This window comes from Pseudomonas palmensis (genome assembly GCF_049942755.1).
GTDB classification, from domain to species: Bacteria; Pseudomonadota; Gammaproteobacteria; order Pseudomonadales; family Pseudomonadaceae; genus Aquipseudomonas; species Aquipseudomonas palmensis.
In genome coordinates, this window is sequence record NZ_CP187958.1 from 114,754 (window position 1) to 227,021 (window position 112,268).

General features: G+C 64.6%; 106 protein-coding genes (2 of these 106 only partly in view). 35 read left to right on the forward strand and 71 right to left on the reverse strand.

The window, feature by feature from the left end:
* Positions 1-1,299 carry the 3' portion of a lysine N(6)-hydroxylase/L-ornithine N(5)-oxygenase family protein gene (locus ACPRTJ_RS00685; protein ID WP_104572292.1) on the forward strand. 36 nt of this gene lie to the left of the window's left edge, so only the last 1,299 of its 1,335 coding nucleotides appear in the window; its start codon lies off the left edge, out of view; it ends in the stop codon at positions 1,297-1,299.
* A gap of 15 nt (positions 1,300-1,314) precedes the next feature.
* Here ACPRTJ_RS00685 and ACPRTJ_RS00690 read toward each other — a convergent pair whose 3' ends face one another.
* The 8 genes from ACPRTJ_RS00690 to ACPRTJ_RS00725 all read right to left on the reverse strand — a co-directional run bounded on the left by ACPRTJ_RS00690 (position 1,315) and on the right by ACPRTJ_RS00725 (position 7,678).
* Positions 1,315-2,394 carry a DUF1615 domain-containing protein gene (locus tag ACPRTJ_RS00690; RefSeq protein WP_286902183.1) on the reverse strand — a complete coding sequence of 360 codons (1,080 nt, stop codon included), beginning with the start codon at positions 2,392-2,394 and terminating at the stop codon, positions 1,315-1,317.
* A 63-nt stretch (positions 2,395-2,457) separates the two neighbouring features.
* Positions 2,458-3,126: a hypothetical protein gene (locus tag ACPRTJ_RS00695; RefSeq protein ID WP_315406539.1), complete on the reverse strand. Its 669-nt coding sequence runs from the start codon at positions 3,124-3,126 to the stop codon at positions 2,458-2,460.
* Positions 3,127-3,204: 78 nt separating this feature from the next.
* Positions 3,205-3,699, reverse strand: coding sequence for a DUF1543 domain-containing protein (locus ACPRTJ_RS00700; RefSeq protein ID WP_043863045.1), 495 nt, complete (start codon positions 3,697-3,699; stop codon positions 3,205-3,207).
* 13 nt (positions 3,700-3,712) lie between these two features.
* Positions 3,713-4,264, reverse strand: coding sequence for a hydrolase (locus tag ACPRTJ_RS00705; protein ID WP_426427782.1), 552 nt, complete (start codon positions 4,262-4,264; stop codon positions 3,713-3,715).
* 117 nt (positions 4,265-4,381) lie between these two features.
* A complete protein-coding gene (locus ACPRTJ_RS00710; RefSeq protein WP_043863047.1) occupies positions 4,382-5,101 on the reverse strand; it encodes a thioesterase II family protein in 720 nt (239 codons plus the stop codon).
* Positions 5,102-5,111: 10 nt separating this feature from the next.
* On the reverse strand, positions 5,112-5,336 hold the full coding sequence (locus ACPRTJ_RS00715) for an MbtH family protein (protein WP_043863048.1): 225 nt from the start codon (positions 5,334-5,336) through the stop codon (positions 5,112-5,114).
* A gap of 122 nt (positions 5,337-5,458) precedes the next feature.
* Entirely contained in the window at positions 5,459-6,805 is a 1,347-nt protein-coding gene (locus ACPRTJ_RS00720) for an endonuclease/exonuclease/phosphatase family protein (protein WP_054915704.1), read from the reverse strand.
* An 18-nt stretch (positions 6,806-6,823) separates the two neighbouring features.
* A complete protein-coding gene (locus ACPRTJ_RS00725) occupies positions 6,824-7,678 on the reverse strand; it encodes a hypothetical protein (protein ID WP_078480494.1) in 855 nt (284 codons plus the stop codon).
* Positions 7,679-7,925: 247 nt separating this feature from the next.
* Here ACPRTJ_RS00725 and ACPRTJ_RS00730 point away from each other — a divergent pair, with 247 nt between their 5' ends.
* The 5 genes from ACPRTJ_RS00730 (at position 7,926) to ACPRTJ_RS00750 (ending at position 13,527) form a co-directional block, all read left to right on the forward strand.
* A complete protein-coding gene (locus tag ACPRTJ_RS00730; RefSeq protein WP_043863051.1) occupies positions 7,926-8,540 on the forward strand; it encodes a LysE family transporter in 615 nt (204 codons plus the stop codon).
* Positions 8,541-8,601: 61 nt separating this feature from the next.
* Complete coding sequence (locus ACPRTJ_RS00735; protein WP_255002227.1) at positions 8,602-9,612, forward strand: ABC transporter substrate-binding protein; 1,011 nt, start codon at positions 8,602-8,604, stop codon at positions 9,610-9,612.
* Positions 9,609-10,454, forward strand: a complete 846-nt coding sequence (locus ACPRTJ_RS00740) for an ABC transporter permease (protein ID WP_043863053.1) — start codon at positions 9,609-9,611, stop codon at positions 10,452-10,454. The genes ACPRTJ_RS00735 and ACPRTJ_RS00740 overlap by 4 nt, the downstream gene beginning before the upstream one ends.
* Positions 10,455-10,605: 151 nt before the next feature.
* On the forward strand, positions 10,606-11,688 hold the full coding sequence (locus tag ACPRTJ_RS00745) for a hypothetical protein (RefSeq protein WP_100634733.1): 1,083 nt from the start codon (positions 10,606-10,608) through the stop codon (positions 11,686-11,688).
* 165 nt (positions 11,689-11,853) lie between these two features.
* Positions 11,854-13,527 (forward strand): ABC-F family ATP-binding cassette domain-containing protein, encoded by a 1,674-nt coding sequence (locus ACPRTJ_RS00750; RefSeq protein ID WP_426427785.1) that lies wholly within the window; start codon positions 11,854-11,856, stop codon positions 13,525-13,527.
* On the opposite strand, the gene ACPRTJ_RS00755 is transcribed toward ACPRTJ_RS00750, so the two are convergent.
* On the reverse strand, positions 13,438-13,968 hold the full coding sequence (locus ACPRTJ_RS00755; RefSeq protein WP_255002216.1) for a cysteine hydrolase family protein: 531 nt from the start codon (positions 13,966-13,968) through the stop codon (positions 13,438-13,440). The genes ACPRTJ_RS00750 and ACPRTJ_RS00755 overlap by 90 nt on opposite strands.
* A 375-nt stretch (positions 13,969-14,343) precedes the next feature.
* Between ACPRTJ_RS00755 and ACPRTJ_RS00760 the strand changes: the two genes are divergently transcribed.
* From ACPRTJ_RS00760 to ACPRTJ_RS00770, 3 genes are all read left to right on the forward strand, one after another.
* Positions 14,344-15,363 carry a branched-chain amino acid aminotransferase gene (locus ACPRTJ_RS00760; protein WP_043863056.1) on the forward strand — a complete coding sequence of 340 codons (1,020 nt, stop codon included), beginning with the start codon at positions 14,344-14,346 and terminating at the stop codon, positions 15,361-15,363.
* Positions 15,364-15,533: 170 nt separating this feature from the next.
* The gene (locus ACPRTJ_RS00765) at positions 15,534-16,214 is read left to right on the forward strand and encodes a response regulator transcription factor (RefSeq protein WP_043863057.1); all 681 of its coding nucleotides are present in this window, start codon (positions 15,534-15,536) and stop codon (positions 16,212-16,214) included.
* Positions 16,192-17,580, forward strand: a complete 1,389-nt coding sequence (locus ACPRTJ_RS00770) for a sensor histidine kinase (RefSeq protein ID WP_054915700.1) — start codon at positions 16,192-16,194, stop codon at positions 17,578-17,580. The genes ACPRTJ_RS00765 and ACPRTJ_RS00770 overlap by 23 nt, the downstream gene beginning before the upstream one ends.
* 103 nt (positions 17,581-17,683) lie before the next feature.
* On the opposite strand, the gene cysS is transcribed toward ACPRTJ_RS00770, so the two are convergent.
* Together cysS and ACPRTJ_RS00780 are read right to left on the reverse strand one after the other, a co-directional pair.
* Positions 17,684-19,066 carry a cysteine--tRNA ligase gene (gene cysS / locus ACPRTJ_RS00775; RefSeq protein WP_043863059.1) on the reverse strand — a complete coding sequence of 461 codons (1,383 nt, stop codon included), beginning with the start codon at positions 19,064-19,066 and terminating at the stop codon, positions 17,684-17,686.
* A 10-nt stretch (positions 19,067-19,076) separates the two neighbouring features.
* A complete protein-coding gene (locus ACPRTJ_RS00780) occupies positions 19,077-20,780 on the reverse strand; it encodes a glutamine--tRNA ligase/YqeY domain fusion protein (protein WP_043863060.1) in 1,704 nt (567 codons plus the stop codon).
* A 236-nt stretch (positions 20,781-21,016) separates the two neighbouring features.
* Between ACPRTJ_RS00780 and ACPRTJ_RS00785 the strand changes: the two genes are divergently transcribed.
* Positions 21,017-21,520: a peptidylprolyl isomerase gene (locus tag ACPRTJ_RS00785; RefSeq protein ID WP_043863061.1), complete on the forward strand. Its 504-nt coding sequence runs from the start codon at positions 21,017-21,019 to the stop codon at positions 21,518-21,520.
* Positions 21,517-22,239, forward strand: a complete 723-nt coding sequence (lpxH, locus tag ACPRTJ_RS00790) for a UDP-2,3-diacylglucosamine diphosphatase (protein WP_426427789.1) — start codon at positions 21,517-21,519, stop codon at positions 22,237-22,239. Before ACPRTJ_RS00785 ends, lpxH begins: the two co-directional genes overlap by 4 nt.
* 127 nt (positions 22,240-22,366) lie before the next feature.
* Here lpxH and ACPRTJ_RS00795 read toward each other — a convergent pair whose 3' ends face one another.
* The 5 genes from ACPRTJ_RS00795 to ACPRTJ_RS00815 form a co-directional block, all read right to left on the reverse strand.
* Positions 22,367-23,896 carry a DHA2 family efflux MFS transporter permease subunit gene (locus tag ACPRTJ_RS00795; RefSeq protein ID WP_058541883.1) on the reverse strand — a complete coding sequence of 510 codons (1,530 nt, stop codon included), beginning with the start codon at positions 23,894-23,896 and terminating at the stop codon, positions 22,367-22,369.
* Entirely contained in the window at positions 23,893-25,095 is a 1,203-nt protein-coding gene (locus tag ACPRTJ_RS00800; RefSeq protein ID WP_426427791.1) for an HlyD family efflux transporter periplasmic adaptor subunit, read from the reverse strand. The genes ACPRTJ_RS00795 and ACPRTJ_RS00800 overlap by 4 nt, the downstream gene beginning before the upstream one ends.
* A gap of 18 nt (positions 25,096-25,113) precedes the next feature.
* A complete protein-coding gene (locus tag ACPRTJ_RS00805; protein WP_123752236.1) occupies positions 25,114-26,580 on the reverse strand; it encodes an efflux transporter outer membrane subunit in 1,467 nt (488 codons plus the stop codon).
* Positions 26,577-27,050, reverse strand: coding sequence for a MarR family winged helix-turn-helix transcriptional regulator (locus ACPRTJ_RS00810; RefSeq protein ID WP_043863066.1), 474 nt, complete (start codon positions 27,048-27,050; stop codon positions 26,577-26,579). Before ACPRTJ_RS00810 ends, ACPRTJ_RS00805 begins: the two co-directional genes overlap by 4 nt.
* 191 nt (positions 27,051-27,241) lie before the next feature.
* A complete protein-coding gene (locus tag ACPRTJ_RS00815) occupies positions 27,242-27,847 on the reverse strand; it encodes a tRNA-(ms[2]io[6]A)-hydroxylase (RefSeq protein ID WP_043863067.1) in 606 nt (201 codons plus the stop codon).
* A 159-nt stretch (positions 27,848-28,006) separates the two neighbouring features.
* On the opposite strand from ACPRTJ_RS00815, the gene ACPRTJ_RS00820 reads away from it, so the two are divergent.
* The gene (locus ACPRTJ_RS00820) at positions 28,007-28,873 is read left to right on the forward strand and encodes a universal stress protein (RefSeq protein ID WP_043863068.1); all 867 of its coding nucleotides are present in this window, start codon (positions 28,007-28,009) and stop codon (positions 28,871-28,873) included.
* Between the two features lie 84 nt (positions 28,874-28,957).
* Here ACPRTJ_RS00820 and ACPRTJ_RS00825 read toward each other — a convergent pair whose 3' ends face one another.
* A complete protein-coding gene (locus tag ACPRTJ_RS00825) occupies positions 28,958-29,425 on the reverse strand; it encodes a DUF1289 domain-containing protein (RefSeq protein WP_043863069.1) in 468 nt (155 codons plus the stop codon).
* Positions 29,426-29,831: 406 nt separating this feature from the next.
* Between ACPRTJ_RS00825 and acnB the strand changes: the two genes are divergently transcribed.
* On the forward strand, positions 29,832-32,441 hold the full coding sequence (gene acnB, locus ACPRTJ_RS00830) for a bifunctional aconitate hydratase 2/2-methylisocitrate dehydratase (RefSeq protein ID WP_054915695.1): 2,610 nt from the start codon (positions 29,832-29,834) through the stop codon (positions 32,439-32,441).
* Positions 32,442-32,512: 71 nt separating this feature from the next.
* Here the strand turns inward: acnB and prpD are convergent, their stop codons facing one another.
* The 6 genes from prpD to ACPRTJ_RS00860 all read right to left on the reverse strand — a co-directional run bounded on the left by prpD (position 32,513) and on the right by ACPRTJ_RS00860 (position 40,959).
* Positions 32,513-33,997, reverse strand: a complete 1,485-nt coding sequence (gene prpD, locus ACPRTJ_RS00835; protein ID WP_278929200.1) for a 2-methylcitrate dehydratase — start codon at positions 33,995-33,997, stop codon at positions 32,513-32,515.
* Positions 33,998-34,048: 51 nt separating this feature from the next.
* Positions 34,049-35,239 (reverse strand): 2-methylaconitate cis-trans isomerase PrpF, encoded by a 1,191-nt coding sequence (gene prpF / locus ACPRTJ_RS00840; protein WP_104572282.1) that lies wholly within the window; start codon positions 35,237-35,239, stop codon positions 34,049-34,051.
* Positions 35,240-35,387: 148 nt separating this feature from the next.
* Positions 35,388-37,976 carry a Fe/S-dependent 2-methylisocitrate dehydratase AcnD gene (gene acnD, locus ACPRTJ_RS00845; protein WP_213607265.1) on the reverse strand — a complete coding sequence of 863 codons (2,589 nt, stop codon included), beginning with the start codon at positions 37,974-37,976 and terminating at the stop codon, positions 35,388-35,390.
* A gap of 193 nt (positions 37,977-38,169) precedes the next feature.
* Positions 38,170-39,297: a bifunctional 2-methylcitrate synthase/citrate synthase gene (gene prpC / locus ACPRTJ_RS00850; RefSeq protein ID WP_043863074.1), complete on the reverse strand. Its 1,128-nt coding sequence runs from the start codon at positions 39,295-39,297 to the stop codon at positions 38,170-38,172.
* A gap of 58 nt (positions 39,298-39,355) precedes the next feature.
* Complete coding sequence (prpB, locus tag ACPRTJ_RS00855; RefSeq protein ID WP_043863075.1) at positions 39,356-40,246, reverse strand: methylisocitrate lyase; 891 nt, start codon at positions 40,244-40,246, stop codon at positions 39,356-39,358.
* The gene (locus ACPRTJ_RS00860) at positions 40,243-40,959 is read right to left on the reverse strand and encodes a GntR family transcriptional regulator (RefSeq protein ID WP_213607264.1); all 717 of its coding nucleotides are present in this window, start codon (positions 40,957-40,959) and stop codon (positions 40,243-40,245) included. Before ACPRTJ_RS00860 ends, prpB begins: the two co-directional genes overlap by 4 nt.
* Before the next feature lie 210 nt (positions 40,960-41,169).
* Between ACPRTJ_RS00860 and ACPRTJ_RS00865 the strand changes: the two genes are divergently transcribed.
* From ACPRTJ_RS00865 to pabB, 4 genes are all read left to right on the forward strand, one after another.
* Positions 41,170-41,706: an ATP-dependent zinc protease family protein gene (locus tag ACPRTJ_RS00865; RefSeq protein WP_043863077.1), complete on the forward strand. Its 537-nt coding sequence runs from the start codon at positions 41,170-41,172 to the stop codon at positions 41,704-41,706.
* Between the two features lie 5 nt (positions 41,707-41,711).
* Positions 41,712-43,244 (forward strand): inactive transglutaminase family protein, encoded by a 1,533-nt coding sequence (locus tag ACPRTJ_RS00870; RefSeq protein WP_043863078.1) that lies wholly within the window; start codon positions 41,712-41,714, stop codon positions 43,242-43,244.
* Complete coding sequence (locus ACPRTJ_RS00875) at positions 43,244-44,224, forward strand: alpha-L-glutamate ligase-like protein (RefSeq protein WP_043863079.1); 981 nt, start codon at positions 43,244-43,246, stop codon at positions 44,222-44,224. Before ACPRTJ_RS00870 ends, ACPRTJ_RS00875 begins: the two co-directional genes overlap by 1 nt.
* Before the next feature lie 108 nt (positions 44,225-44,332).
* Positions 44,333-45,676, forward strand: coding sequence for an aminodeoxychorismate synthase component I (gene pabB, locus ACPRTJ_RS00880; RefSeq protein ID WP_116053386.1), 1,344 nt, complete (start codon positions 44,333-44,335; stop codon positions 45,674-45,676).
* 65 nt (positions 45,677-45,741) lie between these two features.
* On the opposite strand, the gene thrH is transcribed toward pabB, so the two are convergent.
* Entirely contained in the window at positions 45,742-46,359 is a 618-nt protein-coding gene (gene thrH, locus ACPRTJ_RS00885) for a bifunctional phosphoserine phosphatase/homoserine phosphotransferase ThrH (protein ID WP_043863081.1), read from the reverse strand.
* 128 nt (positions 46,360-46,487) lie between these two features.
* On the opposite strand from thrH, the gene ACPRTJ_RS00890 reads away from it, so the two are divergent.
* Positions 46,488-47,222, forward strand: coding sequence for a phosphoadenylyl-sulfate reductase (locus ACPRTJ_RS00890; protein ID WP_054915690.1), 735 nt, complete (start codon positions 46,488-46,490; stop codon positions 47,220-47,222).
* A 156-nt stretch (positions 47,223-47,378) separates the two neighbouring features.
* On the opposite strand, the gene cysB is transcribed toward ACPRTJ_RS00890, so the two are convergent.
* The 3 genes from cysB to ACPRTJ_RS00905 all read right to left on the reverse strand — a co-directional run bounded on the left by cysB (position 47,379) and on the right by ACPRTJ_RS00905 (position 49,975).
* Positions 47,379-48,353, reverse strand: a complete 975-nt coding sequence (gene cysB, locus ACPRTJ_RS00895; RefSeq protein WP_043863083.1) for an HTH-type transcriptional regulator CysB — start codon at positions 48,351-48,353, stop codon at positions 47,379-47,381.
* 124 nt (positions 48,354-48,477) lie between these two features.
* Entirely contained in the window at positions 48,478-48,975 is a 498-nt protein-coding gene (locus tag ACPRTJ_RS00900; RefSeq protein ID WP_043863084.1) for a universal stress protein, read from the reverse strand.
* Between the two features lie 91 nt (positions 48,976-49,066).
* Positions 49,067-49,975 (reverse strand): 5'-nucleotidase, encoded by a 909-nt coding sequence (locus ACPRTJ_RS00905; protein ID WP_278929197.1) that lies wholly within the window; start codon positions 49,973-49,975, stop codon positions 49,067-49,069.
* A gap of 283 nt (positions 49,976-50,258) precedes the next feature.
* Here ACPRTJ_RS00905 and ACPRTJ_RS00910 point away from each other — a divergent pair, with 283 nt between their 5' ends.
* Positions 50,259-51,335 (forward strand): 3-deoxy-7-phosphoheptulonate synthase, encoded by a 1,077-nt coding sequence (locus tag ACPRTJ_RS00910; RefSeq protein ID WP_043863086.1) that lies wholly within the window; start codon positions 50,259-50,261, stop codon positions 51,333-51,335.
* 64 nt (positions 51,336-51,399) lie between these two features.
* On the opposite strand, the gene ACPRTJ_RS00915 is transcribed toward ACPRTJ_RS00910, so the two are convergent.
* Complete coding sequence (locus tag ACPRTJ_RS00915; protein ID WP_043863087.1) at positions 51,400-51,681, reverse strand: GNAT family N-acetyltransferase; 282 nt, start codon at positions 51,679-51,681, stop codon at positions 51,400-51,402.
* A 509-nt stretch (positions 51,682-52,190) separates the two neighbouring features.
* On the opposite strand from ACPRTJ_RS00915, the gene oprI reads away from it, so the two are divergent.
* Complete coding sequence (gene oprI / locus ACPRTJ_RS00920; protein WP_037058464.1) at positions 52,191-52,442, forward strand: outer membrane lipoprotei OprI; 252 nt, start codon at positions 52,191-52,193, stop codon at positions 52,440-52,442.
* 122 nt (positions 52,443-52,564) lie between these two features.
* Here the strand turns inward: oprI and ACPRTJ_RS00925 are convergent, their stop codons facing one another.
* The 3 genes from ACPRTJ_RS00925 to ACPRTJ_RS00935 form a co-directional block, all read right to left on the reverse strand.
* Positions 52,565-53,536, reverse strand: a complete 972-nt coding sequence (locus ACPRTJ_RS00925; protein WP_043863088.1) for a L,D-transpeptidase family protein — start codon at positions 53,534-53,536, stop codon at positions 52,565-52,567.
* A gap of 113 nt (positions 53,537-53,649) precedes the next feature.
* Positions 53,650-53,937 carry a hypothetical protein gene (locus ACPRTJ_RS00930; protein ID WP_043863089.1) on the reverse strand — a complete coding sequence of 96 codons (288 nt, stop codon included), beginning with the start codon at positions 53,935-53,937 and terminating at the stop codon, positions 53,650-53,652.
* 56 nt (positions 53,938-53,993) lie between these two features.
* On the reverse strand, positions 53,994-54,599 hold the full coding sequence (locus ACPRTJ_RS00935) for an arylesterase (RefSeq protein ID WP_043863090.1): 606 nt from the start codon (positions 54,597-54,599) through the stop codon (positions 53,994-53,996).
* A gap of 10 nt (positions 54,600-54,609) precedes the next feature.
* On the opposite strand from ACPRTJ_RS00935, the gene ACPRTJ_RS00940 reads away from it, so the two are divergent.
* From ACPRTJ_RS00940 to greB, 3 genes are read left to right on the forward strand one after another with little or no spacing between them, the layout of a single operon-like run.
* The gene (locus ACPRTJ_RS00940; protein WP_043863091.1) at positions 54,610-55,293 is read left to right on the forward strand and encodes an ABC transporter ATP-binding protein; all 684 of its coding nucleotides are present in this window, start codon (positions 54,610-54,612) and stop codon (positions 55,291-55,293) included.
* Positions 55,294-57,801, forward strand: coding sequence for an ABC transporter permease (locus ACPRTJ_RS00945; RefSeq protein WP_426427804.1), 2,508 nt, complete (start codon positions 55,294-55,296; stop codon positions 57,799-57,801).
* A 36-nt stretch (positions 57,802-57,837) separates the two neighbouring features.
* A complete protein-coding gene (gene greB / locus ACPRTJ_RS00950) occupies positions 57,838-58,335 on the forward strand; it encodes a transcription elongation factor GreB (protein ID WP_043863093.1) in 498 nt (165 codons plus the stop codon).
* Between the two features lie 4 nt (positions 58,336-58,339).
* Here greB and ACPRTJ_RS00955 read toward each other — a convergent pair whose 3' ends face one another.
* The 3 genes from ACPRTJ_RS00955 to ACPRTJ_RS00965 all read right to left on the reverse strand — a co-directional run bounded on the left by ACPRTJ_RS00955 (position 58,340) and on the right by ACPRTJ_RS00965 (position 60,969).
* Positions 58,340-58,648: a hypothetical protein gene (locus ACPRTJ_RS00955; RefSeq protein WP_054915688.1), complete on the reverse strand. Its 309-nt coding sequence runs from the start codon at positions 58,646-58,648 to the stop codon at positions 58,340-58,342.
* Positions 58,649-59,009: 361 nt separating this feature from the next.
* Complete coding sequence (locus ACPRTJ_RS00960) at positions 59,010-59,441, reverse strand: DoxX family protein (RefSeq protein WP_426427807.1); 432 nt, start codon at positions 59,439-59,441, stop codon at positions 59,010-59,012.
* Positions 59,442-59,547: 106 nt separating this feature from the next.
* Positions 59,548-60,969 (reverse strand): transglycosylase SLT domain-containing protein, encoded by a 1,422-nt coding sequence (locus ACPRTJ_RS00965; protein ID WP_213607261.1) that lies wholly within the window; start codon positions 60,967-60,969, stop codon positions 59,548-59,550.
* A gap of 163 nt (positions 60,970-61,132) precedes the next feature.
* Between ACPRTJ_RS00965 and ACPRTJ_RS00970 the strand changes: the two genes are divergently transcribed.
* From ACPRTJ_RS00970 to ACPRTJ_RS00980, 3 genes are all read left to right on the forward strand, one after another.
* Positions 61,133-61,939 carry a TatD family hydrolase gene (locus ACPRTJ_RS00970; protein ID WP_043863097.1) on the forward strand — a complete coding sequence of 269 codons (807 nt, stop codon included), beginning with the start codon at positions 61,133-61,135 and terminating at the stop codon, positions 61,937-61,939.
* An 86-nt stretch (positions 61,940-62,025) separates the two neighbouring features.
* Positions 62,026-63,504 (forward strand): methyl-accepting chemotaxis protein, encoded by a 1,479-nt coding sequence (locus ACPRTJ_RS00975; RefSeq protein ID WP_426427810.1) that lies wholly within the window; start codon positions 62,026-62,028, stop codon positions 63,502-63,504.
* A gap of 84 nt (positions 63,505-63,588) precedes the next feature.
* The gene (locus tag ACPRTJ_RS00980) at positions 63,589-63,795 is read left to right on the forward strand and encodes a hypothetical protein (RefSeq protein WP_229590391.1); all 207 of its coding nucleotides are present in this window, start codon (positions 63,589-63,591) and stop codon (positions 63,793-63,795) included.
* A gap of 1 nt (position 63,796) precedes the next feature.
* On the opposite strand, the gene ACPRTJ_RS00985 is transcribed toward ACPRTJ_RS00980, so the two are convergent.
* The 3 genes from ACPRTJ_RS00985 to ACPRTJ_RS00995 form a co-directional block, all read right to left on the reverse strand.
* Positions 63,797-64,600: an acyl-CoA thioesterase gene (locus ACPRTJ_RS00985; RefSeq protein WP_426427812.1), complete on the reverse strand. Its 804-nt coding sequence runs from the start codon at positions 64,598-64,600 to the stop codon at positions 63,797-63,799.
* Positions 64,601-64,684: 84 nt separating this feature from the next.
* Positions 64,685-65,452 carry a CHAD domain-containing protein gene (locus ACPRTJ_RS00990; RefSeq protein WP_426427814.1) on the reverse strand — a complete coding sequence of 256 codons (768 nt, stop codon included), beginning with the start codon at positions 65,450-65,452 and terminating at the stop codon, positions 64,685-64,687.
* 14 nt (positions 65,453-65,466) lie between these two features.
* Positions 65,467-65,745 carry a hypothetical protein gene (locus tag ACPRTJ_RS00995; protein ID WP_043863101.1) on the reverse strand — a complete coding sequence of 93 codons (279 nt, stop codon included), beginning with the start codon at positions 65,743-65,745 and terminating at the stop codon, positions 65,467-65,469.
* A gap of 160 nt (positions 65,746-65,905) precedes the next feature.
* On the opposite strand from ACPRTJ_RS00995, the gene ACPRTJ_RS01000 reads away from it, so the two are divergent.
* A complete protein-coding gene (locus ACPRTJ_RS01000; RefSeq protein WP_078480475.1) occupies positions 65,906-66,925 on the forward strand; it encodes a patatin-like phospholipase family protein in 1,020 nt (339 codons plus the stop codon).
* A 16-nt stretch (positions 66,926-66,941) separates the two neighbouring features.
* On the opposite strand, the gene ACPRTJ_RS01005 is transcribed toward ACPRTJ_RS01000, so the two are convergent.
* From ACPRTJ_RS01005 to ACPRTJ_RS01075, 15 genes are all read right to left on the reverse strand, one after another.
* A complete protein-coding gene (locus ACPRTJ_RS01005; RefSeq protein WP_426427817.1) occupies positions 66,942-67,640 on the reverse strand; it encodes a response regulator in 699 nt (232 codons plus the stop codon).
* Entirely contained in the window at positions 67,637-70,291 is a 2,655-nt protein-coding gene (locus tag ACPRTJ_RS01010; RefSeq protein WP_043863104.1) for a sensor histidine kinase, read from the reverse strand. Before ACPRTJ_RS01010 ends, ACPRTJ_RS01005 begins: the two co-directional genes overlap by 4 nt.
* A 15-nt stretch (positions 70,292-70,306) precedes the next feature.
* Positions 70,307-70,867 (reverse strand): potassium-transporting ATPase subunit KdpC, encoded by a 561-nt coding sequence (kdpC, locus tag ACPRTJ_RS01015; protein ID WP_054915735.1) that lies wholly within the window; start codon positions 70,865-70,867, stop codon positions 70,307-70,309.
* A 14-nt stretch (positions 70,868-70,881) separates the two neighbouring features.
* Positions 70,882-72,933 carry a potassium-transporting ATPase subunit KdpB gene (gene kdpB / locus ACPRTJ_RS01020; RefSeq protein ID WP_043863105.1) on the reverse strand — a complete coding sequence of 684 codons (2,052 nt, stop codon included), beginning with the start codon at positions 72,931-72,933 and terminating at the stop codon, positions 70,882-70,884.
* A gap of 10 nt (positions 72,934-72,943) precedes the next feature.
* Entirely contained in the window at positions 72,944-74,638 is a 1,695-nt protein-coding gene (gene kdpA / locus ACPRTJ_RS01025; RefSeq protein WP_078480473.1) for a potassium-transporting ATPase subunit KdpA, read from the reverse strand.
* Positions 74,639-74,646: 8 nt separating this feature from the next.
* Positions 74,647-74,736: a K(+)-transporting ATPase subunit F gene (gene kdpF, locus ACPRTJ_RS01030; RefSeq protein WP_043863107.1), complete on the reverse strand. Its 90-nt coding sequence runs from the start codon at positions 74,734-74,736 to the stop codon at positions 74,647-74,649.
* Positions 74,737-74,929: 193 nt separating this feature from the next.
* Entirely contained in the window at positions 74,930-75,982 is a 1,053-nt protein-coding gene (locus tag ACPRTJ_RS01035) for an AI-2E family transporter (RefSeq protein WP_043863108.1), read from the reverse strand.
* Between the two features lie 11 nt (positions 75,983-75,993).
* On the reverse strand, positions 75,994-76,803 hold the full coding sequence (locus tag ACPRTJ_RS01040; protein ID WP_043863109.1) for a DUF4892 domain-containing protein: 810 nt from the start codon (positions 76,801-76,803) through the stop codon (positions 75,994-75,996).
* 115 nt (positions 76,804-76,918) lie between these two features.
* Positions 76,919-77,770, reverse strand: coding sequence for an alpha/beta hydrolase (locus ACPRTJ_RS01045; RefSeq protein ID WP_100634702.1), 852 nt, complete (start codon positions 77,768-77,770; stop codon positions 76,919-76,921).
* A complete protein-coding gene (locus ACPRTJ_RS01050) occupies positions 77,767-78,561 on the reverse strand; it encodes an alpha/beta fold hydrolase (protein ID WP_054915681.1) in 795 nt (264 codons plus the stop codon). Before ACPRTJ_RS01050 ends, ACPRTJ_RS01045 begins: the two co-directional genes overlap by 4 nt.
* 92 nt (positions 78,562-78,653) lie before the next feature.
* The gene (locus tag ACPRTJ_RS01055) at positions 78,654-79,001 is read right to left on the reverse strand and encodes a hypothetical protein (RefSeq protein ID WP_043863112.1); all 348 of its coding nucleotides are present in this window, start codon (positions 78,999-79,001) and stop codon (positions 78,654-78,656) included.
* Between the two features lie 81 nt (positions 79,002-79,082).
* On the reverse strand, positions 79,083-79,526 hold the full coding sequence (locus ACPRTJ_RS01060; RefSeq protein WP_043863113.1) for a hotdog fold thioesterase: 444 nt from the start codon (positions 79,524-79,526) through the stop codon (positions 79,083-79,085).
* Positions 79,527-79,552: 26 nt separating this feature from the next.
* Entirely contained in the window at positions 79,553-80,008 is a 456-nt protein-coding gene (gene sixA / locus ACPRTJ_RS01065; protein ID WP_213607256.1) for a phosphohistidine phosphatase SixA, read from the reverse strand.
* Positions 80,005-80,352 carry a DUF4389 domain-containing protein gene (locus ACPRTJ_RS01070; protein ID WP_043863115.1) on the reverse strand — a complete coding sequence of 116 codons (348 nt, stop codon included), beginning with the start codon at positions 80,350-80,352 and terminating at the stop codon, positions 80,005-80,007. Before ACPRTJ_RS01070 ends, sixA begins: the two co-directional genes overlap by 4 nt.
* A gap of 16 nt (positions 80,353-80,368) precedes the next feature.
* Complete coding sequence (locus ACPRTJ_RS01075; protein ID WP_426427824.1) at positions 80,369-81,394, reverse strand: NAD(P)H-dependent glycerol-3-phosphate dehydrogenase; 1,026 nt, start codon at positions 81,392-81,394, stop codon at positions 80,369-80,371.
* 170 nt (positions 81,395-81,564) lie between these two features.
* Here ACPRTJ_RS01075 and ACPRTJ_RS01080 point away from each other — a divergent pair, with 170 nt between their 5' ends.
* The 5 genes from ACPRTJ_RS01080 to fabB all read left to right on the forward strand — a co-directional run bounded on the left by ACPRTJ_RS01080 (position 81,565) and on the right by fabB (position 88,444).
* Positions 81,565-83,676 (forward strand): TonB-dependent receptor plug domain-containing protein, encoded by a 2,112-nt coding sequence (locus ACPRTJ_RS01080; protein ID WP_123752249.1) that lies wholly within the window; start codon positions 81,565-81,567, stop codon positions 83,674-83,676.
* Positions 83,676-84,569 carry an ABC transporter substrate-binding protein gene (locus tag ACPRTJ_RS01085; RefSeq protein WP_426427826.1) on the forward strand — a complete coding sequence of 298 codons (894 nt, stop codon included), beginning with the start codon at positions 83,676-83,678 and terminating at the stop codon, positions 84,567-84,569. Before ACPRTJ_RS01080 ends, ACPRTJ_RS01085 begins: the two co-directional genes overlap by 1 nt.
* Complete coding sequence (locus ACPRTJ_RS01090; protein ID WP_116053358.1) at positions 84,566-86,491, forward strand: ATP-binding protein; 1,926 nt, start codon at positions 84,566-84,568, stop codon at positions 86,489-86,491. The genes ACPRTJ_RS01085 and ACPRTJ_RS01090 overlap by 4 nt, the downstream gene beginning before the upstream one ends.
* Positions 86,492-86,696: 205 nt before the next feature.
* Positions 86,697-87,212, forward strand: a complete 516-nt coding sequence (fabA, locus tag ACPRTJ_RS01095) for a 3-hydroxyacyl-[acyl-carrier-protein] dehydratase FabA (RefSeq protein WP_043863120.1) — start codon at positions 86,697-86,699, stop codon at positions 87,210-87,212.
* An 11-nt stretch (positions 87,213-87,223) separates the two neighbouring features.
* Positions 87,224-88,444: a beta-ketoacyl-ACP synthase I gene (gene fabB, locus ACPRTJ_RS01100; RefSeq protein WP_054915677.1), complete on the forward strand. Its 1,221-nt coding sequence runs from the start codon at positions 87,224-87,226 to the stop codon at positions 88,442-88,444.
* A gap of 141 nt (positions 88,445-88,585) precedes the next feature.
* Here fabB and ACPRTJ_RS01105 read toward each other — a convergent pair whose 3' ends face one another.
* The 3 genes from ACPRTJ_RS01105 to ACPRTJ_RS01115 all read right to left on the reverse strand — a co-directional run bounded on the left by ACPRTJ_RS01105 (position 88,586) and on the right by ACPRTJ_RS01115 (position 91,881).
* A complete protein-coding gene (locus tag ACPRTJ_RS01105; protein WP_054915676.1) occupies positions 88,586-90,211 on the reverse strand; it encodes a methyl-accepting chemotaxis protein in 1,626 nt (541 codons plus the stop codon).
* 140 nt (positions 90,212-90,351) lie between these two features.
* Entirely contained in the window at positions 90,352-90,816 is a 465-nt protein-coding gene (locus tag ACPRTJ_RS01110; RefSeq protein WP_043863123.1) for a DUF3859 domain-containing protein, read from the reverse strand.
* Positions 90,817-90,876: 60 nt separating this feature from the next.
* Positions 90,877-91,881, reverse strand: a complete 1,005-nt coding sequence (locus tag ACPRTJ_RS01115; protein WP_104572267.1) for an amidohydrolase family protein — start codon at positions 91,879-91,881, stop codon at positions 90,877-90,879.
* A gap of 113 nt (positions 91,882-91,994) precedes the next feature.
* Between ACPRTJ_RS01115 and ACPRTJ_RS01120 the strand changes: the two genes are divergently transcribed.
* The gene (locus ACPRTJ_RS01120; protein ID WP_426427830.1) at positions 91,995-92,855 is read left to right on the forward strand and encodes a pirin family protein; all 861 of its coding nucleotides are present in this window, start codon (positions 91,995-91,997) and stop codon (positions 92,853-92,855) included.
* Positions 92,856-92,915: 60 nt separating this feature from the next.
* Here the strand turns inward: ACPRTJ_RS01120 and ACPRTJ_RS01125 are convergent, their stop codons facing one another.
* The 4 genes from ACPRTJ_RS01125 to ACPRTJ_RS01140 all read right to left on the reverse strand — a co-directional run bounded on the left by ACPRTJ_RS01125 (position 92,916) and on the right by ACPRTJ_RS01140 (position 96,628).
* Positions 92,916-93,641 (reverse strand): dienelactone hydrolase family protein, encoded by a 726-nt coding sequence (locus ACPRTJ_RS01125; protein ID WP_043863126.1) that lies wholly within the window; start codon positions 93,639-93,641, stop codon positions 92,916-92,918.
* A 56-nt stretch (positions 93,642-93,697) separates the two neighbouring features.
* A complete protein-coding gene (htpG, locus tag ACPRTJ_RS01130) occupies positions 93,698-95,602 on the reverse strand; it encodes a molecular chaperone HtpG (RefSeq protein WP_054915672.1) in 1,905 nt (634 codons plus the stop codon).
* Positions 95,603-95,711: 109 nt separating this feature from the next.
* Positions 95,712-96,173: a PaaI family thioesterase gene (locus ACPRTJ_RS01135; RefSeq protein ID WP_043863128.1), complete on the reverse strand. Its 462-nt coding sequence runs from the start codon at positions 96,171-96,173 to the stop codon at positions 95,712-95,714.
* Entirely contained in the window at positions 96,170-96,628 is a 459-nt protein-coding gene (locus ACPRTJ_RS01140) for a PaaI family thioesterase (RefSeq protein ID WP_043863129.1), read from the reverse strand. The genes ACPRTJ_RS01135 and ACPRTJ_RS01140 overlap by 4 nt, the downstream gene beginning before the upstream one ends.
* Positions 96,629-96,805: 177 nt before the next feature.
* Between ACPRTJ_RS01140 and ACPRTJ_RS01145 the strand changes: the two genes are divergently transcribed.
* Complete coding sequence (locus ACPRTJ_RS01145; RefSeq protein WP_043863130.1) at positions 96,806-97,087, forward strand: hypothetical protein; 282 nt, start codon at positions 96,806-96,808, stop codon at positions 97,085-97,087.
* Between the two features lie 49 nt (positions 97,088-97,136).
* On the opposite strand, the gene ACPRTJ_RS01150 is transcribed toward ACPRTJ_RS01145, so the two are convergent.
* From ACPRTJ_RS01150 to sdhC, 12 genes are all read right to left on the reverse strand, one after another.
* The gene (locus ACPRTJ_RS01150) at positions 97,137-97,538 is read right to left on the reverse strand and encodes an MAPEG family protein (RefSeq protein WP_054915670.1); all 402 of its coding nucleotides are present in this window, start codon (positions 97,536-97,538) and stop codon (positions 97,137-97,139) included.
* Entirely contained in the window at positions 97,535-98,275 is a 741-nt protein-coding gene (locus ACPRTJ_RS01155) for a DUF599 domain-containing protein (protein ID WP_054915669.1), read from the reverse strand. The genes ACPRTJ_RS01150 and ACPRTJ_RS01155 overlap by 4 nt, the downstream gene beginning before the upstream one ends.
* 178 nt (positions 98,276-98,453) lie before the next feature.
* Positions 98,454-99,767 (reverse strand): branched-chain amino acid transport system II carrier protein, encoded by a 1,314-nt coding sequence (gene brnQ / locus ACPRTJ_RS01160; RefSeq protein WP_043863133.1) that lies wholly within the window; start codon positions 99,765-99,767, stop codon positions 98,454-98,456.
* 351 nt (positions 99,768-100,118) lie between these two features.
* Positions 100,119-101,003: a succinate--CoA ligase subunit alpha gene (sucD, locus tag ACPRTJ_RS01165; RefSeq protein WP_038613108.1), complete on the reverse strand. Its 885-nt coding sequence runs from the start codon at positions 101,001-101,003 to the stop codon at positions 100,119-100,121.
* The gene (gene sucC / locus ACPRTJ_RS01170; protein WP_043863134.1) at positions 101,003-102,169 is read right to left on the reverse strand and encodes an ADP-forming succinate--CoA ligase subunit beta; all 1,167 of its coding nucleotides are present in this window, start codon (positions 102,167-102,169) and stop codon (positions 101,003-101,005) included. Before sucC ends, sucD begins: the two co-directional genes overlap by 1 nt.
* A gap of 175 nt (positions 102,170-102,344) precedes the next feature.
* Positions 102,345-103,781 carry a dihydrolipoyl dehydrogenase gene (gene lpdA, locus ACPRTJ_RS01175; RefSeq protein ID WP_043863135.1) on the reverse strand — a complete coding sequence of 479 codons (1,437 nt, stop codon included), beginning with the start codon at positions 103,779-103,781 and terminating at the stop codon, positions 102,345-102,347.
* A 94-nt stretch (positions 103,782-103,875) separates the two neighbouring features.
* Positions 103,876-105,093 carry a 2-oxoglutarate dehydrogenase complex dihydrolipoyllysine-residue succinyltransferase gene (gene odhB / locus ACPRTJ_RS01180; protein ID WP_054915668.1) on the reverse strand — a complete coding sequence of 406 codons (1,218 nt, stop codon included), beginning with the start codon at positions 105,091-105,093 and terminating at the stop codon, positions 103,876-103,878.
* A gap of 42 nt (positions 105,094-105,135) precedes the next feature.
* Positions 105,136-107,967 (reverse strand): 2-oxoglutarate dehydrogenase E1 component, encoded by a 2,832-nt coding sequence (locus ACPRTJ_RS01185; RefSeq protein ID WP_043863137.1) that lies wholly within the window; start codon positions 107,965-107,967, stop codon positions 105,136-105,138.
* A 244-nt stretch (positions 107,968-108,211) separates the two neighbouring features.
* Positions 108,212-108,916: a succinate dehydrogenase iron-sulfur subunit gene (locus tag ACPRTJ_RS01190; RefSeq protein ID WP_043863138.1), complete on the reverse strand. Its 705-nt coding sequence runs from the start codon at positions 108,914-108,916 to the stop codon at positions 108,212-108,214.
* 11 nt (positions 108,917-108,927) lie between these two features.
* On the reverse strand, positions 108,928-110,700 hold the full coding sequence (gene sdhA / locus ACPRTJ_RS01195; RefSeq protein ID WP_043863139.1) for a succinate dehydrogenase flavoprotein subunit: 1,773 nt from the start codon (positions 110,698-110,700) through the stop codon (positions 108,928-108,930).
* A gap of 3 nt (positions 110,701-110,703) precedes the next feature.
* Positions 110,704-111,072: a succinate dehydrogenase, hydrophobic membrane anchor protein gene (gene sdhD, locus ACPRTJ_RS01200; RefSeq protein WP_043863140.1), complete on the reverse strand. Its 369-nt coding sequence runs from the start codon at positions 111,070-111,072 to the stop codon at positions 110,704-110,706.
* Positions 111,066-111,452, reverse strand: a complete 387-nt coding sequence (gene sdhC, locus ACPRTJ_RS01205; protein WP_088515660.1) for a succinate dehydrogenase, cytochrome b556 subunit — start codon at positions 111,450-111,452, stop codon at positions 111,066-111,068. The genes sdhD and sdhC overlap by 7 nt, the downstream gene beginning before the upstream one ends.
* Positions 111,453-111,802: 350 nt before the next feature.
* Between sdhC and gltA the strand changes: the two genes are divergently transcribed.
* A protein-coding gene (gene gltA / locus ACPRTJ_RS01210; protein WP_043863142.1) for a citrate synthase crosses the window boundary here: on the forward strand, positions 111,803-112,268 show its start. 824 nt of this gene lie beyond the right edge of the window; only the first 466 of its 1,290 coding nucleotides appear in the window; its start codon is at positions 111,803-111,805; its stop codon lies off the right edge, out of view.

Sequence of the window (112,268 nt, forward strand, 5' to 3'; positions counted from 1 at the left end):
CTGATCGGCGTCGGCTTCGGCCCCTCCAACCTGGCCCTGGCCATCGCCCTGGAAGAACTCGCCCAGACCAACGGCCATGCCCTCGATGCGCTGTTCATCGACAAGCAGAGCGACTACCGCTGGCACGGCAACACCCTGGCCACCCAGAGCGAACTGCAGATTTCCTTCCTCAAGGACCTGGTGTCCCTGCGCAACCCCACCAGCCCCTACAGCTTCGTCAACTACCTGCACCAGAAGAAGCGCCTGGCCGACTTCATCAACCTGGGCACCTTCTACCCCTGCCGCCTGGAGTACAACGACTACCTGCGCTGGGCCGCCGAGCACTTCGCCACCCAGGCGGTGTATGGCGAGGAGATCCTGCGCGTGGAACCTGAACTGCTGGACGGGCGTATCGACCACCTGCGCGTGATCTCCCGCAGCGCCCAGGGCCATGAACGACTGCGCCGGGCACGCTCGGTGGTGGTGGGCAGCGGCGGCACGCCGAAGATCCCGCCGGTATTCGCGCCCTTCAAGGACGATCCGCGCGTGTTCCACCACTCCCAGTACCTGAACAGCCTGGAACAACTGCCGTGCACCCAGGGCAAGCCCATGCGCATCGCGATCATCGGCTCGGGGCAAAGCGCCGCCGAGGCCCTGATCGACCTGAACGACAGCTACCCATCGGTCAAGGCCGACATGATCCTGCGCGGCTCGGCACTCAAGCCGGCCGATGACAGCCCGTTCGTCAACGAGGTCTTCACCCCCGACTACACCGACCTGGTGTTCAACCAGCCCCAGGCCGAGCGTGCCAAGCTGATTTCCGAGTACCACAACACCAACTACTCGGTAGTGGACATCGACCTGATCGAACGCATCTACGGCATGCTCTACCGTCAGAAAGTCGCCCATCAGTACCGTCACGCCGTTCTGTGCCGACGCAACATCGAGGCCGCCGTCAGCACCGACAAGGGCATCGAGCTGACCCTGCGCGACCTGGCCACCGGCATCCAGCAGACCCACGTGTACGACGCGGTGATTCTTGCCACCGGCTATGAGCGCCGCTCCCATCGCGAGCTGCTGGCGCCGCTGCAACAGCACCTCAAGGACTTCGAAGTGGACCGCGACTATCGCGTGCTGGCCAGCCCGGAGCTCAACGCGGCGGTCTACCTGCAGGGCTTCTGCGAAGCGTCACACGGCCTGAGCGATACCCTGCTGTCGGTACTGCCGGTGCGCGCAGCCGAGATCGGCCAGTCGCTGTACCAGAGCCTGGGCCAGCGCGCCAGCAACGCCCGCGCCAGCGCGACCCTGGCCAGCGCCTGAACCTGCCCCGTGCTATCAGCGCTGCATGCAGCGCCGATAGCGCTCATCCACCCGTTTGGCAAACCATGCCGTGGTCAGCTTTCGGGTGATCTTGGGGCTCTTGAGTTCGATGCCTGGCAACTGTGCCCGCGGCAACGGCTTGCCCGCAGCCGCCTCGGCCAGTGCATACACCCGCTGATACAGCCGCGTGCGCTCGAATGCCAGGCTGTCCCCCTCCTCCAGCTGACTGCGAATGGTCGGGTTGCGCAGGCCGAGCCTGTCACCCAGGCGCCGTACCGCCTGTTCAGTGGCACCCGGAAAAATCGCCCCTGGCGCGATCAGGTCGCCATCCAGCGCCAGTTCCACGCCCGACGCCTGGCTGACCGCATGCTGGAACGCCGCGTTGCGGCTTGCGTACCAGCCTGCATTGAAGTCGGCAAACCGATACAGCGGCTGCTCGTAGCTGGCTGGGTAACCCAGCAGATGGGCGATGCCGAAATACAGCCCGCCGCGCCGAGTGAACACTTCCTGGCGCAGGGTGCCGCTGTAGGCATAGGGGTAGTCCTGGGCGTGGCGTTCGGCGAACGCGATGCTGACCTGCATCGGCCCCCCGGTGCGCACCGGGTTCAGGTCGCCGAGCAAGGTACGCCCAAGCGGCAGCGAACCGATCAGGTCGTCGAACAGTGCACTCAGCTGCTTCTCGCTGCGCACCGCCGCCAGTCGCTGGCTGTAGGTTCTGCCATCGGGCGAGTGGGTTTGCAGCGCGGCCTCCACCAGCCGCTGCGGTACATGCAGACGCGCCGCACGCCGGTCGATCTCGACGCGGGCAATGCGCCCCAGGCCGGGCACCTGCGGGTCGGCCTGGTAGGTCGACTCCTGCTCGGTCACCGCCAGCACCGCGCACAGGTTGCTGCGGCTGGGGTCGAGCTTCTGTGCGGCAAACGCCGTCTGAATGTCCGCCGCCCACCCTTCACGGTCGCCAGTGGCGGCTGGCATCAGTGCAACCACCGTGGCGCGCACCTGGGCCGGCGTGGCCTGTTGCGCCCCACGCTGGCCGGCGCACCCCTGCAACAGCAGCGCCAGCGTGGCCAGCACCATCCATCCGCGTAAAGGCATACAGCCCCCGGCTATCGGTCGAGGGCCCCACAGTACACAGCCGGGGCCGGCCCGTGCAAACCGTCAGCAGCCCGGCTTGGTCAACTCGGTGCCGATGGTGACCGCATTGACCTTGACCTTGTCGAAGCTGGCCTGCGCCACTTCATCGAAGGTGCGCTCGCAGTTGAAGCGGGTGTCCACCACAAAGTCGTCACCCTTGGCCTTCTGCATGGCCTCGCTCCAGTGACCGGCCGCCGCGCTGGCCTCATCATCCACCAGCACCACCTCCAGCAGCACTTCGGTAAACCCCACTGCCCGCGGTCCTTGCCAGAGCGCGTACACCGACGGGTCGGCGGCATTGCCGCACATGCTCAGGCAACTGGCGTAGAACTCCAGCCCGCCTCCCGAAGACCTGGCCATTGCACCGAACGTCAGGGGCTGCGCGGCCGGCGGCGCAAAGTCGCCGATGAACGTGCTCAGGTCTGCCTTGCAGGTGGGCGAGAGCTCCATGCGCAGCTCGCTGACCGTGCCGCCGCCGGCCGTGGCGGTGATTTCGCAGCCTTGCACCTTGTAAGTATGGGTGTCGCCGAACGAGGTACGCGCAATACCGGCTACCGACTCGAAGAAACGCAGGTTGGTGCCCAGCATCTCGCCATTGAACACCTGGGCCACCGTGGCCTGGGCCAGGGCCAGATTCGGCAGAGCGCTGAGGGTGAGTGCGCAGCAGAAGCCAGACAGTGCACGTGAACGCATCGGAACATCCTGTAAGGGCAGAAAATGAAGCGCGTACTGTAATCCAGGCTAACGGCAAATAGCCATCAAGCTCGCCCATCAGCCCAGCACGATGTAGTCGCTGCGCTGCACCAGCGGGGCATGCTCGCCTGCAATCAGGCGCACGTATCGGCCACCGAGCTGGTCGATGGCGATGCAGTCATCCACGTCCATCACTGCATCGGTGTGCGCCTGGCTCCAGTGACGTGCCATGCGTTGCTTGCCGATGGCCTTGGCCTGGGCCTTGCTGGTGGCCACCACCAACAGGTACTGGTGCGCCTCGCCGAACGCACCGGGCTCGTAGCCGCCCAGGTTGATGAAATACAGGCGTGGCTCGCCGGCAGCCGGCTGCATGTCCGACCAGTGCAGCTTGTAGCCGTCGACCCCGTCGACCTCCAGCCAGGAATCGATGTGCACGCCCCTGGCGCTGCCGAACCATTGCTCGCGCAATTGCGGGTAGGCCGCTTCGAGGGTCGGGGCCACCACGAACACCACATCGTGCACTTCGATGCGGGCCCGGGGGTGTTTGCCCCCCAGCATCACCACGAACAACATGATCCGCCCACCCTCAAGGTTGCTCGCCGACCAGGAAGGTCTTGCTGATGTGGCGAAATTTCTCGTGGCCGGCGCTGCCCAGCAGCTCGAACAGCACCATCTCGCGAGTCACGATCTGCGCGCCGGCATCACGCATGCGCTGCAGGCCGGCGCTCTTGCTGAGCAGGCTGCGGCTGTCGCAGGCGTCCTCCACCACGAACACCTGCCTGCCCAGCGCCAGCAGGCCGAGCACTGTCTGCAGCACGCACACGTGGGTTTCCATGCCGCACACAATCACCTGGTGGCGGGCCAGCAGGCTGGCGGGCAGGCAGTCGGCAGCCACGCAGGAAAAGTGCACCTTTTCCACCACCTCGGCAGCGGGCGCCGCCTCGAGCAGTGCCCCGACGGTGTGCCCGAGGCCCTTGGGATATTGTTCGGAAATCACCGTGGGCAACCCCAGTTCGGCCGTCGCCGCCAGCAACCAGCGGGTACGGGCCAGCGTGCCGGCCGGGTCGCTGACCGCGCCGATGAGTTTTTCCTGAACGTCGATGACCAGCAGCGTGGCCTGGGTAGGGTGGATCAGCATTGCGTGCGCTCCATGGCGGGCGCCGGGGCGATGGGTGTCACCGCCAGGCGGCTTGCGGACAGAAACCCGGGCAGCGCGATGGCTGCCCGGGCCCGGTCGGATGCTACCACGCGAGGCTCATGCGGTCAGGCGGTGCGGCTCCAGGGCCTGGCTGAGCACGCCCAGCACCTGCTCTTCATGCTCATGTATGAAGAAGTGCCCGCCGGGGAAGAGCGCCAGCGAGAAATCACCCTGGCTCTCCTGACGCCAGGCCAGCAACTGTTCCTGGGTCGCGCGATCCTCCTCGCCCCCCAGCACATGCAGCGGGCAACGCAGTGCCGGGCGCTGCCGATAGGCGTAGCGTCCGCACAACAGAAAGTCTGCGCGCAACACCGGCAGGGTCAGGCTCATCAGTTCCTCGTTGCCCAGCACTTCCTCCGAAGTACCGCCCAGGGTGCGCAACTCTTCGATCAGTTGCGGGTCGCTCTTGGGTTCGCGCCAGCTTTCGTCGTCGTAGCCTTCACGACGGGTCGGCGCCGCCGTACCGCTGGCAAACAACGCCACCGGTGGCGGGCAGCCCAGCGCCTGCAGCTCGTGCACCAGCTCGAACGCCAGCAGCGCCCCCAGGCTGTGCCCCAGCACCGCGTAGGGCTGGTGGGCGACAAGGCTCTGTTCGGCGGCCAGTTGCCGGGCCAGGGCCTGCATGTCGGTGTACAACGGCTCGCCAAGGCGTGCACCCCGCCCTGGCAGCTCCACCGGGCGCACGTTCAACCAGGCGGGCACCTTGCGCCGCCAGCGGCTGAAGACCATGGCGCTGGCACCCGAGTACGGCAGGCACAAAAGGGTCAGTGACGACACGTGCCGCCCCTCACTGCGCCGCAGCGGTTTCGGCCATCTTCTGGCGCAGGCTCAGCGGGCGCATGTCGGTCCATACCTCATCGATGTACGCCAGGCACTCAGCCTTCAAACCGCTCTTGCCGACGGTGCGCCAGCCGTTGGGGATAGCCTTGTAGTCCGGCCAGATGGAGTACTGTTCCTCGTGGTTGACCACAACCTGGAACACGATATCGTCGCGATCGAATACGGAAGTCATTGCCTGTCTCCTTGGTTGAATGAGGCTCGTGGCGCGGGAGGCGTACGGGCGCTACTGGAGGAGACGAAGCGGCGTGCGGATAAATTAGCGACGCTGGGAAAATCCCGCGGCACCTGCCGGCGCTAGCAGTTGAAGGTCAGGTTGTAATGCACCGAGCGGTGGTCCGATGCCCCCGGCGCAGAAACGTTCCCCGGCGCCGGCACCTGCGAGGTGCCATTGGTCACCGCATAGTCCAGCATGTTGCTCGGCGCCACGCTGGGGTGGGTACTGCCGCCCGCCAGCTCGATACGGGCGATGTCTTCGGGCGACACCCAGTTGCCACGCGTCGGCACCGGGGGAGTGGTCGGTCGCGGATCGCGGTTGAAATCCCCCAGCAGCGCGAACGGTGTATCGGTGTGCCAGCTGATCTCCCTCAACATGCGCGCGGCGTTGACGCCCCCGCCGGAAATGGCATGCAGGTTGAAGATCGCCAGCTCCGGCGTGTTGCCCGCCAGCGCTCGTCGCCTCACACGCACCCCCATGGCCGGGCGGTAAAGGGGCGGGCCTGCCACCGGCAATTGCCCGTCCGAGATGATGGCCAGTTGACTGACCATGAACTCGCCGGGGTCAGGCATCACGATCGCCAGGTTCACCCGCAACCGCTGCACATCGAGGAAGTAGATCAGGTAGCGCTCGGGCCGGCTGCGGGTGCCGGCCTGCCAGCTGTAGACATGGATGTCGTGGTGACTGCCGAACTGGTCGGCCACCCGTTCGGTGCGGCTGAACACCGCAGAATGCGGGGCAACGCCGACCTCCTGCAGAACCACCACATCGTTGCTGCGCAGCAGCGGCAGGACCCCGGTCAACCATTTGCTCTCGGTGCTGACCGATGCGCCCTGCAGGTTCCAGGTGGCCACCCGTATCGGCACCTCAGTGCGCGCGCTGCGACCTATTTCGATCTGTGCCGAGGGCCCTGCAGTGTTCAATCGGCTGTGGTAGTAATCACGAATGCGCCCATGCAGGCGAATGTGCGCATGCCACGGGCCGAAGATGGCCATGACCCCGTGCTGGAGCATGCGCAAGGGGTCGCCAGGATCCAGCAGGTGTGGCCCCTGTACGCTCCTTAGGCCATTCATGACCAGGGCATGGTGCACACGGTAGAGCCCGATCATCACGCCATGACGATACAGCCCTGGCGAGGCCTGCAGATGCTGCAGCACCGTGGTGTCGCTGTACCAGCGGCGCAACAGGGTGGTCATGCATGCCCCATAGCCGGCCTGTGCCTCATGGTTGCTGCTGCGTATCAGGCGTGCCGAAACGATGTAGTTCAGGTAGACCAGGGTATGCACGCAGTCCCGGGGCCTGGCGGCGGCGAGCAGCGCCACCGCGTCCATGAACACCACGTCGACCTGCTCTTCGAACGCAACGGCCGGCATGTCGGGCACCAGGTTGTTGTCGATGTACAGGCCAATGACACGGTCAACGGGCATGGGAACACCTCCACCGGGTCAGGCCTTCTGGAACAGCGCAAACAGCTCGCCATCGAGCACGCCCAGCCCCACCCGCTCGGTAGCGGCCAGGTTGCTGCTGACCGTTGCCGGGCTGAGGGCATTGCCGTCATAGGCGTATTGATAGAGCGCGCGACCGTCGGCATTGGCAATGCTGCGGGTGAAGGCGAGTTTGAGCAGCCCCGCGTGAACCGTCACACCCGGCATGAACGGGTAGGCCTGCTCGATGAACACCCGTGGCTCTGTCCAGGCCTGCTTGCCGTCGTACTTCACCAACAGGGTCCGACCATCGCCATCCTTGTAGAACAGGTGGATCAGGCCCTGGTAGACAATGGCGATCGGGTCGTCGGGGGTGGTCACCGCTACCCCCCTGGCCCTGAGCACCGGGCCATTGCCCCAGTTTTCCAGGTCTTCACTGCTCAGGCACTCGATCTGCCTCGTGTGGCCGTGCCGATAGAAGGCGTGCAACCGCCCTTGAAACTCCACCAGCGACGGCGAGCCGTGCATGGGCTGACTCAACGTCATGGGCTCGAACCCCATGAGCGTGTCGTTGTAGGAGGCCAGGGTGTATTCACCCTGGTCATCGCTTCGAAACGCATGGACCTTATCCTTGAACACAAAAAGCGCCAGTGACCTGCTCGGGGTCACCATCAGTGGCAGCACCGCCGGCGTCGTCCATACGTCGATGCCACTCACTTTCGCGACGAATTCGGCCACGTTGCCGTCGGCGTTGTAGGCGCAATAGAGCACGCCCCGGTGTACGACTACCCGGCAACCGCCAGCCACAGGCTGCGACTCGGTAGGGAAAGCACGGTTGAAGATGCCGTGCATGTTGGCTGCGTAACAAAGTTGCATCGGCTGCTCCAGAGGTACAAAGAGCCCCCAGTAGAACAGCGCAGCCCGGCCGGATCAGCCGGGCAAAGCCCAGCGTGTACGTGAGAAACCGGAAGTTGCACGGGCCCAGGCGTGACCTGCCGGGCTGGCAGCAGGCGCACATCGCTGTGCGATTGTTCGGGCCAGATGCACAACACGGGGTTCGCACCGGCGCAGCGCAGGCGTATCGTATGCACTCGAATCCTGATAGGTAACACGGAGTTTCCCCATGCTTGGCGTAACGGACTACGGTGCCTTCGTGATTGCCTTCCTGGTGCTGCTGGCGATCCCGGGGCCGGGCAATTTCGCGCTGATCACTGCCACCGGCAAGGGCGGCATCAAAGGCGGCCTGGGCGCCACCTTCGGCGTCATCCTGGGTGACCAGGTGCTGTTGTGGCTGGCCGTGGCCGGTGTGGCAGCGCTGCTCACCACCTACCCGGCAGCGTTCCATACCGTGCAATGGCTGGGTGCAGCGTACCTGGCCTACCTGGGCCTGCGCATGGCCCTGGCCAAACCCGGCAGCACGCCGGTACGGCCGATGAAGTCCAAGCACTACCTGCGCCAGACCATGATGATCACCCTGCTCAACCCCAAGGCGATCATGTTCTACATGGCGTTCTTTCCGCTGTTCGTCGACCCGGTCCGGCATCAGGGCTTCGTGACGTTCGGCTTCATGGCGGTGACCATTGCCGTGCTGACCTTCCTGTATGGCCTGGTGGCCGTGCTGCTGACCCACAACCTGGCCGCCCGCCTGCGCGCCAACCCCAAGGTCTCGAACCTGCTCGAACGCCTGGCCGGCATGTGCCTGGTGGGCTTCAGCATCAAGTTGGCGGTACTGCGCTAAACCCCTGGCGCGGGTCTACTACACTTGCCTGACCTTGAAGCGGCGCGGCAAGTGAGACGACATGAAGCGACTGACACAATTGATCGGCGGCGCCCTGCTGGCACTGGGCCTAGCCTCCCAGAGCCTGGCGGCGCCCGCTGCGGCCCCCATCCACTTTGGCGACATCACCTGGGAAAGCGGCAGCCTGACCACGCAACTGCTGCGCTTTATCGTCGAGAAAGGCTACGGCTACCCCACCGACACCCTGCCCGGCAGCACCGTGAGCATGGAGGTGGCGCTGGCGCGCAACGACATCCAGGTGATCGCCGAGGAGTGGGCTGGCCGCAGCCCGGCCTGGACCAGGGCCGAGCAGGCCGGCCAGGTGTTCAGCATCGGGGACACGGTCAAGGGCGCCGACGAAGGCTGGTACGTGCCCGCCTACGTGATCAAGGGCGATGAACAGCGCGGCCTCAAGGCACTGGCCCCGGACTTGCGTTCCGTCCAGGACCTCAAGCGCCATGCCCCACTGTTCAAGGACCCCGAGTCACCCGACAAGGGCCGCTTTCTCAACAGCCCCAGCGGCTGGACCTCCGAGACCGTCAACAGCCAGAAGCTCAAGGCCTACGGGCTGGACGGGCAGTACGTGAACTTTCGCAGCGGCTCGGGCGCGGCGCTGGACGCCGAAATCACCTCCGCCATCCGCCGTGGCAAGCCGGTGCTGTTCTACTACTGGTCGCCCACCCCGCTGATGGGCCGCTACGAGCTGGTGCGCCTTGAAGAGCCGCCATTCGACGCCCAGGCCTGGGCCACCCTCACCGACCCGGGCAACACCGAGCCCAAAGGCACCCGCTCGCTGCCGGCCAGGCTGTCGATCGGCGTATCGGCGCCGTTTCGCGAGCAATACCCGGAGCTGGTGGCATTCTTCGCCAAGGTCGATCTGCCGATCGCCACCCTCAACAGCGCCCTGGCAACGATGAGCGAGCAGCGCCAGGCGCCGGACGCTGCAGCGCAGGCCTTTCTGAAGGCGAACCCGAGCATCTGGAAGGCCTGGCTGCCCGCCGAGGTGGCGACCAGGGTCGAGTCGGCCCTGTGAGTACGGGCTTTCCCGAGGCGCTGCACGTTTCGTTCGCAGACAGCGTCAATCGCTTCGTCGACTGGCTGGTGCTGGCCTACGGCGACCAGCTTCGGGCGGTCTCGGACGGGCTGCTGCAACTGCTGGTAGGGTTGGAAAACCTGCTGCGCGCCACGCCGTGGTGGTTGCTGCTGGCGCTGGTGGCACTGCTGACCTGGCACGCCACACGCAGTGTGCGGCGGGCGCTGCTGCTGAGCGGCCTGCTGTTTCTGATCGGGGTGGTCGGCCTGTGGGACAAGCTGCTGCAGACCTGCGCGCTGGTGCTGGTGAGTACCGGCCTGTGCCTCCTGATCGGCATTCCGTTCGGCATCTTGCTGGCCAGCCGGCCACTGGCACGCCGGTTGCTGATGCCGGTGCTGGACGTGATGCAGACCCTGCCCAGTTTCGTGTACCTGATCCCGGTGCTGATGCTGTTCGGGCTGGGCAAGGTGCCGGCGATCTTCGCCACCCTGGTGTATGCCCTGCCGCCGCTGGTACGCCTCACCGAACTGGGCCTGTCGCAGGTGGACCCGTCGCTGACCCAGGCCGCTCAGGGGCTGGGCGCCAACCGCTGGCAGCGCTTGCGCCGGGTGGCATTGCCGTTGGCGCTGCCGAGCATCCTGGCCGGCCTGAACCAGTCGGTGATGATGGCGCTGTCGATGGTGGTGGTGGCCTCGATGATCGGCGCGCGCGGCCTGGGTGAGGACGTGCTGGCCGGCATCCAGACACTGAACGTGGGCAAGGGGGTCGAGGCCGGGCTGGCCATCGTTGCGCTGGCGATCGTGATCGACCGCATCACCCAGGCGTATGGCAAGCCGCGGTGAAGCCTTCCTGGTGCAACAGCGTTGATCTGCACCGCCCTTTCAAAGTACTCGTTGCCGGATAGACCAAAGGGGCCGTTCAGCCCGCGCGCACTAAACGCAACTCGTCTACGCTGCTCAAAAGCCTGCCGGCACACTGAAAGGGAGTTCGAGCGTGCGAGCCTACCTTATCCTGTCCGCCGCAACACTGTGCCTGGTCAGTGCATCGGCCAGCGCTTTCCAACTGTCACCCTACGGCAAGGTGAACAATGGTGCCTACACTCGTGTCTTCAGCGAGGCGGTACACGAAAACCTGACCCTGGCATCGATCAGGCAGGCAGCGATTCCCGATGCCCTTAAAGCGGATCAGAACTTCATCGAAAGCCTCATCGCGGGCGCACGCTGGAACGATGATCCGCTGGGTTTCATGAAGACGGGTGTACCAGTGGATTTCTACCTGTCGTTCAAAGACTCCTGCAAGCGTTCAACACAGATCAATCCCACCTGGGACCTCATGTATCGCACCCACTGCGGCGACATGCAGTACCTTCACGCCATGGCCTCAAGCGCTCTGGAAACCACGACACAAACACGCGCCAGAATCATGATGTGGGCCGAATTCACATTCCGTGTTTCCACCGGAGAAATCCCCAAGAACCGCTACTTTCGCAGCGTGCCGCAACTGATGAGCCCCGAAGGTGGCGAGCAGTTCAGCCAGTCGCTCACCCACAGCAACACCCGACGGCTGCTATGGCAGCCCGAAGACCTTTTCAGCAGGAACTGCACGCGTATGCCCGCACTCAAGGCAATGCTGCGAGGACACGGCTGGACAGAGTCGCGCTGTGACGATTCGCACAATGAGCATGCTGCCAGCACCATCCAGAACCTGGCGTTGGGCTCGTTGCTGCACCTGCTGCAGGACTCCTTCTCCGACAGCCATGTACGGCGCTTCCCCCTGCATGATGAGCACGTCTCTCGGCTGGCAGGGGTGCAGGGCGTCGAACAGTTCGGCAACTATGCCAAACAGGACTCGAGCCGCCACAAGGTGGCAGACAGGCTGCCGGAAACGGCCAATGACGCCCAGCCACTTGATCTGAAGCACCTCAGTGCACAGCTGATCGCACTCTCGGTAACAGGGCGCGACGGTACGGGCGCCGCGCAATGGGAGCAAGCCAGGCCGCTACTCGAACACGCCTTCGATATCAGCCGGGCACAACCCGTCTCGGGCGCGATAGGCTATGAAAAACTCGACCGGTAATGGCACTGGAGGGCCTTTACCGACTGCCGCTATCCCCTTAGACTACAGGCCTTTTCCCGCATCCCGAGGTATTCGTCCAATGCGCCATTGATGCCACCGTCGTTTCAGACGGCCCGTCTTCAGCCCCTTCACCGGGGGAAGCACCAGGCATCCTTGGAGGTTCGCATGACGAACACGTCATCCCTGACGCTGGACAGCGTCACCTATGCACTGCCAGACGGCAGGCTGCTGTTTTCCAACCTCACCGAACGTTTCGACCAGCGCCGCACCGGCCTGGTGGGGCGCAACGGCGTGGGCAAATCCATACTCGCACGCCTGATGGCCGGTCAGCTCGAGCCCAGCGATGGCCGCTGCCTGCGCCAGGGGCGCGTGCACTACCTCGCTCAACAGCCGATCACCTCCCGCACCACGGTCGCCGACCTGGCCCAGGTACGCCAGGTGATAGAAGCGCTCCAACGCATCGAGGCTGGCAGTACCGCCGCGAGCGACTTCGAGACTGTCGGCGAACGCTGGAACATACGCGAGCAACTGCACAGCCACCTGGCCCGCGAGCAGCTCGGCATGCTGCGCTGGGATCGCCCCGCCGAAACGCTGAGCGGCGGCCAGGCCATGCGCGTGGCACTGCTGGGTGCGTTTCTCGGCGACGCCGACTACCTGATTCTCGACGAGCCCACCAACCACCTGGACGCCCCCAGCCGCGCCGCCCTGATGATCATGCTCGAACGCTGGAACAAGGGGCTGCTGGTCATCAGCCACGACCGCATGCTGCTCGCCAGCATGCAGCGCATCGTCGAGCTGTCGCCCTCGGGCCTGCACAGCTACGGGGGCGACTACAGCGCATTCACCGCTTGCAAGGCCCGCGACACCGAACTGGCCGAGCGCAATCTCGAGCGTCTGAAGCTCGAACGCCAGCGCCAGGCCCGCGACCTGCAGCGTCAACACGAGCGCCTCGAACGCCACCAGGCCAGGGCCGGCCACGAGGCCAGGCACAGCAACCAGGCGAAGATCCTGCTCGACCGTCAACAGCAACGCAGCGAGGCCACCGCAGGCAGGCAGCAGCGCAACCACCTGGCCACGCGCCAGGCCATGGACGCCCAGGTGCGTGAAGCCGCTCAACGCCTGGACCCACAGCAGCCGGTGGTACTGCACGCGCCGGCACGTCAGTTGCCGCCAGGCAGCCAGATCGCCTGGCTGCGTGACCTTGAGCTACCCCACATCGAGCATCCGCAGGCGCTCGACCTGGTGCTGTACGTCGGCCAGCGCCTTGCCCTCACCGGCGCCAACGGCAGCGGCAAATCCACGTTGCTCAAGGTGCTGGCCGGGCAACTGCCGCCCCGCAAGGGTGAATGCGAGACCCGCGCCAGCGTGGCGTACCTGGACCAGCAGTGCAGCCTGCTCGACCCGAGCGTATGCGTGCTGGAGCATGTGCGCGAGGCGTGCCGTGAACTCGACCAGAGCAGCGTGCGCACCCGATTGGCACAACTGGGCCTGGATGCAGACCGCATCACCCTGCCCAGCGGCCTGCTCAGTGGCGGCGAACGGCTCAAGGCAGCGCTGGCCGCGGTACTCTACAGCGACCAGCCAGCGCAACTGCTGTTGCTCGACGAACCCAGCAACCACCTCGACCTGCCATCGTTGCAGGCCCTGGAACAGATGCTCTGCCAGTATCAGGGGACCCTGCTGGTGGCGTCCCATGACCTGGTGTTCCTGCAACACCTGCAGTTGCAGGGGCAGCTGTGCATGCCGCAATCAGAACTGCACGGCTTCGGTGACGCACAAGGTGGCAAAGCCACTGCCCAGGGTGAGGTTGTGATGGGCGACGATGGCCTCGGCGCCTAGGCTGGGGGTATCCATGCAGGTGTGCGCGTCGCTGACCAGTACCGGGCGCACGCCCAGCTCGGCAGCAACGCGGCAATTGGTATCGACGCAGTACTGGGTTTTCATGCCGACCACCACCAGCTCTTCAACGCCCGCCTGCTGCAGCCACTCACGCAGCGGCGTGTTCCAGAAGGCACTGGGCCGGAACTTGTCGAACACACGGTCGTATTGCTCGTCTACCTCCAGCGCCGGGAGCAGTTGCCAGGGTGTGCTGCCGGCCTCGATCGGCGAACCCTGCGGGCCGGTGTGGCGCGCGACGAATATCGGCGCCCGGGCCGCCCGGGCGGTGCCGATCAGGCGGTTGATGTTGGCCAGTATCCGCTCGCCCTGCCAGGGCTGTTCGGGGCCATGGAACAGGCCTACCTGCATATCCAGAATCAGTAACGCGCGCCGTACGGGCATGGTGTCTCTCCTTAAGATGCCAGCCGGACGCGCCAACCAAAAGGCCCCGTCCATTGCTGGCGGGGCCTTGGGTGACCTGCTGCGTTCGCTTTACACAGCCACCCATCGCCCGCCGATGGCGGTCGTGGTGGTGCGGGTCGAGGTCAACAGGTCGATATTCATGTCACGCACAATGCTCCACGAGCCCTGCGTCGGTCAAGCCCCTGGCGGCGCGACCACTCACGCTCGTCACGCCGGACCTGAAGCGCTGGCGGCCGGGCACCGGCGCAATCGGCATCTGCCCGTTTCCGATCTGCACGGGATGTATTATCGTGGCTGCTTGCGCAATATGCGTGGCCTGACCATACAGGCATTTGCCAACCGATCGAGGGTGCCATGAGTAACGAGAGCATTAACTGGGACAAGCTGGGCTTTGACTACATCAAGACCGACAAGCGCTACCTTTCCTACTTCCGTGATGGCGAGTGGGACAAGGGCACCCTGACCGAAGACAACGTACTGCACATCAGCGAAGGCTCCACCGCGCTGCACTACGGCCAGCAATGCTTCGAAGGCATGAAGGCCTACCGCTGCAAGGATGGCTCGATCAACCTGTTCCGCCCCGACCAGAACGCCCTGCGCATGCAGCGCAGCTGCGATCGCCTGCTGATGCCGCGGGTGCCGACCGAACAGTTCATCGAGGCCTGCAAGCAGGTGGTCCAGGCCAACGAACGCTTCGTACCGCCGCACGGCAAGGGTGCCCTGTACCTGCGTCCGTTCGTGATCGGCGTGGGTGACAACATCGGCGTACGCACCGCGCCGGAGTTCATCTTCTCGATCTTCGCCATCCCGGTTGGCTCGTACTTCAAGGGCGGCATGACCCCGCACAAGTTCCTGATCTCCGATTTCGACCGTGCCGCGCCCCAGGGCACCGGCGCCGCCAAGGTCGGTGGCAACTACGCAGCCAGCCTGCAGCCAGGCTATGAGGCCAAGAAGGCCGGCTTTGCCGACTGCATCTACCTCGACCCGCTGACCCACAGCAAGATCGAGGAAGTGGGTTCGGCCAACTTCTTCGGCATCACCGCCAACAACGAGTTCGTGACCCCGAAATCCGCCTCGGTGCTGCCGGGCATCACCCGCCTGTCGCTGATGCAACTGGCCGAATCGCGCCTGGGCCTGAAGGTGATCGAGGGCGACGTGCTGATCAACCAGCTGGACCGCTTCATCGAAGCCGGTGCCTGCGGCACCGCTGCGGTGATCACCCCGATCGGCGGCATCCAGTACAACGGCAAGCTGCACGTGTTCCACAGCGAGACCGAAGTCGGTCCGGTGACCCAGAAGCTCTACGCCGAGCTGACCGGTATCCAGAGCGGTGACGTCGAAGCGCCGGCGGGCTGGATCGTCAAGGTCGCCTGAATGCATCGCGGGTCAAGCCCGCTCCCACAGGTTCATCGCAACCCTGTGGGAGCGGGCTCGACCCGTGACTGGCTGCGCAGCAGCCCTTTTTCAAGATGAATTTTTCTTTAACCCGGGCACCGCCTATTCTTTGGCACAATCGAGTCTCCACACGCCGCCCAGGTAAAAGCATGCCCCGCGTACTGACTATCGAAGACGATGCCGTCACCGGCCAGGAAATCGTCGCCGAACTCTCCAGCCACGGCCTTGAGGTCGACTGGGCCGACAACGGTCGTGAAGGCCTGGCCAAGGCAATCGCCGGCGGCTACGACCTGATCACCCTCGACCGCATGCTGCCCGAAGTCGACGGCCTGACCATCGTCACCACCCTGCGCAACCTCAAGATCGCCACGCCGATCCTGATGATCAGCGCCCTCTCCGATGTCGACGAACGCGTGCGCGGCCTGCGCGCCGGTGGTGACGACTACCTGACCAAGCCGTTTGCCTCCGACGAGATGGCGGCGCGCGTGGAAGTGCTGCTGCGCCGCAACAGCGTGCCGATGGCCCAGACCCGCCTGCAGGTCGCCGACCTGGAGCTGGACCTGATAAGCCACGAGGCCCGGCGCGGCGAGCAGACCCTCAACCTGCTGCCCACCGAGTACAAGCTGCTGGAATTCCTGATGCGCCACGCCGGCCAGGTCATCACCCGCATGATGATCTTCGAGGAAGTCTGGGGGTACCACTTCGACCCCGGCACCAACCTGATCGACGTGCACATCGGGCGTCTGCGCAAGAAGATCGACGCCGCCGGGCAAACCCCGCTGATTCGCACCGTGCGGGGCTCCGGCTATGCCATTGCCGAACCCGTCTAAGGGCTGGAGTTCGTCCACCAGCCGCCTGCTGGCGCTGTACAGCTTTCTGTTCGTGGCCTGGAGCAGCATCCTCATGGGGGTGCTGTACTTCGAGGTGTCCGGCTACCTGAACAAGCTCACCCGCCATTCCCTGTTGCAGCGCCAGCATCTGTTCGCACACATGAGCGGCAAGCAGCTCGACGACGCCCTGATCGCCAGCCAGGCCTTCGACGAACGCAGCTTCGATGCCTACGGGCTGTTCGACGCGCAGTTCAACCCACTGGGCGGGCAGATCCGCCAGATCCCGCCCGAGCTGGGCCTGGATGGAAGGATCCACGAGCTCAGCCGCTGCCTGGACGCCGACGACCCGCGCATGCCAAAAGACAGCTGTGATGCCGTGGCGCTCAAGGTGCGCGATGGCCGCTGGCTGGTGCTGGTACGCGACAACGGTTCGCTGTTCGTGGTCACGCGGATCATTCTGCATGCGTTGCTGTGGGGGCTGTCGCTGACCATCATTCCCGGCATCGCCGGCTGGTACCTGCTGCGTCGCCGCCCGCTCAAGCGCATAAGGGCGATCCAGGCCAGTGCCGAGCTGATCGTGGCCGGCGACCTCACCCACCGTCTGCCGCTGTCGTCGCGCCGTGACGAACTGGACATGCTGGCAGCCATCGTCAACGCCATGCTCGACCGCATCGAGCGGCTGATGCATGAGGTCAAAGGCGTGTGCGACAACATTGCCCACGACCTGCGCACCCCGCTGACGCGCCTGCGGGCCCAGCTGTACCGGATCCGCCAGCAGGTCGGCGACGACTCGATCCAGGCCGACCAGATGGACCAGGCCATCAGCGAAACCGACACCCTGATGGCGCGTTTTCGCGGGTTGCTGCGCATCAGCGAACTGGAAGACCGCCAGCGCCGTGCCGGCTTCGTCGAACTGGACCCGCGTGCCCTGCTGGTGGAGCTGCATGACTTCTACCTGCCGCTGGCCGAGGACGGCGAAATTCGCCTGACCCTGGTGCTGCCCGACCAGTTGCCGGCGCTCAAGGGCGACCGCGAGCTGCTGTTCGAGGCCCTGGCCAACCTGCTGGGCAATGCCATCAAGTTCACTCCGGCCGGTGGTCAGGTGCGGATGCGAGCCCGTGAAGACGCCCAGGGCGTGCTGATCGAGGTGGAGGACAGCGGGCCGGGGATTCCGGCGGACGAGCGCGAGGCCGTGCTCAAGCGGTTCTACCGCAGCGAGGAAGGTCATCGGCACAACGGGTTCGGGCTGGGGCTTTCGATCGTTGCAGCGATCGTCGACCTGCATGGGTTTGAGCTGGAGGTAGGAGACAGCGAATTGGGCGGGGCGCGGCTGGTGTTGCAGTGTCGGCCGAAGGTGGCCAGTTAGGGCCTCATCGCGGGTCGAGCCCGCTCCCACAGGTTGATCACTGATCTAGAGCACAGTGATCAACCTGTGGGAGCGGGCTCGACCCGCGATGAGGGCAGCGCGATCAGTCAGCCAGGCGCCAGGTCGTCGTGCCCTTGCCGTCTTCCAGCACCACGCCCATGGCGGTCAGCTGGTCGCGGATGCGGTCCGATTCGGCCCAGTTCTTGTCGGTACGTGCCTGCAGACGCGCCTGGATCAACGCCTCCACTTCAGCCGCATCGACCTTGCCTTCGGCGCCCGCCTGCAGGAAGTCGTCGGCCTCCAGCTGCAACACGCCCAGCAGCTCGGCCAGCTCGCGCAAGCGGCCCGCCAGGCCAGCGGCCACCTCAGGCTCGGCCTCGCGCACGCGGTTGATCTCGCGCACCAGGTCGAACAGCACCGCACAGGCTTCAGGCGTGCCGAAGTCGTCGTTCATGGCCGCGGCAAAACGCTCGACATACGCCTCGCCACCTTGTGCGGCCACGCGCGGCAAGCCGCGCAGCGCATGGTAGAAGCGCTCCAGGGCGCCCTTGGCTTCGCGCAGGCTGTCCTCGGAGTAGTTGATCGAGCTGCGGTAGTGGCTCGACACCAGCAGGTAGCGCACCACCTCCGGGTGATACTTGTCGAGCACGTCGCGAATGGTGAAGAAGTTGTTCAACGACTTGGACATCTTCTCGCCATTGATACGGATCATGCCGCAATGCATCCACGCCTTGGCGTACTGCTTGCCGGTGGCCGCCTCGCTCTGGGCAATCTCGTTCTCGTGGTGCGGGAACTCCAGGTCGTTGCCGCCACCGTGAATGTCGAAGCTCTCGCCCAGGCAGCAGGTCGACATCACCGAGCACTCGATGTGCCAGCCCGGACGGCCCGGGCCCCACGGCGATTCCCAGCTCGGCTCGCCGGGCTTGACGCCCTTCCACAGCACGAAGTCGAGCGGGTCCTGCTTGGCCTCGTCGACCTCGATGCGGGCACCGATGCGCAGGTCTTCGATCTTCTTGCGCGACAGCTTGCCGTAGCCGACGAACTTGCCGACGCGATAGTACACGTCGCCATTGCCCGGCGCGTAGGCATAACCCTTGTCGATCAGGGTCTGGATCATCGCGTGCATGCCGGCGATGTGGTCGGTGGCACGCGGCTCCTGGTCCGGCGGCAGGATGTTCAGACGGCGCTCGTCCTCGTGCATCGCGTCGATCATGCGCGCGGTCAGCGCTTCGAACGATTCGCCGTTCTGGTTGGCGCGGTTGATGATCTTGTCGTCGATGTCGGTGATGTTGCGCACATAGGTCAGGTCGTAGCCGCTGTAGCGCAGCCAGCGCGTGACCAGGTCGAACGCGACCATGCTGCGCCCATGGCCCAGGTGGCAGAAGTCGTACACGGTCATGCCGCACACGTACATGCGAACCTTGTTGCCATCGAGCGGAACGAAAACTTCCTTGGTCTTGCTCAGGGTGTTGTAGATGCTTAGCACGTAGAGTTCCTTAGCTGCCCCACGAATCGCGCAGGGTCACGGTGCGGTTGAACACCGGCTTACCCGGCGTGGAGTCTTTCAGGTCGACGCAGAAGTAGCCTTCGCGCTCGAACTGGAAGCGGTCTTCGGGCTGGGCCTGGCCCAGCGAAGGTTCCGCACGACAACCGCTCAGCACCTGCAGCGAATCGGGATTGATGTTGTCAAGGAAGCTGCCGCCGTCGTCGGTCTTCTCGGGGTTGGCCGAACGGAACAGGCGGTCATACAGACGTACTTCGCACTCGACGCTGGCCGCGGCCGGCACCCAGTGGATCACACCCTTGACCTTGCGGCCCTCGGGGTTCTTGCCCAGGGTGTCGGGGTCGTACGAGCAGCGCAGCTCGACGATGTTGCCCTCGGCATCCTTGATCGCCTCGTCGGCGCGGATCACGTAGCTGCCACGCAGGCGCACTTCACCGGCCGGCTCCAGGCGCTTGTAGCCCTTGGGCGGCTCTTCCATGAAGTCGTCGCGGTCGATGTAGATCTCGCGGGCGAACGGCAGTGCACGCACGCCCATGTCTTCCTTGGGGTGACGCGGCAGTTCGAGCTGCTCGACCTGGCCTTCGGGGTAGTTGGTGATGACTACCTTCAGCGGGCGCAGTACGCACATGGCCCGTGGCGCGGTGCGGTCCAGGTCGTCACGGATGCTGAATTCGAGCATCGACATGTCGACCACGCCGTCGGAACGGTTGGTGCCGACCATCTCGCAGAAATTGCGGATAGACGCCGGGGTGTAGCCACGACGGCGGAAGCCCGACAGCGTGGACATGCGCGGGTCGTCCCAGCCCTGTACGTGCTGCTCGTCCACCAGTTGCTTGAGCTTGCGCTTGCTGGTGATGGTGTAGTTCAGGTTCAGGCGGCTGAATTCGTACTGGCGCGGCTTGCACGGCACCGGCAGGTGGTCGAGGAACCACTCGTACAACGGACGATGGCTTTCGAACTCCAGGGTGCAGATCGAGTGGGTGATGCCCTCGATGGCGTCCGACTGGCCATGGGTGAAGTCGTAGATCGGGTAGATGCACCAGGTGTCACCGGTCTGGTGATGATGGGCATGGCGGATGCGGTACAGGATCGGGTCGCGCAGGTTCATGTTCGGCGAGGCCATGTCGATCTTGGCGCGCAGCACGCGCTCGCCATCCTGGAACTCGCCGGCCTTCATGCGCGCGAACAGGTCGAGGTTTTCCTCGACGCTGCGCTCGCGGAACGGGCTGTTCTTGCCCGGCTCGGTCAGGTTGCCGCGGTACTCGCGGGCCTGCTCCGGGGTCAGGTCGCACACATAGGCATTGCCCGACTTGATCAGGTCGACCGCCCACGCGTGCAACTGCTCGAAGTACTGCGAGGCATAGCGCACCGGGCCGGTCCACTCGAAGCCCAGCCACTTGACGTCACGCTGGATGGCGTCGATGTACTCCTGGTCCTCTTTGGCCGGGTTGGTGTCATCGAAGCGCAGGTGACAGGCACCGCCGAATTCCTGGGCCAGGCCGAAGTTCACGCAGATCGACTTGGCGTGACCAATGTGCAGGTAGCCGTTGGGCTCCGGCGGGAAACGGGTGACGATGCTGGTGTGCTTGCCCGAATCCAGGTCGGCCTGCACGATCGGACGCAGGAAGTTCACAGGGACGGCGGGCGCGCCTTTGGCAGCGGCGTTGGGAGCGTTGTCAGCGGTGGGCTTGCTCATAGGATCCTTGAAATACCGGTACACGGCCCGGGTAGGCCGACTGAATCAAAGCGCTTATCATAGCCCAAGCGCCCGAGCTGCCGACAGGGCAGCGCCGACAAACTGGCGCTATATTCGGCTGGCCGGGCAAAAAAACTGCCGTGACGTGCGTATCGTGGCCTGTAAACTGTGCGTCAGGGTTACTACGCGATCCTGCGCACCCATTTCTTGAATGCCTGAAAAGCGAGAATTTGAGCATGACCCAAGTCAAACTGACCACCAATCACGGTGACATCGTCATCGAGCTGAACGCCGAGAAAGCCCCGATCACCGTGGCCAACTTCATCGAGTACGTCAAAGCCGGTCACTACGAGAACACCGTGTTCCACCGCGTCATCGGCAACTTCATGATCCAGGGCGGCGGTTTCGAGCCGGGCATGAAAGAGAAGAAAGACAAGCGCCCGAGCATCCAGAACGAAGCCGACAACGGCCTGAGCAACGACAAGTACACCATCGCCATGGCCCGTACCATGGAGCCGCATTCGGCCTCGGCGCAGTTCTTCATCAACGTCGCCGACAACAGCTTCCTCAACCACAGCGGCAAGAACGTGCAGGGCTGGGGTTATGCAGTGTTCGGCAAAGTCACCGAAGGCACCGACGTGGTCGACAAGATCAAGGCCGTTGCCACCGGTTCCAAAGCCGGCCACCAGGACGTGCCAGCCGAAGACGTGATCATCGAGAAAGCCGAGATCATTGGGTGATACTGCTGATCTCCGATCTGCACCTGCAAGAAGAACGCCCGGACATTACCCGGGCGTTTCTTGATCTGCTGGCCACCCGTGCCCGCAGCGCGCAAGCGCTGTACATTCTCGGGGACTTTTTCGAGGCCTGGATAGGCGACGATGCCATGACGCCCTACCAGGCGTCGATCTGCCTGGCCTTGCGTGCGCTGAGCGACACGGGCACCCAGGTGTTCCTGATGCACGGCAACCGCGACTTCCTCATCGGCCAGGCGTTCTGCAAGGCCGCAGGCGCCACCCTGCTACCCGACCCCAGCGTGGTCGAGCTGGGCGGCGAGCCGGTGCTGCTGATGCATGGCGACAGCCTGTGCACCCGTGACGAAGGCTACATGAAGCTGCGCCGTTACCTGCGCAACCCCGTGAGCCTGTGGGTGCTGCGCCACCTGCCGTTGCGCACGCGGCACAAGCTTGCGCGCAAGCTGCGCAGCGAAAGCCGCGCGCAGACGCGCATGAAGGCCAATGACATTGTCGATGTGACGCCCGAGGAGGTACCGCGGGTGATGCAGCAGCATGGCGTGCGCACCCTGGTGCATGGGCACACCCATCGCCCGGCGATCCACAAGCTGATGGTGGGCGATGCGCCGGCGCGGCGTATCGTGCTGGGCGACTGGGATCGCCAGGGGTGGGCGCTGCAGGTGGATGAACAAGGGTTCCAGCTGGCACCCTTCGACTTTGCCTGAAGGCCGTGCGGGCCCTATCGCGGGTCAAGCCCGCTCCCACAGGTAGATCATTGCTCTGATGATCATTGATGTACCTGTGGGAGCGGGCTTGACCCGCGATGTCAGCGCAGCGCGCTGACGCTGTGGCTCAATGCCCGGCCGACGCCGGCCCGGCCTTGGCCGCGAACGGCGGCTTGGCCAGCCACACCAGCAGCACCAGCCCGACGAACACCCAGCCCATCAACGTGAAGTAATCCACCGTCGACATCATGTACGCCTGGCTGTTGAGCATCTGCTCCAGCTGCGCATACGACTGCCCGTTCGCCCCGCCCAGGTGGCCGAGCATTTCACGGGTGGCCGGCTCATAGGTACTGATGCTTTCGCTCAGGTACGCATGGTGCTGGTCGGCCCGGCGAATCCAGATCCAGGTGGTCAGCGACGCGGCAAAGCTGCCGCCCAGGGTCCGCAGGAAGGTCGCCAGCCCCGAGCCGTCGGCGATCTGCTGCGGCGGCAGGTCCGAAAGCAGGATGCTCAAGGTGGGCATGAAGAACAGCGCCACGCCGATACCCATGAACAGCTGCACCAGGGCGATGTGCTGGAAGTCCACCTCGTTGGTGAACCCGGCCCGCATGAAGCAGCTGGCACCGATTGCCACGAACGCCAGCCCCGCCAGCACGCGCAGGTCGAACTTGTGCGCGTACTTGCCCACGAACGGCGACATCAGCACCGGCAGCAGGCCGATCGGCGCCACCGCCAGCCCCGCCCAGGTGGCGGTGTAGCCCATCTGGGTCTGCAGCCATTGCGGCAGGATCAGGTTGATGCCGAAGAACCCCGCATACCCGCCCACCAGCACAATGGTGCCGATGCGAAAGTTGCGGTGGGCGAACAGGCGCAGGTTCACCACCGGGTGCTTGTCGGTCAGTTCCCAGATGATGAACACCGCCAGGAACACCACCGAAATCAGGCTGCCGATGACGATGAAACTGGACTCGAACCAGTCCAGGTCATTGCCCTTGTCGAGCACGATCTGCAATGCCCCCACCCCGACGATCAGGCTCAACAGCCCGATGTAGTCCATCGGCTGGCGGCTGGTGCTCACCGGCCGGGTACGCATCTGCTGACGCACCACGGCGGCAGCGAACAGGCCGATCGGCACGTTGATGAAGAAGATCCACGGCCAGCTGTAGCTGTCGGTGATCCAGCCACCGAGTATCGGCCCGGCAATCGGCGCCACCACCGTGACCATCGCCAGCAGCGCCAGGGCCATACCCCGCTTGGCCGGGGGGTACACCGCAATCAGCAGGGTCTGGGTCATGGGGTACAACGGCCCGGCCACCACGCCCTGCAACACGCGAAAGCCGACCAGCTCGGGCATCGATTGCGAGATACCGCACAGGAACGACGCCAGCACGAACAGCAGCGTGGCCCAGATGAACAGCTTCACCTCGCCGAAGCGCCGGCTCAGCCAGCCGGTCAGCGGCAAGGCTATCGCGTTGCTCACCGCGAACGAGGTGATGACCCAGGTGCCCTGCTCCGAACTCACCCCCAGGTTGCCGGAGATGGTAGGCAGGGCGACGTTGGCGATGGTGGTGTCGAGCACCTGCATGAACGTCGCCAGCGACAGGCCGATGGTGGTCAGCAGCAGGCTTGGCGGGGTGAACGAAGCCTGCCCGCTCATCGCTGCGCAGTCTTGCCGCTGGCGGCGCTGTTGTCATGGATCAGGCGCGCGATCAGGGTATCGGCCTCCACCAGCTGGCGGTCGTACACCTGGGTGGCGAACGAGGCCTTCTGCGGCGGCTGTTGCGCCAGCACCGGGCCGCTCTGGTCGTGCAGGTCGACGTCGACCTGGGTCGACAGGCCGATCCGCAGCGGGTGTTCGGCCAGTTGCTCGGGGTTGATGTGGATCCGCACTGGCACGCGCTGGACGATCTTGATCCAGTTGCCGGTGGCGTTCTGCGCCGGCAGCAGGGCGAAGGCGCTGCCGGTACCGGCGCCCAGGCTGTCGATGGTGCCGCTGTACTTCACGTCGCTGCCGTACAGGTCGGCAACGATGTCCACCGGCTGACCGATACGCATGTTGCGCAGCTGGGTTTCCTTGAAGTTGGCGTCGATCCACAGCTGATCCAGCGGAATCACCGCCATGGTCGCGGTGCCCGGCTGCAGGCGCTGGCCCAGTTGCACCGTGCGCTTGGCCACATAGCCGGTGACCGGCGCCACCAGGGTGGTGCGGGCATTGTCCAGGTAGGCCTGGCGCAGGTCGGCGGCGGCAGCCTGCACTTCGGGGTGCGAGGAGACCACGGTGTCGTCGACCAGCGCGGTGGTGGTGTTGAGCTGCTGCTGGGCATTGCTCAGCGCACTTTGTGCCGATGCCAGGTCGTCACGGGCGTGGGACAGCTCCTCCTGCGAGATCGCCCCGCCGGCGGCCAGGGTCTTGCGTCGGTTGTAGTTTTCCTGGGCCTTCTGCAGCTCGGCCTTGCGCGCCGCCACCTGGGCCTTCTGCCCGTCGACGTTGCTGTAAAGCCCACGCACCTGGCGCACGGCGCGGGCCAGCTTGGCCTCGGCGCTCTGCAGGCCGACCTCGGTGTCGCTCGGGTCGAACTGGATCAGCACCTGGCCGGCGTGCACCAGGTTGCCATCGTCGGCGCCGATGCTGGTGACGGTGCCGGTGACCAGCGGGGTGATTTCCACCACGTTGCCGTTCACATAGGCGTCGTCGGTGTTTTCGCTCCAGCGCCCGTAGAGCTCGTGCCAGGCCCACACACCGGCGCCAAGCACGAGTACGAGCACCAGCAGCCCGAGCAGCAGCGTCTTGCGCTTGCGCTGATTGTTGAGGTCCTGCTCGGTAGGGGCAGTGTCCGGGGAGGATGCAGTGGCCATGAGAAATACCTTGGCGTTTTATTGATTGCGGGAAGTCGAGGGCAATGCGGCGGCCTGGGTGTCGGCCTGGTAGCCGCCCCCCAGCGCCTGCATCAACTGGATCGACAGGTCGATCTGTTCGGCGTTCAGTTCGGCCAGCTGACGCTGCGACTGCAGCAGCTGCTGTTCGATGCTCAGCACATCCAGGTAGTTGCCGATGCCGGAGCCATAGCGCTGCATCACGGTGTCGTAGGACTGCTGGGCGATGTCGGTGGCACGTTGCTTGGCTGCAATCTGCTGGCCCAGTGCATGCAGCTGGTCGATGCTGTCGCTGACCTCGCCCAGTGCACGCACCAGGCTCTTGTTGTATTGCGCCACGGCCAGGTCGTAGTCGGCATCACGGGCATCGAGGTCGGCGCGCAGGCGCCCGCCGTCGAAAATCGGCAGCGACACGGTCGGGGCGATGTTGAAGAAGCGGCTCGGCGCGCCGAAAATCGCATCACCCAGCAGTGCCTGGGTGCCGGCGGCGGCGCTCAGGTTGAGGTTGGGGTAGAAGCGTGTCTTGCTCGCATCGATCGACTTGCTCGCCGCCTCGACCCGCCAGCGCGCGGCCACCAGGTCCGGACGCCGGCCCAGCAACTCGGCCGGCAGCACCGAGGGCAGCGCCACCGCAGCAGGCTTGAGCACATTGGGGCGGGCGATCTGCTGGCCACGGTCGGGGCCCTTGCCCAGCAGCACCGCCAGCGCGATCTGCGCGCTGCGTAGCTGCTTCTGGGCATTGATGGCCTGCTCCTGGGAGCTGGCCTCCAGGCTTTCGGTCTGCTGCAGCTGGTACTGGCTGTCGATACCCGAGGCCAACCGGCGCTGGCTGAGTTCGAGCATCTGGCGGGTACGCTTGAGGTCTTCCTGGGTCAGGTCGTTGACGATGTGCGCCTGGCCCAGCTGGCTGTAGGCACGGGCAACGTCGGCGGCCAGGGTCAGTTGTGCGGCCTGGCGGTCCACCTCGGCGGCACGGGCCTGGCCCAGGGCGGCTTCCCAGGCATCGCGTTGCCCACCCCAGAGATCGAAGGTGTAGTTGAAGGTCGCGCTCAGGCTGCGCAGGGTGGAGTAGCTGCCGCCCTGCCCCGTCGGGTCCTGGTCACGGGCCAGGCGCGAGCGGCTGACCCCAGCGCTGGCATCCAGCGTGGGCATGCGCTCGGCGTCGGCAGCGTAGGCCGCGGCGCTGGCCTGATGGGCACGGGCGCTGGCAACCTGCATGTCGGGGCTGTCGCGCAAGGCCTCGCCGATCAGGCTGTTCAGTTGCGGGTCGCCAAGGCGGGTCCACCAGTCGCCCTTGGGCCAGGCCGCAGGCGACAGGGCAACGCCGCCGAGGGTCTTGCCAGCCTGCAGGTCGGCGGCGCCGAGGCGCCGGCCCTGGGTATCGAGGCCACTGTAGTTGGCGCAACCGGCCAGGCTCAGGGCAAGCACCAGCAGGCTTGCGCCGGCACGCAGGGCTCGTGGTTTCATTGGGCCTCCACGCGCAGAGCGGTGACGGCATCGCCGGCCGCCAGCAGCACCTTGGTCAGAATTTTTTCCAGGGTCTTGAGCTCGTCCGGGGCCAGCACGCCAACCAGCTCGTTCATCGCCGAGGCACCGATCTGGGGCAACTGGCCGGCCAGCACATCGCCATCGGCGGTGAGCTCCAGGCGTACCTGGCGCCGGTCCTGCGGGCAGCGGCTGCGGGCGATCAGGCCCTTCTGCTCCAGGCGATCGAGCATGCGCGTCATCGACCCGCTGTCCAGGCTGAGGAAACGGCACAGTTCGGCGGGGGTATCGACCCCGTACTGGGACACGATGATCAGCACCTTGAACTGCGCGGCGGTGACGCCGAAGTCCTGCAGGTGGCTGTCCAGAATGCGGTCCTTCACCAGTGCGGCGCGCCCCAGGAGCATGCCGATGGTGCAGGACTGGAAGTTTTCGGGGGTGAAGTGCTGCATGAAGGGAGATACCTGCTTAGGCAGTGGATGCCGCAGATATTACTGCTCAGGCAGCGAATGGCCAAGCATTAATTAGCTTGCTTTCTATTTGGTCGACAAAAGGAGGTATTGCGGCGCCCGTATCGCGGGTCGAGCCCGCTCCCACAGGATGGGTCCATCAGCCTGTGGGAGCGGGCTTGGCCCGCGATGCTTCAGGCCGGCACGCCGCTATGGAAGCGAAACTCCACGTCCGGCGTGGTGATCAGTTCGGCTTCCACCTCGCGCACCCGCTCCACGGTGCGCTCCACATCCGCCGCCTCGCCATACTGATACGCCAGCTTCAGGTACCCCTGGTAATGGCGCGCCTCGCTCTTGAGCAGCCCGTGGTAGAACTTGCCCAGTTCCTCGTCCAGGTGCGGCACCACCGCAGCAAAGCGCTCGCAGCTGCGCGCCTCGATGAACGCGCCGACCACCAGCGTGTCCACCAGCTTCACCGGCTCGTGCGCGCGCACCACCTTGCGCAGCCCCGAGGCATAGCGCCCTGCCGACAATGGGCGCAAGGCCACCTTGCGCTTCTTCATCAGGCGCAGCACCTGCTCGTGATGCACCAGCTCCTCGCGGGCCAGGCGCGACATCATGTTGATCAGGTCGACATGCGTGTTGTACTTGGCAATCAGGCTCAGCGCCGTGCTGGCGGCCTTGAACTCGCAGTTCTTGTGGTCGATCAGCATCGTCTCCTGGTCGGCCAGGGCGGCATCGACCCAGGCATCCGGGGTGCGGCAGGCGAGGAAGGCTTCGATTTCGGGAATAAGGGACATAGGCTCACAAACGGGCATGGGGTGTCGACAAGACCGGCGATTATACCGGCGGCAGTGGCGATCACCAGTGACTATGCTTGATGCATATCAACATCCACCGCATCCGGGGCGCCGACTATAGTCAGGCATCGCATGCCATTGTCGAAGGAGTTCTCCCTCATGCTTTTAGAAGTTCGCAGCATCCTGGTGGTGCTCGACCCCGACCACGCCCACAGCAAGGCCCTGACCCGCGCCAAGCTGATCGCCGGCGTCACCAAGGCACGCCTGCACCTGCTGATGTGCGACAAGAAGCAGGACCACAGTGCACTGCTCAGCCTGCTCGCCAGCCAGTTGCACGACGATGGCTACGACAATGTCACCTATGAGCAGGCCTGGCACGACACCCTGCACGAGTCGATCATCGACGTGCAGAAAGCCGAAGGCTGTGAGCTGGTGATCAAGGAACACCGACCGGAAAACGCGCTGAAGAAGTTCCTGCTGACGCCTTCGGACTGGAAACTGCTGCGCCAGTGCCCGTGCGCGGTGCTGATGGTCAAGACCGAGCGCCCCTGGACCGGTGGCGTGATTCTGGCGGCGGTGGACGTGGGCAACGACGATCAGGAGCATCGCAAGCTGCACGCCAGCATCATCGACCACGGCTATGCCATTGCCAGCGTGGCCAAGGGCAACCTGCACGTGATCAGCGCCCACCCCTCGCCCATGCTCTCGGCGGCGGACCCGGTGTACCAGCTCAAGGACACCATCGAGAAGAAGTACCGCGACGAATGCGCTGCGTTCCAGGCCGAATTCGATATCGCCGACGATCGCCTGCATGTGGCCGAAGGCCCGGCGGACGTGCTGATTCCGCACACGGCTAAAAAGTACGAAGCCGTGGTGACGGTGATGGGTACGGTGGGGCGTAGCGGGATTACCGGTGCGCTGATCGGCAACACCGCCGAGGTGGTGCTCGATTCGCTGGAATGCGATGTGCTGGTGCTCAAGACCGAGGACCAGGTGAAGCACCTGGACGAGCTGGCCAGAGGCTGAAGACCCCATCGCGGGTCAAGCCCGCGCCCACAGGGTAAGCGGTGATCCAGTGGGCGCGGGCGTGACCCGCGATGGGAACACCGCTTAACCCAGCGCATCCTTGAGAAAGCCCGGCGCGATGTAGCGCTGATAGTGCGCCTCGGACAACAGAAAGAATTCCCGATCGATGGCATCGCGCAGCTCGGGCAGCTCCCAGTCGCGAAACTCCGGCAGCAGCACCATCCCGTACGCTTCCAGCTCGCGAATCACCCGCGCACCCCGCGCAATCAGCTGATAAGCCCAGCAATACTCGGACTGATGCGGCACGAATCGAATCTTGCGCAGCTCCAGCTGGCCGCGCAGCTTGTCGGCGTCGAACACCTCCAGCTTGGCCGCCATCACCTGCACCAGCAGGTGTTCCAGGCGCAGCCACACCGCACGCTTTTCATCGTCGTTGTAGCCGTTCCAGTGGATCACCTCATGGTGAAAACGCTTGCACCCGCGACACACCAGGTCCCCGTAAACCGTGGAACACAGGCCGACACAAGGCGTTTTTATTGACTGATTGGACATGAAAGATTCAACGGCATGGCGATGGAACAGACGGCCATGTTAGCCCTTTGTCTAACGGGGGTCACGCCGTAAAGTCGTTGCAATCGCCTTACCTTTGGCGCGTTTTTACCGTAGAATCACCCGGCCTTTTTAAGGCAGCAATGTCCGTTAGAAGCTGTTTTCAAAGCGTCACGAGCACAGTTGATCCGGTAGAACGGCGTTGGCTCGGGGTATTCGAACATCGAATGCACCGCGCCAGCCCTCATCAGCCTCCGTTCTACAGGCGTAAAACTTTGAAAGCAGCTTCTGTAAGGATGTCCTGCAACCCTGGCTACGCGGCTCAAAAAGCCGTATTGCGCATGGGTGCCGGCCATTCTGGATGAGCGTCCCGGACACCCATTTGGGACCACTGATGAGGGTAATAACTGTGCTTGAAGCCTACCGCAAACACATCGAAGAGCGTGCCGCCCAGGGTATCGTGCCCCAGCCGCTTAACGCCGAACAAACCGCAGGCCTGGTCGAGCTGCTGAAGAATCCCCCCGCTGGCGAAGAAGCCGTCCTCGTCGACCTGATCACCAACCGCGTACCACCAGGAGTGGACGAAGCCGCCTACGTCAAGGCCGGTTTCCTGTCGGCGGTCGCCAAGGGCGAAGCCACCTCCCCGCTGATCAGCAAGCAGCGCGCCGTTGAACTGCTGGGCACCATGCAGGGCGGCTACAACATCGCCACCCTGGTCGAGCTGCTGGACGACGCCGAACTGGCCGCCGTTGCCGCCGAACAGCTCAAGCACACCCTGCTGATGTTCGACGCCTTCCACGACGTGGCCGAAAAAGCCAAGAACGGCAACGTTCACGCCAAGGCGGTACTGCAGTCCTGGGCTGACGGCGAGTGGTTCAAGAAGCGTCCGACCCTGGCCGACAAGATCAGCCTGCGCGTCTTCAAGGTCACCGGCGAAACCAACACCGACGACCTGTCCCCTGCCCCGGACGCCTGGTCGCGCCCTGACATCCCGCTGCACGCCCTGGCCATGCTGAAAATGGCCCGCGACGGCATCGTGCCGGACGTGCAAGGCGCCATCGGCCCGATGAAGCAGATCGAGCAGATGCGCAACGAAGGCTTCCCGATCGCCTACGTCGGTGACGTGGTCGGTACCGGTTCCTCGCGTAAATCGGCGACCAACTCGGTGCTGTGGTTCTTCGGCGACGACATCCCTTACGTGCCGAACAAGCGCGCTGGCGGTTTCTGCTTCGGCTCCAAGATCGCCCCGATCTTCTACAACACCATGGAAGACGCCGGCGCCCTGCCGATCGAATTCGACGTGTCGAACATCCACATGGGCGACGTGATCGACCTGTACCCGCACGCCGGCAAGGTGTGCAAGCACGGTACCGACGAAGTCATCACCACCTTCGAGATGAAAACCCCCGTGCTGCTGGACGAAGTCCGCGCCGGTGGTCGTATCCCGCTGATCGTCGGCCGTGGCCTGACCGAGAAGGCGCGCGCCGAGCTGGGCCTGGGCCCGACCGACCTGTTCAAGCTGCCTGAAGCACCTGTCGACACCGGCAAGGGCTACACCCTGGCCCAGAAGATGGTCGGCAAGGCCTGCGGCCTGCCAGTGGGCAAGGGCGTTCGTCCTGGCACCTACTGCGAACCGAAGATGACCACCGTCGGCTCCCAGGACACCACCGGTCCGATGACCCGTGACGAACTGAAAGACCTGGCGTGCCTGGGCTTCTCGGCCGACCTGGTCATGCAGTCGTTCTGCCACACCGCGGCCTATCCGAAGCCGATCGACGTGACCACCCACCACACCCTGCCGGATTTCATCCGCACCCGTGGCGGCGTGTCCCTGCGTCCAGGCGACGGCATCATCCACAGCTGGCTGAACCGCATGCTGCTGCCGGACACCGTCGGTACCGGTGGTGACTCGCACACCCGTTTCCCGATCGGCATCTCGTTCCCGGCCGGTTCCGGCCTGGTCGCCTTCGCCGCTGCCACTGGCGTGATGCCACTGGACATGCCGGAGTCGGTACTGGTGCGCTTCAAGGGTAAGCTGAACCCAGGCATCACCCTGCGTGACCTGGTTCACGCCATCCCTTACTACGGCATCCAGAAAGGCCTGCTGACCGTCGAGAAGAAGGGCAAGATCAACGCCTTCTCCGGCCGCATCCTGGAAATCGAAGGCCTGGACGACCTGACCGTGGAACAGGCATTCGAACTGTCCGACGCCTCGGCCGAACGTTCGGCTGCCGGTTGCACCATCAAGCTGCCTGAAAAAGCCATTGCCGAGTACCTGAAGTCGAACATCACCCTGCTGCGCTGGATGATCAGCGAAGGCTACGGCGATGCGCGCACCATGGAGCGCCGTGCACAGGCGATGGAAGCCTGGCTGGCCAAGCCCGAGCTGCTGTCGGCCGACGCCGATGCCGAGTACGCCGAAGTCATCGAGATCGACCTGGCCGATATCAAGGAGCCGGTTCTCTGCGCTCCTAACGACCCGGACGACGCTCGCCTGCTGTCCAGCGTCCAGGGCCAGAAGATCGACGAAGTGTTCATCGGTTCGTGCATGACCAACATCGGTCACTTCCGCGCTGCCGGCAAGCTGCTGGACAAGGTCAAGGGTCAGCTGCCAACCCGTCTGTGGCTGTCGCCGCCGACCAAGATGGACGCTCACCAGCTGACCGAGGAAGGCTACTACGGCATCTACGGCAAGGCTGGCGCGCGCATGGAAATGCCGGGCTGCTCGCTGTGCATGGGTAACCAGGCACGCGTAGAGCCGAACTCGACCGTTGTGTCGACGTCGACCCGTAACTTCCCGAACCGTCTGGGCGATGGTGCCAACGTGTTCCTGGCCTCCGCCGAACTGGCTGCCGTTGCCTCGATCCTGGGCAAGCTGCCAACCGTCGAGGAGTACATGGAGTACGCGGCGAATATCGACAGCATGGCTGCCGACATCTACCGCTACCTGAGCTTCGACCAGATCGCCGAGTTCCGTGAAGCCGCTGCGAACGCCAATATCCCGGTCGTTCAAGCGTAAGCTGACTTAGCGTGAAAAGAAGCCCCGCCAATTGGCGGGGCTTTTTGTTGCCTTCTGAAAAGCTTCGCCCCTCAGATCACGAACAGATCCATGAACCGATGCACCGCCGTCGCCTCAAGCCTCGCCTGATCCTTGCACAGCGCAAGAATTTCGGCCGAACGCTGCGCAGTAAACCGCGTCGCCAGGTTGGCCTTGAACTTGTCCTCCAGCAGCGGGATGCCCTGGGCGCGTCGGCGCCGGTGCCCGATGGGGTACTCCACCACCACCTGCTCGGTGCTCGACCCGTCGGTGAAGAACACCTGCACCGCGTTGGCGATCGAGCGCTTGTCGGCCTCCAGGTACTCGCGACTGAAACGCGGGTCTTCGATGATCACCATCTTCTCGCGCAAGCGGTCGATGGTCGGGTGCGCCGCATGGAAATCATCTTCGTAATGCTCGGCCACCAGGTTGCCGAAGATCAGCGGCACCGCCGTCATGTACTGCAGGCAGTGGTCCCGGTCCGCCGCGTTGGCCAGCGTGCCGACCTTGGAAATGATGCGAATCGCCGACTCATGGGTGGTGATCACGATGCGCTCGATTTCATGCAGGCGATTGCGCACCTGTGGATGCAGGGTCACCGCCGCCTCGCAGGCGGTTTGCGCATGGAACTCGGCCGGGAAGCTGATCTTGAACAGTATGTTCTCCATCACGTAGCTGCCGAACGGCTGTGACAGACTGAACTCGCGCTTGCCCTCGGGCTTGAGCGCCAGGTCCTTGTTGGTATGGCTGAACAGCACGTCATAGAAGCCCCACTGCGGCGCGGTGAGCACGCCGGGGATGCCCATCTCGCCGCGCAGGGCGATGTCCGCCAGGCGCACCCCGCGACTCGACGCATCACCGGCCGCCCACGACTTGCGCGAGCCGGCATTGGGGGCATGGCGGTAGGTGCGCAGCGCCTGGCCATCGACAAAGGCCTGGGACAGGGCCGCCAGCAACTGCTCGCGATTGGCGCCCATGAGCCGGGCGCACACCGCCGTGGATGCGACCTTGACCAGCAGCACGTGGTCCAGGCCCACCCGGTTGAAAGCGTTTTCCAGCGCGAGCACGCCCTGGATCTCGTGGGCCATGATCATGGCCTCGAGCACCGTGTGCAGGGTCAGCGGCGCGTCGCCGTTGGCCACGCGCTTTTGCGAGAGGTGGTCGGCCACCGCGAGGATGCCGCCGAGGTTGTCGGAGGGGTGACCCCATTCTGCGGCCAGCCAGGTATCGTTGTAGTCCAGCCAGCGCACGATGCAGCCGATGTCCCAGGCCGCCTTGACCGGGTCGAGGCGGTACGCGGTGCCGGGCACCCGCGCGCCATGGGGCACCACGGTACCCTCCACCAGCGGCCCCAGGTGCTTGGTGCACTCGGGAAAGCGCAGCGCCAGCAGGCCGCAACCCAGGGTGTCCATCAGGCAGTTGCGCGCCGTGTCCAGCGCCTCCCCCGGCTCGGCCCTGAAGTGCAGGACATAGTCGGCAATGTCCTGCAGGACCCGGTCGTAGTCGGGACGGTCGTTCAGGTCAACATTGGCACTCATTGTCGTCTCTCTGTTCACATGGGGTGAAAGGAGAGCCGAGCACCGCTGCCTCTAGAAGGTATCGCCAGGTACGCGTACCCAACCCTCCATCAGCACGCGAGCGCTGCGGCTCATGATTGCTTTGGTAACGGTCCAGTCGCCATTCACCTGGCGCGCCTCGGCGCCCACGCGCAAGGTGCCCGAGGGGTGACCGAAGCGCACGGCGCTGCGCTCGCCGCCACCGGCAGCAAGGTTGACCAGGGTGCCGGGGATGGCCGCCGCGGTGCCGATGGCCACCGCTGCCGTACCCATCATGGCGTGGTGCAGCTTGCCCATCGACAACGCACGCACCAGCAGGTCGATATCGCTCGCTGCCACGGTCTTGCCGCTGGACGACTGGTAGTCGGCCGGCGGTGCCACGAACGCCACCTTGGGCGTGTGCTGGCGCTGCGCGGCCTGCTCGACGTGCTCGATCAGGCCCATGTGCACGGCGCCGTGGGCACGGATGGTTTCGAAACGCGCCAGGGCCTCGGGGTCGCCGTTGATTGCGTCCTGCAGCTCGGTGCCGGTGTAGCCCAGGGCCTGGGCGTCGATGAAGATGGTCGGGATGCCGGCGTTGATCAGGGTTGCCTTGAAGGTGCCGACACCGGGCACCACCAGGTCGTCGACCAGGTTGCCGGTGGGGAACATCGAGCCGCCCGCGCCGTCTTCGTCGGCGGCCGGGTCGAGGAATTCGAGCTGCACCTCGGCGGCCGGAAAGGTCACGCCGTCGAGTTCGAAGTCGCCGGTTTCCTGCACTTCGCCTTCGGTGATCGGTACGTGGGCGATGATGGTCTTGCCGATGTTGGCCTGCCAGATGCGCACCACAGCCACACCATTGCGCGGGATGCGACTGGCGTCGACCAGGCCGGCGCTGATGGCGAACGAGCCGACTGCCGCCGAGAGGTTGCCGCAGTTGCCGCTCCAGTCGACGAAGGCCTTGTCGATGGCGACCTGGCCGAACAGGTAGTCGACGTCGTGCCCGGGCTTGATGCTGCGCGACAGGATGACCGTCTTGCTGGTGCTGGAGGTGGCCCCGCCCATGCCGTCGATCTGCTTGCCGTAGGGGTCGGGGCTGCCGATAACCCGCAGCAGCAGCGCATCGCGCGCGGCGCCGGGGAGCTGGGCGGCTTCGGGCAGGTCTTCGAGGTTGAAGAACACGCCTTTGCTGGTGCCGCCACGGATGTAGGTGGCGGGGATTCTGATCTGGGGTACGTGTGGCATGGAAATCTTGTCCTGTAATGTGATCGAGCCACCTGCTCTGTGGCAGCGGGCTCGACCCGCGATGCAAGCGATGCGGTTACAGCCAGTACCGCGTCGCCTGCATCGCGGGTCGAGCCCGCTCCCACAAGGGCGAGGCAAGCTGAGTCTTTTATGCCACCGACGACTCGAGGAAGTCCTGGGCAAAGCGCTGCAGTACACCGCCCGCCTCGTAGATCGACACCTCTTCCGCCGTGTCCAGACGGCAGGTCACCGGCACCTCCAGGCGCTCGCCGTCACGCCGCGTGATCACCAGGGTCAAGGTGGCCCGCGGTGTCCGCTGCCCCACCACGTCATAGGTCTCGCTGCCATCGATACCCAGGGTCTTGCGGTCGGTGCCCGGCTTGAACTCCAGCGGCAACACGCCCATGCCCACCAGGTTGGTACGGTGGATACGCTCGAAGCCCTCGGCCACGATGGCCTCGACACCGGCCAGGCGCACGCCCTTGGCCGCCCAGTCGCGTGACGAGCCCTGGCCATAGTCGGCACCGGCCACGATGATCAGCGGCTGCTTGCGCTGCATGTAGGTCTCGATGGCCTCCCACATGCGCGTCACCTTGCCCTCCGGCTCGATACGCGCCAGCGAACCCTGCTTGACCTTGCCGTTCTCCTGCACCATCTCGTTGAACAGCTTGGGGTTGGCGAAGGTCGCGCGCTGCGCGGTCAGGTGGTCGCCACGGTGGGTGGCGTAGGAGTTGAAGTCCTCTTCGGGCAGGCCCATCTTCGCCAGGTACTCGCCTGCGGCGCTGTCGAGCATGATCGCGTTGGACGGCGACAGGTGGTCGGTGGTGATGTTGTCCGGCAGCACCGCCAGCGGGCGCATGCCCTTGAGCGAGCGCTCGCCTGCCAGCGCGCCTTCCCAGTACGGCGGGCGACGGATGTAGGTGCTCATGGCGCGCCAGTCGTACAGCGGGTCGACCTTGGGTCCGGTGTCTTCGTGCACGGCGAACATCGGGATGTACACCTGGCGGAACTGCTCCGGCTTGACCGCAGCCTTGACCACTGCATCGATCTCTTCGTCGCTGGGCCAGATGTCCTTGAGGCGGATTTCCTTGCCGCCCACCACGGCCAGCACGTCCTTCTCGATATCGAAACGGATGGTGCCGGCAATGGCGTAGGCCACCACCAGCGGCGGCGAGGCCAGGAAGGCCTGCTTGGCATACGGATGGATACGCCCGTCGAAGTTGCGGTTGCCCGACAGCACGGCGGTGGCGTACAGGTCGCGGTCGATGATTTCCTGCTGGATCACCGGGTCCAGAGCGCCGGACATGCCGTTGCAGGTGGTGCAGGCAAACGCCACGATGCCAAAACCCAGCTGCTCCAGCTCATCCTCCAGGCCCGCCTCTTTGAGGTACAGGGCCACGGTCTTGGAGCCTGGCGCCAGCGACGACTTGACCCACGGCTTGCGCGTCAGCCCCAGCCTGTTGGCATTGCGCGCCAGCAGCCCGGCAGCGATCACGTTGCGCGGGTTGCTGGTGTTGGTGCAGCTGGTGATGGCAGCGATGATCACCGCGCCGTCGGGCATCTGCCCCGGCACCTCTTCCCATTGTCCGGCAATGCCCCTGGCAGCCAGCTCGCTGGTGGCCACCCGCGCATGCGGGTTGGACGGGCCGGCCATGTTGCGTACCACGCTCGACAGGTCGAACTGCAGGCCACGCTCGTATTCGGCATTGACCAGGCTGTCGGACCACAGGCCGGCGACCTTGGCGTAGGTTTCCACCAGCTTGACCTGGGCGTCTTCACGACCGGTGAGCTTGAGGTAATCGATGGTCTGCTGGTCGATGGAGAACATCGCCGCCGTCGCGCCGTATTCGGGGGCCATGTTGGAGATGGTCGCGCGATCGCCCAGGGTCAGCGCACGAGCGCCCTCGCCGTAGAACTCGAGGTAGGCGCCGACCACCTTGGCCTTGCGCAGGAACTCGGTGAGCGCCAGCACCACGTCGGTGGCGGTGATGCCTGGCTGCGGCTTGCCGGTGAGCTGCACGCCGACGATTTCCGGCAGGCGCATCCAGGACGCACGACCCAGCATCACGTTCTCGGCCTCCAGGCCGCCGACGCCGATGGCGATCACGCCCAGGGCATCCACGTGGGGGGTGTGGCTGTCGGTACCGACGCAGGTATCGGGATAGGCCACGCCCTGCTCGGCGTGGATCACCGGCGACATCTTCTCCAGGTTGATCTGGTGCATGATGCCGTTGCCGGGCTGGATCACATCGACGTTCTTGAACGCCTTCTTGGTCCAGTTGATGAAGTGGAAGCGGTCTTCGTTGCGACGGTCTTCGATGGCGCGGTTCTTCTCGAACGCCTGCGGGTCGAAGCCACCGCACTCCACGGCCAGCGAGTGGTCGACGATCAGTTGCACCGGCACCACCGGGTTGACCTGGGCCGGGTCGCCGCCCTTGTCGGCGATGGCGTCACGCAGGCCGGCAAGGTCAACCAGTGCGGTCTGGCCAAGGATGTCATGGCACACCACGCGGGCCGGGTACCAGGGGAAGTCGAGGTCGCGCTTGCGCTCGATCAGTTGGCTGAGCGAGGCATCGAGGGTTGCCGGGTCGCAGCGGCGCACCAGGTTTTCGGCCAGTACGCGGGAGGTATAGGGCAGCTTGTCGTAGGCGCCGGGGCTGATGGCGTCGATGGCGGCGCGGGCGTCGAAGTAGTCGAGCGTGGTGCCCGGCAGGTGCTTGCGAAATTCAGTATTCATGGACGCGGGACTCAATCACGGATAAGTCGGCGGTGCGCAGTCCCCCTGATGGCATACCCCGCCCCCTGTGGGAGCGGGCTCGACCCGCGATGGCATCGGCGCGGTATCAGCTACTGCGCGCAGCGGCTATCGCGGGGCAAGCCCGCTCCCACCAGGTTCGGCAGGGCCATATCAAAGGTACTGCACGCCAGTCTCAGCGTTGTTCGATTGGCACGAACTTGCGCTGTTCGACGCCGGTGTATTCGGCGCTCGGGCGGATGATGCGGTTGTTGGCACGCTGCTCGAACACATGCGCCGCCCAGCCGGTCAGGCGCGAGCAGACGAAGATCGGGGTGAACAGCTTGGTCGGGATACCCATGAAGTGGTAGGCCGAGGCATGGTAGAAGTCGGCATTGGGGAACAGTTTCTTCTGCTCCCACATGGTCTTGTCGATGGCTTCGGACACCGGGTACAGCACGGTGTCGCCCACCTCGTCGGCGAGCTTCTTCGCCCAGCCCTTGATCACTTCGTTGCGCGGGTCGGACTCCTTGTAGATGGCATGCCCGAAGCCCATGATCTTGTCCTTGCGCTCGAGCATGCCGAGGGTGCCGGCAACGGCTTCCTGCGGGGTCTTGAAGCGCTCGATCATTTCCATCGCGGCCTCGTTGGCACCACCGTGCAGCGGCCCGCGCAGCGAGCCGATGGCCGCCGTCACGCACGAGTACAGGTCCGACAGGGTCGAGGCACACACCCGGGCAGTGAAGGTCGAGGCGTTGAATTCGTGCTCGGCGTACAGGATCAGCGAAACGTTCATCACCTTGACGTGCAGCTCGCTCGGCTTCTTGCCGTGCAGCAGGTGCAGGAAGTGCCCGCCCAGGGTATCTTCGTCGCTGGTGCAGTCGATGCGCACGCCATGGTGGCTGAAGCGGTACCAGTAGCACATGGCCGCCGGGAACAGCGCCAGCAGGCGGTCGGTCTTCTCGTGCTGCAGGCCGAAGTTGAGCTCCGGCTCCAGGGTGCCGAGCACCGAGGAGGCGGTACGCATCACATCCATCGGGTGGGCGGTGACCGGAATGCGCTCGAGCACTTCCTTGAGCGCCTGGGGCAGGTCGCGCAGCGCCTTGAGCTGGTGCTGGTACTCGCTCAGCTCGGCCTGGGTCGGCAGCTCGCCGTACAGCAGCAGGTAGGCGACCTCTTCGAACAGCGCGTGCTCGGCCAGGTCGCGAACGTCATAGCCACGGTAGGTCAGGCCGGCGCCGGCCTGGCCCACGGTCGACAGTGCGGTTTGCCCGGCCACCTGACCACGCAGGCCGGCACCACTGAGTACTTTTGCTTCGGCCATTGGTTTTCTCCACTTTTGAATTTGTTATGGGAATCGGCTAATTGCGGTGTGCTGCGGTTCAGCTCTTCTTCTGAGCGAACAGTGCGTCGAGCTTCTGCTCGAACACGTGGTAGTCGATGGCATCGTAAAGCTCCATGCGAGTCTGCATGGTGTCGATGACGTTTTTCTGCGTGCCGTCGCGGCGCAGCGCGGTGTAGACGTTCTCGGCCGCCTTGTTCATGGCGCGGAACGCCGACAGCGGATACAGCGCCAGCGACACGTCGGCCGAGGCCAGCTCTTCGGTGGTGTACAGCGGCGTGGCGCCGAATTCGGTGATGTTGGCCAGGATCGGCGCCTTCACGCGGTTGGCGAAGGTCTTGTACATCGACAGCTCGGTGATGGCCTCGGGGAAGATCATGTCGGCACCGGCCTCGATGCACGCCGCAGCGCGATCCAGCGCGGCCTCCAGGCCTTCTACCGCCAGGGCGTCGGTACGCGCCATGATCACGAAGCTGTCGTCGGTACGCGCGTCCACGGCCGCCTTGATGCGGTCGACCATCTCCTGTTGCGAGACGATTTCCTTGTTCGGACGATGGCCGCAGCGCTTGGCGCCCACCTGGTCCTCGATATGAATGGCGGCGGCGCCGAACTTGATCATCGAGCGGACCGTGCGCGCCACGTTGAACGCCGACGAACCGAACCCGGTGTCCACGTCCACCAGCAGCGGCAGGTCGCACACGTCGGTGATGCGGCGCACGTCGGTCAGCACGTCATCCAGGCCGGTGATGCCCAGGTCGGGCAGGCCCAGCGAGCCTGCCGCCACGCCGCCACCGGAGAGGTAGATGGCCTTGAACCCGGCGCGCTTGGCCAACAGCGCATGGTTGGCATTGATGGCGCCGACGACCTGCAGCGGGTGCTCGGCGGCGACTGCATCGCGAAAACGCTGGCCGGGACTGCTTTTCTGACTCATGACTCACCTCGTGGGCTAGGGGCGGTGGCGTCTTTGTAATGACGCTCGATATTGCGCTTGGATGCGCCGATGTGGCGGCGCATCAGTAATTCGGCCAGCTCGCCGTCACGGTCGGCGATGGCATCGAGAATCCGGTGGTGTTCGGCGAACGCCTGGTGCGGGCGGTTGGGCATGGCGGAGAACTGGATGCGGTACATGCGCACCAGCTGGTACAGCTCGCCGCACAGCATCTGCACCAGGGTGCGGTTGCCGCTGCCCTGGATGATGCGGTAGTGGAAGTCGAAGTCGCCCTCCTGCTGGTAGTAGCCCACCCCGGCCTGGAACGCGGCATCACGCTCATGGGTGTCGAGCACCCGGCGCAACTCGTCGATCTCGGCTACGCTCATGCGTTGGGCAGCCAGGCGGCAGGCCATGCCCTCGAGGGACTCGCGAATCTCGTACAGCTCGATCAGCTCGGCATGGCTCAGCGACACCACCCGCGCCCCTACGTGCGGCACCCGCACCAGCAGGCGCTGGCCTTCCAGGCGGTGGATGGCCTCGCGCAGCGGGCCGCGGCTGATGCCGTAGGTACGCGCCAGCTCCGGCTCGGAGATCTTGCTGCCGGGGGCGATCTCGCCCTTGACGATCGCGGCCTGGATGCGCCGGAAGACGTTTTCGGAAAGCGTCTCCGAATCTTCCTGAAGGGGGGCGGAGGCTTGGGCTGCATCCAGCATATTGTCGACACCTTGAAAATCTGTAGGGCCAAAACTAGCTAATTAAGCCACCCCAGTCAAAGACAAATTCAATATTGTCGACAATCGTCTAAGAACGAACTTCGTGTCTGTCGGTGTTGTCTGACTCCAGCCGCTGGCATCGACACACCAGCGTGGTAGAATGCCGCCGCCTCTGAGGGGGCAAACCCCCACAGCATCGCGTCAGGATTTATGAGACTCACACCCTTTCTACTGTTACTCAGCCTCTGTGGGCTGCCTGCCCTGAGCCAGGCGGCAGACAAGACTGTCTATGGCCTCAATGAATATGCCCGCCTTGTCGATATCGACCTCGAGGTTGCGGCCAAGCTCGACACCGGGGCCAAGACCGCCTCGCTGAGCGCGCGCGATATCAAGCGCTTCAAGCGCAACGGCGAATCGTGGGTGCGCTTCTATCTGGCAATTGACGCAGCCCATTCGCATCCGATAGAACGACCACTGGCTCGTGTCAGCAAGATCAAGCGACGCGCCGGTGACTACAACCCGGACGAAGGCAAGGCCTATACCTCCCGCCCGGTGATCGCGCTGAATATCTGCATGGGTACGGCCCTGCGCAGCATCGAAGTGAACCTGACCGACCGCAGTGCCTTCCAGTACCCGCTACTGATCGGCTCCGAGGCGCTCAAGCACTTCGACGCGCTGGTCGACCCAAGCCTTAAATACGCTGCCGGCAAACCTGCCTGCGCCACTGACGCTCATACCGCAGAGTAATTTCGATGCGCTCTCTTACCCTTCATCTGAAAGTCCTGATCACCCTCCTGGTGTTGCTGGGTGTGTCGATCACGGCGTACCAGATCTTCATGCTCGGCATCCCGGTGACCGAAGACGAAACCGACGACCTGTGGAACATCGATGCCAAGGTCGAGTTCGTCGCCAGCCCCAAGGACCCGATCAAGATCCAGATGTTCGTGCCGCCATTGAGCAACGACTACGTCAGCCTCAATGAGAGCTTCATCTCCAACAACTACGGCGTGAGCGTCAACCGTGTCGATGGCAACCGCAAGGTGACCTGGTCGGCGCGGCGCGCCAAGGGCAACCAGACCCTCTACTACCGCCTGGTACTGACCAAGCGCTACAGCAGCGAAAAGGTCAAGATCAAGGGCCCGACCTTCCGTGACAGCCAGCCGGTCGAAGGGCCGGAGAAGATCGCCGCCGAAGCGTTGATGGCACCTATCCGCCAGCACTCGGCCGACGTCGAGACCTTCGTCAGCGAGACCATCAAGCGGGTCAACAACCCCAACGACGACAACGTCAAGCTGCTGCTGGCCGGCGATGCCTCTTCGCTGAACAAGGCCAAGGTCATCGACCTGCTGCTGTCGATCGCCCACGTACCGGTGGAGAAGGTGCACACCATCCGCCTGCTGGCCGACCAGCCGCAGAGCCCGGAACTGTGGCTGCGCAGCTTCAACGGCAACGACTGGCTGTACTTCAACCCGGACACCGGCGAGCAGGGCCTGCCGGCCGACCGCCTGCTGTGGTGGACCGGCGATGATCCGCTGATCACCGTCGATGGCGGCAAGAAGGTCAACGTCAGCTTCAGCCTGAACAACAGCGAGATGAACGCCATCCGCCTGGCCAAGCTGACCGACGAGAACACCGACGCCGACTTCCTCGAATACTCGCTGTACGGCCTGCCGCTGCAGACCCAGCAGACCTTCATGATCATGGTGATGATCCCGATCGGCGTGCTGGTGATCCTGGTGCTGCGCAACCTGATCGGCCTGCAGACCCTGGGTACCTTCACCCCGGTGCTGATCGCCCTGGCCTTCCGTGAGACCCAGCTGGGCTTCGGTATCGCCCTGTTCACGGTGATCACCGCGCTGGGCCTGACCCTGCGTTCCTACCTCGAACACCTGAAGCTGCAGATGCTGCCGCGCCTGTCGGTGGTACTGACCTTCGTGGTGGTGCTGATCGCGGCCATCAGCCTGTTCAGCCACAAGCTGGGCCTGGAGCGCGGGCTGTCGGTGGCACTGTTCCCGATGGTGATTCTGACCATGACCATCGAACGCCTGTCGATCACCTGGGAGGAACGCGGCGGCGGCCACGCCATGAAAGTCGCCATCGGCACCCTGTTCGCCGCCTCGGTCGCGCACCTGCTGATGAGCGTGCCCGAACTGGTGTACTTCGTGTTCACCTTCCCGGCGGTGCTGCTGATTCTGGTGGGCTTCATGCTGGCGATGGGTCGCTACCGCGGCTACCGCCTGACGGAGCTGGTGCGCTTCAAGGCCTTCGTGAAGGCTGACGCCTGATGTTCGGCCTATGGAAAACCTGGAAGGCCCTGGAAGCCAGGGGCATCATGGGTATCAACCGGCGCAACGCGGACTACGTGCTCAAGTACAACAAGCGCAACCTGTACCCGATCGTCGACGACAAGATCATCACCAAGGAGCGGGCGATCAAGGCCGGCATCCACGTGCCGGAAATGTACGGGGTGATCTCCACCGAAAAGGACATCGACAAGCTCGACGAGATCATCGGCGGGCGCAGCGACTTCGTCATCAAGCCGGCGCAGGGCGCCGGTGGTGACGGCATCCTGGTGATCGCCGACCGCTTCGAGAACCGCTACCGCACGGTGTCCGGCAAGATCATCACCCACGAGGAAATCGAGCACCAGGTGTCGAGCATCCTCACCGGGCTGTATTCGCTGGGTGGCCATCGCGACCGCGCGCTAATCGAGTACCGGGTAACCCCGGACCAGATCTTCAAGAGCATCAGCTACGAAGGCGTACCGGACATCCGCATCATCGTGCTCATGGGCTACCCGGTCATGGCCATGCTGCGCCTGCCCACGCGCCAGTCCGGCGGCAAGGCCAACCTGCACCAGGGCGCCATCGGCGTGGGTGTGGACCTGGCGACCGGCCTGACCCTGCGCGGTACCTGGCTGAACAACATCATCAGCAAGCACCCCGACACCACCAATGCGGTGGACGGCGTGCAACTGCCCAACTGGGACGGCTTCATGAAGCTGGCCGCCGGCTGCTATGAACTGTGCGGCCTGGGCTACATCGGCGTGGACATGGTGCTGGACCAGGACAAGGGCCCGCTGATCCTGGAACTCAACGCCCGCCCCGGCCTGAACATCCAGATCGCCAACGATTGCGGCCTGACCCTGCGCACCCACGCCGTCGAGGCGCACCTTGAGGAACTGGCCAGCAATGGCATCAAGGAAAGCGTCGAAGAGCGCGTGCGCTTCGCCCAGGAACTGTTCGGCCACATCCCGGCGCAGTAATCTGCCACCGCCCTGGCGCAGCAGCGCACAGGGCGGTCGCCGATCCGCTAGGAGCATCGCCTGCACAGGGCTACAATGCTCGCCCCGCCTCGACAGCTGTTCACCCGAATGCCGACCTGCACACTTCACCCCCTGCCCTACCAGGCCGACCCGGCCGCCTACTTTGCCCGTATCCGCCAGGCACCTGGCGCCGTGCTGCTCGACAGCGCGCGGCCTGGCGCCGTGCGTGGGCGCTTCGACCTGCTCAGCGCCTGGCCACTGTGCACGCTGACCCCGGACGCCGAGGAAGACGGCCAGCACTACCTGCAGCGCCTGCGCGAGCAACTGGCCGGGCTTGGGCGCGCGCACTTGCCGGCAGGTGTCGAGCTGCCGTTCGCCGGCGGCCTGATCGGCTACCTGAGCTACGACTTCGGCCGGCGCCTGGAGCGCCTGCCCGCCATTGCCTGCGACGACCTGGGTCTGGGTGACGCAAGCCTGGGGCTGTATGCCTGGGCACTGATCAGCGACCATCAGCTGCAGCGCAGCCAGCTGGTGTTTCATCCGGCGCTGCCCGCCACCGAACGCGAGCGCCTGGTGGCACTGTTCGAGCACGACGCCCCGACGGCAGCCGGCGCATTCAGGCTTGCTGCGCCAATGCGCGGCGACCTCGCAGCCGAGGATTACCGTCAGGCGTTCGAGCGGGTGCAGCAGTACATCCATGCCGGCGACTGCTACCAGATCAACCTTACCCAACGCTTTCGCGCACCCTGCCAGGGCGACCCGTGGGCGGCCTACCAGGCGCTGCGGGCTGCCTGCCCTACGCCCTTCTCCGGCTATCAGGTACTGGCCGATGGCAGCGCGCTGCTGAGCTTCTCGCCCGAGCGCTTCATCAGGGTCAGCCAGGGCGAGGTCGAAACCCGCCCGATCAAGGGCACCCGTGCGCGCAGCAGCGACCCCGTGCAGGATGCCGCCAATGCTGCCGAGCTGCTGGCCAGCACCAAGGACCGCGCCGAGAACCTGATGATCGTGGACCTGCTGCGCAACGACCTGGGGCGCAGCTGCGCTACCGGCTCGGTGCAGGTGCCGGAGCTGTTCAGCCTGGAGAGCTACCCCAACGTGCACCACATGGTCAGCAGCGTGACCGGACGCCTGGCACCGGGCAAGGATGCGCTGGACCTGATAGCCGGCAGCTTCCCCGGCGGCTCGATCACCGGGGCGCCGAAGATTCGGGCGATGCAGATCATCGACGAACTGGAGCCGAGCCGACGTGCACTGTATTGCGGCTCGCTGCTGTATGTGGACGTGCGCGGGGAGATGGACAGCTCGATCACCATCCGCAGCCTGCTGGTGAAGGACGGCCAGGTGTGCTGCTGGGGAGGCGGTGCGGTGGTGGCGGACTCGCAGTGGGAGGCGGAGTACGAGGAGTCGATCACCAAGGTCAGGGTGTTGCTCCAGACCCTGCAGGGCCTCTAGAACGCTTCGCCGGCAAGGCCGGCTCCTACAGCGTGCAGGAGCCGGCCTTGCCGGCGAAGGCGGTATTACAGGCTCAACGACCTGTTCGAGGCCTTGATGAACTCTTTCTTCAGCGCCTCGAAATCATGCACCGCCGGGAACTGCGGGAACTCGCGAATCACGTTTTCCGGCGCATGGAACAGGATGCCTGCATCCGCCTCGCCCAGCATGGTGGTGTCGTTGTACGAGTCACCCGCCGCGATCACCCGGTAGTACAGGCTCTTGAATGCCAGCACCGACTGGCGCTTGGGGTCTTTCTGGCGCAGTTGGTAGCCGGTCACACGATCGCTCTGGTCGGTGATCAGGCGGTGGCACAGCAAGGTCGGGAAACCCAACTGGCGCATCAGCGGCTGCGAGAATTCGTAGAAGGTGTCGGACAGGATCACCACCTGGAAACGCTCGCGCAACCAGTCCACGAACTCGATGGCGCCGTCCAGCGGCTTGAGCGTGGCAATCACTGCCTGGATGTCGGAGAGCTTGAGGCCATGCTCATCCAGGATGCGCAGGCGCTGCTTCATCAGCACGTCGTAATCGGGAATGTCGCGGGTGGTGGCCCGCAACGATTCGATTCCGGTTTTTTCCGCAAAGGCGATCCAGATCTCCGGGACCAGTACACCTTCCAGGTCGAGACAGGCAATTTCCACAGCTCACTCCTCGAACAACGCTAAAAATGGAAGGCGCACTCTACAGGCGCGCCGTCTAACCCGGCAATTTTTGTTAACATTCGCCCATTACGAGCGCCAAGCGCCATTCAATGACCGGAAGCCGCCTGATGAGCCAACCCTTCGACGTCGCCGCCCTCGCCGCGACCTATGCCAACAAGTCCCCGCAGGACATCCTCAAGCTCGCCTTCGAACACTTCGGCGACGACCTGTGGATCTCCTTCAGTGGCGCCGAAGACGTGGTGCTGGTGGACATGGCCTGGAAGCTGAACAAGAACGTCAAGGTGTTCAGCCTCGACACCGGCCGCCTGCATCCGGAAACCTACCGGTTCATCGACCAGGTGCGCGAGCAGTACAAGCTGCCGATCGAGATACTTTCCCCCGATCGCAGTGCACTCGACCCCTTCGTGAAGGAAAAGGGCCTGTTCAGCTTCTACAAGGACGGCCACGGCGAATGCTGCGGCATCCGCAAGATCGAGCCGCTGCGCCGCAAGCTGAGCACCGTCAGCGCCTGGGCCACCGGCCAGCGCCGCGACCAGAGCCCGGGCACCCGCAGCCAGGTGGCCGCGCTGGAAATCGACAGCGCCTTCTCCACCCCCGAGCGCACCCTGTACAAGTTCAACCCGTTGGCGCAGATGAGCAGCGAAGAGGTGTGGGGCTATATCCGCATGCTCGAGCTGCCCTACAACAGCCTGCATGAACGCGGCTTCATCAGCATCGGCTGCGAACCCTGCACGCGCCCGGTACTGCCCAACCAGCACGAGCGCGAAGGCCGCTGGTGGTGGGAGGAGTCGACTCAGAAGGAATGCGGGCTGCACGCCGGCAACCTGATTACCAAGGGCTGAACATGCACACCCTGAGCGCAGCACCTGGCCCCACCTGCCAGACATTGCGTCAGCAGTAAGGGCATCGCGGCCAGTGGCTGGGCTACCTGCTCGCGGGGCTATCTGCAGGAGCGCCTTCAGGCCACCGTGCTGGCGGCCTGAAGGCACTGCAAGGGCTTAGTGCACTGGCAGTTCGACGCCAGCGAACAGCTCTTCGAGTTCCTGCTTGTTGTGGCACTGGATGGCCTTGGCCATGACTTCGCGGGTCAGGTGGGGCGCGAACTTCTCGATGAAGTCGCACATGAAACCACGCAGGAAGGTGCCACGACGGAAACCGATCTTGGTGATGCTGGACTCGAACAGCTCACTGGCATCGAGCACCACCAGGTCGTTGTCGAGCTTGGTGTCCACCGCCATCTTGGCCACGATGCCCACGCCCAGGCCCAGGCGCACGTAAGTCTTGATCACGTCGGCATCGGCCGCGGTGAACACCACCTTGGGGGTCAGGCCGCGATGGCTGAAGGCTTCGTCGAGCTTGGAGCGGCCAGTGAAGCCGAACACATAGGTCACGATCGGGTATTCGGCCAACGCCTCCAGGGTGAGCTTGGGCAGCTTGGTCAGGGGGTGACCCTGCGGCACCACCACGCAACGATTCCAGCGGTAGCACGGCATCATCACCAGATCACCGAACAGCTCCAGGGCCTCGGTGGCGATGGCGAAGTCGACGGTACCGTCAGCCGCCATCTCGGCGATCTGCATCGGCGAGCCCTGGTGCATGTGCAGCGCCACTTCAGGGTATTGCTTGATGAACGAACTGATCACCGGCGGCAGGGCGTAGCGTGCCTGGGTGTGGGTGGTGGCGATCGACAGGGTGCCCTTTTTCTCGTTGGAGAATTCCTGGGCGATCTGCTTGATGCTCTCGACCTTGCGCAGAATCTCGCCGGCGGTGGTGATGATGCGCTCACCTGCCGGGGTCACGCGGGTCAGGTGCTTGCCGCTGCGGGCGAACACTTCCACACCCAGCTCGTCTTCCAACAGGCGAATCTGCTTGCTGATCCCCGGCTGGGAGGTATACAGGCTCTGCGCTGTCGCGGAGACGTTGAGGTCGTGGTGCGCCACTTCCCAGATGTAGCGCAATTGTTGAAGCTTCATAGGTATCCCTCAAATCAACTGGGCGTCACCGGCAGCAGCGACGAGTTATAACTATATTAGTGGTTTGAAGAATAAATCTAGAACTATTTCTTCAGCTTTCTTACAACGTCCTACACCGCCTCCCCTATGACTTGCGCCGCCCCAGGTACTGCGCCAGCGGCACCATGTACACAGGCACGGGCGACAGCTGCAGGACGCGAACCGCCGTGCGCCCCAAGGGGATCTCGCTACCGGCGCCCTGGCTGTGGCTGCCGACGATCAGCAGGTCGACGCTCAGGCGCTGGGCCTGCTCCAGGATCACGTCGGCCGGGTCGCCCTGGCGTACCCGCACCGCGCGGATCAGCGCCAGGTCTTCCTTCTCGCCCAGTTCATCCTGAAAGTTCTCCAGCACCCGCTGTTCGATGTTCGCCATCACGGTATTGAGCGCCCGACCGCGCATATGGGACAGGGTATGTTCATCAAGGTAGCTTTCCAGCAGCGATTCGGCGAACTGGCCCATCGGTTCCACGGCATGGACCACGTACAGTTCGGCGCTGAAGCTGCGTGCCAGCGCCAGCGCGTGTTGCATGACATAAGGGGAGTAACAACCGAGGTCGGTGGCACACAGCATCGAACGGATCATTTGACCTCCTAGCTGCCGATACGGCAGGGCAAGGTTCAGCTTAGCAGCGCTGAAACGACGCGCAGAGCCGTCCGGCGCCCTGCCAGGCGGCCTAGCCGGGGGTACGTTCGTTGCTGATGCCGTGGGGCACATGGCCGGTGGCGACCACTGCACTGGCGCGTTCGCAGTGCCCTGCCTGGTCGTCGAAGAACACATCGGCCGCGAACGCCTCGAGAAACGCCGACTTGTCCAGGCCGCCGAGAAACAGCGACTCGTCCAGGCGAATGTCCCATTCGCGCAAGGTGCGGATGACCCGCTCGTGGGCCGGCGCCGAGCGCGCCGTCACCAGTGCGGTGCGAATCGGACAGGCGCCACTGGGGAACTCTTTCTGCAGCACGTTGAGCGCCGCCAGGAAGGCCTTGAACGGCCCGCCGCGCAGCGGCTCGCGGGCCGACTCGCGCTCGCTGGCCTGGAACGCCTCCAGGCCGCCGAGCTGATAGACGCGCTCGGACTCGTCGGAAAACACCACTGCATCGCCATCGAAGGCGATACGCAGCTCCGCGCTGGCCGCACGCCGTGCCCCGCCGGAAAGGATGGTGGCAGCGGCAAAGCCGGCGTCCAGTGCGCGGCGCACATCTTCTGCATCGGTGGACAGAAACAGGTGGCAACCAAAGGCGGCCAGGTACGGATACGGACTGCGCCCGCCAACGAAGGCTGCCCGCGAGATACTCAGACCATAATGCTCGATGGAGTTGAACACCCGCAGCCCGGTGTCGGCGCTGTTGCGTGACACCAGCACCACCTCGACCCGGGCCTGGCCGAGGCTGGCATTGAGGCCCAGCAGCTTTTCCACCAACGGGAACGCATCACCCGGTTGCAGGTATTCGTCTTCGTGCTCGATCTGGTACTGGCGGTAGGCTTCGACACCCTCGGCCAGGAACAGTCGATGGCTCTCGCTGAGGTCGAACAGTGCCCGTGATGAAATGGCTACCACCAGTTTGTCGCCAAGGCCTTTGCTCATCGCCGCTCTGCTCCGCACTGCCCTGCATCGGGCGCCATAAGGTCAAACAATCGACACACTATCAGCCCGGGCGCTGCCGCCCGCAACCTGCGAGCGTGTCGGGTGACGGCACTTTTGATCAGAAAAGCCCATACCAATGGGCCAAAGCGGCAGGAAAGCGGGCCCTGCCCATTGTCGAATCACGGTGTAACGCGCTAAGGTTCGGCACCCCGCCGCGTTCAATCATGCTGCTCCGCCGCGCGGGTAGCTGGCGGCCGGCACCCGTGACCTGACGAGTAACACGATGGCTGATTTACCGATCGACGACCTTAACGTTGCCTCCAACGAGACCTTGATCACCCCCGATCAGCTCAAGAAGGACATTCCACTCAGCGCCACCGCCCTGCAGACCGTGACCGCGGGCCGCGAAGTGGTACGCAATATCCTCGACGGCAAGGACCACCGCCTGTTCGTGGTGATCGGCCCCTGCTCGATCCATGACCTCAAGGCCGCACACGAATACGCCGAGCGCCTGAAGGTGCTGGCCGCCGAAGTCGCCGACACCCTGTACCTGGTGATGCGTGTGTATTTCGAGAAGCCGCGCACCACGGTGGGCTGGAAGGGCCTGATCAACGACCCGTACCTGGATGACTCGTTCAAGATCCAGGACGGCCTGCACATCGGTCGCCAGCTGCTGCTGGATCTGGCGGAAATGGGCCTGCCCACCGCCACCGAAGCCCTCGACCCGATCTCCCCGCAGTACCTGCAGGACCTGATCAGTTGGTCGGCGATCGGCGCGCGCACCACCGAATCCCAGACCCACCGCGAGATGGCCTCGGGCCTGTCTTCGGCCGTCGGCTTCAAGAACGGTACGGACGGCGGCCTGACCGTGGCGATCAACGCACTGCAATCGGTTTCCAGCCCGCACCGTTTCCTGGGCATCAACCAGGAAGGTGGCGTATCCATCGTCACCACCAAGGGCAACGCCTACGGTCACGTGGTGCTGCGCGGCGGCAACGGCAAGCCCAACTATGATTCGGTCAGCGTCGCCCTGTGCGAGCAGGCCCTGGCCAAGGCCAGGATCAAGCCGAACATCATGGTCGACTGCAGCCACGCCAATTCCAACAAGGACCCGGCCCTGCAACCGCTGGTGATGGACAACGTGGCCAACCAGATCCTCGAAGGCAACGAGTCGATCATCGGCCTGATGGTCGAAAGCCACCTCAACTGGGGCTGCCAGGCCATCCCCAAGGACCTTGCCGAACTGCAGTACGGCGTGTCGATCACCGATGCCTGCATCGACTGGGAAGCCACCGAGAAGTCCGTGCGCAGCATGCGCGCCAAGCTCAAGGACGTGTTGCCCAAGCGCAACCGCGGCTGAAAGCCATCAACGAAAACGCCGGGCAATGCCCGGCGTTTTCGTTTTCAACAGGGTGTCAGCAGGCTCAGGCCTTGTTGGAATGCTTTTGATGACGTTCCATGTAGCGCTCGACATAGGAGCACGAGGGGATCACGGTGTAGCCCATGTCCTCGGCATAGGCGAGGGCCTTTTCGGTCAGCGCCGCAGCGATGCCTCGCCCACGCAGCGCATTGGGCACGAACGTGCGGTAGATATCCAATGTCTGCTTACCCAGGTCCATGTAGGTCAGGTAGGCACGATGACCGTCCACATTGGTCTCGAACTGATGACCAGCCTGGTCATGGTGGATGGACAACGCCTCGCTCATCACTACTCCTCGCGGGTCTTCTCGTCAGACCCTTACCTTACCGATGTTTGTCCGGCGAAGGAACCTCTACGCCACCCCGTGCCCGTTTGGACAGCGAGAACAGCCTGGTTGTTCTCTGGCAACTGAGCACCTACAAATAGTAGGCGCCCAGTGCACAGATGCTCAAGGTACTTGATCGTAAAAAACCTGCACTTGCAGCATGCGAACACGGCAGCGAGCCACACTGCCAACAGTAGCCGGATGATGTAGTGGTAAGACGAACAATGACACTTGGAGTCACTTTTAGTTCACTACAAAGACGCATTTACAGCGGTGTTTCAGCGCCGCTACAAAAGCGCCTGCATTCTTTTCACACCCCCGCCGGGGCGGCCTGCGCAACCGCGCAATTTTTTTCCGGTTCTTGCGCTCGGTCAGTTTACTTACTACAAGTAATGGGTACTATGTACGCCGGCCAGTTTCTCTTTGTTGAGAGATGGCTCTTTAATAGAAAGTCCTTGAAGGGGAACACGATGAACAACGTTCTGAAATTCTCTGCTCTGGCTCTGGCCGCAGTACTGGCCACCGGTTGCAGCAGCGTCTCCAAAGAAACCGAAGCCCGTCTGACTGCAACCGAAGACGCAGCAGCCCGTGCACAAGCTCGTGCCGATGAAGCCTACCGCAAGGCTGATGACGCTCTGGCCGCCGCTCAGAAAGCTCAGCAAACTGCTGACGAAGCTAACGAGCGCGCTCTGCGTATGCTGGAAAAAGCCAGCCGCAAGTAATAATCCCTCGGGATTGTTAAAAAGCCGACCCACCTGTGGGTCGGCTTTTTTATTGCCTGCAGAACCGTCCTGCGCAAACGACGAGGCCCGCATGAAGCGGGCCTCGTGCAAACACAGGCGGGTTACTGCATTTCGAGCGGAACGCTCGATACCATCGGCGCACTGGCGTCACCCGGCACCGCGATCTCTACCGGGATACCATCTTCGGCCGCCACCACGTCACGCACCATGTCCCAGTTCATGCGCAGGTTGTTGGCCAGGTCTTCGCGCTTGAGCAGGGCATTGATCACTGCCGTGTGCTTGTCGACCACCGACGGGTCGCCCTTGTCATCCAGCGGGGTATGCGCCTCGAGGTAGACCTTGCCACCACTGAGGCCGAACTTGTACGGCTCGTTGATGATGCGCACCGAAGTCCCCACCGGGGCCATGCTCGCCAGTTGCAGCACGTTGTTGTTGAGCATGCGGAAACAGCCATGGCTGGTACGCATGCCGATGCCGAACTTCTTGTTGGAACCGTGGATCAGGTAGCCCGGTACGCCCAGGGTGAACTTGAACGGGCCCAGCGGGTTGTCCGGGCCGGCCGGCACCACGTTGGGCAACGGATCACCGTCGGCGGCGTGCTCGGCCTTGATCGAGGCCGGTGGGGTCCAGGTCGGGTTCGGCGTCTTGGCCGTGACCTTGGTGTTGGCAATAGGCGAACCCCAGCCTTCGCGGCCGATGCCCAGCGGGAAGGTGTGCACCACGTTCTCGCCTTTGGGGTAGTAGTACAGGCGGTACTCGGCAAGGTTGATCACGATGCCTTCGCGCGGGCCCGGCGGCAGGATGAAACGGGTCGGCAGCACGATCTCGGTGCCGGCGCCTGGCAGCCAGGGGTCCACGCCCGGGTTGGCCGCGACCATTTCCAGGTAGCCAAGGTCGTTGGCGGTACCGATGTCGGCGAAGGTGTCCTCATACTTGGCCTTGATCACCTGGACCTGGCCGATGACATCCTCGCCCGGCGGCGGCAGGGGGAACTCCAGAGCGGCAACAGGGCCCGCCGCCAGCAGGGCGGCCAGGGACAGGCAACGGGTGACGGCGGGAAAGCGCGGCAACATCCGGGAAATCCTTCGCTAATTCAGGTGGGTCAAGCGGGCAATTGTACACCGCCCCCTGCGGGATCGGGAGGCATCCGGGCACAGAACCCTTGCCAAACGTAAAAGATCCGACGTCAGGCCTGCAGCTCGGGCCATACCGGACGCGTGCCGCGCCGCTGCGCCTCGAGGATCGCCCGGCACAGGCGGCACAGGCGCTGGTCACGGTAGATGCTGCGTTCCACACCCGACCAGCGCGGTTGCGCCGGCAACAGGGTGCCACACAGGGTACGGTCGACGGAGCCGCCCAGTTCGAGTTGGCGGGCGATCAGGTGGACGCGACTCTCCTGGCAGGCGAACAGGTCAAGCTGTTCGTCAGGCTCGATCAATTGATAGGCATACAGGGACCAGGCGGGACGCGGCATCGGGGGCTCCAAATCGGGGGCGCAACATTAGCCGAAAGCCGATCAGTATAAAAGCGTCAAAGCAGCGGTTTTATTGATGGCCAGGCATTTTCCAGCAACTGCGCCTGGGCGCCCTGCCCCGGATGGATGCCATCGGCCTGCATCAGCTCGGGTACGCCACCTACCCCTTCGAGAAAGAACGGCACCAGCGGCACGTCCTTTTCCTTGCCAAGATCGGCATACACCTGTGCGAACGCATCGGTGTAGCGCTTGCCATAGTTGGGTGGCAGGCGCATGCCCAGCAGCAGCACCCTGGCACCGGCATCACGGGAGCGATCGATCATCGAGGCAAGATTTTGTTGCAATTGCGCCGGTGCCTGCCCGCGCAGCCCGTCATTGCCGCCCAGCTCCACCACCACCAGGCTGGGCTTGTGCTCTGCAAGCAGCGCAGGCAGCCGCGCCTGGCCCCCGGCACTGGTGTCACCACTGATCGAGGCATTGACCACCTTGTCATCGAAACCCTCGGCCTTGAGCCGCTGTTCGAGCAGGGCAACCCACCCCTGACGGGTATCCAGGCCAAAAGCGGCACTGATACTATCCCCAACGATCAACACCGTTCCTGCCGATGCGCCCTGGGCCATGCACAGCAAGGCCAGGCCTGCACTCAATAACCACACTCGCATTGGATTCTCCATGGGCCCCAGCATCTTGACTGCGCGCAACCTTAGCAAAGTGGTCCCCAGCGCGGAAGGCGACCTGACCATCCTGCACGAACTGAGCCTGGAATTGAAACAGGGCGACAGCCTGGCCATTGTCGGCGCCTCCGGCTCGGGCAAGTCCACCCTGCTCGGCCTGCTGGCCGGCCTCGACCTGCCCAGTGCAGGCTCGGTGACACTGGCCGGGCACGACCTGGGCCCGCTCGACGAAGACCAGCGCGCCCAGGTCCGCGCCGAGCATGTCGGCTTCGTGTTCCAGTCGTTCCAGCTGCTCGACAGCCTCAATGCTCTTGAGAACGTGATGCTGCCCCTGGAGCTGGACGGGCGCCGCGATGCCCGCGAACACGCCCGCAGCCTGCTCGAACGGGTCGGCCTGGGCCAGCGCCTGAGCCATTCGCCACGCCAGTTGTCCGGCGGCGAGCAGCAGCGGGTGGCAATTGCCCGCGCCTTTGCCGCCGAGCCTGCGGTGCTGTTCGCGGACGAGCCCACCGGCAACCTCGACAGCCACACCGGTGAACGCATCAGCGACCTGCTGTTCGAACTGAACAAGGAACGCGGCACCACCCTCGTCCTGGTCACCCACGATGAACGCCTGGCGCACCGCTGCGGCCGGCTGATTCGCCTGGAAGCCGGCCACCTGGTCACCCCGCTGGAGCCCTAGATGGCACACCTGTCGTTTCTGCGCCTGCCGCGCCTGGCGTTGCGTCAACTGATGCGCGATGCACGCGCCGGCGAACTGCGCGTGCTGTTCTTCGCCCTGCTGGTGGCCGTGGCCGCCAGCACCGCCATCGGCTACTTCGGCGCCCGCCTGAACGGCGCCATGCTGCTGCGTGCCACCGAGTTCCTTGGCGCCGACCTGGTGCTGCAGGGCAGCGCCCCGGCCACCCCGGAACAGATCCGCAACGGCGAACAGCTGGGCCTGGCCCATGCGAAAGTGGTCGAGTTCTCCAGCGTGATCGCCACCGACAACGGCATCCAGCTCTCCAGTGTCAAGGCTGCCGGCACGGGTTACCCGCTGCGCGGGGAGCTGCGCAGTGCCGCCGAGGCCTACGGGCCGGAGGTGGCCGGCGGTGGTCCGGCGCCGGGCGAAGCCTGGGTCGAGTCGCGCCTGCTGGCGGCGCTGAACCTCAAGATCGGTGACAGCGTCGACGTGGGCATGAAGACCCTGCGCCTGAGCCGCGTGCTGACCTATGAGCCGGACCGCGCCGGCAACTTCTACAGCCTCACCCCGCGGGTGCTGATGAACCTCGCCGACCTGGATGCCACCGGCGTGGTGCAGCCCGGCAGCCGGGTCACCTACCGCGACCTGTGGCGCGGCGAGCCCCAGGCCCTGGCAAGCTACACCCAGGCTACCAAGGCGGGGCTTGCCGCCCACCAGCAACTGCGCGACTCGCGTGACGGCAACCAGCAGATCGGCGGTGCACTGGGCAAGGCCGAACGCTACCTGAACATGGCCAGCCTGGTGGCGGTGCTGCTGGCCGGCGTGGCCGTGGCGCTGTCGGCCAGCCGTTTTGCCATGCGCCGCTTCGATGCCAGCGCCCTGCTGCGCTGCCTGGGCCTGTCCCGGCGCCAGGCGCTGAGCCTGTTCTGCCTGCAACTGGCGATCCTGGGTAGCGTGGCAGCCCTGGGGGGCGCACTGCTCGGCTGGCTGGCGCAACTGGGTCTGTTCGCCCTGCTGCAGGGCCTGCTGCCTTCGCAGGTGCCGCCAGGCGGCATCGCCCCGGCCCTGGCCGGGATCGCCACCGGGCTGGTGGCGCTGGCCGGCTTCGCCCTGCCGCCATTGGCAGCGCTGGGCCGGGTGCCGCCGCTGCGTGTACTGCGCCGCGACCTGCTGCCGGTGCCGGCAAGCAGCTGGCTGGTGTATGGCGCAGCGCTGTTGGCCCTGGGCCTCATCATGTGGCGCCTGAGCCTGGACCTGCTGCTGACCTTCGCCCTGCTCGGCGGTGGTCTGGTGGCCGCGCTGGTGCTGGGCGGTCTGCTGCTGCTCGGCTTGCGCAGCCTGCGCCGGCTGCTGGCCGGCGCCCCGCTGGCCTGGCGCCTGGGCCTGGGGCAACTGCTCAAGCATCCGCTGGCGGCGGCAGGCCAGTCGCTGGCCTTCGGCATGATCCTGCTGGCCATGGCCCTGATCGCCCTGCTGCGCACCGAGCTGCTCGACACCTGGCAGAACCAGCTGCCCAAGGATGCTCCCAACTATTTCGTGCTCAACATCCTGCCGGACGACAAGGACACCTTCGCCCAGCGCCTGAACGAATTCTCGGTCCATGCCGCGCCGTTGTTCCCGGTGATTCCCGGGCGCCTGACGCTCATCAATGGCGAGCCGGTGCGCGAGATCGTCAGCAAGGAATCCACCGGTGACCGCGCCGTCCAGCGCGACCTGAGCCTGACCTGGGCCGCCGACCTGCCCCAGGGCAACACCTTGAGCGCCGGCCAGTGGTGGCAGGCGCAACCGGCTGCCGATGCATTGCCGGGCGTGTCGGTGGAGGCGCAGTTGGCCGAGAGCCTCAAGCTCAAGCTGGGCGACACCCTGACCTTCAGCATCGGTGGCCTGGAGCGCCAGGTACAGGTCAGCAGCCTGCGCACGGTCAACTGGGACAGCTTCCAGCCCAACTTCTACATGATCTTCCAGCCCGGCACCCTGCAGGACCTGCCGACCACCTATCTCACCAGCTTCTACCTGGCCCCAGGCCACGACCAGCAGGTGGTGGCCCTGTCGCGGGCGTTCCCGGCAGCCACCATCCTGCAGGTCGATGCGCTGCTGGAGCAGTTGCGCAGCATCCTGGCCCAGGTGACCCTGGCGGTACAGTACGTGCTGCTGTTCGTGCTGGCGGCGGGCCTGGCCGTGTTGTTCGCCGGGCTGCAGGCCACCCTGGACGAGCGCATCCACCAGGGTGCGCTGCTGCGGGCACTGGGCGCCAGCCGCAGCCTGCTGGTCAAGGCCCGGCGCATCGAGTTCGGCCTGCTGGGCGCCGCCAGCGGCCTGCTCGCGGCGCTGGGCACCGAACTGATCAGCCTGCTGCTGTACCGCTACGCATTCGACCTGCACTGGAGCCCGCACCCGTGGCTGCTGCTGTTGCCGGTGATCGGTGCGTTGCTGGTGGGGGGTGCGGGGGTATTCGGCACGCGCCGGGCGCTCAATGCCAGCCCGCTGACAGTGCTTCGCGAGGGCTGATAGACTCGGCGGCTACCTACCCGAGCCTGGAAGCCCATGAGCCGATACCGCCCGCCCCGCACTGCCGGCACCGCACTGATCACCCCACAGGGCGAGGCGCGCATGCGCGCCGAGCTGCATGAACTGTGGCATGTGCGCAGGCCCCAGGTGACCCAGTCGGTCAGTGAGGCAGCAGCGCAAGGTGACCGTTCGGAAAACGCCGAGTACACCTACGGCAAGAAGATGCTGCGCGAAATCGACAGCCGCGTGCGCTTCCTCACCAAGCGCCTGGAAAACCTGAAAGTGGTGAGCGAACGGCCCAGCGACCCGAACAAGGTGTACTTCGGGGCCTGGGTCACGGTCGAGAACGAAGACGGCGAACAATCGCGCTACCGCATCGTCGGGCCCGACGAGCTGGACTTGAAACTGGGCCTGATCAGCATCGATTCGCCCCTGGCCCGCGCCCTGATCGGCAAGGCGCTGGACGCTGAAGTGCGGGTGCAGACACCGACTGGCGAACAGACGGTGTACATCGTCGAGATCGAGTACCCCTGAGCGATCAGGCGCGGGTGATCAAGCCCTGGCGGGCTACGCGGGTCAGGTGGTGGATCACTTCGGCGGCATCGGCCCTCGAGGGCGCCTGCACCACGGCCAGGTCGAAACGGTCGTTGCCGAACCGGGCGAGGGTTTCGCAGGAGTCGGCGAACTGGATCAGGAACGCCGTGGCGCGGCCTTTGGGGCGGGGCCAGCCATCGAGGTAGCGCAGCAGGGTCGGCTGGTGTTTGCCGCTCAGCAGAATGCGCGGCGTGCGAGCCGCCTGGCTGGTAGGGAGAGGGGTGAGGCAAACACTGGTACGTGGGCAACTCATGGTGTACTTCTCTGTGCCTCGCAGATCCCGCTGGGCTGCGGTGCGAGGCGTCACCGAACCAGCGCTTTAGCGGTATTCGGACGACCTGCTGGTGGTCTTCCTGCGCCCCGCAAGTAGCTGTTTAAATCGGCGCAAGCCAGCATCCTAGAGAAGCGCCGGCCCGGCTGTCAACAATGCCATCGTCTGATAAACGACCCGCACGCCAGAAAAACAAGCGAGTTTCTCGCATTCGACGGCGACGCCGGTTCCTGCACTTGCCGGCGCCCCTGAAGGCGCCTGCGTTGCCGCAGAAGCAAGCAGCCGGGTCGGGCACAAAAAAGGGCCTGCAATGCAGGCCCTTTTTGTGCCACAACGCCAAGGCTCACTTGGCGATCATGCGGTCCACCGACGCCCTGCCCGCCCCTTCCACCAGTACCGCAATCGCGCCACCCAGCAGCGCCAGGGCGAACTCATAGCCGTTGTTGGCCATGAACAGACCGTTGCCGATGTGCACCGAGAAAATCGCCACCAGCAGCAACCCCACCAGCGCCAGGGCCGCCGGGCGTACCAGCAGGCCGATGACCAGTGCCAGCCCGCCGAAGAACTCGGCACCACCGGACAGCGCCGCCATCAGTGTCGGCGGGGTCAGCCCCAGGCTTTCCATGTACTGCGCGGTGCCTGCCAGCCCGCCGCCACCAAACAGGCCGAACAGCTTCTGCGAGCCATGGGCCATGAAGATGATGCCGATGAAGATGCGCAATACGGTAATGCCCCAGCCGGCACGGGTGAACAATACGGAGTTGATGGCGTTCATGCTGTCTTCCTTAAGCGATGCAGGTGTGTGGTAGAGGTCGCCATCTTAATCATATTTTCAAATGTTAAAATCGCGATTATCTGCACATACCAATCGTAATTTTCGATTACTTGCGTGAGGCCACTTTTCGTCCCCGGGCTTCCAGCGCGTCGCGTTCGCGGTCGAATGCCAGAAAGTACTTGTTGACGCTATTAACATAGCTGACCGGCCCCATTCCCACCTGCTCGAGCGCCACACGTTCTACCTGAAAGAACCACTGGTTGTGGTTCAGGCCGCGTCGCCGCGCCTCGGCCCGCATGGCCTGAACCCGCTCCGGCCCCAGGTTGTAGCCGGCCAGCACGAACGCCATGCGCTCGCGTTCGTTGAGCTGGTTGCTGGAAAAGAACTTGCGCCGGATCAGTGCCAGGTAGCGCGCGCTGGCCTGTACATTGCCATCGACATTGGCGATATCGCTGATCCCCACCCGCTGCGCCGCACCGGGGGTGATCTGCATCAGCCCATGGGCGCCACCTGCGCCCCTGGCCGCCGGGTCGAGGGCCGACTCCTTGAACGCCAGTGCCGCCAGGTTCAGCCAGTCCAGGTTCTGGGCCTGGGCGTGACGCTGCAGCACCGGCCGCAGTTTTTCCAGGCGCTGGCGGTTGGCCTGGGCCAGCGGGTAATGCACCTTGTACAGGCGCCGGTAGATACGCTCGAACGCCACATCCTGATCGGCCGGGGCGTGATACCCCTTGAGGAAGCGATCGACACTGGCGTGCAGCATCGCCGCGTCGCGGCGCACGTACCAATGCATCGCCTCGGGCTGGGCCAGCTGCACCTTGCGCTGCACCAGCAGCTTGGGCATCACCTGCGCCCAGCGCCGGGCAATCGGCTGTTCGACCACGGTCAGGTGGAAGATGCCGGCCTGCACCATTTCCAGCACATCCTCCACCGCAAGGCTGGGGTCCGCCCATTCCACCTTGAGCGGCGCCAGCTTGCGCAGGGCCAGGCGCTGGTTGATTTCGTGGAGGGTATCGCCTGCCGCACTCGAACTGGTCAGGGTCACGGTGCGGCCGGCAAGCTGCTCGACGCGCTGGTAGGTCCGTTCGCCCTTGCGCCCCACCAGCACCAGCGGCACATTCTCCAGCACCGGGTCGCTGGCCATCACCCCGCGGGTGGAACTCAAATCGATCAGCTCGCCGGGCGCCACCAGATCGCCCTCGCCACGCTGCAATGCGCCAATCAACTGGTCCTTGGCCTTGGGGATGATCTTCAGGCGGATCTGCTGACCGTCACGGGCACGCCCGTTGAGGTAGTGCTCGAAGGCGATCAGCCGATGGTATTCGATGCCCACCGGCTGGCCCTTGACCTCGCCGGAGCTGTTGCGGCTCTGGTTGACCAGCACGCGCAACACCCGGCTTTCACGGATCTGCGCCAGGTCGCGCACCTTGGCCGCAGGCACCGCCTGCTGCGGGCCAGGCAGGCGTGCGTGGGCCGGGCCGGCGCACAGCAGGCCCACACACAGCAAAAAAAGCCAAAGTGATCGCGTCATCCGGTCTCCGGCAAAGGGCCGCGATTGAGTATTTGACGCCATAATGAGCGGTCGGTCCGTGAAATTGACCGCAAAAGACCGCGACAACTTCTTGAAGTTCTTGGCGTTATTGGTATTTTTCGGCGCTGCCAAGCGCTTTTGCCGCACAACCTGAGGTAGCACCATGCAACTCATCGACATCGGCGTCAATCTGACCAACCCAAGTTTCGACGGCAAGCACGAGGCCATCTTGCAGCGTGCCGAGGCCGCCGGGGTGCATCAGATGCTGGTGACCGGTACCAGCCTGGCCGGCAGCGAAGCCGCGCTACACCTGTGCGAGCAACTCGACCCGCAGGCCCGGCGCCTGTTCAGCACGGCCGGTGTACACCCCCACGATGCCAGCAGCTGGAACAGCGACACCGCGCGCCATCTGCGCGCGCTGCTCGAACAGCCACGGGTGCACGCGGTGGGTGAATGCGGGCTGGACTTCAACCGCGACTTCTCGCCGCGCCCGCAACAGGAAAAGGCCCTGGAAGAACAACTGGCGCTGGCGGTGCAGCTGCAGATGCCGGTGTTTCTGCACGAGCGTGATGCCAACGAACGCCTGTTGCAGATCCTCAAGGACTACCGCGACCGCCTGCCCGCCGCCGTGGTGCACTGCTTTACCGGCGAGCGCAGCGCCCTGTTCAGCTACCTGGACCTGGACCTGCACATCGGCATCACCGGCTGGATCTGCGACGAACGTCGCGGTACCCACCTGCACCCGCTGGTTGCCAGCATCCCCACTGGCCGCCTGATGCTGGAGAGCGACGCCCCCTACCTGCTGCCCCGGACCCTGCGCCCCAAACCCAAAAGCGGTCGCAACGAACCGGCCTACCTGCCCGAAGTGCTGCGCGAAGTGGCCCTGCACCGGGGCGAGACACCCGAGCAGGTGGCTGCGCACACCAGCGACTGCGCCCGGCGCTTCTTCGGGCTCCCCGACATAGTTTGACGCATATCAAGATTTGTCTTTGAATTGGCTGGCACACTGATGGCACCTTGCCAAATTGTTTCCGCTCAATCAGAGAAGACCTATCCATGGGTGCCTGGCTCAGCAATATCTCACTGAAGTACAAGTTCTGGGCGGTGAACGCAGTCGCCTTCGTCACAACCCTGTTCGTGGTGCTGTATGCGGTGCACCTGGAAACCCGCGCCAGGGCCGAGACGGCCCAGGCCCGGGTGCAATCCGAAGCCCGCCTGCTGGCCGCCTGGCCCGCCGACCAGGCCTTGCCGCAGAACGCCACCTGGGTCAGCTTCACACCCGGGCAGGCGCCCACCTTCGATGGCCAGGCGTTGCCGGCCCTGGCCACTGCCCAGGGCTGGGTCGAGCTGAACGGCATGCCGCTGCTGGGCAGCGACCCGCTGATCGGTGCGCAGGTCATCCAGCGCGATGGCCAGCAGATCGCGGTACTGGCCCAGGCCCCGAGCATGGCGCAGGTGTTCACCGACCGTTTCGTCAACTATGCGGTGTGCGTACTGATCCTGATGCTGGCCATGCTGTGCGCTTCGCAGTTGCTGATCCGCTTCCTGCTCAGCCAGCTCAACATCCTCAAGGACGTGATGCTGCACGTCGAGAAGACCGGTGACCTGTCGGCACGGGTGCCGCTGTCCTGCGGCGACGAGATCGGCCAGATGGCCAGCGCCTTCAACGCCATGCAGACCACCTACCACCGCGTGGTCAACACCGTGGCGCGAACCGCCGCGCAGCTGGATGCCGGCGCCGCGCGCCTGGCCGCCAGCATGAACGAGGTGCGCCACGGCATGCTCGGCCAGCAGAGCGAAACCGACCAGGCCGCCACCGCCATCAACGAAATGACCGCCACCGTCTACCACATCGCCCAGCATGCCGGCGCCACACGCGACCTGTCGCAAAGCGCCGACACCCTGGCCGGCAGCGGCAAGGACGTGGTCAGCCGCGTGCAGTCGTCGATCTCGGGGCTCTCCACCGGCGTGCAGCAGACAGCCGAGATGATTCGTCAACTGGCCGAGGACAGCCAGAAGATCAACAGCGTGGTCGGGGTGATTCACAGCATCGCCGAACAGACCAACCTGCTGGCCCTCAACGCGGCGATCGAGGCGGCCCGTGCCGGCGACCTGGGCCGCGGTTTCGCGGTGGTGGCGGACGAGGTGCGCAACCTGGCCAAGCGCGTGCAGAGCTCCACCGATGAAATCACCACCATGGTCTCTGCCCTGCAGGCCGGCACCCGCGATGCGGTGGAGTTCATGACCGAGAGCTCGTTCAAGGCCGACGACTGCGTCAAGCAGGCCCAGGAAGCCGGCGAGGCTCTGGCGGAGATCACCGGCGCGGTGGCGCAGATGCGCGAGAGCAATACCCAGATCGCCGTGGCGGCCGAACAGCAGAGCCAGGTGGCCGAAGAGATGAACCGCGCAGTGGTGAGCATCCGCGACGTGACCGAAGAGACCGTGCAGCAGACCGTCGACTCGGCCACCACCAGCAGCGAACTGGCCACCCTGGCCGGCGAGCTGAACAAGGCCATCGGTCAACTCAAGCTATAAACCCGATAGCCGCGCGCAATTGGCCCCCTGGCGGGGGCCAAACTACGCTTGGGTTATCCGTTTTGCACCTTGAGGAGAACCGTGATGAACAAGCACCTGTTTCACCTGCCCCACTGGCATCACGCCCCTCGTACCCCCACCAACATCGCGCTGCAGCTGATTGCACTGCCGCTGCTGGCCATCGGCGCGCTGCTGGTATTGAGCGGCGCGCTCGACGCCGACCTGGGCACCCTGGCCGTCGGCGTCATCGGCATGCTGGCCGGTGTGGCGGTGGAGCGCCAGCGCCAGTGATTCAGGCGAACACGGTCACCGTCTGGCGGCTGATGGCAAGCAAATCACCGGCCCCGTTCCACAAGGCGGCCGCCACATGGCCGTAGCCGTCACGCGCGTAGTCGATCTGGGCGCAGTACTGGCACCAGTCCAGGGTGGTCAGGCTGGCCACCGGCTGCACGAACTCGATGGTCCAGGTCAGGGTGCTGCCGGCAGCGGGCTTGCTCAGGTGCGGCATCAACGCCGGTGGCCAGGCATCGACCAGCGCCAGCAGGTGGGCTTCGGTCACCGGCTCCTCGACCACATCCTCACCGCGCAGGCGCACCCAGCCGCCCATTTCGCGTGACCGGCTACCGCTGAACGGCAAGCCGCCAATGCCCCAGCGCATGGCCAGGTGGCGAATGAACTCGGGGGTCACGCCCTTGATGAAGGGCAACTCGGGGCTGGACTCGGCAAGGCTTTTCATCGGCACCGGCGCCAGCCCTGACACCTGCACCACCGAATCGCGCCCGGCACCGAAACTGCCCTGTACCAGGGTCACCACCTGGCCATTCTGTACCGCGCGCCCCAGCAGCGAGCTGACCGCCTTGCCGTCACGCAACAGCTCCACCTCGAAACGGATCGGCACCCCAGGCTCGGCCGGCCCTACGAAGGTGATGGCCAGCGAGCGCACCGGACGGTCCGGGGCGACCTTGGCGTGCATGGCCTCGTACACCAGCGCCGCCATCAGCCCGCCGAAACAGGCACGCCCCTGGGCCCATTCGGCCGGGATGGTCACCGCCTGGGGCTGCAGGCGCACGGCGGTGAGCAGTTGGGAAAAATTCATCGGGACCTCGACCAGTGGGCAAATGTGGCGATGTTAACCAGCCGCCGCGCCGCGCACAGGCCGCATTTGCGCCAAACACGCGACTTATCGACGTTGGATTTCGCTCAGCAGTGTCTCCAGCGTGCGGTCGGCACGTTGCTCGGCCGCCGCCTGTTGCGCCTGCCAGTGCGCCACGCAGGGCGCCAGGCCAGGCTGCTGCTCGGCCTGCAACAGCCACTGCAACAGGTCGTGCCAGTCGCCCAGATCGCCCTGGGCGCGCTTGAGCCCGCGGCGCAGGGCCGGGCGCAGGCGTTCGAGCTGTGGATAGGCCTCGGCGCCATAACGCACCCGCTTGATCAGCAGGCGCAGGCGGTGGCGGTCGTGCGCCGGGTCGTTCATGGCAGCCTGCAGGTTGTGCCACTGCTTGTGCAGGCGCTTGCCCACCCGCGCCTCCAGGCGGCGTACCAGGCCCTGGCGCTGGGCCGCGCGCAGGAACATCGGGAAGGCATCGATGATCGCCAGCAGCCGCGCAAGCTCGGCGCTGGCCGCCACCCGGGCAAAGGTGCGGGCGGGGTCGCCAAGCTGCTGGCGGGCCACCTCGGGCAGCCCGCGTTCGAGCAACTGCGCGGCCAGCACCTCGCGATCGCGCAGCGGCGTGGTCAGGCGCCCCAGCTCGGCGGCAGCATCCTCCAGCTTGTCCACCCCCGGCAGCCCGCGCAGGGGCCGCAGCAGGCTGCGCAGGCGACGCACGCTGGTACGCAGGTCATGCAGCGCCTCACTGTCGGTATGGGCCGCCAGGCGTGCCTGACAGGCCAGCAGGCGCACGTGCAGGGTCAGCACCTGGGCGATCACATGGTCGAGCATTGCCGACATGGCCTGGTCCTCCCTCAGCGCCCGGCGCGCGATTCACGGATGTAGAAGCGTGCCTTCTCGGCCTTGTTGCTGCAGCCTTCGAAGGCTTCGAACTGCTGCTGGGTCTTGGCGCCGGTCAGCAGCGACAGGGCCTTGGAATAGCTGACCGTGCCGGCGAAGCCCTCGGCCTTGGCCAGGTCCAGCTCCTTCCAGGCCGAATCCAGCTGATTGGCGCAGCTGTCCCGGTACGCCGTCTTGCCGGCGCAGCCGCTCAGTACCAGGGCAATCAGGGGCAGGCAGATCCAGGCTTTCATCGGTGTTACCTCAAAAGGAAAATGTTCGGGGTGGCACTTCGACGGCACGCACGCTGAAAAGTGCCCTGCTCAGCGTAGCCCAGCGCTTGTCACGATTGAAGCACAGCCCTGAATGGGTGCATTGTTAGGCCCACGAGCAGAACAGCCGCAAGGAACGACCATGAGCAAACGCGTAGCACTGGTGCTGGGGTCGGGGGGCGCCCGAGGGTATGCACACATCGGCGTGATCGAGGAGCTGGAGCGGCGCGGCTACGACATCGCCTGCATTGCCGGCTGTTCGATGGGCGCAGTGATCGGCGGCATCTACGCCGCCGGCAAGCTCGACGACTACCGACGCTGGATCGAGAGCCTGGATTACCTGGATGTGCTGCGCCTGGTGGACGTGAGTTTCAGGCTGGGCGCGATTCGCGGCGAGAAGGTGTTCGGGCAGATCCGCAAGATCGTCGGCGAGGTCAACATCGAGAACCTGCGCATCCCCTACACCGCAGTGGCGGCCGACCTCACCAACCAGCAGGAGATCTGGTTCCAGGAAGGCTGCCTGCACCAGGCCATGCGCGCCTCGGCGGCGATCCCCAGCCTGTTCACCCCGGTGGTGCAGGGCAACCGCATGCTGGTCGATGGCGGCATCCTCAACCCGTTGCCGATCATCCCGGTGGTGTCCAGCCACTGCGACCTGATCGTGGCGGTGAATCTCAACTCCACCAACCAGAAGCATTACCAGTTGCCGGTGATCGAGCGGCCGGCGGCGTTCAAGTTGCGCTTCGACAACCTGATCAACTCGCTGGGCTCGCACCTGCCGTTCCGGCGCAAGGCCGCCGAAGGGCTGATCCGCATCGAGCAGGCGGCGCCCAACCCGTGGCTCAGCGATGCGGCCGAGCCCGAGGCGCAGCAGCCCTCGGCGGCGCCCGAGACTGACGGCGCGCCGAAATCGGCGGCCGGCTCGTTCATTGTCGACAACGTGGGCCCGGCTTCGCTGCTGGACCTGATCAACCAGAGCTTCGAGGTGATGCAGACGTCGCTGGCGCAGTACAAGATCGCCGGCTACCCGCCGGATGTACTGATCAACGTGCCCAAGCGGGTGTGCCGGTTCTTCGAGTTCTACAAGGCGCCGGAGCTGATCGCGCTGGGACGCGAGATTGCACGCGATACGCTGGACAACTATGAGGCCGAGAGGCGCTAGGCCGGCGAAGAGGCCCTCAAGCCTGCTCCGGCCCGATCAACCGATACCCCACCCCCGGCTCGGTCACGATGAACCGCGGCGCCGTCGGGTCGTCCCCCAGTTTCTGCCGCACATGCGCCACCACGATGCGCAGGTAGTGGCTGTCCTCCACATGGGTGGGGCCCCAGATATCCTTGAGCAACTGCTGCTGGGTGATCACCCGCCCCGGGTGACGCGCCAGTTGCGCCAGCAACGCATACTCCTTGCGGGTCAGCCCCACCTCCTCGCCCGCCAGGGTCACGCGCCGGTAGGCAAGGTCCACGGTCAACGGGCCGAAGCGCGGCGCCGACTCTTCGGCCACCGCCTGGGGCACCTGGCGCAGCAACGCGCGCACCCGCGCCAGAAACTCCTGGATGCCGAACGGCTTGGTCACGTAGTCATTGGCCCCGCCGTCCAGCGCCTCGACCTTCTGCACTTCGCTGGCCCGCACCGACAACACCAGCACCGGCACCTGGCTCCATTCGCGCAGTTCGCGCAGCACCTGCTGCCCGTCCATGTCGGGCAACCCCAGGTCGAGCACCACCAGCTCCGGCCGACCCAGCGCCGCCTGGCTCAGGCCCTCGGCACCGGTGCCCGCCTCCAGCACCTTGTAGCCCTGCGAGCCAAGGCTGATGCGCAGGAACTTGCGGATCTGCGGTTCGTCGTCGATGACCAGCACGGTCGCGGTCTGGCTCATGGGGTCTCGCTGTCCAGTTCAGGTTGGGCCGGAAGCGGCAAGCATAGTGTGATGCAGGTGCCACGGCCATCGATGCCGTCCTCTACACGGATCTGCCCGCCATGGGCGCCGATCATGCCCTGGCAGATCGCCAGCCCCAGCCCCGTGCCCTGCCCGCCCCGGTCCCCGCGCGCAGCGGTGTAGAACATGTCGAAGATGCGCGCCCGGTCCTGCGGCGCAATCCCCGGGCCCTCGTCGGCGACGGCCAGGCACAGCTGCTCGCCTTCCACACTCACCCGCAGTTCGAGGCGCCCGTGGGCCGGCGAGAAGCGTGCCGCGTTCTCCAGCACATTGATCAGGGCCTGCTCGATCAGTGCGGCATGCACGAACAGCAGCGGCAGCTCTGCCGGCACCTCGGTGCGCAACTGCAACGGGGCCAGCACCACGCGCAGGCGGCTCAGGGCGCTGCCGACGATGTCGGTCGGCGCCACCCAGTCCCGCGCGAGCTTGAGCCCGCCATGCCCCAGGCGGGTCATGTCGAGCAGGTTCTGGATGTAACGGTCCAGGCGCTCGGCCTCGTCGCGGGTGCCTTCGAGCAGCTCGCGACGGTCGTGCTGACTGATTGCCTCACCCAGTGCCAGCAGGCTGTCGATGCTGCCGCGCATGGCAGTCAACGGGGTGCGCAGGTCGTGGGACACCGAGGCCAGCAAGGCACTGCGCAACTGTTCGGTTTCGCCGTGCAGGCGCGCCGCCTCCAGCTGATCGGCCAGCCGCGCCCGGGCCAGGGCCTGGGCCAATGGCTGGCTGAGGGCCTTGAGCAGGCGCCGGCGCTGGGCCGTCAGCACCTGGCCCTCGCGCGGGCGTACCCCCAGCAGGGCCAGCGGGCCTTCCTCCACCGACAGCGGCCACCACCACCAGCGCCCGTTGGGCAAGGTGTCGCTGCCAAGGCCGGCGGCCTGGTCATGCTGCCAGGCCCAGTCGGCGGCCGCCCGCTCGGTGTCGTTGAACTGCAGGGCACCGCCGCTGGCCACCTGCAGGCGACCTTCGGCATCGCGTTCGAGCAGGCACATCTGCACGTCCGTCCAGCCCTCAAGGTGGTGGCTGGCGGCATTGAACACCGCCTGGCGGTCGGTGGCCGCGGTCAGCCGGCGGGTCAGGTCCAGCAATTGGCCGGTCTGCTCCTGGGTTTCGCGCAGCGCCTGCAACTGACGCCGCTGGCGCGCCGCCAGGTTGCCGGTCAGGGCGGCCATCAGCAGAAAGAACACCAGGGTCAGCACGTCCTCCTCGCGCTGGATGCTCAGCGAGAAATTCGGCGGTATGAACAGAAAGTCGTAGGCCAGAAACGACAGCGCGGCGCACACCAGCGCCGGGCCCAAGCTGCTGCGCACCGCCACCAGCAGCACTGCTGCCAGAAACACCAGCGAGATGTTGGGCAGCGCCAGCACCCCGGCCACGCCCCAGGCCAGTGCACTGGCCAGCACGGTGGCAAGCAGCGCCAGCAAGTAGTGGCGCCAGGCCCAGGCTCGCGCCACCGGCGCGCTGACCGGTTCTGGCTGTGCGTCGCGGTCGAGCACGTTGATTTCCAGCCCGTGGGCCTCGCGCAACAGGCGCGCCGCCACACCGGCACCGAACCAGCGCCGACGCAGCCGGTCACGCGACTGGCCCACCAGCACCAGGCTCGCACGCCGCTCCAGCGCATGCTGGATCAAGGTGTTGGCCACCTCGCCGGCGCGCAGCACCACCACTTCGCCGCCCAGCCGCTCGGCCAGCTGCTGGGCGGCCTGCAGGCGCTGGCGTGCGGTTTCGTCGCGCAGGCGGCCGTTGTCCACGTGCACCAGGCTCCAGGGCAGGTGGCGGCGCTGTGCCACGCGGCTGGCATGACGTACCAGGCGCTCGGCCTGGGCATCGCCATCCACCCCCACCAGCAGGCGCCCACGCAGCGCCGGCGCATCCTGGCCCAGGCTGCGGTAGCCGTGGGCGAGGTCGGCATCGACCTGGGCGGCGGCGGTCTGCATCGCCAGCTCGCGCAGGGCCGTCAGGTTGGTCTGGGTGAAGAACGCATCGATCGCCGCCCGCGCCTGCTCCGGCACGTACACCTTGCCGTCGCGCAGGCGTTCGAGCAGCTCGCGCGGCGGCAGGTCGATCAGCACCAGTTCGAAGGCTTCCTGCAGCACCCAGTCGGGCAGCGTTTCGCGCACCTGCACGCCGGTGATGCCGCGCACATGGTCATTGAGGCTTTCCAGGTGCTGCACGTTGACCGTGGTGTACACGTCGATACCGGCCGACAGCAGCTCCTGCACGTCCTGCCAACGCTTGGCGTGGCGGCTGCCGGGTGCGTTGCTGTGGGCCAGCTCGTCCACCAGTGCCAGTTGCGGGGCGGCCTTGAGCAGGCCGTCCAGGTCCATTTCCTCCAACTGCACGCCACGGTACTCGGAGCGCACCAGCGGCTGTTGCGGCAAACCGCCCAGCAGCGCCTCGGTTTCGCTGCGCCCATGGGTTTCGACGATGCCCGCCAGCACCCTCACCCCCTGGCGCAACTGCGCATGGGCGGCCTGCAGCATGGCGTAGGTCTTGCCTACGCCGGGCGCTGCGCCCAGGAACACCTTGAGCCGGCCGCGCCCCTCGCGCGGCAACTCGGCCAACAACGCATCGGCGCGTTCAGAATCACTCATGGTCGACACACGTCCTTATTTCGAAGCAGGTGCGAGCTGGTCGAGGGCCGCATTCAGGGCCAGGATATTGACCACCGGCGGCCCCACCAGTGGGTGCAGGGTGGACTGCTCCACCAGGGCTTGCAAGGTGGGCAGCGGCAATTGCCGCGCCGCTGCCACCCGCGCCAGCTGATAGGCCACGGCTGCTGGCGGCAGGTGCGGGTCCAGGCCGCTGCCGGAGGTGGTCAGCAGCGCCAGCGGCACCGGGCCTTGTGCCGGCACATACAGCGCCTGGGCCTGCTCGCCCACGCGTTTGGCCAACGCCGGGTTGCTCGGCGCCAGGTTGCTGGCACCGCTGGACACCGTGGCATAGTCGGCCGCCGAGGGCCGCGGCTGGAACCAGCCCGCGCCACTGAACGGCTGGGCCAGCAGGCGAGAGCCGCGCACCTGGCCACTGTCGTCGCGCAGCAGGCTGCCGTTGGCCTGCTCGGGGAACGCCACCTGGGCGACCCCGGTGACCACCAGCGGGTACACCGCGCCGGTGATCAGGGTCATCAGCACAATCAGGCTCAGGGCCGGGCGTACTAGCGTCGTCATGTTCATCTCCCAGTTCACACAAGGTGCAGCGCATTGAGCGCCAGATCGATCAGCTTGATCCCCACGAACGGCACCAGAAGCCCGCCCAGACCGTAGATCAGCAGGTTGCGCCGCAGCAGGTGGGCAGCGCTGGCGGCCTGCACCCGTACCCCGCGCAGCGCCAGCGGGATCAGCACCACGATGATCAGCGCGTTGAACACGATCGCCGAGACGATGGCGCTCTGCGGGCTGGCCAGTTGCATCAGGTTGAGCACGCCCAGCTGCGGGTAGATCGCAGCGAACAGCGCCGGCAGGATGGCGAAGTACTTGGCCACGTCGTTGGCAATGGAAAAGGTGGTGAGCGCGCCACGGGTCACCAGCAGCTCCTTGCCCACCTGTACCACATCCAGCAGCTTGGTCGGGTCGCTGTCCAGGTCGACCATGTTGGCCGCCTCGCGGGCCGCCTGGGTGCCGTCATTCATGGCCATGCCGACATCCGCCTGGGCCAGCGCCGGGGCGTCGTTGGCGCCGTCGCCGCACATGGCTACCAGGCGCCCGTCGTTCTGTTCCTGGCGAATGCGTGCCAGCTTCTTCTCCGGCGTGGCCTCGGCCAGCACGTCGTCGACCCCGGCCTCGGCGGCAATCGCCGCCGCGGTCAGCGGGTTGTCGCCGGTCACCATCACGGTGCGAATGCCCAGTTTGCGCAGCTCGGCGAAGCGCTCGCGAATGCCGGGCTTGACCACGTCCTTGAGGTGGATAACGCCCAGCAGGCGCTTGTCCACGCACACCAGCAACGGTGTACCGCCACTCTGGGCAATGCGGTCGACTTCACGGGCCAGGGCGGCCGGCAGGTCCAGGCGCTGCATGCCGACGAACGCCAGTACCGAATCCACCGCGCCCTTGCGGTAGCGCTGGGCGCCGAAGTCGACGCCCGACAGGCGGGTTTCGGCGCTGAAGGCCACCGGCACCAGGTGTGCAGCGTCGGGTGGGGTGAAGTCATGCAACTGGCGCAGGTAGTCGACGATCGACTTGCCTTCGGCGGTGTCGTCGGCCAGCGAGGCCAGCAAGGCGCCCTCGCCCAGCTCGCGGGCAGTGATGCCGGGGGCGGCGTGCACCGCACTGCAACGGCGGTTGCCGAAGGTGATGGTGCCGGTCTTGTCCAGCAGCAGCACGTGCACATCGCCGGCCGCTTCCACTGCACGCCCCGAACGGGCAATCACGTTGAGCCGCACCAGGCGGTCCATGCCGGCGATGCCGATGGCCGACAGCAGGCCGCCGATGGTGGTGGGGATCAGGGTCACCAGCAAGGCCACCAGAAACACCATCGGGATGCTGCCACCGGCAAAGTGCGCGAAGGGCTGCAGCGTGACCACTACCACCAGGAAGATCAGCGTCAGGCCGATCAGCAGGATGTCCAGGGCCACCTCGTTGGGCGTCTTCTGGCGTTTGGCGCCCTCGACCAGGGCGATCATGCGGTCCAGGGTCGACTCGCCCGGGTTGCTGGTGATCTGCACCAGCAGCCAGTCGGACACCAGCCGGGTGTTGCCGGTGACCGCAGAGCGGTCGCCGCCAGACTCTCGGATCACCGGTGCGGACTCGCCGGTGATTGCCGCCTCGTTGACCGCGGCGATCCCTTCGATCACCTCGCCGTCACCGGGGATCATCTCCCCGGCATCCACACGCACCACATCGCCTTTGCGCAGGTCACTGGCCGGCACCACCTCGAACTCGCCCGAGGCCATGCGCCGCCGCGCGTTCAGGCCCTGGCTGCCGGCCTTGAGGCTGTCGGCGCGGGCCTTGCCACGGCCTTCGGCCAGGGCCTCGGCGAAGTTGGCGAACAGCACGGTGAACCACAGCCACACGGCGATCTGCACCGATACGCCGGTGGGTACGTCGCTGGGCAGCAGGCACAACAGGGTGGTGAAGATAGCGGTCAGTTCCACCACCAGCATCACCGGGGCGCGCTTGAGCTGGCGCGGGTCGAGCTTGACGAATGCCTGCACCAGGGCCGGACGCCAGAGCGCGGCGAAGGTGGTGCGGGCAGTGGCGGACGGGGCCGCCTTCACTTCGGAAACAGGCAGGTTCATGGTCGGCTCCTCACAAGCCCAGGCTCAGGTATTCAGCAACCGGGCCCAGGGCCAGGGCCGGCAGGAAGGTCAGGCCACCGATCAGCAGGATGGTCACCAGCAACAGCGTGACGAACAGCGGGCCATGGGTCGGGAAGCTGTTCTGGCCCACCGGCGCGCTCTTCTTCAGCGCCAGGCTGCCGGCCAGGGCCAGCACCGGCAGGATGTAGCCGAAGCGCCCGATCAACATGCCCAGGCCGATCATCAGGTTGTGGAAGGTGGTGTTGGCGCCCAGCCCGGCAAACGCCGAGCCGTTATTGGCACTGGCCGAGGTGTAGGCGTACAGCAACTGGCTGAAGCCGTGCGGGCCCGGGTTGCTGACCGCGGCGGCAGGCCCCGGCAGGCTGGTGGCCAGCGCGCCGAGCACCAACACGCCCACCGGCATCACCAGCAGTGTGGCGACCAGTAGTTGCACCTCGCGGGCCTGCAGCTTCTTGCCCAGGTATTCAGGGGTACGACCGATCATCAACCCGGCCAGGAACACCGCGATCAGCACGTTGAGCAGCATGCCGTAGAGCCCGGCGCCGACGCCGCCGAAAATCACCTCGCCGACCATCATGTTGACCAGCGCGACCATGCCGCTGAGCGGGTTGAGGCTGTCGTGCATGTTGTTCACCGAGCCGTTGGAGGCCGCGGTGGTGGTCACGCTCCAGAGCACGCTGGCGGTGGTGCCGAAGCGGCTCTCCTTGCCTTCCAGCGGCGCGGTCTGCTCCACCAGCGGGCTGTTCAGGGTGGGGTTGGGCTGGTACTCCGACCACAGCGCGGTGGCGCCGCCGATCACGAACAGCGCAAGCATGCAGGCGATGATCGCGCGGCTCTGGCGCAGGTCCTTGACGTAGTGGCCGAAGGTGAACACCAGGGCCACCGGAATCAGGATGATCGAGGCCACCTCGAACAGGTTGCTCCAGGCGCTGGGGTTCTCGAACGGGTGCGCCGAGTTCACCCCGAAAAAGCCGCCGCCGTTGGTGCCCAGCTGCTTGATCGCGATCTGGCTGGCAGCCGGGCCCAGCGGGATCACCTGGTCGGCGCCCTGCAGGGTCAGTGCATGCACATAATCGGTGAAGGTCTGCGGCACACCCTGCCATACCAGCAGCAGCGCCAGCAGCAGGCACAGCGGCAGCAGCCCGTAGAGGGTGGCGCGGGTCATGTCGACCCAGAAGTTGCCCAGGGTGCTGGCCGAGCGTCGAGCAATGCCACGACACAGCGCGACCAGCACGGCAAGGCCGGTGGCGGCGCTGACGAAGTTCTGCACGGTGAGGCCGAGCATCTGGCTCAGGTAGCTGAGCGAGGCTTCGCCGCTGTAGGACTGCCAGTTGGTGTTGGTCATGAAGCTGACGGCGGTGTTGAACGCCAGCGACCACTCCTGGCCGGGCAGGTGCTGCGGGTTCAGCGGCAGGTGCCCTTGCAGTAGCAATACGGCAAACAGCAGCCCGAAGCCTGCAAGGTTGAAGGCAAGCAGCGCCAGGGCGTACGTCTTCCAGCTCTGCTCGGTGGCAGGGTCGACCCCGGCCAGCCGGTAGCAGCCCCGCTCCACCGGCCCCAGCAGCGGGCTCAGCCAGGTGCGCTGGCCTTCCATCACCTTGTAGTAGAAGCGGCCCAGCCAGGGCGCCGGCAGCAGCACCAGGGCGAAAAAGCCCAGCAGCAATGCGTAATCGTAACTGTGCATGGCTGCTCCTAACCGCGATCGGCGCGCAGCAGCGCGGCCATCAGGTACACAAACAACGCCACTGCCAGCAGCAGTGACACCCCGTCCAGAATGCTCATGAAGAATCTCCGTCCCGCGGCACGGTGCCGCTGACGGTGATTGTCGGGAGGGGGGGCGTAAAGGGGCGAGAGGGCTAGCGAGGGTTGGGTATAAAGAATGCGTAAAGAGAGCGAATCGGCATGGCTGGGACGCCCCGTTGGCCGGCAGGGCCGGCGCCTGGCAAGGGCGGCCCGGCCAGCCAGGCCGGTGCGATCAGGCCCGCGGCGGGTGCTGCGGCTCGCTGCGGGTCCAGTCCAGCAGCAGGCTGTAGGCCACTGCCAGCAGCGTGGGGCCGATGAACAGGCCGATGAAGCCGAACGCCAGCAACCCGCCAAACACCCCCAGCAGCACGATCACCAGCGGCAGGTTGCCGCCCCGGCTGATCAGGTAGGGCTTGAGCACGTTGTCCACGCCACTGATGATGAACGTGCCCCAGATCCCCAGGAACACCGCCATGCCGTACTGGCCCTGCCACGCCAGCCATGCGGTGGCCGGCACCCAGGCCAGCGGCGGCCCCATGGGGATCAGGCTGAGCAGGAAGGTCACCAGGCCCAGCACCAGCGCGCCCGGCACCCCGGCGATGAGGAAGCCGATCAGCGCCAGCAGGGCTTGCGCCGCTGCGGTGCCGATCACGCCGTTGACCACCCGTTGCACGGTGCCAGCCACCAGGTCCAGGTAGTATTCGGCGCGCTCGCCGATCAGGCGGTTCAGCAGGCGCAGCACGAAGGCCGACAGCCGCGGCCCGTCACGGTAGAAGAAGAACACGAACACCAGGCTCAGGGTCAGTTCGAGAATCCCGCCGCCGATCTGCGCACTGCGGGCCAGCAACCAGTTGCCCACCTGCCCCAGGTGTGGCTTGATCGCCGCCAGCATGGCCGCGCCCTGCTGGTCGAGGGTGTCCCAGAAGCCGACCAGGCGCTCCCCCACGAAGGGTATGCCGCCCAGCCAGGCAGGCGCATCGGGCAGGCCGTCGACCTGCACGTCGCGCACGAACGCGGTGGCATCACGAATATGGTCGGCCAGGTTGAAGCCCAGCCACACCAGCGGCAATGCCACCAGCAGCATCCATACGCCCGTCAGTACGCTCGCCGCGAGGGTTTCGCGCCCGCCGAGCACGCGCGTGAGCAGGCGCATCAGCGGCCAGCTGGCATAGGCCAGGATCGCCCCCCACAGCAGCGCGGAAATGAACGGGGCCATGACCCACAGACCGGCCCCCAGCAGGCCGATAAGGATGATCTGCACCAGCAGGCGATCGTTGTTGAGCATAGCGGCCCCGGTCAGCGGATCAGTTCGACATGCAGCCCGGCAGCCGGCTGCGTACCCACTTCAAGCCGTGCTGCGCGCACCCCGGCCTTGACCAGTTGCTCGCGCCAGGCCTCGGCCTGGGCGCCGGTCAGGGTCACACGCAAGGTACTGTTCAGGTTGAGGCTGCGCGACAGCAGGTTGACCCAGGCCGGCTGCGGTTCGCCCTTGAGGTCGGCATAGTCGAGCTTGCCGGTGCTCAGCAGTTCGCGCTGCACGGTGGCCGGCGTGGGCAACACCTCGCCCAGCGGTGCGTTGGCCACAAACTCCTCGACATGCAGGTACGCGCGCCGATTGCCCTTGGTGATGCTGTACAGCGCAACCAGGGTGTCGCTGGAGGCGCCGGAGCGGCGCAACAGAATGAACGCCTGCTGATTGTCGGCACCGGTCAGGTTGAATCGCCCGGCCAGCTGCGCCGACCACAGGCTGCTTTCACCGCAGTCCTGCCCCTGGCACCAGAACAGCGGATAGCCACCTGCGGTCTGCAAGGCTTCGCGAGCGGCGGTAAAGGCTTCGTTGGCACTGCGCTCGGCCGGCAGCTGGTAGGTGGCATAGCTGACCTTGCCGCGGCCCTCGACCTTGCCCTCCATGCGTACCACATTGCTGATCTTGCGCAGCGAACCGAGGGGGTACACCCGCTCCTGTTCCTGCTCCAGTTCCTGCGCACTGGTCTGGCCCACTACCTTGGCATCCACCGGAATCGGCAGTTGATCGGCCATCAATGGCGTGCTGGCAAGCACGGCCAGGCCGGCAAGGCCTGTTCGAATCAGACGCGAAATACTCATTGGCGGGCCATGGCGCTAAGGGCCTCGATGGCGAAAAAAGGTGCAACGGTGTCGCGCTTGGTCATGGTTGTCTCCCTGTTCAACCCGCCAAGCCTCGACAGTTGCCCGCCGCAAGTCAAGAAATGGCAAAGAAGCGATTGAAACAGTCTGCAACAAGGCTGGCGCCCGACTCGTCGTTCAGGTGCAGGTGGTGCCCGCCCGGCAGCTGTTCCAGCTTGAAGGGTAGCTGCTCGAGCAGGGGGGTGTTGCGCGCCAGCATGCCGTCGGCGGCCACCACCAGTTGGGTCGGACAGGCGATGCGGCGCACGAAGGTCAGCGCCTGTTCTTCGCTCATGCGCAGCGGCGACGGCAGGGTCAGGCGGCTGTCGCTGCGCCAGGTGTAGCCACCCGGCACCGGCATCAGGCCGCGCTGGGCCAGCAGCTCGGCGGCCTCGCGGGTGACCGCGACCATGCCCTGCATGCGCGCCTGCACCGCCAGCTCCAGGGTCGGGTAGACGGTCTTGCCCTTGCCGCCCTGGCGCAACTGCGCCTGCAAGGCCATGCCCATGCGCTCGGCCGTGTCCTGGGGGCCGGCGCCGGGCGGGATCACCCCGTCGATCAGCGCCAGGCGGGTGACCCGCTCGGGCAAGGCACCGGCCAGGATCACCGAGATGATCGCCCCCAGCGAGTGCCCGAGCAGGGCAAACCGTTGCCAGCCCAGTTGCTCGGCTACCCGCAGCACGTCGTGGGCGTAGTCCCACAGCGCGTAGCCGGCGCCCACCGGCCGATGGTCTGAATAGCCATGCCCGGCCAGGTCCAGCGCCACGATGCGCAGCCCATGCAGCCGGGGCGCCAGGCGCGCGAAGGTGTTGGCGTTGTCGAGCCAGCCATGCAGGGCGATAACCGGGATGCCCTGCTGCGGGCCGAACAGGTGAGCCGCCAGTTCGATGTGCCCCAGGTTCAGGCGCACTTCCTCCACGCCACTCATTGCACCGCTTCCTGCCAGCGATCGAACAGGCCCTTGATCAGGCTCGCGGTGTCATGCGGGCGCTCCAGCGGAAACATGTGCCCACCCGGCAGGCTGTGGAACTCGCCCCTGGGCATGCTGCGCACGGCATACGCGTGGTGGCGGCGTACCACGCGGCTCTGGCTGCCACGCACCATCGCCAGCGGCAGCGTCAGCTGGCGGGCCGGGCCGGGGCTTACGTGGGGCAGGCTGCGATAGATGCTGATCTCGGTGGCCGGGTCGAAGCGCAGGCGCAACTGCTCGCCCTCGTCCTGCAGGCCATGTTCCAGATAAGCCTCGAAGCAGTCGGGGTCGAACTGTCGAAACAGCGCCTTGCCGGTGAAGTAGGCCCGGGCGCTCTCGCGGTCGGCGAACGCCTCGCGGCGTCCCAGGGTGCGGCCGGCCGGGGTGATGCGGTCAATGAAGCCAAAGCGCTTGGCCAGCTGGATCAGCCACTCGTCGGCTCGGGTCAGCACCGGCGAATCGAGCATCACCACCCCACGGTAGTACTGCGGGCAGCGCATCGCCGCGTGCAGGTGCAGCACCCCGCCCAGCGAGTGCCCTACCCCCCACACCGGCTCGGGCTGCTGCTCCAGGTGATGGATCAGTTCATCGACCAGGTTCTGCCAGTTGTCGTTGACCGGAAAGCGCGGGTCGTGCGCGTGCTGCGGCAGGTGGGTGACGTGATAATCGGGGGCCAGCGCAGCGAACAGCTTGCCGTAGGTGGCCGAGGGGAAGCCGTTGGCATGGGCGAAGAAGATCTGCTGCGTCATGGTCGCCTGTCCGCGAAGGGGAATCGGGCCATTTTCCCCGCCGCGGCAACACCCGGCAACATCCGTACAGGCCAGGGAGCACGACGATCAGGTCAATTCGCGTCGAAGCTGGCGATCGAACGGCGCAGGCAGGCCTGCAGGTACAGCAACTGGTACTCGAGCGCATCACGTGCCTTGCGCTTGTGCTCGCGGCTCAGTTCGGCCCGGCGCAGTGCCAGGCAAGTGGCCTGCAACTGATGCCCCATCAGGCGGCCCGTCTCGCGCAATTGCCTGAGCTCACGCAGCCCCTCCAGGCGTCGCATCAACTCGTCGAGCTTGGCCTCGGCACTGTCCTTGAGCACGTTGTACTCGGCAAAATCCAGCGCCTGGGCACGCTCGACCTGGCGCACGATGTCGTAGAAGTAGGCCGAGCCTGCCATTTCCGGATCCGGTGTGTTCATCGCCAAACTCCTGTTCGCGCCCCCGATGGGTCCTGGGGGCACGCTAGCAAGGCAGGGCATGGGCAACAACTGGTAGAAATATCAGGTCGCCGGTGGGTTGTCGCCCAGCGCGATGACGGCGATGGTCAGGCGCGAGATGCAGTTGAGCTTGCCGTCTTCGGTGCTCAGGCGGATGTCCCACACATGGGTGCTTCGGCCAATGTGCACGGGCCGGGCAGTGGCCGTGACGCGCCCGCTGCGCACACCGCGCAGGTGGTTGGCGTTGATCTCCAGGCCCACGCAATAGAAGCGCGTGGTGTCGATGCACAGGTAGCTGGCCATGGAGCCGACGCTCTCGGCCAGCACCACCGAGGCGCCGCCGTGCAGCAGGCCGAACGGCTGGTGGGTGCGCTGGTCGACGACCATGCTGGCGCTCAGGGAGTCGTCGGTGAAGCCTTCGAAGCGAATATCCAGCACTTCGCCGATGGTGCCTTTCTGGCGGGCGTTGAGCTGGTCGATATCGGGTTGGGTTTTCCAGAGGCTCATGCAGCATTCCTTGTCGTGGTTGGCGATCAGGGGGGAGTGAGACTGCGCAGTGTCATCAGCCCGGCCAGGGGGTGGTCGCCGTCGAGTTCGGCCAGGCTGGCGGTGCCCATGGGTGCGGGGTCCTTGCGGTGGCCATGCTCGAGCAGGCACACCAGCGTGCCCACCAGCGGTTGATGGCTGACCAGCAGCACCTGCTCCACCCCCAGCCTGTCCAGCTCGGCGATGACCTGCTGCGGGTCGCTTTCGGGGGTGAGCCAGGGCACGGTCTGTACCGGCTTGTCCAAACCCAGCGCCTCGTGGACCAGCGCAGCGGTCTGCTGCGCGCGTACATAGGGGCTGGCCAGGATCACCTGCGGCGCGCAGCCGAGCAACTGGGCGGCACTGCGCAGCACCTGCTCGCGACCGTGGGCGGTCAGCCGGCGTTCGGCGTCGCTGTTGGCGCGGGGCTCGGCTTCACCGTGGCGCAGTACCCACAGCCTCACAGCTTGGGCTCTTCGTCACGCGCCGGGTGTGGCGCAGGCGGCACGCTGTGGGCGGCTTCGCCTTCCGGCGCGCGCGGGGTGGGCCAGTCGGCGAACGGCCAGGGCTTCTGGTCGGTGTGGAAACTGCCGAAGCGACCGATCTGGGCCAGAAACTGGCTCAGGCTGTCGCCGAAGTTCATCAGGCTGGCACTGGGTGCGCCGTAGATCAGCCGGTACACCAGTTGCACCACCACCAGGCCACCGAGCAGCAGCTCGGCCAGTTGCCATACCAGTAGGAACACCAGCATCCACAGCACACGCAAGATGATCGATTCGCGCTGCGCCTGTTTTGGGGACTCGTTCATGCCCTGCTCCTGTAATTCAGTTGAAACCGCTGGTGGAAATGAAGTCGACGTCGGTTTTCGGCTCGCCGCGCATCAGCAGCTCGATCACCTGGCTCAGGGTCCGGCCTTCGAACAGGATGGCATGCAGGCCGGCTACCAGCGGCATGTACACCTGCACTTGCTCGGCCTTGGCCTTGAGCACCTTGAGGGTGTTGACCCCTTCGGCCACCTCGCCCAGGCGGTTGACCGCCTCGTCCAGGCTCAGCCCCTGGCCCAGGGCATGGCCGACCTGGTAGTTGCGGCTCTTGGGCGAAGAGCAGGTGACGATCAGGTCGCCGACACCGGCCAGGCCCAGGAACGTCATCGGGTTGGCGCCCTGGCTGACGGCGAAGCGGGTCATCTCGGCCAGCGCGCGGGTGATCAGCATGCTCTTGGTGTTCTCGCCCATGCCCAGCGCCACCGCCATGCCGGCGATGATGGCATAGACGTTCTTCAGGGCGCCGCCCAGCTCGACGCCAAAGCGGTCGTTGCTGGCATAGACACGGAAGGTACGCCCGTGCAGCACGGCCTGGACCCGCTGGCACAGCTGCTCGTCCTCGCTGGCGACCACGGTGGCGGTCAGCGCGTGCGCGGCCACCTCGCGGGCCAGGTTGGGCCCGGAGAGCACGCCGATGCGCGCCTGTGGGGCGATCTCTTCGAGAATCTGGCTCATCAGCTTGAAGGTGTGCGCCTCGATGCCCTTGGTCAGGCTCACCAGCAGCTTGTTGCTCAGCAGCTCGGCATGGGGCGCCAGCACGCTGCGCAGGGCGCTGGACGGCAAGGCGACGAAGATCAGCTCGCAGGCCTGCAGGGTGGCCAGCAGGTCGTTGACCGGCTCGACGCCCGGGTGGATCTTCACGCCCTTGAGGTAGCGCGGGTTTTCGCGGTTGTTGCGCATGGCCTCGGCTTGCTCGGGGTCGCGCATCCACTGCCGTACCTCGACACCATTCTCGGCCAGCAGGTTCGCCACGGCGGTACCAAAGCTCCCGCCTCCAAGAACTGCAACAGGCTGCTGTTCAGTCATATCCAATCCGTTAAAACCAATAAAGTGGCGACCCCCGCATTATACGGAGCGTTAAGGCCACGGCCAGCGCCAGATGTGCGATTGGACCGCAGCAATGCGGGTTTGATCGCTGGAAAAAGCCGGCTACTCGGTTAACATGCCCGCTCGATACCCGCCATCAAGGCCGCGCCGTGCATCTTGGCCCTCCCCCCTCGCGCCCGCTGGTTCTGCTGACTGCCCTGCTGGGCGGTCCGGCGGTGGCGGACGACCTGTTCGTCGACAGCCAGGCGCTGCCGCAGATCCTGACCGCCACCCGCCTCAGGCAGTCGCCGGCGGCGGTGCCCGGCAGCATGAGCGTGCTCGACAGTGAGCTGATCCGCGCCAGCGGCGCGCGCAACGTACCCGAACTGCTGCGCCTGGTGCCCGGCATGATGGTCGGCTACGGCGCGGGCAACCAGCCGGCGGCCAACTACCACGGCAGCAGCGTCAACGATGCGCGGCGCATGCAGGTGCTGGTCGATGGCCGTTCGGTGTACCGCGCGGGGCTGGCGACGGTGGACTGGGGCGATATCCCGCTGGCACTGGAGGATATCGAGCGCATCGAGGTGTTCCGCGGGCCCAACACCGTCAGCTATGGCGCCAATGCACTGATGGCGGTGGTCAACATCCTCACCCGCAGCCCGGCCGACAGCCATGGCACGCGGCTCAAGGTGATCCGCGGCCAGCGCGGCATCGACGACTGGTACGCCAGCCAGGGCCTGGGCTGGGAAGGCGGCGACCTGCGCCTGTCGCTGTCGGGCCAGCAGGACGACGGCTTTGACCACAACGCGCAGGGCCAGCACTACCGCGATGGCCGCCGCCTGACCCGCCTGAGCCTGAGCGCCAGCCATGCGCTGAACGCCGAGCAGAGCCTGGACTGGCAGTTTTCCGCCAAGGAAGGCAGCGAGCAGCGCCCCTATGCCTACACCCCGGTGTTCCCCGGCGTTAGCGGCGCAGGGGCGAACGCCGACGTGAATGCCAAGGACTACGCCGCCTCGGTACGCTGGAACATCGACCTGGACCCGTGGCACAGTCTGTACCTGCAGGGTTCGGCGTTGCACTGGGATCGCCAGCAGGTGTGGCGCGCGTGCGATGCGGCCATCGCCTTCAGCCCGCAACTGGCGCAGCTGTGGCGGCTCAACCCGGGCTATACCGAACGCCTGGCCCGCAACATCGACGCGCCGATTCCTCCCGGCAGCGACCAGGAGCAGGCGCTGGCCCGCGAGGTCCGCCAGCAGTGGCACAACGGCGGTGCCAACCCGGTGTGCGGCGACATCGACCAGAGTACCCGCGAAAGCCGCCTGGACCTGGAGCTGCAGGACACCCTGAGCCTGAGCGACAGCCTGCGCCTGGTCAGCGGCGTCGCCTACCGCTACGACCGGGCCGACTCGCAGACCTACTACGATGGCAGCCTCGACGACACCACCTGGCGCCTGTTCGGCCAGCTCGAGTGGCGCGCCGACGAACACTGGATCGTGCAGGGCGGCGCGATGTTCGAGGACACCCGGCTGGCGGGCAGCTCGCTGGCCCCACGCCTGGCCGTGAACTACCTGATCACCCCGCGCCACGGCCTGCGTGCGGTGTACTCGGAAGCGGTACGCTCGCCGGACATGTTCGAGAACAACGTCAACTGGAGCTACCGCGTCGACAACCTGCGCCCGGCCGCTTTCGGCCAGCGCCACGCCGAGTACTTCGTCACCACCCGCGGCCCGGGCGACCTCGACCAGGAACGCATGCGCTCGCAGGAGCTGGGCTACAACGGCTTTTTCAGCGAAATCGGCCTGAGCCTGGACATCAAGCTGTTCCATGACCAGCTCACCGGCATGGTCAGCGAACCGCTGCGCAACAACCGGCCCATCGCCAGCAACGCCAACAAGGCGCGTTTCACCGGCAGCGAGGCGCAACTGGACTGGCAACTGCGCAGTGCCGACCGCCTGCGCCTGACCTACGCCTATGTGGATGCCTGGGCCAGCAACCCCGATGACCGCCACCTCAGCGCACGCAACAGCGGCTCGGCCGGCTGGCTGCGCGACTGGGGCCGAGGCTGGTCGAGCGCAGTGTTCTACTACGGCGACGACGCCCTCAACCAGTACCGCTTCGAGCGTGTCGACCTGCGCGTGGCCAGGCGCATCCCCATCCGCAACGCCAGCCTCGAGCTGGCCGGGATGCTTCAGCAACGCCTGGATGACGAGCCCACCAGCAACTGGCAGAACCGCTACGACAGCCGGCAGGTGCTGTACCTGAGCGCGGAGCTGGAATTCTGATGCGCCTGCTGCACGCTTGCCTGGTGCTGATGCTGGCGTGGCCGCTGAGCGCACTGGCGGCCGCAGACATTCTGGTTACCGCCGCCCAGGGCAATGCAGACGTGCGCGACTTCGTCACCGCCCTGCGCGCGCAGCGCCCCACCGATCACGTGCGCTTCACCGCCGTGTCAGAACTGCCTGCCGGGCACAGGCTCAAGCCGGGCACGCGCCTGATTCTGCTCGACCTGGCCGCACTGGACTGGCGCCTGAAACAGGCCGAAGGCCCGCCGACGCTGGCCTTGCGGGTCAGCCGGGTACAGGCCAGCCGGCACCTGGGCGACCGACGCCCGTCCTACCTGAGCCTGCTGTGGAGCGACCCACCGCCCGCGCGTCAGTTGCGCCTGGCCCACTACCTGCTGCCCCAGGCCAGGCGCATTGGTGTGCTATATACCGAGAACAGCCGGTTCCTGCTCGACGAGCTGCGCCAGGCGGCCAAGGCGCTGCGCCTTGAGATCATCGCCCAGGCCTGGCCCGACCCGCGTGACAATCGGCCGCTGCAGGCCGTGCTCAAAAACAGCGATGTGCTACTGGGCCTGGACGACCCACTGCTGTACAACGCCACCACGGCCAAGCACCTGCTGCTGAGCAGCTATGCACGCCAGGTCCCGCTGATCGGTCCGAATGCCGGGTTCGTGCGCGCCGGCGGGCTGGCCAGTACCCTGAGCGACCAGCATGACTGGCTGGCGGTGCTCGACCGCCTGCTCGACCAGCCGCCGGCGGCCTGGCCGCGGACGTTGTACCCCGAGCGATTTCGCGTGGCCGGCAACCAGCAGGTGGCCCGAGCCCTGGGCATCGAGGCGATAGACCCGGTGGCCGCACAGCAGGCCGTGGCCGCAGGAGAGAAGCACCGATGAAAAAACTGACCTGGGACATCAGTACCCGCACCCAGATCATCAGCCTGGGGCCGGCCCTGCTGCTGACGTTGCTGCTGATCAGCTTCTTCACCTTCGTGCGCATCCAGGACTTGCGCCAGGAGCTCAACCATACCGGCCAGCTGATCGCCAACCAGCTGGCACCGGCCTCGGAATACGGGGTCATTTCGGGCAATGACGAAGTGCTCGAGAGCCTGATGCGCGCCACCCTGACCATCCCGCATGTGCGCTTTCTCGAAGTGCAGGACAGCGAAAACCACATCCTGGTGTATGTCGAGCAGGCCGACGAGCACGAGAACCGCCCCCAGCAGGTCGAGGTGTTCCAGGCGCCTATCCGCCTGCAGCGGATCTTTCTGGACAGCGATTTCCTGCACAACGGTGGCTCGGCCTCGACCCGCAAGGACGATTACCTGGGCCGGGTGATCGTGGGCATGTCCGATGACGCCTTCAACCAGCGCCAGCAGGAAATCGTGATCAAGGCCGCGATCCTGGCCCTGTTCGCCCTGCTGTTCACCTTCATCCTCGCACGGCGCCTGGCGCGCAGCCTGTCGCGTCCGATCAGCGACATGGGGCACGCGGTCAAGGCCATCCAGAAAGGCGACTTCAATGCGCCGCTGCCGGTGGTCGACGACAGCGAGCTGGGCCACCTGGCCCGCCACATCAACAACCTGGCCAGCGGCCTGGCACAGGCCAGCCACGAGCAGCAACAGGCCATCGCCCAGCTGATCCAGGCCCGCGAGGAAGCGGAACAGGCGAACAAGGCCAAGTCGGACTTCCTGGCGATGATGAGCCACGAGCTGCGCACCCCCATGAACGGGGTGCTGGGCATGCTGCAACTGCTGCAGACCACCGCGCTGAGCGAAGAACAGAGCGAGTACGCGGCCGTGGCCAGCGAGTCCACCGGCCATCTGCTCAAGGTGATCAACGACATCCTCGACTTCTCGCGGATCGAGCGCACGACGCTGGAGCTGGAGCACATCGAGTTCAACCTGGCCGAGCTGCTGGGCAGTTGCACGCAGTCGTTCCAGCATGTCGCCCAGCAGCGCGGATTGCTGCTGCTGGCGCCACTGCCGCCGGGCATGGAACAGTTGCGCGTGGCCGGCGACCCGACCCGCATCCGCCAGGTGCTGGTGAACCTGATCGGCAACGCGCTGAAGTTCACCGAACACGGCAGCGTGCAGATCGAACCGCGCTGGCAGGTACTGGACCGACAACTGATCTGGTTCACCTGTGCGGTGCGCGATACCGGCATCGGTATCGACAGCGAGCGCCTGGAAACCATGTTCGTTGCCTTCCAGCAGGCCGACAGTTCTATTTCACGACGTTACGGCGGTACCGGCCTGGGGCTGTCTATCGCCCGCACCCTGACCGAGCGCATGGGCGGCACGCTGCGTGCCGAAAGCCGTGAAGGCAGGGGCTCGACCTTTACCCTGGAAATGCCGCTGGCACTATGCATGCAGCAGAACCCCACGCTGCCTGCGCCCAGGGCCGACAACAGTGACCCTGGCCAGGGCCGGCGCATCCTGCTGGTGGAGGACAACCCGGTGAACCAGGCCGTGACCCAGGCCATGCTGCGCAGCCTGGGGTTCGAGGTGTGCGTGGCCGCCGATGGCGCCCAGGCAGTGGCGCTGGCCAGCCGCCAGCGCTTTGCCGCCACGCTGATGGATTGCCGCCTGCCGGTCATCGATGGCTACGAGGCCACCCGGCGCATCCGCCAGATCCCCCATGCCGCAGCCATGCCGATCATCGCCCTGACTGCCAACGCGCTGCAGGGCGATCGCGAACGCTGCCTGGCCGCCGGCATGAACGACTACCTGACCAAGCCGTTCAAACGCATTGATCTGCAGCAGATTCTGCAACGCTGGCTGCCCGCACAGGCATCTGTGACTGGCGATAAATGCTAAAGTGCGGCAGTCTTACAGACTGAACCGGGCCCTTGCCGGGCTTGTCATAAAAATTTCAGTGCACAAGTGTACATCTTCGTCCCCTGTGCTGTGACTTTCACTACAACGCAATAGTCTATGTGTAGGCTGCCGCCCCAAGCCTGAGGCTTTTGGGTCGGTCGGGAAGATCTACCCCGTGCCGCACGGTGACTATTGAGGAGCTCGCATGACCAAACAAAACGCCTTTACCCGGGAAGACCTGCTGCGCTGCAGTCGCGGTGAGCTGTTCGGCCCAGGTAACGCGCAACTGCCCGCCCCTAACATGCTGATGGTGGATCGCATCACGCACATCAGCCAAGAGGGTGGCAAGTACGGCAAAGGTGAGTTGGTCGCCGAGCTGGATATCAGTCCAGACCTGTGGTTCTTCGCCTGCCATTTCGAAGGCGACCCGGTGATGCCAGGCTGCCTGGGCCTGGATGCCATGTGGCAGCTGGTCGGATTCTTCCTGGGCTGGCAAGGCCTGCCAGGCCGTGGCCGGGCCCTGGGTTCGGGCGAAGTGAAGTTCTTCGGTCAGGTACTGCCGACCGCCAAGAAAGTCACCTATAACATCCACATCAAGCGCGTCCTGAAAGGCAAGCTGAACATGGCCATCGCCGATGGCTCGGTCAGCGTCGACGGCCGCGAGATCTACACCGCCGAAGGCCTTCGGGTCGGTGTATTTACCTCCACTGAAAATTTCTAAGGGTTATTCGCATGCGCCGCGTCGTAATCACAGGTCTGGGCATCGTATCGTGCCTGGGCAATGACAAAGAGACCGTCTCCGAAAACCTGCGTAAAAGCCGTCCGGGCATCCGTTTCAACCCGGAATACAAGGAAATGGGGCTGCGCAGCCAGGTTTCCGGCTCCATCGACCTCAACCTCGAAGAGCTGATCGACCGCAAGGTCTATCGCTTCGTCGGTCACGCTGCCGCCTACGCCTACCTGGCGATGCAGGACGCGATCAAGGACTCGGGCCTGAGCGAAGAGCAGGTGTCCAACCCGCGCACCGGTCTGATCGCCGGTTCCGGCGGCGCCTCGACCCTGAACCAGATGGAAGCGCTGGACATCCTGCGCGAAAAAGGCGTCAAGCGCGTCGGCCCATACCGCGTTACCCGCACCATGAGCAGCACCGTGTCGGCGTGCCTGGCCACCCCGTTCAAGATCAAGGGCCTGAACTACTCCATCGCCTCGGCGTGCGCCACCAGCGCGCACTGCATCGGTACCGCGATGGAACAGATCCAGATGGGCAAGCAGGACGTGGTGTTCGCCGGTGGCGGTGAAGAAGAGCACTGGAGCCAGTCGTTCCTGTTCGACGCCATGGGCGCACTGTCCAGCAAGCGCAACGACACCCCGGAAAAAGCCTCGCGCGCCTACGATGCCGACCGTGACGGTTTCGTCATCGCCGGCGGTGGCGGCATGGTAGTGGTCGAGGAGCTGGAGCACGCTCTGGCCCGTGGCGCGAAGATCTACGCCGAAATCGTTGGCTACGGCGCGACCTCCGACGGTTACGACATGGTTGCCCCAAGTGGCGAAGGCGCGATCCGCTGCATGCAGCAGGCGCTGTCCACCGTCGACACCCCGATCGACTACCTGAACACCCACGGCACCTCGACCCCGGTCGGTGACGTTGCCGAAATGAAGGGTGTGCGTGAAGTGTTCGGCGACAAGGCCCCGGCCATCAGCTCCACCAAGAGCCTGTCGGGCCACTCGCTGGGCGCTGCCGGCGTTCACGAGGCGATCTACTGCATGCTGATGATGGAAGGCAACTTCATTGCCGGCTCCGCCAACATCGACGAGCTGGACCCGGAAGTGGCCGACCTGCCAGTTCTGCGCGAAACCCGCGAAAATGCCAAGATCGACACCGTGATGAGCAACAGCTTCGGTTTCGGCGGCACCAATGCCACCCTGGTGCTCAAGCGCTGGGCTGGCAAGTAAGCAAGGGCTCGCCCCTGCTGTAGAAACGCCCCGACAGGTTCGGGGCGTTTTTGTTTGCGGCTTTCGGGGCAATTGGCCGGCAAGGCCGGCTCCTGCAGGGCACGCGATGCCTGTAGGGGCCGGCCTTGCCGGCCAAAGGCGTTACACCGAAAACCTGCCCACCAGCGTATTGAGCTCGATGGCCAGCTGCGACAACGCCTGGCTCGCCGCGCTGGTCTGGTTGGCCCCCGCCGAGCTCTGCAGCGCCAGGTCGCGGATGTTGGTCAGGTTGCGGTCCACCTCCCGCGCCACCTGTGCCTGCTGCTCGGACGCACTGGCGATCACCAGGTTGCGCTCGTTGATCAGGCTGATGGCCGTGGCAATCTCTTCCAGCGCCGTACCCGCCGCATGCGCGCCATCCAGGGTGCCCTGGGCACGCTGGTTGGTCTGCTGCATGCCCTCCACCGCCCGGTCGGTACCCTCCTGGATGCCACCGATCATCTGTTCGATTTCCCGTGTCGACTGCTGGGTACGATGGGCCAGTGCCCGTACCTCGTCGGCCACCACTGCAAAACCGCGCCCGGCGTCCCCCGCCCGCGCCGCCTCGATGGCCGCGTTCAGGGCCAGCAGGTTGGTCTGCTCGGCGATCGAACCGATCACATCCAGCACCTTGGTGATGCCGTGCACCTGCTCGGCCAACTGCCCGACTTCCGCGGCATTGGCGGTAACGCCATCGGCCAGCGCCTCGATCGACGCTACCGTGAGGCGCACCTGCTCGCGCCCCTGACGGGCAATGCGATCGGACTCGGTCGAGGCCTGGGAGGTGGCCACCGCATTGCTCGCCACCTCTTCCACCGCGGCGGTCATCTGGTTCACGGCGGTGGCGGCCTGCTCGATTTCCTGGGTCTGCTGGTGCAGGCCGCGGGTAGCGTCCTCGGTCACTGCGCTGAGCTCTTCGGACGCCGAGGCCAGCTGGTTGGACGAATCGGAAATACGCCCGATGGTATCGCGCAGGCTCTGCTGCATCTGCTTGAGGGCCGCCTGCAAGCGCGCCGGCTCGTCACTGCCCTCCACGTTGATCTGCGGGGTCAGGTCGCCGGTGGCGACCACCTCGGCCACCTGCAGCGATTGCGCCAGCGGGCGCACGATACTGCGGGTCAAGGTCAGCGCCAGCACCACGGTGAGCACCAGTGCGGCCACCAGCAGGCCAACCACCCACACGCGGGCACGCTCATACACCGTGCCGGCAAGCTCGGTGGCCATGTTGGCGTGATGGTTGTTGAGGGCGATCAGCTCGTTGAGGGTGGTGGTGAGCTGATCGGCCAGCTGGTTCATCTCACCGTTGACCAGCGCCACCGCCTCCGTTGTCTGGCCCTGCAGGGCCATCTGCACTACCCGTGCCTGATAGCTCAGGTACTGCTGCTCGAGCTTGAGGTAGCGGTCGAACAGCGCCTGCTCCTCGGGCAATGCAATCAGGGCCTGGTAGCGTTGCTGTTCCTTGCCCAGCTCGCCCTTGATCTGCTCGATGCGTGAATGGGTCTGCTGCTGCGCGGCGTTGTCGCTGTTGAGCAGCAGGCGCAGGGTCAGCGCCCGTATCCGGAACATGTCCTGGCTGATCTGCCCCACCGAGATCACACTGGGCAGCCAGTTGCTGTCGACCTGTTCGGACTGCTGGCGCATGCTGCTCATCTGCAGGAGCGAGAAGGCCCCCAATGCAAACACCAGCAACGCTACCAGACCAAACCCCAGACCTGCCCGCGGCGCAATGTTCAAACGTCTCAAGCTCATCTTCCGGTTCCCTCCAAAAGCGCTGCATCGGTCATGCAGCTGACGTGCTTATTAGAAGGTATCGGCCCTTGAGATTTTTGCGTAAGACGAAAAAGTGATATCAAAACGCCTTGTCATTGCGAGCGCAGGCGGCGCATGCCTCATTGCACGATGAAGCGCTGCTCGGCCAGCAGGCGGTCCCCCTGGAACACCATGAAGTGCCACTGGCCCGGTACCACTTCGTGGTGCTCGGTAAATTCATAGGCCATGACATCCTGCGCGGCCCCCGGTACCAGCTTCTGCACCACCTCGAACTTGTCATGGCGCTGGCCGTCGGGGGTGATCACCCCGGGGGTCAGGTACAGCAGCGTCAGGGGCGTGTCTTCGGCCACCTTGCCTTCAAGGCGATAGCGCAGGCCGAATTTGCTGCCAAGACGGGCCGGCACTCGGTCGGTGTGCTCCAGGGTCTGGCTGGTCTGGGTCAATACCCGTTCACCGGGCTGGAAGTCCTGGTGGCGGGTCTGGAACACGCCGTACTCCACCGGCCCCTGCACCCGCACCTCTGCACCGGCCACCGCACTCACCAGCATCAGCGCGGCCATGGCGCCCAAACGACTCTTCGACATACTGCTCTCCATCAGGTTGATGGCGGCAGGCTATGGGGCTTGCATGACAGGCTGATGACATCAGCGTGACCTGGGCAGTACCGCGAGAAAGTTGTCCTTGGCCACCTTGTGCGCCACGGCCTCGGGCAAGGCATCCAGGAACCGGTCGAACCCGTGCAGTTGCTCGCCCAGGCTGGCGAAGCGGCCGACCACATCGGAACCGAGCATGAAACGTTCGGGGAAGCGCTCCACCAGCGCAACCCATTCGGGCCGTGGCACGCCCTTGTCGTCCAGCAGGTAGGGTTCGAGCACGCTCCACGACAGGTCGATGTACAGGTTCGAATAACGCTCGAGCATGCGCGTCAGGGTCGGCAGCAGAAAGTCCAGCTGGGTCTGGTGGCGGTGAATCTCCATGCTGGTGCCGGCGTGGGCCCAGATGAAACGGGTATCGGGGTGCTCGCGCAGGGGCTGCTCGATCTCTTCCAGGTACAGTGGGTTGCGTTCGCGCTTGGAGGTGATGTTGGAGTGGATCAGCACCGGCATGTCGTGCCTGGCCGCCAGCTGATAGATGAGGCCCAGCGCTTCGTTGTTGGCCCGTGGCGTGTCGCCGCTGGTCAACGCCGTCAGGTCGTCGTGGCGGGTGAATACTTCGCCGATGCCCTGCCACAAGCCGGGAAACAGCTCGAGCATGCGCTCGATATGGGTGGCCGCGTTCTTGTCCACCGGGTTGAAGCCGGTCAGAAACGGGTGAAAGCGCTGGCGCTGCTGCTCGGGCAACTGTTGCAGCGCCGCTGCCACATAGATGTCGGTGGCGCTGTACCAGTAGGCTGCGGCATCATCGCCGGCGTAGTAGCGCGGGCGCTTGGGCTCGTCTTCATGCCATTTCTTGGCCACCGCCACACCCGAGATCATCGACTGATCGATACGCGCCGCATCCATGGCCTTGAGCAACTCGTCCATGCCGGCGCTTTCCTGGAAGAAATCGACATAATGCAGGTGCGCGTCGCTGTAGCGGTACTCCCGCGCCTGGGCCATGCCCGACAGCGTCACCGACAGCAACAGGCACCCCAGCGTCCTGGCCCACATCGCAATCCCCTTGTGCAATTGACCCAGGGTAGACCTGCCGCCGGGCGCAACGGTTCAGCCCGGGCACCTGGCAGGTTATGCTTCCAATTATTTCCATCGCCCTGGTGCCCCTGATGAACCCTCCCCTGGTAATCCGCCCGCGCGCCGAATCCGTCGAAGGCCAATCCATCCTGCGCCCGCTGCCTTCGGCACGGCGGCGCAGCGTCGGGCCGTTCGTGTTCTTCGATCACATGCTGGCGACCGACTACCCGCCCGGGCGTGGCATGGACATTCGCCAGCACCCGCACATCGGCCTGTCCACCCTCACCTACCTGTTCGAAGGCCAGTTGCAGCACAAGGACAGCCTGGGCTCGGATCAGCGCGTGAGTGCCGGCGAGGTGAGCTGGATGACCGCCGGCAGCGCCGTGGCGCATATCGAGCGCACCCCGCCGGAGCTGCTGGGTCAGCCCAAGCGCCTGCACGGGCTGCAGGTGTGGCTGGCCTCGCCGAAGGATCACGAACAGGGGCCGGGGCACTACAGCCATCACCCGGCGGCCAGCTTGCCGAGCAGCGATGCGCTGGGGGTGAGTATCCGCATGATCGCGGGCATGGGGTTTTGCCTGACCTCGCCAGTGCCGGTGTTGTCAGCGACCCTGTATGCCGAGGTGCGCATGCAGGCGGCGAGCACGCTGCTGATTCCCGCCGAACACGCTGAACGGGCGGTTTATGTACTCGACGGTGAGGCGAGCCTTGATGATCAGCCACTGGAGCCGTGCAGCCTGGTGGTGCTGCCCGAAGGCGAAGCGATGAGCCTGTACGCCGACAGCGAATGCCACCTGGTGATCATTGGCGGCGACGCACTGGACGGGCCGCGGCGGATGAACTGGAACTTCGTCGCCAGTGACCCGGCGCTGATCGAGCAGGCACGGGCACGCTGGGCGGCCGGGGATTGGCCGGTGGTACCGGGCGAGATCGGGCGAATCGAGTTGCCTTGAGATTCGCCGGCAAGGCCGGCTCCTACAGAGGCAGGAGCGGGCTTGCCAGCGAAGAGGCCATCAGGCCTGGAACACTTCCCGCAGCAGGGTGTGCATCGCCTGGAACGCGCGCTTGGACGTCCTGGCGTCGTACTTCATCTTGCCTGGCACGTTCGCTGCGGGGTCGGTGAACGAATGCACCGCGCCTCCGTAGCTCACCAGCTGCCAGTCAGCCTTGGCCGCATCCATCTCGGCCTCGAAGGCAGGCAGTTGCTCGCGCGGCACGAGCGGGTCGGCTGCACCGTGCAACACCAGCAACGCTGCCGACACCTTGCCCTCCTGGGCCGGCAGCGGCGTGTCCAGCGTACCGTGGAACGACACCGCAGCGCGCAGACGCTGGTCTTCACGGGCCAGCTCCAGTGCGCAGCAACCGCCGAAGCAGAAGCCGAAGGTGGCCAGCTTGCCCGGCGCAAGCACTGCCTTCGATTGCCCCAGCAACTGATCCAGCGCCGCCTTCATGCGTTTGCGCAGCTCGACCCGATCATTTTTCAGCGGCATCATCGCCGCCCCCGCTTCATCCATGTTGGATGGGCGCAGCGTCTGCCCATACAGGTCAGCCAGCAGCACCACATAGCCCTGGGCCGCCACCTCCCTGGCAATGCGCTCGGCGCCCTCGCCGATGCCCATCCAGTTCGGCGCCATCACCAGGCCCGGCTGTTCCTTTGCGCCGTGGGTATACACCAGGCGGCTTTCGTACACCTTGCCGTCAAGCTTGTACACCAGCGACTCGATCGTCACGTTGCTCATGAACCCCTCCTTGCACAATGAAAAAAGCCCGCCGAAGCGGGCTTTCCTGCAACTGCTTACGCCGACAGTTCGACCAGCAGCTTGTTCAGTCGACGCACATACGCCGCCGGATCCTTGAGGCTGTCGCCCGCCGCCAGGGCGGCCTGATCGAAGAGGATATGCGAGAAGTCGGCGAAACGGTCTTCGCTCTGCTCGTTGTCCAGCTTCTCGATCAGCGGGTGACCCGGGTTGAATTCGAAGATCGGCTTGGAGTCCGGCACCTTCTGCCCGCTGGCTTCGAGGATCTGGCGCATCTGCAGGCCCATGTCCTGTTCACCAATGGCCAGGATCGCCGGCGAATCGGTCAGGCGGTGCGACACGCGCACTTCGCTGACGGTATCGCCCAGCGCGGCTTTCAGACGCTCGACCAGGCCTTCCTTGTCCTTGGCCACTTCTTCCTGAGCCTTCTTGTCCTCCTCGGAGTCCAGCTTGCCCAGGTCCAGGTCGCCACGGGCCACGTCGACGAAGCCCTTGCCGTCGAACTCGCTCAGGTAGCTCATCAGCCACTCGTCGATGCGGTCGGTCAGCAGCAGCACTTCGATGCCTTTCTTGCGGAAGACTTCCAGGTGCGGGCTGTTGCGTACCTGCGCGTAGGACTCGCCGGTGAGGAAGTAGATCTTGTCCTGACCTTCCTTGGCACGTGCCAGGTAGTCGGCCAGGGACACGCTCTGCTCGCCGCTGTCGTCGTGGGTGGAGGCAAAGCGCAGCAGGCCGGCGATCTTCTCCTTGTTGGCGAAGTCTTCCGCCGGGCCTTCCTTGAGCACCTGGCCGAAGTTCTTCCAGAAGCCCTTGTACTGCTCAGGCTCGTTCTTGGCCAGCTTCTCGAGCATGTCCAGCACGCGCTTGGTCAGCGCCGACTTCATCGAATCGATGATCGGGTCTTTCTGCAGAATCTCGCGCGACACGTTCAGCGACAGGTCGTTGGAGTCGACCACACCCTTGATGAAGCGCAGGTACAAAGGCAGGAACGATTCGGCCTGGTCCATCACGAACACGCGCTGCACGTACAGCTTCAGGCCGCGTGGCGCTTCGCGCTGGTACAGGTCGAACGGCGCACGGGCCGGTACGTACAGCAGCGAGGTGTACTCCAGCTTGCCTTCGACCTTGTTGTGGCTCCAGGCCAGCGGGTTTTCGAAATCGTGGCCGATGTGCTTGTAGAACTCCTGGTATTCCTCGTCCTTGATCTCGGTACGAGGACGGGTCCACAGCGCGCTGGCACGGTTGACGGTTTCCCACTCCACGGCCGGCTGCTCTTCGCCTTCGGCGGCAGTCGCTTCCTTGGGCAGTTCGATCGGCAGGGCGATATGGTCGGAGTACTTCTTGATGATGTTGCGCAGGCGCCAGCCATCGGCGAATTCGTCTTCACCTTTTTTCAGGTGCAGCACGATGCGCGTACCGCGCTCGGCCTTGTCCACGGTGGCGACTTCGAACTCGCCCTCGCCCTTGGACGACCAGTGCACGCCCTCGCTCGCCGGAGTACCGGCGCGGCGGCTGTAGACATCGACCTGGTCGGCGACGATGAACGCCGAGTAGAAGCCCACACCGAACTGGCCGATCAGGTGCGAGTCTTTCTTCTGGTCACCGGTGAGGTTCTTCATGAAGTCGGCAGTGCCGGACTTGGCGATGGTGCCCAGGTGGGTGATCACGTCATCGCGGTTCATGCCGATGCCGTTGTCTTCCAGGGTGACGGTGTTGGCCGCCTTGTCGAAGCTCACGCGAATCTTCAGGTCGCTGCCGCCCTCGAGCAGCTCGGGCTTGGCCAGGGCTTCGAAGCGCAGTTTGTCGACGGCGTCGGAGGCGTTGGAAATCAATTCGCGAAGGAAGATTTCCTTGTTCGAGTACAGCGAATGGATCATGAGGTGCAGCAGCTGCTTCACCTCGGTCTGGAAGCCCAGGGTTTCTTTTTGAGTTTCCACACTCATGGTCTTCAACACTCCGATCTGATGGCAGTAGTCACTCGGGCCGACGGCCCCCGCGGGGCAGCGTCCGGCCTTTCGTGGCGGGATGAACAGCAGATGGGGGCTGGCATATCTATTTCAAGGGCACGGGCAGTTCTTTGATCTTGAAATGCGCACGGGCCGTGGCGATGGGCTGGTCCGGGTCGCCCTGCCAGGCGGTGATCGCGACGTTGGTCACCCGCCGCCCCTGGCGCCACAGCTGGCACCGCGCATAGGTATCGCGGTACAGGCCGGCGCGCAGGTAATCGATGGAAAAGTCGATGATCCTGGGAATGCTCGCGCTTTCGCTGAAAATCAGCAGGTACAGCGCCGCCGACAGTTCCATGAACCCGGCGATCACCCCCCCATGGATCGCCGGCAGCAACGGGTTGCCGATATTGTCGGCACTGGCCGGCAGGCAGAACAGCAGGTCGTCGCCGTCACGGCTGCACTGGATGCCGATCAGGCTGGCGTAGGGGATCAGTTGCAGCAATGGCGCGTAGTTGCCCTGGGCATGCGCCTGGCGCAGCTGTGCATGCACGTCCGCGGGAATCATTGCGCCACCGCCTTGAGCTGCCGGCCAAAGCCCAGGCCGCCCTTGATGTCCTTGCCCAGGCGCATGTAGGTGCCCACCACCTGGGCAATCGGCTGGTCGGGGTCGTCCTGGTAGGCGCAGCCGCGGATGAAGATCACGTCGCGGGTGACCCGGTAGCACTGCGCCTGCCCATACACCGCCTTGTCGGCCTGCCCCGGGTGCATGTAGTCGATGCGCAAGTCCAGGGTCGGGCACACCTCGAACTCGGCCAGGGCGCACAGGGTGGCCATGCCCAGCGCAGTGTCCATCAGCGTGGTGATTGCACCGCCATGGATCGCGCCGCTCTGCGGGTTGCCCACGATTTGCGGCGAGTACGGCAGGCACAGCGTGATGCCGTCGGCATCGGCGCGCTCTACGCGCATCTTCAACAACTGGCAATGGCGCAGCGCCGAAAGAAAACGTTCGGCCTGGGCCATCAACGGTGACGGTTCATTCACGGTCAGCTCCTTGTGCAATAACTCAGGTGCTGCATAAGCCTGAGGGAAAGTCTATATGGATCCGGCACTTATATATGTGCAAACGACGCGGAACTTATGTCGCTTACTTGAACTCAGATAATTCAAGCAACTCTATTCCACAAGGAGAAACACCCCATGCGTAAACCCATTGCCTTTGCCGTTATGCTGGCCGCCGCCCTGGGCCTCGCTGCTTGCGATAAAGCCAGCGAAAACAAAGCCCAGGACGCTCAAGAACATGCCGAGCAAGCCCAGAAGAAAATGGACGACGCTCAGGATAAGATGAACGACGCCGCCAAAGAAAACGCCGAAGCCGCCAAAGACAGTGCTGAAGCCGAACAAAAGCGTGCAGAAGAAAACAACCAGGCCGCTCCTGTGACGCCAGCACCAGAAGCCGCCCCGGCAGAACCTGCCAAGTAAGCAACTGCGCTTTAATGAAAAAACCCGACTCAGGTCGGGTTTTTTCATGTCAGGCCAGAAGTTGGCGAAAGGTCGGGCTGAGCATCAGCAACAATGAACAGATCAGCCCGATGGACCAGACCAGGCTGCGCTGCCACGCAAAGTCATACCAATACAGCGGCAGGTAGATGATTCGCGCGATCACGAAGATGATCGCCAGGGTATCGATCAGAAAACCCTGGGTCTGGGTGGTGTGCGCCATCAATACACCTACGGCGAACAACATGAATGCTTCGAAACTGTTCTGGTGCGCCGCCACCGCCCGGGCGCCCATGCCGGTCAGTTGCGCCTGCTGGCTGCGCGGCAGGTGGTTGTCGTAGCTGCCCTGTTGCTTCATCGCACGCGCCACCGGCACCCGCGCCACATAGATCAGCAGTGCGCTGATCAACACACACCAGAACGGAATACTCATGCGACCGGTTCCTTGTTCGGCTCAGGCAATGGCGCCTCTGTAGGGGTATAGACCATCACGTCGAGCACGTCGGAATGAAACTCGCGGCGGTACAGCACCAGTACTACCCCGGTGCTCATCAGCACCAGCAGCCAGGGGCTGATGAACCAGCTGAGCAAGGCCATGCCGAAATAGTACGAGCGCAGCCCGAAGTTGAACTGGTTGGCCGCCAGCGAGATCACCCGCGCCCCGCGCAGAGCGAAGGCCTTGCGCTCCTGCTCGCTGACCTGACGCTCGCCGATCATCGGTGCCGAGCCCACCAGCACGGCGGCGAAGTTGTACTGGCGCATGCACCAGCTGAAGGTGAAGAAGGCGTACACGAACACCATCGCCAGGCATAACAGTTTGATTTCGGACATGCCCTGGGATGTCTGCTGTACCAGCGGCAGGTCGGCCAGCAGCGACCAGGCACGGTCCGAGGCGCCCAGCACGGTGAGGATACCGGCCAGGATGATCAGGGTGCTGGAGGCGAAGAACGATGCGTTGCGCTCCAGGTTGCCGATCACGCTGGCGTCGGCGATGCGGTTGTCGCGCAGCAGCATGCGGCGCATCCAGTCCTCGCGGTACAGGTGCATGACGCTGGCCAGGCAGGCGGTATCACGGGCCTTCCAGCTGGCGTAGCGGGTGTAGCCGCCCCAGCAGGCAACGAACCAGCAGGCGGCAAACAGGTTGATCAGGTTGTTCTGGATGAAGCTCATGGCGCTCCCGAAGAAATGGCACAGGATGGTGCATTGTCCGCCTTTCGACGCTGCCAGCGGCAAAAAGACACGTGGCCCCGAGACGAAAAAGCCCCGCATCCGAATGGATGCGGGGCTCTTCAGAGGCTGGCCCGGCAGGCGATCATGGCTTGTGGCCCTCGCCTGCCGCGGCCGGCACTCAGGCGACCGCTTCGCGCGGCTTGCCGAGCATGCGGTCAAGCACCACGGCAACAGCCAGCATCGCCACCGAAGGCACCAGCCAGGCCAGGCCCTGCTCGCTCAGCGGCAGGTGCGCCAGCGACTCCGGCAGCCAGCCAGCGAGGTTGGCGCCCTTGAGTGCGTCGATCACGCCGAACAGCAGCGACACCGCCATGACCGGGGCCATGATGCGTGTCTGGGAGTTCCACAGGTTGCCGCAGAAACTCAGCGCCACCAGCACGATGCAGGGCGGGTAGATTGCCGTCAGCACCGGGATCGAGAACGCGATCAGCTTGGTCAGGCCCAGGTTCGACACCACCAGCGAGAAGCCGGCCAGCAGCACCACCAGCATACGGTACGACAACGGCAGTACCTGGCTGAAGTACTCGGCGCAGGCGCAGGTCAGGCCCACGGCGGTGACCAGGCAGGCCAGCGCGATCAGTACAGCCAGGAAGCCACTGCCCAGCGAACCGAAAGTGTGCTGTACATAGGCATGCAGCACCGCCGCGCCATTGCTCGCACCGGCGGCGATCTCGTGGCTGCCCGCACCCAGGCGGAACAGGCTGATGTACACCAGCGCCAGGCCGACACCGGCAATCAGGCCGGCGATGATGGCATAGCGGGTGATCAGTTGCGGCGAGTCGACGCCACGCGAGCGGATCGCGTTGACGATGACGATACCGAACACCAGCGCGCCCAGGGTATCCATGGTCAGGTAGCCATTGATGAAGCCCTGGGAGAACGGCGCGGCGACATATTCAGGTTGCGCCACCCCCATGGTGCCGGCCGGCAGCATGAACGCGGCGATGCCCAGCGCGGCCAGCGCGATGATCTTCAGCGGGGCCAGGAAGCGCCCGACGGTATCGAGCAGCTTGCCCGGGTACATGGACACGGCCAGCACCACGGCAAAGTACACCAGGCTATAGATGAACAACGCGGTCGGGCTCTCGCCGGTCAGCGGTGCCACACCTACCTCGAAGGACACGGTCGCGGTACGCGGGGTGGCGAACAGCGGGCCTACGGCCAGGTACGCGGCAGCCGCCAGCAGGCCACCGGCCACCTTGCCGATCGGGCTGCTCAGCGCGTCCATGCCGCCACCGACCTTGGCCAGTGCCACCACGGTGATCACGGGCAGGCCCACGGCAGTGACCAGAAAGCCCAGGGCGGCCAACCAGACGTAGGGGCCCGATTGCAGGCCGACGATAGGCGGGAAAATGATGTTGCCTGCGCCCACGAATAACGCGAACGTCATAAAACCAAGCGCCAGGATGTCCTGGCCTTTCAAGACTTTCATTAAGGAAATACCACACTTCTGAAATCGGGATTTAGAGAGGGACTTCCCCTTGGGTGAGGGAAATGCTGCCTGCCCGGATGGAGCAGACCCGTTTAGCGTGTAGCTCCCTTTTGGGGTGCTGGCACAAAATGAGGGCACAGGTTAACGAATCTGGCCGCAAAACGCACTGCCAGAGGGGTGCTTGTCCGATGAGCGAATATGCATGTCGCGTGGATGACCGACTTTTATGCAAGAACGCGCTGTCTGCTTCGCCGGCAAGGTCGGCCCCTACAGGGGGCAGCGTTGTATACCAGAAAGCACAAAGGCCACCCGAGGGTGGCCTTTGCCGAAGCGTGGAAGGTCAGCCGCAGCTTACTTCTTCACTTCCCAACCGGTCAGCTCGGCCAGGGCCTTGCCGATGTCGGCCAGCGAACGCACGGTTTTTACACCGGCGTCCTGCAGGGCTGCGAACTTCTCGTCTGCAGTACCCTTGCCGCCCGAAATGATGGCGCCAGCATGGCCCATGCGCTTGCCCGCTGGGGCAGTCACACCGGCGATGTAGGAAACCACTGGCTTGGTGACGTTTGCCTTGATGTAGGCAGCCGCTTCTTCTTCAGCCGAACCGCCGATCTCGCCGATCATCACGATCGCCTCGGTCTTCGGGTCTTCCTGGAACAGCTTCAGGATGTCGATGAAGTTCGAACCCGGGATCGGGTCGCCACCGATACCGACGCAGGTGGACTGACCGAAACCGGCGTCAGTGGTCTGCTTCACGGCTTCATAGGTCAGGGTGCCGGAACGCGACACGATACCGACCTTGCCTGGCAAGTGGATGTGACCTGGCATGATGCCGATCTTGCACTCGCCCGGGGTGATGACGCCTGGGCAGTTAGGGCCGATCAGGGTAACACCCAGCTCGTCGCACTTGACCTTGGCATCGAGCATGTCCAGGGTAGGAATGCCTTCGGTGATGCACACGATCAGCTTGATGCCGCCGAACGCTGCTTCCAGGATCGAGTCCTTGCAGAAAGGAGCCGGTACGTAGATGACCGACGCGTCGGCGCCGGTAGCAGCTACTGCTTCTTTCACGGTGTTGAACACCGGCAGGCCCAGGTGAGTGGTGCCGCCTTTGCCTGGGGTCACGCCGCCAACCATCTTGGTGCCGTAGGCGATGGCTTGCTCGGAGTGGAAGGTACCCTGCGAGCCGGTGAAGCCCTGGCAGATGACTTTGGTGTCTTTATTGATCAGGACGCTCATTACTTGCCCTCCGCAGCTTTGACAACTTGTTGAGCAGCGTCGGTCAGGCTGGTTGCCGCAATGATGTTCAAACCGCTTTCTGCCAGTACTTTGGCGCCCAGTTCAGCGTTGTTGCCTTCCAGACGAACAACAACCGGCACTTTAACGCCAACTTCTTTCACTGCACCGATGATGCCTTCGGCAATCATGTCGCAACGAACGATGCCGCCGAAGATGTTGACCAGTACGGCCGCGACATTGCTGTCGGACAGGATGATCTTGAACGCTTCGGTCACGCGCTCTTTGGTAGCGCCACCACCTACGTCGAGGAAGTTGGCTGGCTTGCCGCCGTGCAGGTTGACGATGTCCATGGTACCCATGGCCAGGCCGGCACCGTTTACCATGCAGCCGATGTTGCCTTCCAGGGCCACGTAGTTCAGCTCGAAGCTGGCAGCGTGGGCTTCACGAGGATCGTCCTGCGACGGGTCGTGGAAGGTTTTCAGCTTGGGCTGACGGTACATGGCGTTGGCGTCGATGTTGATCTTGGCATCGAGGCAGTGCAGATCGCCGTCGGCCTTGATCACCAGCGGGTTCACTTCCAGCAGTGCCAGGTCGTGCTCTTTGAACAGCTTGGCCAGACCGACGAAGATCTTGGCGAACTGAGCAACCTGCTTGCCTTCCAGACCCAGCTGGAATGCCAGCTCGCGACCCTGGAATGGCTGAGCGCCAACCAGTGGATCGATAGTGGCCTTGATGATTTTTTCCGGAGTGTCGTGGGCGACTTTCTCGATGTCCACGCCACCTTCGGTGGAGGCCATGAACACGATACGACGGCTCGAACGGTCAACGACAGCGCCCAGGTACAGCTCTTTAGCGATATCAGTGCACGATTCAACCAGGATCTTGGTGACTGGCTGACCATTGGCATCGGTCTGGTAGGTAACCAGACGCTTGCCCAACCACTGGGCAGCGAACGCCTTGGCGTCTTCTTTGCTGCGAACCAGCTTTACGCCGCCCGCTTTACCGCGACCACCGGCGTGAACCTGGGCTTTTACAACCCACTCGGTGCCACCGATCTTGTCGCAGGCTTCTGCTGCAGCTTCAGGGGTGTCGACTGCGAAACCCTTGGAAACTGGCAGGCCGTATTCAGCGAACAGCTGCTTACCCTGATACTCGTGAAGATTCATGCTTTTTACCGTCTTCGTTAGGTACTGCGCTTCGGCGCTGCGCTCCTGTGGAGTGCCGCGCCACCTGTGACCGCTTGCCCCCGGTATGCTCCGGGAGTTCGAGTCCGGCGGACTTTCCGCGGTGAGCCATGCACGCAAGACTCACGACGGGCCGTCCGCCGTGGTTTCTTATTGTTTAACGCTTCTTGCGGTTGGCTACGTGGATGGCACCGCCATTCACGGCCAGAGCGGCTTCGTGCAGCGCTTCAGACAAGGTCGGATGGGAGAAGACCATCATGCCCAGGTCTTCGGCGCTGGAGCCGAATTCCATTGCGATTGCACCCTGCTGCACCAGTTCGGCAGCGCTTGGGCCAATGACGTGTACACCCAGAACGCGGTCGGTCTTGGCATCGGCGATGACCTTGACGAAACCACCGGTGTCGTTGGCCGCCATCGCACGGCCGCTGGCCGCGAACGGGAAGGTGCCCACGTTAACCTCAACGCCTTCAGCCTTCAAGGCTTGCTCGGTTTTACCGACCCAGGCCATTTCCGGGTGGGTGTAGATAACCGATGGGATCAGGTCGTAGTTCATCTGGGCCTTGTGGCCCTTGATGCGCTCGACGACCATGATGCCCTCTTCCGAGGCCTTGTGCGCCAGCATCATGCCACGTACCACGTCACCGATGGCGTAGACGCCCGGTACGCTGGTAGCGCAGTAGTCGTCAACGAACACGAAACCGCGCTCGTCGATGGTCACGCCGCTGTCGGCAGCCAGCAGGTCGGTGGTCACAGGGCGACGGCCGACTGCAACGATCAGCCTGTCGAAGGTGATCTTCTGCTCGCCGTTGGCGTCGGTGTAGGTCACTTCGACTTCGTCGCCGTTGACCTTCGAGCCGGTCACGCGAGCGCCCAGCTTGATGTCCAGACCTTGCTTGGTCAGGGTCTTCAGGCCTTCCTTGGCAACAGCGGTGTCGGCTGCCATCAGGAAGGTGTCCAGGGCTTCGAGCACGGTCACCTGGGCACCCAGGCGCGACCATACCGAACCCAGCTCCAGGCCGATGACACCGGCGCCGATCACGCCCAGGCGTTTTGGCACGGTCTGGAATTCCAGGGCGCCGGTGGAGTCGACGATGACTTTCTGGTCGACCGGAGCCGGCGGAATGTCGATCGGACGCGAACCGGAGGCCAGGATCACGTTCTCGGCTTCGATGATTTCGGTGCTGCCGTCAGGCTTGGTGACTTCGACTTTCTTGCCGGCCAGCAGTTTGCCGTGGCCCTGGATCGAAGTGACGCCGTTGGCCTTGAACAGGGTGGCAACGCCGCCGGTCAGGTTCTTGACGATGCCAGCCTTGCGGCCAACCATCGCAGCCACGTCCATCTTCACTTCGCCAGTGGAGATGCCGTGCACGTTGAAGCTCTCTTTGGCTTCCTTGTACTTCCAGGAGCTGTCCAGCAGCGCCTTGGACGGAATGCAACCCACGTTCAGGCAGGTACCGCCGAGGGCCAGTTTGCCTTCGCCGTCAACGTACTTCTCGATACAGGCAGTGCTCAGGCCGAGCTGGGCAGCCTTGATCGCGGCTACATAGCCGCCAGGACCTGCACCAATCACTACCACGTCGAATTTCTGGGTCATAAAAGATTCCTTTTAGCGTCAAGCGGCAAGCTGCAGGCGGCAAGGCGAACACGCTTCTGCTCGAAGCTTGTCGCTTGCAGCCTGCAGCTGTTTATCAGATGTCCAGCAGCAGACGAGCCGGGTCTTCCAGCAGGTTCTTGATGGTCACCAGGAACGTCACGGCTTCTTTGCCATCGATCAGGCGGTGATCGTAGGACAGTGCCAGGTACATCATCGGACGGATCACGACCTGGCCGTTGACGGCCATCGGACGCTGGATGATGTTGTGCATGCCCAGGATTGCAGCCTGCGGCGGGTTGACGATCGGGGTCGACATCATCGAACCGAAGGTACCACCGTTGGTGATGGTGAAGGTACCGCCGGTCATCTCGTCGATCGACAGTTTGCCGTCACGGGCCTTCTTGCCGAAGGTGGCGATGCCGCCTTCGATTTCGGCCAGGCTCATCTGCTCGGCGTTACGCAGTACCGGCACCACCAGGCCGCGGTCGCTGGACACGGCAACACCGATGTCGGCGTAGCCGTGGTAGACGATGTCGCTGCCGTCGATCGAGGCGTTGACGGCCGGGAAGCGTTTCAGCGCTTCGGTGGCAGCCTTGACGAAGAACGACATGAAGCCCAGGCGCACGCCGTTGTGGGACTTCTCGAACAGGTCCTTGTACTTCGAACGCAGTGCCATGACTTCGGTCATGTCGACTTCGTTGAAGGTGGTCAGCATCGCCATGTTCGACTGTGCTTCGACCAGACGCTTGGCCACGGTGGCACGCACGCGGGTCATCGGCACACGCTTCTCGGTACGGTCGCCAGTGGCGACAACCGGGGCAGCGGCAGCAGCGGCCGGCTTGGCAGCAGCGGCAGCCGGAGCGGCCTTCTTGTTGGCGACGGCAGCGACGACGTCTTCCTTGGTGATGCGACCGCCTTTACCGGTGCCAGCGACGCTGGCCAGGTCGATGGCGTTTTCTTCGGCCAGCTTGCGTGCGGCAGGCGCAGCAATCGGGTCGTCTTCGCCAGCGTCGGCCGGAGCGGCAGCCTGGGCAGGTGCGGCGGCAGCGGCGGCCGGAGCAGCAGCTGGTGCAGCGCCTTCATTGATCGAACCCAGCACTTCGTCGGACAGCACGGTCTCGCCTTCGCCCTTGACGATGTCGCCCAGCACGCCATCGGCGGTGGCCAGCACTTCCAGGACGACCTTGTCGGTCTCGATGTCGACGATCAGCTCGTCACGCTTGACGGCTTCGCCCGGTTTCTTGTGCCAGGTGGCAACGGTGCCATCGGCAACCGATTCCGGGAAAGTAGGGGCTTTGATCTCGATAGCCATTATCAGTGGTTCCTTAAATTCGGTTTCTGGTGCGCGATGGCATTAAACGGTGAAGGCAGCTTGCAGCAGTTTTTCCTGCTGTTCGGCGTGCATCGAAGCGTAACCACAGGCAGGTGCTGCCGAGGCGTCACGACCGGCGTACTCAAGGACCAGGTCCTTGTTGTGACGGCTCAGGATGCGACGCATGTGGTGCTGGCTGCTGTACCACGCGCCCTGGTTCATCGGCTCTTCCTGACACCACACCACGTCCTTCAGACCGGTGTAAGGCGCAAGGATTTCAACCAGATCGTCTTCAGGGAACGGATACAGTTGCTCGATACGCACGATAGCGATGTCTTCACGGCCTTCGGCACGGCGTTTTTCCAGCAGATCGTAGTAGACCTTGCCGCTGCACAGCACCAGGCGCGTCACCTTGGCCGGATCGAGGCTGTCGATTTCCGGAATGACGGTCTGGAACGAGCCTTCGGCCAGTTCTTCCAGGGTCGAGATGGCCAGCTTGTGGCGCAGCAGCGACTTGGGTGTCAGCACGATCAGCGGCTTGCGCAGCGGACGGATGACCTGACGACGCAGCAGGTGGTAGATCTGAGCCGGCGTGGTCGGTACGCAGACCTGAACGTTGTGCTCGGCACACAGTTGCAGGTAACGCTCCAGACGCGCCGAGGAGTGCTCAGGCCCCTGCCCTTCATAACCATGTGGCAGCAGCATGGTCAGACCGCACAGACGGCCCCACTTGTGCTCGCCGCTGGTGATGAACTGGTCGACAACCACCTGGGCACCGTTGGCGAAGTCGCCGAACTGGGCTTCCCAGATCACCAGCGCATTGGGCTGGGTGGTCGAGTAGCCGTATTCGAACGCCAGTACCGCCTCTTCGGACAGGAACGAATCGTACAGGTCGAAACGTGGCTGGCCCGGGAACAGGTTCTGCAGCGGGATATAGGTGCTGGCGTCCTTCTGGTTGTGCAACACCGCATGGCGGTGAGAGAAGGTGCCGCGACCGATATCCTGACCCGTCATGCGGATCGGGTGACCTTCGAAGGCCAGGGTGGCGTACGCCATGGTTTCGGCGTAACCCCAGTTGATCGGCAAGCCACCGGCCTGCATCTTCTGGCGATCTTCGTAGATCTTCGAGACCTGGCGCTGAACCACGAAGCCTTCCGGCAGCTCCAGCAACTTGGCCGAGAGCTCCTGCAGGGTCTTGAGGTCGAAGCGGGTGTCGTGACGCGCGGTCCAGGCGTGGCCCAGGTATGGACGCCAGTCGACGAACAGCTCCTTGTTCGGCTCCTTGACCAGGCTTTTCACAACATGCAGGCCGTTGTCCAGCGCATTGCGGTACTCGTCGACCTTGGCCTGGACGCGCTCGGCATCCAAACGACCGGCCTGGGTCAGCGCATCGGCGTACAGCTCACGGGTGGTGCGCTGCTTGCTGATCTGCTGGTACATCAGCGGCTGGGTGCCGTTCGGCTCGTCGGCCTCGTTGTGGCCGCGACGACGGTAGCAGACCAGGTCGATGACCACGTCACGCTTGAACTGCATGCGGTAGTCGACCGCCAGCTGGGTCACGAACAGCACCGCTTCCGGATCGTCGCCGTTGACGTGCAGGATCGGCGCCTGGATCATCTTGGCGACGTCGGTGCAGTACTCGGTGGAACGCGAGTCCAGCGGGTTGCTGATGGTGAAACCAACCTGGTTGTTGATCACGATGTGCACGGTGCCGCCGGTCTTGAAACCGCGGGTCTGCGACATCTGGAAGGTTTCCATGACCACGCCCTGGCCAGCGAAGGCCGCGTCGCCGTGGATCGAGATCGGCAGTACCTTGTCGCCAACGCTGTCGTTGCGGCGGTCCTGACGGGCACGCACCGAACCTTCCACCACTGGCGAGACGATTTCCAGGTGCGAAGGGTTGAACGCCATGGCCAGGTGAACTTCACCGCCGGCGGTCATCACGTTGGACGAGAAGCCCTGGTGATACTTCACGTCACCGGAACCCAGCTCGACCTTCTTCTTGCCTTCGAACTCGTCGAACAGCTCGCGCGGGTTCTTGCCGAAGGTGTTGACCAGTACGTTCAGGCGACCACGGTGGGCCATGCCGATCACGACTTCCTTGGTACCGTAGGAACCGGAGCGCTGGATCAGCTCGTCCAGCATCGGAATCAGGCTTTCGCCGCCTTCCAGGCCGAAACGTTTGGTGCCCGGGTATTTGGTACCCAGGTATTTCTCCAGGCCTTCTGCCGCGGTAACGCGCTCGAGCAGGTGGCTCTGGATGTCTGCGGAAAATTCAGGACGCCCACGCACGCTCTCCAGACGCTGCTGGAACCAGCTGCGCTGCTCGGAGTCGACGATGTGGGTGAACTCGGCGCCGATGGTGCGGCAATATGTCTGCTGCAACGCCTCGAAGATTTCGCGTAGGCTCGCTTCCTCTTTGCCGATGAACAGGTCGCCGGCACGGAAGGTCGTATCAAGATCGGCATTGGTCAAGCCGTAATGATTGATCGACAGGTCTACTGGCGCAGGGCGCTGCCACAACCCCAGGGGGTCGAGCTTCGCGGCTTGGTGGCCGCGCATACGGTAGGCCTGGATCAGTCGCAGCACTTCAACCTGCTTCTTCTCGTGTTCACTGCTCACGCTACCGGCGGAAACCGGTTGGGCGCGGCGCTGGTTCTTTGCCAGCAGTACGAAATGGTCGCGGATCGTCGAGTGCGATACATCGGTGGCAGTGCTGCCTTCGGCGGGCAACTTCTGAAAGTAAGTGCGCCACTCTTCTGGCACAGCGTTAGGGTCGTGCAGGTAGAGCTCGTAGAGCTCTTCCACATAGGCAGCGTTACCACCTGAAAGGTGGGCGCTGTTCCACATGCGCTGCATCACGCTTTCTTGCATGCTTGGTCACCCTCGGTTAGGGGCCTCGATCGGCAAGAACCACAGCAAGCTGAGTTGAGTCCGTATGCAGCGACTGAACCAAGCCACCGAGAGTTCCGCAGATTTACCGGGTACCAGCCCGGACGCCCCTGCTGGTCTCATATCTTCATAGGTAAAAGCTCGGGCTTTTGGCCTTTGCTCAAGTTGCACCTCGGTGCGGGCAAGGGCCCGCACTTCGGTGTGCTACGGGTACAACACTTTTGAATCAGGTGCCGCTTTGCAGCAGCATGTTACGTACGTGGCCGATTGCCTTGGTCGGGTTCAGACCTTTGGGGCAAACGTTTACGCAGTTCATGATCCCGCGGCAGCGGAATACGCTGAACGGGTCATCCAGGGACGCCAGGCGCTCCTGGGTCTTGGTGTCACGGCTATCGGCCAGGAAGCGATAAGCTTGAAGCAGAGCGGCCGGGCCCAGGAACTTGTCCGGGTTCCACCAGAACGACGGGCAGGAAGTCGAGCAGCAAGCGCACAGGATGCACTCGTACAGACCGTCCAGCTTCTCGCGTTCTTCCGGTGACTGCAGGCGTTCGATCGCCGGCGCCGGGGTATCGTTCTGCAGGAACGGCTTCACCTTCTCGTACTGCTTGTAGAAGATGCTCATATCAACGACCAGGTCACGGATGACCGGCAGGCCGGGCAGCGGACGCACGACCAGCTTGTTCTTCTTCACCACCGCCGACAGCGGGGTGATGCAGGCCAGGCCGTTCTTGCCGTTGATGTTCATGCCATCGGAACCGCACACGCCTTCGCGGCACGAACGACGATAGGAGAAACCTTCGTCCTGTTCCTTGATCAGTGCCAGCACATCCAGAACCATCAGGTCCTTGCCGCCGGTATCGACTTCGAACACCTGGGTCTTAGGTGCCGAGTCGGTGTCGGGGTTGTAGCGATAAACTTCGACTTTCAACATAGTGGCCACCCTTAGTAAGTCCGGACTTTAGGCTCGAACGTCGGAACGGTTTTCGGCGAGAAGTTGACTGCACGCTTGGCAACCCGCTTTTCACCCGGGAAGTACAGGGTGTGGCACAGCCAGTTTTCGTCGTCACGGTCTTCGAAGTCTTCACGGGCGTGGGCACCGCGGGACTCTTTGCGCACTTCAGCAGCGATTGCAGTGGCTTCAGCGACTTCCAGCAGGTTCTGCAGCTCCAGCGCTTCGATACGCGCGGTGTTGAAGGCCTGGGACTTGTCGTTGATCTTGACGTTGGCGATACGCTCGCGCAGGCCAGCCAGCTGTTCGATACCCTTCTGCATGTATTCGCCGGTGCGGAATACGCCGAAGTAGTTCTGCATGCAGCTTTGCAGCTCGCGACGCAGGGTTGCCACGTCTTCGCCGTCGGTACGCTCGTTGAGCTTGTTCAGACGGTTCAGCGCGACTTCCACGTCGGTGTCGCTGGCGTCGCGGTATTCGATACCGTCGCTCAGGGCCTTTTCCAGGTGCAGGCCGGCCGCACGGCCGAACACCACCAGGTCGAGCAGCGAGTTGCCGCCCAGGCGGTTGGCGCCGTGAACCGATACGCAAGCCACTTCACCGACCGCGAACAGCCCTTCGATGATGGTGTCTTCGCCGTCGGCGTTCTGCGAGATCGCCTGGCCATGAATGTTGGTGGCAACGCCGCCCATCATGTAGTGGCAGGTTGGAACGACGGGTACGGGTGCAACGACCGGGTCGACGTGCGCGAAGGTCTTGGACAGCTCGCAGATGCCTGGCAGGCGGCTGTGCAGCACTTCCTCGCCCAGGTGGTCGAGCTTGAGCATCACGTGGTCGCCGTTCGGGCCACAGCCGTTGCCGGCGATGATCTCTTTGACCATGGAGCGGGCCACAACGTCGCGACCGGCGAGGTCCTTGGCGTTTGGCGCGTAGCGCTCCATGAAACGCTCGCCGTGCTTGTTGATCAGGTAACCACCTTCACCACGGCAGCCTTCGGTAACCAGTACACCTGCGCCGGCGATGCCGGTCGGGTGGAACTGCCACATCTCGATGTCCTGCACCGGCACGCCGGCACGCAGGGCCATGCCGATACCGTCGCCGGTATTGATCAGGGCGTTGGTGGTGGAGGCGTAGATACGCCCTGCACCGCCGGTGGCCAGTACGGTGGCCTTGGCGCGAATGTAGACGGTCTCGCCGGTTTCGATGCAGATCGCGATCACGCCGACGAAGGCGCCGTCCTGGTTCTTGACCAGGTCAACCGCGTACCACTCGTTGAGGAAGGTGGTGCCGGCTTTCAGGTTGCCCTGATAGAGGGTGTGCAGCAGCGCGTGACCGGTACGGTCGGAAGCGGCGCAGGTACGGGCGGCCTGGCCACCTTTACCGTAGTCCTTGGACTGGCCGCCGAACGGACGCTGGTAGATACGGCCGGTTTCGGTACGCGAGAACGGCAGACCCATGTGGTCCAGCTCGAACACCGCAGCCGGGCCTTCCTGACACATGTATTCGATAGCGTCCTGGTCACCGATGTAGTCGGAACCCTTGACGGTATCGTACATATGCCAGCGCCAGTCATCGTTCGGGTCGGCCGAAGCGATGGCGCAGGTGATGCCACCCTGGGCCGATACGGTGTGCGAACGGGTCGGGAACACCTTGGTGATCACGGCGGTCTTGTGGCCGCCTTGAGCCAGCTGCAGCGCAGCGCGCATGCCGGCACCGCCACCACCAATGATGATGGCGTCGAAGGAAATCGTTGGAATGTTAGCCATGAATCAGATACCCCAGAGAATCTGCACACCCCAGACGAAGTACGCGAACATCGCGACACCACATACCGCCTGGAACAGGAAACGAACTGCAGTCGCCGACTTGCCCAGCGCCATCGGCGTCAGGTAGTCGGTGGCAATGGTCCACATGCCGACCCAGGCGTGAGCGCCCAGGGCAACGAGGGCCAGCAGACTGAAGATCCGCATCGCGTTATGGGAGAACAGGGCGTGCCACTGGGCATAGTCGATGCCAGGGTGCGCCACCAGGTAGCCGATCAGAAAAATGAAGTAAGCCGCGAGAACGACCGCAGAAACGCGCTGCGCCATCCAGTCATAGAGGCCCGAACGCGACAGGTTCGTGACATTAGTTACCATATCCAAACTCCCGCCAGAACGATCACCACCACGGAAATGGCGATAACGATTTTCGAGCCCAGTTTGCCGCCTTCCAGCGTCTCACCGATGCCCATGTCCATAATCAGATGGCGCACACCGGCAACCAGGTGATACAGCAAGGCGGACAGAAGGCCCCACGCCACGAATTTGGCCAGCGGACTGGTCAGGCATGCCTTCACCTCGGCAAAACCTTCCTCGGAACTCAGGGATTGGCTCAATGCGTACAGCATGATGCCCAGGCCCAGAAAGAGGATGATGCCGGAAACACGGTGAAGAAATGACGTAACGCCGGTAATGGGGAGTTTGATGGTCCTTAGGTCTAGGTTTACAGGTCGTTGGCTTTTCACGGCTTTTTTCACACTGAAGAGCCCCTAGCAAGCAGGGCAAAGTTGTTGGTAAGTGTACTGGTCAGGTACCCACCACCCAGGGAGTGACGACCCCAGAAAAGCGGGCTTTAAAGCCCCTGGCGGTCGGGTGCCGAGTATAGACAGTTAGGCTACTAATGACAACGTGAAGCCCTAGCCCAAATAGCGCATTGCCTTTGGCGAACAAAAGGCGTAAACGGGCCGCAATTTCGCGGAAAAACAGCGCCCAAAGCCCTTTACAACCGTGCTTTAGGCAAATTGACATTCGAATTTATCTCACTATAGTGGTGCGGGCCCTGCGTGGGGGGTCTGTCTGATGATTTCAAGCATTAATAGGAGGCCACATGGCTGACAAAAAAGCGCAGTTGGTCATCGAGGGCGCAGCCCCCGTCGAGCTGCCCATTTTAACCGGCACCGTTGGTCCCGATGTTATCGACGTTAGAGGGTTGGGGGCCACGGGTCACTTCACTTTCGACCCTGGTTTCATGGCGACCGCATCGTGCGAGTCCAAGATCACCTACATTGACGGCGACAAGGGCATCCTGCTGCATCGCGGCTACCCGATCGAACAGCTCGCCGAGCAATCCGACTACCTGGAAACCTGCTACCTGCTGCTCAACGGCGAACTGCCGAATGCCGAGCAGAAGGCTCAGTTCGTCAGCACCGTCAAAAATCACACCATGGTGCACGAGCAGTTGAAGTCGTTCTTCAACGGCTTCCGCCGCGACGCCCACCCGATGGCCGTCATGTGCGGCGTGGTTGGCGCCCTGTCGGCGTTCTATCACGACTCGCTGGACATCAATAACCCGC

Bases quoted from the DNA above. Each gene is read 5' to 3' on its own strand.
- sucC (WP_043863134.1), bottom strand. From the start codon at position 102,169: ATGAATCTTCACGAGTATCAGGGTAAGCAGCTGTTCGCTGAATACGGC.
- ACPRTJ_RS01135 (WP_043863128.1), bottom strand. From the start codon at position 96,173: ATGATTCCCGCGGACGTGCATGCACAGCTGCGCCAGGCGCATGCCCAG.
- ACPRTJ_RS01040 (WP_043863109.1), bottom strand. From the start codon at position 76,803: ATGAGTATTTCGCGTCTGATTCGAACAGGCCTTGCCGGCCTGGCCGTG.
- ACPRTJ_RS00785 (WP_043863061.1), top strand. From the start codon at position 21,017: ATGACCCAAGTCAAACTGACCACCAATCACGGTGACATCGTCATCGAG.
- ACPRTJ_RS00915 (WP_043863087.1), bottom strand. From the start codon at position 51,681: ATGAGCGAGGCGTTGTCCATCCACCATGACCAGGCTGGTCATCAGTTC.
- fabB (WP_054915677.1), top strand. From the start codon at position 87,224: ATGCGCCGCGTCGTAATCACAGGTCTGGGCATCGTATCGTGCCTGGGC.
- ACPRTJ_RS00980 (WP_229590391.1), top strand. From the start codon at position 63,589: ATGAACAAGCACCTGTTTCACCTGCCCCACTGGCATCACGCCCCTCGT.
- ACPRTJ_RS00700 (WP_043863045.1), bottom strand. From the start codon at position 3,699: ATGTTGTTCGTGGTGATGCTGGGGGGCAAACACCCCCGGGCCCGCATC.
- ACPRTJ_RS01070 (WP_043863115.1), bottom strand. From the start codon at position 80,352: ATGAACGAGTCCCCAAAACAGGCGCAGCGCGAATCGATCATCTTGCGT.
- ACPRTJ_RS00725 (WP_078480494.1), bottom strand. From the start codon at position 7,678: ATGCAACTTTGTTACGCAGCCAACATGCACGGCATCTTCAACCGTGCT.
- ACPRTJ_RS01010 (WP_043863104.1), bottom strand. From the start codon at position 70,291: ATGAGTGATTCTGAACGCGCCGATGCGTTGTTGGCCGAGTTGCCGCGC.
- ACPRTJ_RS01090 (WP_116053358.1), top strand. From the start codon at position 84,566: ATGAAAAAACTGACCTGGGACATCAGTACCCGCACCCAGATCATCAGC.
- ACPRTJ_RS01110 (WP_043863123.1), bottom strand. From the start codon at position 90,816: ATGTCGAAGAGTCGTTTGGGCGCCATGGCCGCGCTGATGCTGGTGAGT.
- cysB (WP_043863083.1), bottom strand. From the start codon at position 48,353: ATGAAGCTTCAACAATTGCGCTACATCTGGGAAGTGGCGCACCACGAC.
- ACPRTJ_RS00815 (WP_043863067.1), bottom strand. From the start codon at position 27,847: ATGTCCCTTATTCCCGAAATCGAAGCCTTCCTCGCCTGCCGCACCCCG.
- ACPRTJ_RS01035 (WP_043863108.1), bottom strand. From the start codon at position 75,982: ATGCTCAACAACGATCGCCTGCTGGTGCAGATCATCCTTATCGGCCTG.
- ACPRTJ_RS00755 (WP_255002216.1), bottom strand. From the start codon at position 13,968: ATGCCCGTACGGCGCGCGTTACTGATTCTGGATATGCAGGTAGGCCTG.
- ACPRTJ_RS00960 (WP_426427807.1), bottom strand. From the start codon at position 59,441: ATGAACGCCATCAACTCCGTATTGTTCACCCGTGCCGGCTGGGGCATT.
- ACPRTJ_RS00720 (WP_054915704.1), bottom strand. From the start codon at position 6,805: ATGCCCGTTGACCGTGTCATTGGCCTGTACATCGACAACAACCTGGTG.
- ACPRTJ_RS00965 (WP_213607261.1), bottom strand. From the start codon at position 60,969: ATGACGCGATCACTTTGGCTTTTTTTGCTGTGTGTGGGCCTGCTGTGC.
- ACPRTJ_RS01055 (WP_043863112.1), bottom strand. From the start codon at position 79,001: ATGAACACACCGGATCCGGAAATGGCAGGCTCGGCCTACTTCTACGAC.
- ACPRTJ_RS00820 (WP_043863068.1), top strand. From the start codon at position 28,007: ATGCTTTTAGAAGTTCGCAGCATCCTGGTGGTGCTCGACCCCGACCAC.
- ACPRTJ_RS00930 (WP_043863089.1), bottom strand. From the start codon at position 53,937: ATGCCGCGTCCCGCCTGGTCCCTGTATGCCTATCAATTGATCGAGCCT.
- sucD (WP_038613108.1), bottom strand. From the start codon at position 101,003: ATGAGCGTCCTGATCAATAAAGACACCAAAGTCATCTGCCAGGGCTTC.
- ACPRTJ_RS00940 (WP_043863091.1), top strand. From the start codon at position 54,610: ATGGGCCCCAGCATCTTGACTGCGCGCAACCTTAGCAAAGTGGTCCCC.
- ACPRTJ_RS00750 (WP_426427785.1), top strand. From the start codon at position 11,854: ATGACGAACACGTCATCCCTGACGCTGGACAGCGTCACCTATGCACTG.
- ACPRTJ_RS00705 (WP_426427782.1), bottom strand. From the start codon at position 4,264: ATGCTGATCCACCCTACCCAGGCCACGCTGCTGGTCATCGACGTTCAG.
- htpG (WP_054915672.1), bottom strand. From the start codon at position 95,602: ATGAGTGTGGAAACTCAAAAAGAAACCCTGGGCTTCCAGACCGAGGTG.
- sdhD (WP_043863140.1), bottom strand. From the start codon at position 111,072: ATGGTAACTAATGTCACGAACCTGTCGCGTTCGGGCCTCTATGACTGG.
- ACPRTJ_RS00765 (WP_043863057.1), top strand. From the start codon at position 15,534: ATGCCCCGCGTACTGACTATCGAAGACGATGCCGTCACCGGCCAGGAA.
- ACPRTJ_RS01005 (WP_426427817.1), bottom strand. From the start codon at position 67,640: ATGAGCCAGACCGCGACCGTGCTGGTCATCGACGACGAACCGCAGATC.
- ACPRTJ_RS00695 (WP_315406539.1), bottom strand. From the start codon at position 3,126: ATGCGTTCACGTGCACTGTCTGGCTTCTGCTGCGCACTCACCCTCAGC.
- kdpF (WP_043863107.1), bottom strand. From the start codon at position 74,736: ATGAGCATTCTGGACGGGGTGTCACTGCTGCTGGCAGTGGCGTTGTTT.
- ACPRTJ_RS00805 (WP_123752236.1), bottom strand. From the start codon at position 26,580: ATGAAACCACGAGCCCTGCGTGCCGGCGCAAGCCTGCTGGTGCTTGCC.
- lpdA (WP_043863135.1), bottom strand. From the start codon at position 103,781: ATGACCCAGAAATTCGACGTGGTAGTGATTGGTGCAGGTCCTGGCGGC.
- ACPRTJ_RS01155 (WP_054915669.1), bottom strand. From the start codon at position 98,275: ATGAGCTTCATCCAGAACAACCTGATCAACCTGTTTGCCGCCTGCTGG.
- ACPRTJ_RS00990 (WP_426427814.1), bottom strand. From the start codon at position 65,452: ATGTCGGCAATGCTCGACCATGTGATCGCCCAGGTGCTGACCCTGCAC.
- ACPRTJ_RS00825 (WP_043863069.1), bottom strand. From the start codon at position 29,425: ATGTCCAATCAGTCAATAAAAACGCCTTGTGTCGGCCTGTGTTCCACG.
- pabB (WP_116053386.1), top strand. From the start codon at position 44,333: ATGCCGACCTGCACACTTCACCCCCTGCCCTACCAGGCCGACCCGGCC.
- acnD (WP_213607265.1), bottom strand. From the start codon at position 37,976: ATGAATACTGAATTTCGCAAGCACCTGCCGGGCACCACGCTCGACTAC.
- ACPRTJ_RS01105 (WP_054915676.1), bottom strand. From the start codon at position 90,211: ATGAGCTTGAGACGTTTGAACATTGCGCCGCGGGCAGGTCTGGGGTTT.
- ACPRTJ_RS00860 (WP_213607264.1), bottom strand. From the start codon at position 40,959: ATGCTGGATGCAGCCCAAGCCTCCGCCCCCCTTCAGGAAGATTCGGAG.
- prpD (WP_278929200.1), bottom strand. From the start codon at position 33,997: ATGAGTGCCAATGTTGACCTGAACGACCGTCCCGACTACGACCGGGTC.
- kdpC (WP_054915735.1), bottom strand. From the start codon at position 70,867: ATGACGACGCTAGTACGCCCGGCCCTGAGCCTGATTGTGCTGATGACC.
- ACPRTJ_RS00985 (WP_426427812.1), bottom strand. From the start codon at position 64,600: ATGAATTTTTCCCAACTGCTCACCGCCGTGCGCCTGCAGCCCCAGGCG.
- fabA (WP_043863120.1), top strand. From the start codon at position 86,697: ATGACCAAACAAAACGCCTTTACCCGGGAAGACCTGCTGCGCTGCAGT.
- ACPRTJ_RS00795 (WP_058541883.1), bottom strand. From the start codon at position 23,896: ATGAGCGGGCAGGCTTCGTTCACCCCGCCAAGCCTGCTGCTGACCACC.
- ACPRTJ_RS00770 (WP_054915700.1), top strand. From the start codon at position 16,192: ATGCCATTGCCGAACCCGTCTAAGGGCTGGAGTTCGTCCACCAGCCGC.
- ACPRTJ_RS01145 (WP_043863130.1), top strand. From the start codon at position 96,806: ATGCGTAAACCCATTGCCTTTGCCGTTATGCTGGCCGCCGCCCTGGGC.
- kdpB (WP_043863105.1), bottom strand. From the start codon at position 72,933: ATGAACCTGCCTGTTTCCGAAGTGAAGGCGGCCCCGTCCGCCACTGCC.
- ACPRTJ_RS01050 (WP_054915681.1), bottom strand. From the start codon at position 78,561: ATGACGCAGCAGATCTTCTTCGCCCATGCCAACGGCTTCCCCTCGGCC.
- ACPRTJ_RS00730 (WP_043863051.1), top strand. From the start codon at position 7,926: ATGCTTGGCGTAACGGACTACGGTGCCTTCGTGATTGCCTTCCTGGTG.
- ACPRTJ_RS00925 (WP_043863088.1), bottom strand. From the start codon at position 53,536: ATGTTGCCGCGCTTTCCCGCCGTCACCCGTTGCCTGTCCCTGGCCGCC.
- ACPRTJ_RS00810 (WP_043863066.1), bottom strand. From the start codon at position 27,050: ATGCAGCACTTCACCCCCGAAAACTTCCAGTCCTGCACCATCGGCATG.
- ACPRTJ_RS00900 (WP_043863084.1), bottom strand. From the start codon at position 48,975: ATGATCCGTTCGATGCTGTGTGCCACCGACCTCGGTTGTTACTCCCCT.
- ACPRTJ_RS00975 (WP_426427810.1), top strand. From the start codon at position 62,026: ATGGGTGCCTGGCTCAGCAATATCTCACTGAAGTACAAGTTCTGGGCG.
- ACPRTJ_RS00955 (WP_054915688.1), bottom strand. From the start codon at position 58,648: ATGAGTTGCCCACGTACCAGTGTTTGCCTCACCCCTCTCCCTACCAGC.
- ACPRTJ_RS01000 (WP_078480475.1), top strand. From the start codon at position 65,906: ATGAGCAAACGCGTAGCACTGGTGCTGGGGTCGGGGGGCGCCCGAGGG.
- ACPRTJ_RS00715 (WP_043863048.1), bottom strand. From the start codon at position 5,336: ATGACTTCCGTATTCGATCGCGACGATATCGTGTTCCAGGTTGTGGTC.
- ACPRTJ_RS01120 (WP_426427830.1), top strand. From the start codon at position 91,995: ATGAACCCTCCCCTGGTAATCCGCCCGCGCGCCGAATCCGTCGAAGGC.
- ACPRTJ_RS01185 (WP_043863137.1), bottom strand. From the start codon at position 107,967: ATGCAAGAAAGCGTGATGCAGCGCATGTGGAACAGCGCCCACCTTTCA.
- oprI (WP_037058464.1), top strand. From the start codon at position 52,191: ATGAACAACGTTCTGAAATTCTCTGCTCTGGCTCTGGCCGCAGTACTG.
- prpF (WP_104572282.1), bottom strand. From the start codon at position 35,239: ATGCCACACGTACCCCAGATCAGAATCCCCGCCACCTACATCCGTGGC.
- ACPRTJ_RS00890 (WP_054915690.1), top strand. From the start codon at position 46,488: ATGAGCCAACCCTTCGACGTCGCCGCCCTCGCCGCGACCTATGCCAAC.
- ACPRTJ_RS01150 (WP_054915670.1), bottom strand. From the start codon at position 97,538: ATGAGTATTCCGTTCTGGTGTGTGTTGATCAGCGCACTGCTGATCTAT.
- ACPRTJ_RS01140 (WP_043863129.1), bottom strand. From the start codon at position 96,628: ATGGCCCAGGCCGAACGTTTTCTTTCGGCGCTGCGCCATTGCCAGTTG.
- prpB (WP_043863075.1), bottom strand. From the start codon at position 40,246: ATGAGTCAGAAAAGCAGTCCCGGCCAGCGTTTTCGCGATGCAGTCGCC.
- ACPRTJ_RS00865 (WP_043863077.1), top strand. From the start codon at position 41,170: ATGAGACTCACACCCTTTCTACTGTTACTCAGCCTCTGTGGGCTGCCT.
- ACPRTJ_RS00760 (WP_043863056.1), top strand. From the start codon at position 14,344: ATGAGTAACGAGAGCATTAACTGGGACAAGCTGGGCTTTGACTACATC.
- ACPRTJ_RS01115 (WP_104572267.1), bottom strand. From the start codon at position 91,881: ATGTGGGCCAGGACGCTGGGGTGCCTGTTGCTGTCGGTGACGCTGTCG.
- ACPRTJ_RS00690 (WP_286902183.1), bottom strand. From the start codon at position 2,394: ATGCCTTTACGCGGATGGATGGTGCTGGCCACGCTGGCGCTGCTGTTG.
- ACPRTJ_RS01085 (WP_426427826.1), top strand. From the start codon at position 83,676: ATGCGCCTGCTGCACGCTTGCCTGGTGCTGATGCTGGCGTGGCCGCTG.
- kdpA (WP_078480473.1), bottom strand. From the start codon at position 74,638: ATGCACAGTTACGATTACGCATTGCTGCTGGGCTTTTTCGCCCTGGTG.
- ACPRTJ_RS01190 (WP_043863138.1), bottom strand. From the start codon at position 108,916: ATGTTGAAAGTCGAAGTTTATCGCTACAACCCCGACACCGACTCGGCA.
- ACPRTJ_RS00735 (WP_255002227.1), top strand. From the start codon at position 8,602: ATGAAGCGACTGACACAATTGATCGGCGGCGCCCTGCTGGCACTGGGC.
- ACPRTJ_RS00875 (WP_043863079.1), top strand. From the start codon at position 43,244: ATGTTCGGCCTATGGAAAACCTGGAAGGCCCTGGAAGCCAGGGGCATC.
- ACPRTJ_RS00870 (WP_043863078.1), top strand. From the start codon at position 41,712: ATGCGCTCTCTTACCCTTCATCTGAAAGTCCTGATCACCCTCCTGGTG.
- ACPRTJ_RS00800 (WP_426427791.1), bottom strand. From the start codon at position 25,095: ATGGCCACTGCATCCTCCCCGGACACTGCCCCTACCGAGCAGGACCTC.
- odhB (WP_054915668.1), bottom strand. From the start codon at position 105,093: ATGGCTATCGAGATCAAAGCCCCTACTTTCCCGGAATCGGTTGCCGAT.
- ACPRTJ_RS01125 (WP_043863126.1), bottom strand. From the start codon at position 93,641: ATGAGCAACGTGACGATCGAGTCGCTGGTGTACAAGCTTGACGGCAAG.
- brnQ (WP_043863133.1), bottom strand. From the start codon at position 99,767: ATGAAAGTCTTGAAAGGCCAGGACATCCTGGCGCTTGGTTTTATGACG.
- prpC (WP_043863074.1), bottom strand. From the start codon at position 39,297: ATGGCCGAAGCAAAAGTACTCAGTGGTGCCGGCCTGCGTGGTCAGGTG.
- greB (WP_043863093.1), top strand. From the start codon at position 57,838: ATGAGCCGATACCGCCCGCCCCGCACTGCCGGCACCGCACTGATCACC.
- ACPRTJ_RS00935 (WP_043863090.1), bottom strand. From the start codon at position 54,599: ATGCGAGTGTGGTTATTGAGTGCAGGCCTGGCCTTGCTGTGCATGGCC.
- ACPRTJ_RS00780 (WP_043863060.1), bottom strand. From the start codon at position 20,780: ATGAGCAAGCCCACCGCTGACAACGCTCCCAACGCCGCTGCCAAAGGC.
- sdhA (WP_043863139.1), bottom strand. From the start codon at position 110,700: ATGGCTAACATTCCAACGATTTCCTTCGACGCCATCATCATTGGTGGT.
- ACPRTJ_RS01075 (WP_426427824.1), bottom strand. From the start codon at position 81,394: ATGACTGAACAGCAGCCTGTTGCAGTTCTTGGAGGCGGGAGCTTTGGT.
- ACPRTJ_RS00995 (WP_043863101.1), bottom strand. From the start codon at position 65,745: ATGAAAGCCTGGATCTGCCTGCCCCTGATTGCCCTGGTACTGAGCGGC.
- ACPRTJ_RS01060 (WP_043863113.1), bottom strand. From the start codon at position 79,526: ATGAGCCTCTGGAAAACCCAACCCGATATCGACCAGCTCAACGCCCGC.
- ACPRTJ_RS01045 (WP_100634702.1), bottom strand. From the start codon at position 77,770: ATGAGTGGCGTGGAGGAAGTGCGCCTGAACCTGGGGCACATCGAACTG.
- ACPRTJ_RS00945 (WP_426427804.1), top strand. From the start codon at position 55,294: ATGGCACACCTGTCGTTTCTGCGCCTGCCGCGCCTGGCGTTGCGTCAA.
- ACPRTJ_RS00905 (WP_278929197.1), bottom strand. From the start codon at position 49,975: ATGAGCAAAGGCCTTGGCGACAAACTGGTGGTAGCCATTTCATCACGG.
- ACPRTJ_RS00910 (WP_043863086.1), top strand. From the start codon at position 50,259: ATGGCTGATTTACCGATCGACGACCTTAACGTTGCCTCCAACGAGACC.
- ACPRTJ_RS00970 (WP_043863097.1), top strand. From the start codon at position 61,133: ATGCAACTCATCGACATCGGCGTCAATCTGACCAACCCAAGTTTCGAC.